Origin of the sequence: Pseudomonas sp. NBRC 111139, assembly GCF_001753955.1 — a bacterium.
Classification (GTDB): domain Bacteria; phylum Pseudomonadota; class Gammaproteobacteria; order Pseudomonadales; family Pseudomonadaceae; genus Aquipseudomonas; species Aquipseudomonas alloputida.
Window position 1 is genome coordinate 1 of the sequence record NZ_BCBP01000034.1, and the last position, 108,527, is coordinate 108,527.

The 108,527-nt window shown below is 58.3% G+C and carries 120 protein-coding genes and 3 pseudogenes; 59 read left to right on the forward strand and 64 right to left on the reverse strand.

From position 1 onward, the window contains the following. The 8 genes from BJQ17_RS13365 to BJQ17_RS13400 form a co-directional block, all read left to right on the forward strand. The coding region (locus BJQ17_RS13365; RefSeq protein WP_139139780.1) for an FCD domain-containing protein at positions 1-260 on the forward strand (260 nt) is incomplete at its 5' end. An 81-nt stretch (positions 261-341) separates the two neighbouring features. Further along, positions 342-932, forward strand: coding sequence for a TetR/AcrR family transcriptional regulator (locus BJQ17_RS13370; protein WP_003465041.1), 591 nt, complete (start codon positions 342-344; stop codon positions 930-932). Positions 933-1,022: 90 nt separating this feature from the next. Next, a complete protein-coding gene (locus BJQ17_RS13375; protein ID WP_003465039.1) occupies positions 1,023-1,724 on the forward strand; it encodes a cysteine hydrolase family protein in 702 nt (233 codons plus the stop codon). 54 nt (positions 1,725-1,778) lie between these two features. Then, positions 1,779-2,003, forward strand: coding sequence for a DUF2798 domain-containing protein (locus tag BJQ17_RS13380; RefSeq protein WP_003465037.1), 225 nt, complete (start codon positions 1,779-1,781; stop codon positions 2,001-2,003). Positions 2,004-2,283: 280 nt separating this feature from the next. Then, complete coding sequence (locus BJQ17_RS13385; protein WP_054572011.1) at positions 2,284-3,336, forward strand: ABC transporter substrate-binding protein; 1,053 nt, start codon at positions 2,284-2,286, stop codon at positions 3,334-3,336. Between the two features lie 325 nt (positions 3,337-3,661). After that, positions 3,662-4,591 (forward strand): ABC transporter permease, encoded by a 930-nt coding sequence (locus tag BJQ17_RS13390; protein ID WP_003465031.1) that lies wholly within the window; start codon positions 3,662-3,664, stop codon positions 4,589-4,591. Continuing rightward, positions 4,592-4,819: a hypothetical protein gene (locus BJQ17_RS13395; protein WP_070096176.1), complete on the forward strand. Its 228-nt coding sequence runs from the start codon at positions 4,592-4,594 to the stop codon at positions 4,817-4,819. 321 nt (positions 4,820-5,140) lie between these two features. Next, a complete protein-coding gene (locus BJQ17_RS13400; protein WP_224459423.1) occupies positions 5,141-5,836 on the forward strand; it encodes an XRE family transcriptional regulator in 696 nt (231 codons plus the stop codon). A gap of 48 nt (positions 5,837-5,884) precedes the next feature. On the opposite strand, the gene BJQ17_RS13405 is transcribed toward BJQ17_RS13400, so the two are convergent. The 11 genes from BJQ17_RS13405 to BJQ17_RS13460 form a co-directional block, all read right to left on the reverse strand. Beyond that, complete coding sequence (locus BJQ17_RS13405) at positions 5,885-7,006, reverse strand: DUF3150 domain-containing protein (RefSeq protein WP_023383811.1); 1,122 nt, start codon at positions 7,004-7,006, stop codon at positions 5,885-5,887. 115 nt (positions 7,007-7,121) lie between these two features. Continuing rightward, complete coding sequence (locus BJQ17_RS13410; RefSeq protein ID WP_023383810.1) at positions 7,122-8,186, reverse strand: AAA family ATPase; 1,065 nt, start codon at positions 8,184-8,186, stop codon at positions 7,122-7,124. 125 nt (positions 8,187-8,311) lie between these two features. Continuing rightward, a complete protein-coding gene (locus BJQ17_RS13415; RefSeq protein ID WP_023383809.1) occupies positions 8,312-10,045 on the reverse strand; it encodes a VWA domain-containing protein in 1,734 nt (577 codons plus the stop codon). An 80-nt stretch (positions 10,046-10,125) separates the two neighbouring features. Continuing rightward, positions 10,126-10,680, reverse strand: coding sequence for a hypothetical protein (locus BJQ17_RS13420; protein ID WP_175442731.1), 555 nt, complete (start codon positions 10,678-10,680; stop codon positions 10,126-10,128). A gap of 101 nt (positions 10,681-10,781) precedes the next feature. Then, complete coding sequence (locus BJQ17_RS13425; RefSeq protein WP_224459422.1) at positions 10,782-12,575, reverse strand: helicase-related protein; 1,794 nt, start codon at positions 12,573-12,575, stop codon at positions 10,782-10,784. 279 nt (positions 12,576-12,854) lie between these two features. After that, positions 12,855-13,319: a membrane protein gene (locus BJQ17_RS13430; protein ID WP_041925804.1), complete on the reverse strand. Its 465-nt coding sequence runs from the start codon at positions 13,317-13,319 to the stop codon at positions 12,855-12,857. Positions 13,320-13,625: 306 nt separating this feature from the next. After that, positions 13,626-15,218 carry a conjugal transfer protein TraN gene (locus BJQ17_RS13435; protein ID WP_218187328.1) on the reverse strand — a complete coding sequence of 531 codons (1,593 nt, stop codon included), beginning with the start codon at positions 15,216-15,218 and terminating at the stop codon, positions 13,626-13,628. A gap of 12 nt (positions 15,219-15,230) precedes the next feature. Next, positions 15,231-16,391: a hypothetical protein gene (locus tag BJQ17_RS13440; protein ID WP_041925803.1), complete on the reverse strand. Its 1,161-nt coding sequence runs from the start codon at positions 16,389-16,391 to the stop codon at positions 15,231-15,233. Beyond that, the gene (locus BJQ17_RS13445; protein ID WP_023383803.1) at positions 16,388-16,804 is read right to left on the reverse strand and encodes a hypothetical protein; all 417 of its coding nucleotides are present in this window, start codon (positions 16,802-16,804) and stop codon (positions 16,388-16,390) included. Before BJQ17_RS13445 ends, BJQ17_RS13440 begins: the two co-directional genes overlap by 4 nt. Before the next feature lie 245 nt (positions 16,805-17,049). Next, a complete protein-coding gene (locus BJQ17_RS31650; RefSeq protein ID WP_175442732.1) occupies positions 17,050-18,234 on the reverse strand; it encodes a hypothetical protein in 1,185 nt (394 codons plus the stop codon). Between the two features lie 825 nt (positions 18,235-19,059). After that, the gene (locus BJQ17_RS13460; protein ID WP_023383801.1) at positions 19,060-20,022 is read right to left on the reverse strand and encodes a tetratricopeptide repeat protein; all 963 of its coding nucleotides are present in this window, start codon (positions 20,020-20,022) and stop codon (positions 19,060-19,062) included. 48 nt (positions 20,023-20,070) lie between these two features. Here BJQ17_RS13460 and BJQ17_RS13465 point away from each other — a divergent pair, with 48 nt between their 5' ends. From BJQ17_RS13465 to BJQ17_RS13475, 4 genes are read left to right on the forward strand one after another with little or no spacing between them, the layout of a single operon-like run. Beyond that, positions 20,071-20,502: a lytic transglycosylase domain-containing protein gene (locus tag BJQ17_RS13465; RefSeq protein WP_023383800.1), complete on the forward strand. Its 432-nt coding sequence runs from the start codon at positions 20,071-20,073 to the stop codon at positions 20,500-20,502. Then, positions 20,503-20,781 carry a hypothetical protein gene (locus tag BJQ17_RS30000; protein WP_023383799.1) on the forward strand — a complete coding sequence of 93 codons (279 nt, stop codon included), beginning with the start codon at positions 20,503-20,505 and terminating at the stop codon, positions 20,779-20,781. A 9-nt stretch (positions 20,782-20,790) separates the two neighbouring features. Then, positions 20,791-22,425: a GspE/PulE family protein gene (locus BJQ17_RS13470; protein ID WP_023383798.1), complete on the forward strand. Its 1,635-nt coding sequence runs from the start codon at positions 20,791-20,793 to the stop codon at positions 22,423-22,425. After that, positions 22,331-22,951, forward strand: coding sequence for a thiol:disulfide interchange protein DsbA/DsbL (locus BJQ17_RS13475; protein WP_224459421.1), 621 nt, complete (start codon positions 22,331-22,333; stop codon positions 22,949-22,951). Before BJQ17_RS13470 ends, BJQ17_RS13475 begins: the two co-directional genes overlap by 95 nt. 192 nt (positions 22,952-23,143) lie before the next feature. Here BJQ17_RS13475 and BJQ17_RS13480 read toward each other — a convergent pair whose 3' ends face one another. From BJQ17_RS13480 to BJQ17_RS13535, 13 genes are all read right to left on the reverse strand, one after another. Then, positions 23,144-27,340, reverse strand: coding sequence for a conjugal transfer protein TraG N-terminal domain-containing protein (locus tag BJQ17_RS13480; protein WP_023383796.1), 4,197 nt, complete (start codon positions 27,338-27,340; stop codon positions 23,144-23,146). A 9-nt stretch (positions 27,341-27,349) separates the two neighbouring features. Further along, the gene (locus BJQ17_RS13485) at positions 27,350-28,789 is read right to left on the reverse strand and encodes a conjugal transfer protein TraH (RefSeq protein WP_256559633.1); all 1,440 of its coding nucleotides are present in this window, start codon (positions 28,787-28,789) and stop codon (positions 27,350-27,352) included. Between the two features lie 11 nt (positions 28,790-28,800). Further along, on the reverse strand, positions 28,801-29,772 hold the full coding sequence (gene traF / locus BJQ17_RS13490; RefSeq protein WP_082412208.1) for a conjugal transfer protein TraF: 972 nt from the start codon (positions 29,770-29,772) through the stop codon (positions 28,801-28,803). Positions 29,773-29,801: 29 nt separating this feature from the next. Beyond that, positions 29,802-30,365 (reverse strand): S26 family signal peptidase, encoded by a 564-nt coding sequence (locus BJQ17_RS13495; protein ID WP_041925802.1) that lies wholly within the window; start codon positions 30,363-30,365, stop codon positions 29,802-29,804. A gap of 4 nt (positions 30,366-30,369) precedes the next feature. Beyond that, positions 30,370-30,834 (reverse strand): hypothetical protein, encoded by a 465-nt coding sequence (locus tag BJQ17_RS13500; RefSeq protein WP_023383792.1) that lies wholly within the window; start codon positions 30,832-30,834, stop codon positions 30,370-30,372. Between the two features lie 180 nt (positions 30,835-31,014). Then, a complete protein-coding gene (gene traC, locus BJQ17_RS13505) occupies positions 31,015-33,447 on the reverse strand; it encodes a type IV secretion system protein TraC (RefSeq protein ID WP_054893906.1) in 2,433 nt (810 codons plus the stop codon). 112 nt (positions 33,448-33,559) lie between these two features. Beyond that, positions 33,560-33,901, reverse strand: coding sequence for a TraA family conjugative transfer protein (gene traA / locus BJQ17_RS13510; protein ID WP_060500575.1), 342 nt, complete (start codon positions 33,899-33,901; stop codon positions 33,560-33,562). 19 nt (positions 33,902-33,920) lie between these two features. Beyond that, positions 33,921-34,529, reverse strand: a complete 609-nt coding sequence (gene traV, locus BJQ17_RS30005) for a type IV conjugative transfer system lipoprotein TraV (protein WP_082412207.1) — start codon at positions 34,527-34,529, stop codon at positions 33,921-33,923. A gap of 14 nt (positions 34,530-34,543) precedes the next feature. Then, the gene (locus BJQ17_RS13515) at positions 34,544-35,746 is read right to left on the reverse strand and encodes a TraB/VirB10 family protein (RefSeq protein ID WP_054893908.1); all 1,203 of its coding nucleotides are present in this window, start codon (positions 35,744-35,746) and stop codon (positions 34,544-34,546) included. Positions 35,747-35,748: 2 nt separating this feature from the next. Further along, entirely contained in the window at positions 35,749-36,594 is an 846-nt protein-coding gene (locus tag BJQ17_RS13520) for a type-F conjugative transfer system secretin TraK (RefSeq protein ID WP_054925610.1), read from the reverse strand. Next, entirely contained in the window at positions 36,591-37,223 is a 633-nt protein-coding gene (locus BJQ17_RS13525) for a TraE/TraK family type IV conjugative transfer system protein (RefSeq protein WP_023383786.1), read from the reverse strand. The genes BJQ17_RS13520 and BJQ17_RS13525 overlap by 4 nt, the downstream gene beginning before the upstream one ends. Positions 37,224-37,281: 58 nt before the next feature. Continuing rightward, positions 37,282-37,566: a type IV conjugative transfer system protein TraL gene (gene traL / locus BJQ17_RS13530; RefSeq protein WP_054893910.1), complete on the reverse strand. Its 285-nt coding sequence runs from the start codon at positions 37,564-37,566 to the stop codon at positions 37,282-37,284. Beyond that, positions 37,563-38,174, reverse strand: a complete 612-nt coding sequence (locus BJQ17_RS13535; RefSeq protein ID WP_054893911.1) for an OmpA family protein — start codon at positions 38,172-38,174, stop codon at positions 37,563-37,565. The genes traL and BJQ17_RS13535 overlap by 4 nt, the downstream gene beginning before the upstream one ends. Before the next feature lie 222 nt (positions 38,175-38,396). Here BJQ17_RS13535 and BJQ17_RS13540 point away from each other — a divergent pair, with 222 nt between their 5' ends. The 4 genes from BJQ17_RS13540 (at position 38,397) to BJQ17_RS13555 (ending at position 43,278) form a co-directional block, all read left to right on the forward strand. Further along, a complete protein-coding gene (locus BJQ17_RS13540) occupies positions 38,397-39,269 on the forward strand; it encodes a hypothetical protein (RefSeq protein WP_054893912.1) in 873 nt (290 codons plus the stop codon). A 64-nt stretch (positions 39,270-39,333) separates the two neighbouring features. Continuing rightward, complete coding sequence (locus BJQ17_RS13545) at positions 39,334-41,094, forward strand: type IV secretory system conjugative DNA transfer family protein (RefSeq protein ID WP_054893913.1); 1,761 nt, start codon at positions 39,334-39,336, stop codon at positions 41,092-41,094. Next, positions 41,087-42,361 (forward strand): hypothetical protein, encoded by a 1,275-nt coding sequence (locus BJQ17_RS13550; RefSeq protein WP_054893914.1) that lies wholly within the window; start codon positions 41,087-41,089, stop codon positions 42,359-42,361. The genes BJQ17_RS13545 and BJQ17_RS13550 overlap by 8 nt, the downstream gene beginning before the upstream one ends. An 11-nt stretch (positions 42,362-42,372) precedes the next feature. Next, positions 42,373-43,278 (forward strand): hypothetical protein, encoded by a 906-nt coding sequence (locus BJQ17_RS13555; RefSeq protein ID WP_023383780.1) that lies wholly within the window; start codon positions 42,373-42,375, stop codon positions 43,276-43,278. 46 nt (positions 43,279-43,324) lie between these two features. Here the strand turns inward: BJQ17_RS13555 and BJQ17_RS13560 are convergent, their stop codons facing one another. The 3 genes from BJQ17_RS13560 to ligA form a co-directional block, all read right to left on the reverse strand. After that, on the reverse strand, positions 43,325-43,864 hold the full coding sequence (locus BJQ17_RS13560) for a DUF882 domain-containing protein (protein ID WP_023383779.1): 540 nt from the start codon (positions 43,862-43,864) through the stop codon (positions 43,325-43,327). A gap of 142 nt (positions 43,865-44,006) precedes the next feature. Beyond that, entirely contained in the window at positions 44,007-45,074 is a 1,068-nt protein-coding gene (locus BJQ17_RS13565) for a toprim domain-containing protein (RefSeq protein WP_023383778.1), read from the reverse strand. A 60-nt stretch (positions 45,075-45,134) separates the two neighbouring features. After that, entirely contained in the window at positions 45,135-47,141 is a 2,007-nt protein-coding gene (ligA, locus tag BJQ17_RS13570) for an NAD-dependent DNA ligase LigA (protein WP_023383777.1), read from the reverse strand. A gap of 122 nt (positions 47,142-47,263) precedes the next feature. Here ligA and BJQ17_RS13575 point away from each other — a divergent pair, with 122 nt between their 5' ends. After that, positions 47,264-48,160, forward strand: coding sequence for a recombination-associated protein RdgC (locus BJQ17_RS13575; protein WP_023383776.1), 897 nt, complete (start codon positions 47,264-47,266; stop codon positions 48,158-48,160). An 80-nt stretch (positions 48,161-48,240) separates the two neighbouring features. Continuing rightward, positions 48,241-48,621, forward strand: coding sequence for a hypothetical protein (locus BJQ17_RS13580; RefSeq protein ID WP_023383775.1), 381 nt, complete (start codon positions 48,241-48,243; stop codon positions 48,619-48,621). Between the two features lie 41 nt (positions 48,622-48,662). Here BJQ17_RS13580 and BJQ17_RS13585 read toward each other — a convergent pair whose 3' ends face one another. Genes BJQ17_RS13585 through BJQ17_RS13605 form a run of 5 tightly spaced genes read right to left on the reverse strand, consistent with a single transcriptional unit; the run spans position 48,663 to position 52,346 of the window. Continuing rightward, entirely contained in the window at positions 48,663-49,058 is a 396-nt protein-coding gene (locus BJQ17_RS13585) for a hypothetical protein (RefSeq protein ID WP_023383774.1), read from the reverse strand. A gap of 42 nt (positions 49,059-49,100) precedes the next feature. Next, positions 49,101-49,832 (reverse strand): type-F conjugative transfer system pilin assembly protein TrbC, encoded by a 732-nt coding sequence (gene trbC / locus BJQ17_RS13590; RefSeq protein WP_224459419.1) that lies wholly within the window; start codon positions 49,830-49,832, stop codon positions 49,101-49,103. Continuing rightward, positions 49,780-50,817 (reverse strand): TraU family protein, encoded by a 1,038-nt coding sequence (locus BJQ17_RS13595; RefSeq protein ID WP_070096178.1) that lies wholly within the window; start codon positions 50,815-50,817, stop codon positions 49,780-49,782. Before BJQ17_RS13595 ends, trbC begins: the two co-directional genes overlap by 53 nt. Further along, complete coding sequence (gene traW, locus BJQ17_RS13600; RefSeq protein ID WP_023383771.1) at positions 50,814-51,512, reverse strand: type-F conjugative transfer system protein TraW; 699 nt, start codon at positions 51,510-51,512, stop codon at positions 50,814-50,816. The genes BJQ17_RS13595 and traW overlap by 4 nt, the downstream gene beginning before the upstream one ends. Before the next feature lie 36 nt (positions 51,513-51,548). Beyond that, positions 51,549-52,346, reverse strand: a complete 798-nt coding sequence (locus BJQ17_RS13605) for a DsbC family protein (protein ID WP_023383770.1) — start codon at positions 52,344-52,346, stop codon at positions 51,549-51,551. Positions 52,347-52,456: 110 nt separating this feature from the next. On the opposite strand from BJQ17_RS13605, the gene BJQ17_RS13610 reads away from it, so the two are divergent. Further along, entirely contained in the window at positions 52,457-53,185 is a 729-nt protein-coding gene (locus tag BJQ17_RS13610; RefSeq protein ID WP_041925798.1) for a hypothetical protein, read from the forward strand. Positions 53,186-53,264: 79 nt separating this feature from the next. Here BJQ17_RS13610 and BJQ17_RS13615 read toward each other — a convergent pair whose 3' ends face one another. From BJQ17_RS13615 to BJQ17_RS13630, 4 genes are all read right to left on the reverse strand, one after another. Beyond that, positions 53,265-53,528: a hypothetical protein gene (locus BJQ17_RS13615; protein ID WP_060500574.1), complete on the reverse strand. Its 264-nt coding sequence runs from the start codon at positions 53,526-53,528 to the stop codon at positions 53,265-53,267. A 34-nt stretch (positions 53,529-53,562) separates the two neighbouring features. After that, positions 53,563-53,787, reverse strand: coding sequence for a hypothetical protein (locus BJQ17_RS13620; RefSeq protein WP_023383767.1), 225 nt, complete (start codon positions 53,785-53,787; stop codon positions 53,563-53,565). A gap of 139 nt (positions 53,788-53,926) precedes the next feature. After that, positions 53,927-54,175: a hypothetical protein gene (locus BJQ17_RS13625; RefSeq protein WP_023383766.1), complete on the reverse strand. Its 249-nt coding sequence runs from the start codon at positions 54,173-54,175 to the stop codon at positions 53,927-53,929. Positions 54,176-54,186: 11 nt separating this feature from the next. After that, positions 54,187-54,450, reverse strand: coding sequence for a hypothetical protein (locus tag BJQ17_RS13630; RefSeq protein WP_041925797.1), 264 nt, complete (start codon positions 54,448-54,450; stop codon positions 54,187-54,189). A gap of 203 nt (positions 54,451-54,653) precedes the next feature. Between BJQ17_RS13630 and BJQ17_RS13635 the strand changes: the two genes are divergently transcribed. Continuing rightward, complete coding sequence (locus tag BJQ17_RS13635) at positions 54,654-55,352, forward strand: hypothetical protein (protein ID WP_023383764.1); 699 nt, start codon at positions 54,654-54,656, stop codon at positions 55,350-55,352. A gap of 38 nt (positions 55,353-55,390) precedes the next feature. On the opposite strand, the gene BJQ17_RS13640 is transcribed toward BJQ17_RS13635, so the two are convergent. Both BJQ17_RS13640 and BJQ17_RS13645 read right to left on the reverse strand, forming a co-directional pair. Beyond that, positions 55,391-55,852: a hypothetical protein gene (locus BJQ17_RS13640; protein ID WP_023383763.1), complete on the reverse strand. Its 462-nt coding sequence runs from the start codon at positions 55,850-55,852 to the stop codon at positions 55,391-55,393. 19 nt (positions 55,853-55,871) lie between these two features. Beyond that, positions 55,872-56,735 carry a hypothetical protein gene (locus BJQ17_RS13645; RefSeq protein WP_023383762.1) on the reverse strand — a complete coding sequence of 288 codons (864 nt, stop codon included), beginning with the start codon at positions 56,733-56,735 and terminating at the stop codon, positions 55,872-55,874. Between the two features lie 539 nt (positions 56,736-57,274). On the opposite strand from BJQ17_RS13645, the gene BJQ17_RS13650 reads away from it, so the two are divergent. Beyond that, a complete protein-coding gene (locus tag BJQ17_RS13650) occupies positions 57,275-57,766 on the forward strand; it encodes a hypothetical protein (protein ID WP_175442733.1) in 492 nt (163 codons plus the stop codon). A 49-nt stretch (positions 57,767-57,815) separates the two neighbouring features. Here the strand turns inward: BJQ17_RS13650 and BJQ17_RS13655 are convergent, their stop codons facing one another. Beyond that, positions 57,816-58,874 carry a tyrosine-type recombinase/integrase gene (locus tag BJQ17_RS13655; protein WP_023383760.1) on the reverse strand — a complete coding sequence of 353 codons (1,059 nt, stop codon included), beginning with the start codon at positions 58,872-58,874 and terminating at the stop codon, positions 57,816-57,818. A gap of 253 nt (positions 58,875-59,127) precedes the next feature. Here BJQ17_RS13655 and BJQ17_RS13660 point away from each other — a divergent pair, with 253 nt between their 5' ends. Beyond that, a complete protein-coding gene (locus tag BJQ17_RS13660) occupies positions 59,128-59,985 on the forward strand; it encodes a hypothetical protein (protein WP_004574800.1) in 858 nt (285 codons plus the stop codon). A 95-nt stretch (positions 59,986-60,080) separates the two neighbouring features. Here BJQ17_RS13660 and BJQ17_RS13665 read toward each other — a convergent pair whose 3' ends face one another. From BJQ17_RS13665 to BJQ17_RS13685, 5 genes are all read right to left on the reverse strand, one after another. Next, positions 60,081-60,740, reverse strand: a complete 660-nt coding sequence (locus BJQ17_RS13665) for a hypothetical protein (protein ID WP_023383758.1) — start codon at positions 60,738-60,740, stop codon at positions 60,081-60,083. A 159-nt stretch (positions 60,741-60,899) separates the two neighbouring features. Next, positions 60,900-61,190 carry a hypothetical protein gene (locus tag BJQ17_RS13670; protein WP_023383757.1) on the reverse strand — a complete coding sequence of 97 codons (291 nt, stop codon included), beginning with the start codon at positions 61,188-61,190 and terminating at the stop codon, positions 60,900-60,902. Positions 61,191-61,248: 58 nt separating this feature from the next. Next, positions 61,249-61,764 carry a hypothetical protein gene (locus tag BJQ17_RS13675; protein WP_023383756.1) on the reverse strand — a complete coding sequence of 172 codons (516 nt, stop codon included), beginning with the start codon at positions 61,762-61,764 and terminating at the stop codon, positions 61,249-61,251. Next, positions 61,761-62,168 carry a hypothetical protein gene (locus tag BJQ17_RS13680; RefSeq protein ID WP_023383755.1) on the reverse strand — a complete coding sequence of 136 codons (408 nt, stop codon included), beginning with the start codon at positions 62,166-62,168 and terminating at the stop codon, positions 61,761-61,763. The genes BJQ17_RS13675 and BJQ17_RS13680 overlap by 4 nt, the downstream gene beginning before the upstream one ends. 201 nt (positions 62,169-62,369) lie before the next feature. Then, a complete protein-coding gene (locus BJQ17_RS13685) occupies positions 62,370-62,831 on the reverse strand; it encodes a hypothetical protein (protein WP_023383754.1) in 462 nt (153 codons plus the stop codon). Positions 62,832-62,958: 127 nt separating this feature from the next. Here BJQ17_RS13685 and BJQ17_RS13690 point away from each other — a divergent pair, with 127 nt between their 5' ends. Then, complete coding sequence (locus BJQ17_RS13690; RefSeq protein ID WP_023383753.1) at positions 62,959-63,534, forward strand: hypothetical protein; 576 nt, start codon at positions 62,959-62,961, stop codon at positions 63,532-63,534. 96 nt (positions 63,535-63,630) lie between these two features. Here BJQ17_RS13690 and BJQ17_RS13695 read toward each other — a convergent pair whose 3' ends face one another. Continuing rightward, entirely contained in the window at positions 63,631-64,425 is a 795-nt protein-coding gene (locus BJQ17_RS13695) for a hypothetical protein (RefSeq protein ID WP_023383752.1), read from the reverse strand. An 84-nt stretch (positions 64,426-64,509) separates the two neighbouring features. Further along, positions 64,510-64,872 (reverse strand): hypothetical protein, encoded by a 363-nt coding sequence (locus BJQ17_RS13700; RefSeq protein WP_175442734.1) that lies wholly within the window; start codon positions 64,870-64,872, stop codon positions 64,510-64,512. Positions 64,873-64,950: 78 nt separating this feature from the next. Between BJQ17_RS13700 and BJQ17_RS31070 the strand changes: the two genes are divergently transcribed. After that, a complete protein-coding gene (locus BJQ17_RS31070) occupies positions 64,951-65,169 on the forward strand; it encodes a co-regulatory protein PtrA N-terminal domain-containing protein (protein WP_004574529.1) in 219 nt (72 codons plus the stop codon). A 152-nt stretch (positions 65,170-65,321) separates the two neighbouring features. Here the strand turns inward: BJQ17_RS31070 and merR are convergent, their stop codons facing one another. Next, complete coding sequence (merR, locus tag BJQ17_RS13710) at positions 65,322-65,741, reverse strand: Hg(II)-responsive transcriptional regulator (protein WP_004574528.1); 420 nt, start codon at positions 65,739-65,741, stop codon at positions 65,322-65,324. A 71-nt stretch (positions 65,742-65,812) separates the two neighbouring features. On the opposite strand from merR, the gene merT reads away from it, so the two are divergent. The 8 genes from merT (at position 65,813) to BJQ17_RS30010 (ending at position 69,958) form a co-directional block, all read left to right on the forward strand. Continuing rightward, on the forward strand, positions 65,813-66,163 hold the full coding sequence (gene merT, locus BJQ17_RS13715; RefSeq protein ID WP_004574527.1) for a mercuric ion transporter MerT: 351 nt from the start codon (positions 65,813-65,815) through the stop codon (positions 66,161-66,163). Between the two features lie 13 nt (positions 66,164-66,176). Continuing rightward, positions 66,177-66,455, forward strand: coding sequence for a mercury resistance system periplasmic binding protein MerP (gene merP / locus BJQ17_RS13720; protein ID WP_004574526.1), 279 nt, complete (start codon positions 66,177-66,179; stop codon positions 66,453-66,455). A 12-nt stretch (positions 66,456-66,467) separates the two neighbouring features. Further along, the gene (merC, locus tag BJQ17_RS13725) at positions 66,468-66,899 is read left to right on the forward strand and encodes an organomercurial transporter MerC (RefSeq protein ID WP_004574525.1); all 432 of its coding nucleotides are present in this window, start codon (positions 66,468-66,470) and stop codon (positions 66,897-66,899) included. A gap of 12 nt (positions 66,900-66,911) precedes the next feature. Next, positions 66,912-68,594, forward strand: a complete 1,683-nt coding sequence (gene merA / locus BJQ17_RS13730) for a mercury(II) reductase (protein ID WP_004574524.1) — start codon at positions 66,912-66,914, stop codon at positions 68,592-68,594. Between the two features lie 20 nt (positions 68,595-68,614). Further along, positions 68,615-69,031: a hypothetical protein gene (locus tag BJQ17_RS13735; protein ID WP_004574523.1), complete on the forward strand. Its 417-nt coding sequence runs from the start codon at positions 68,615-68,617 to the stop codon at positions 69,029-69,031. After that, positions 69,031-69,393, forward strand: coding sequence for a mercuric resistance transcriptional repressor MerD (gene merD, locus BJQ17_RS13740; RefSeq protein WP_004574522.1), 363 nt, complete (start codon positions 69,031-69,033; stop codon positions 69,391-69,393). The genes BJQ17_RS13735 and merD overlap by 1 nt, the downstream gene beginning before the upstream one ends. Continuing rightward, entirely contained in the window at positions 69,386-69,622 is a 237-nt protein-coding gene (merE, locus tag BJQ17_RS13745; RefSeq protein WP_004574521.1) for a broad-spectrum mercury transporter MerE, read from the forward strand. Before merD ends, merE begins: the two co-directional genes overlap by 8 nt. A 123-nt stretch (positions 69,623-69,745) precedes the next feature. Beyond that, positions 69,746-69,958: a DUF3330 domain-containing protein gene (locus BJQ17_RS30010; protein WP_004574520.1), complete on the forward strand. Its 213-nt coding sequence runs from the start codon at positions 69,746-69,748 to the stop codon at positions 69,956-69,958. Positions 69,959-70,095: 137 nt separating this feature from the next. Here the strand turns inward: BJQ17_RS30010 and BJQ17_RS13750 are convergent, their stop codons facing one another. The 3 genes from BJQ17_RS13750 to BJQ17_RS13760 are packed head-to-tail and all read right to left on the reverse strand — an operon-like array spanning position 70,096 to position 73,745. Beyond that, the gene (locus BJQ17_RS13750) at positions 70,096-73,092 is read right to left on the reverse strand and encodes a Tn3 family transposase (protein ID WP_004574519.1); all 2,997 of its coding nucleotides are present in this window, start codon (positions 73,090-73,092) and stop codon (positions 70,096-70,098) included. 3 nt (positions 73,093-73,095) lie between these two features. Continuing rightward, the gene (locus BJQ17_RS13755) at positions 73,096-73,506 is read right to left on the reverse strand and encodes a putative toxin-antitoxin system toxin component, PIN family (RefSeq protein ID WP_004574518.1); all 411 of its coding nucleotides are present in this window, start codon (positions 73,504-73,506) and stop codon (positions 73,096-73,098) included. Then, positions 73,506-73,745, reverse strand: a complete 240-nt coding sequence (locus BJQ17_RS13760; protein ID WP_004574517.1) for a ribbon-helix-helix domain-containing protein — start codon at positions 73,743-73,745, stop codon at positions 73,506-73,508. The genes BJQ17_RS13755 and BJQ17_RS13760 overlap by 1 nt, the downstream gene beginning before the upstream one ends. A 201-nt stretch (positions 73,746-73,946) precedes the next feature. Between BJQ17_RS13760 and BJQ17_RS13765 the strand changes: the two genes are divergently transcribed. Beyond that, positions 73,947-74,873, forward strand: a complete 927-nt coding sequence (locus BJQ17_RS13765; protein ID WP_004574516.1) for a recombinase family protein — start codon at positions 73,947-73,949, stop codon at positions 74,871-74,873. Here BJQ17_RS13765 and BJQ17_RS30015 read toward each other — a convergent pair. The 4 genes from BJQ17_RS30015 to BJQ17_RS13775 all read right to left on the reverse strand — a co-directional run bounded on the left by BJQ17_RS30015 (position 74,827) and on the right by BJQ17_RS13775 (position 77,344). Further along, the gene (locus BJQ17_RS30015; RefSeq protein WP_079392336.1) at positions 74,827-75,084 is read right to left on the reverse strand and encodes a replication initiation protein; all 258 of its coding nucleotides are present in this window, start codon (positions 75,082-75,084) and stop codon (positions 74,827-74,829) included. The two genes, BJQ17_RS13765 and BJQ17_RS30015, sit on opposite strands and share 47 nt — an antisense overlap. Then, positions 75,077-75,364: an AlpA family transcriptional regulator gene (locus tag BJQ17_RS32545; RefSeq protein WP_073656513.1), complete on the reverse strand. Its 288-nt coding sequence runs from the start codon at positions 75,362-75,364 to the stop codon at positions 75,077-75,079. The genes BJQ17_RS30015 and BJQ17_RS32545 overlap by 8 nt, the downstream gene beginning before the upstream one ends. A 770-nt stretch (positions 75,365-76,134) precedes the next feature. Next, entirely contained in the window at positions 76,135-76,776 is a 642-nt protein-coding gene (locus BJQ17_RS13770) for a DUF1109 domain-containing protein (protein ID WP_021703084.1), read from the reverse strand. Next, entirely contained in the window at positions 76,763-77,344 is a 582-nt protein-coding gene (locus tag BJQ17_RS13775; RefSeq protein ID WP_034011917.1) for a sigma-70 family RNA polymerase sigma factor, read from the reverse strand. The genes BJQ17_RS13770 and BJQ17_RS13775 overlap by 14 nt, the downstream gene beginning before the upstream one ends. A 215-nt stretch (positions 77,345-77,559) precedes the next feature. On the opposite strand from BJQ17_RS13775, the gene BJQ17_RS13780 reads away from it, so the two are divergent. The 4 genes and pseudogenes from BJQ17_RS13780 to BJQ17_RS13790 all read left to right on the forward strand — a co-directional run bounded on the left by BJQ17_RS13780 (position 77,560) and on the right by BJQ17_RS13790 (position 80,901). Then, entirely contained in the window at positions 77,560-77,832 is a 273-nt protein-coding gene (locus tag BJQ17_RS13780) for a DUF2282 domain-containing protein (protein WP_021703082.1), read from the forward strand. A 206-nt stretch (positions 77,833-78,038) separates the two neighbouring features. Then, positions 78,039-79,115: pseudogene (locus BJQ17_RS32550) on the forward strand (methyl-accepting chemotaxis protein); the annotation flags it as partial. A 141-nt stretch (positions 79,116-79,256) separates the two neighbouring features. Next, positions 79,257-79,970 carry a methyl-accepting chemotaxis protein gene (locus BJQ17_RS32555; protein WP_370453135.1) on the forward strand — a complete coding sequence of 238 codons (714 nt, stop codon included), beginning with the start codon at positions 79,257-79,259 and terminating at the stop codon, positions 79,968-79,970. Positions 79,971-80,010: 40 nt separating this feature from the next. Continuing rightward, a complete protein-coding gene (locus BJQ17_RS13790; RefSeq protein ID WP_021703080.1) occupies positions 80,011-80,901 on the forward strand; it encodes an HD-GYP domain-containing protein in 891 nt (296 codons plus the stop codon). Between the two features lie 11 nt (positions 80,902-80,912). Here BJQ17_RS13790 and BJQ17_RS13795 read toward each other — a convergent pair whose 3' ends face one another. Continuing rightward, positions 80,913-81,554 (reverse strand): DUF1109 domain-containing protein, encoded by a 642-nt coding sequence (locus tag BJQ17_RS13795; protein ID WP_021703079.1) that lies wholly within the window; start codon positions 81,552-81,554, stop codon positions 80,913-80,915. Positions 81,555-81,896: 342 nt separating this feature from the next. Between BJQ17_RS13795 and BJQ17_RS13800 the strand changes: the two genes are divergently transcribed. From BJQ17_RS13800 to BJQ17_RS13815, 4 genes are read left to right on the forward strand one after another with little or no spacing between them, the layout of a single operon-like run. Then, complete coding sequence (locus BJQ17_RS13800; protein ID WP_021703078.1) at positions 81,897-82,169, forward strand: DUF2282 domain-containing protein; 273 nt, start codon at positions 81,897-81,899, stop codon at positions 82,167-82,169. A gap of 18 nt (positions 82,170-82,187) precedes the next feature. Beyond that, entirely contained in the window at positions 82,188-83,021 is an 834-nt protein-coding gene (locus BJQ17_RS13805) for a DUF692 domain-containing protein (protein ID WP_021703077.1), read from the forward strand. Then, positions 83,018-83,773 carry a DNA-binding domain-containing protein gene (locus tag BJQ17_RS13810; RefSeq protein WP_021703076.1) on the forward strand — a complete coding sequence of 252 codons (756 nt, stop codon included), beginning with the start codon at positions 83,018-83,020 and terminating at the stop codon, positions 83,771-83,773. The genes BJQ17_RS13805 and BJQ17_RS13810 overlap by 4 nt, the downstream gene beginning before the upstream one ends. An 11-nt stretch (positions 83,774-83,784) precedes the next feature. Beyond that, positions 83,785-84,258: a DoxX family protein gene (locus tag BJQ17_RS13815; protein WP_021703075.1), complete on the forward strand. Its 474-nt coding sequence runs from the start codon at positions 83,785-83,787 to the stop codon at positions 84,256-84,258. A 142-nt stretch (positions 84,259-84,400) separates the two neighbouring features. Here the strand turns inward: BJQ17_RS13815 and BJQ17_RS13820 are convergent, their stop codons facing one another. Both BJQ17_RS13820 and BJQ17_RS13825 read right to left on the reverse strand, forming a co-directional pair. Continuing rightward, positions 84,401-85,108 carry a glutathione binding-like protein gene (locus tag BJQ17_RS13820; protein WP_021703074.1) on the reverse strand — a complete coding sequence of 236 codons (708 nt, stop codon included), beginning with the start codon at positions 85,106-85,108 and terminating at the stop codon, positions 84,401-84,403. Next, positions 85,105-85,719, reverse strand: coding sequence for a TetR/AcrR family transcriptional regulator (locus BJQ17_RS13825; protein WP_021703073.1), 615 nt, complete (start codon positions 85,717-85,719; stop codon positions 85,105-85,107). Before BJQ17_RS13825 ends, BJQ17_RS13820 begins: the two co-directional genes overlap by 4 nt. A 101-nt stretch (positions 85,720-85,820) precedes the next feature. On the opposite strand from BJQ17_RS13825, the gene BJQ17_RS13830 reads away from it, so the two are divergent. Then, the gene (locus BJQ17_RS13830; protein WP_021703072.1) at positions 85,821-86,519 is read left to right on the forward strand and encodes a glutathione S-transferase family protein; all 699 of its coding nucleotides are present in this window, start codon (positions 85,821-85,823) and stop codon (positions 86,517-86,519) included. Positions 86,520-86,584: 65 nt separating this feature from the next. Next, a complete protein-coding gene (locus tag BJQ17_RS13835; RefSeq protein WP_021703071.1) occupies positions 86,585-87,259 on the forward strand; it encodes a haloacid dehalogenase type II in 675 nt (224 codons plus the stop codon). Positions 87,260-87,472: 213 nt separating this feature from the next. On the opposite strand, the gene BJQ17_RS13840 is transcribed toward BJQ17_RS13835, so the two are convergent. Then, positions 87,473-87,709, reverse strand: coding sequence for a DUF2798 domain-containing protein (locus BJQ17_RS13840; protein ID WP_021703070.1), 237 nt, complete (start codon positions 87,707-87,709; stop codon positions 87,473-87,475). 360 nt (positions 87,710-88,069) lie between these two features. On the opposite strand from BJQ17_RS13840, the gene BJQ17_RS13845 reads away from it, so the two are divergent. Then, entirely contained in the window at positions 88,070-88,816 is a 747-nt protein-coding gene (locus BJQ17_RS13845) for an SDR family NAD(P)-dependent oxidoreductase (RefSeq protein ID WP_021703069.1), read from the forward strand. Positions 88,817-89,229: 413 nt separating this feature from the next. Here BJQ17_RS13845 and BJQ17_RS32560 read toward each other — a convergent pair whose 3' ends face one another. Beyond that, a complete protein-coding gene (locus BJQ17_RS32560; RefSeq protein ID WP_082469383.1) occupies positions 89,230-90,105 on the reverse strand; it encodes a methyl-accepting chemotaxis protein in 876 nt (291 codons plus the stop codon). After that, a pseudogene (locus tag BJQ17_RS32565) lies at positions 90,106-90,807 on the reverse strand (PAS domain-containing protein); the annotation flags it as partial. A 318-nt stretch (positions 90,808-91,125) separates the two neighbouring features. Between BJQ17_RS32565 and BJQ17_RS13855 the strand changes: the two are divergent. The 4 genes from BJQ17_RS13855 (at position 91,126) to BJQ17_RS13870 (ending at position 95,606) form a co-directional block, all read left to right on the forward strand. Then, positions 91,126-92,805 (forward strand): Mu transposase C-terminal domain-containing protein, encoded by a 1,680-nt coding sequence (locus BJQ17_RS13855; RefSeq protein ID WP_003465068.1) that lies wholly within the window; start codon positions 91,126-91,128, stop codon positions 92,803-92,805. A gap of 2 nt (positions 92,806-92,807) precedes the next feature. After that, positions 92,808-93,716, forward strand: coding sequence for a TniB family NTP-binding protein (locus BJQ17_RS13860; protein ID WP_003465065.1), 909 nt, complete (start codon positions 92,808-92,810; stop codon positions 93,714-93,716). Beyond that, positions 93,713-94,930 carry a TniQ family protein gene (locus tag BJQ17_RS13865; RefSeq protein ID WP_054471483.1) on the forward strand — a complete coding sequence of 406 codons (1,218 nt, stop codon included), beginning with the start codon at positions 93,713-93,715 and terminating at the stop codon, positions 94,928-94,930. The genes BJQ17_RS13860 and BJQ17_RS13865 overlap by 4 nt, the downstream gene beginning before the upstream one ends. 61 nt (positions 94,931-94,991) lie before the next feature. After that, positions 94,992-95,606, forward strand: a complete 615-nt coding sequence (locus BJQ17_RS13870) for a recombinase family protein (protein ID WP_047306878.1) — start codon at positions 94,992-94,994, stop codon at positions 95,604-95,606. A 37-nt stretch (positions 95,607-95,643) separates the two neighbouring features. On the opposite strand, the gene BJQ17_RS30030 is transcribed toward BJQ17_RS13870, so the two are convergent. From BJQ17_RS30030 to BJQ17_RS13885, 3 genes are all read right to left on the reverse strand, one after another. Then, positions 95,644-96,452, reverse strand: a protein-coding gene (locus tag BJQ17_RS30030) for an IS5 family transposase (RefSeq protein ID WP_099421609.1) whose coding sequence is annotated in 2 segments (ribosomal slippage) — positions 95,644-96,122 and positions 96,122-96,452 — 810 coding nt in all. Because the reading frame shifts where the segments join, the coding sequence is not laid out codon by codon here. Positions 96,453-96,510: 58 nt separating this feature from the next. Further along, positions 96,511-96,633: a hypothetical protein gene (locus BJQ17_RS31075; protein WP_256213827.1), complete on the reverse strand. Its 123-nt coding sequence runs from the start codon at positions 96,631-96,633 to the stop codon at positions 96,511-96,513. Positions 96,634-96,660: 27 nt separating this feature from the next. Further along, entirely contained in the window at positions 96,661-97,194 is a 534-nt protein-coding gene (locus BJQ17_RS13885; RefSeq protein ID WP_020309197.1) for a carboxymuconolactone decarboxylase family protein, read from the reverse strand. Between the two features lie 117 nt (positions 97,195-97,311). Between BJQ17_RS13885 and BJQ17_RS13890 the strand changes: the two genes are divergently transcribed. The 8 genes and pseudogenes from BJQ17_RS13890 to BJQ17_RS13925 all read left to right on the forward strand — a co-directional run bounded on the left by BJQ17_RS13890 (position 97,312) and on the right by BJQ17_RS13925 (position 106,187). Then, positions 97,312-98,154: an AraC family transcriptional regulator gene (locus tag BJQ17_RS13890; RefSeq protein ID WP_047306875.1), complete on the forward strand. Its 843-nt coding sequence runs from the start codon at positions 97,312-97,314 to the stop codon at positions 98,152-98,154. A gap of 524 nt (positions 98,155-98,678) precedes the next feature. After that, positions 98,679-99,239: a recombinase family protein gene (locus BJQ17_RS13895; protein WP_003117272.1), complete on the forward strand. Its 561-nt coding sequence runs from the start codon at positions 98,679-98,681 to the stop codon at positions 99,237-99,239. 3 nt (positions 99,240-99,242) lie between these two features. Further along, positions 99,243-102,209, forward strand: coding sequence for a Tn3-like element ISPa40 family transposase (locus BJQ17_RS13900; protein ID WP_003117273.1), 2,967 nt, complete (start codon positions 99,243-99,245; stop codon positions 102,207-102,209). 33 nt (positions 102,210-102,242) lie between these two features. Then, positions 102,243-102,872, forward strand: a pseudogene (istB, locus tag BJQ17_RS13905) (IS21-like element ISPst3 family helper ATPase IstB); the annotation flags it as partial. Between the two features lie 520 nt (positions 102,873-103,392). Next, positions 103,393-103,836: a peptide-methionine (R)-S-oxide reductase MsrB gene (gene msrB, locus BJQ17_RS13910; protein WP_003464965.1), complete on the forward strand. Its 444-nt coding sequence runs from the start codon at positions 103,393-103,395 to the stop codon at positions 103,834-103,836. Position 103,837: 1 nt separating this feature from the next. Next, positions 103,838-104,377 carry a peptide-methionine (S)-S-oxide reductase MsrA gene (gene msrA / locus BJQ17_RS13915; protein WP_003464967.1) on the forward strand — a complete coding sequence of 180 codons (540 nt, stop codon included), beginning with the start codon at positions 103,838-103,840 and terminating at the stop codon, positions 104,375-104,377. A gap of 140 nt (positions 104,378-104,517) precedes the next feature. Then, positions 104,518-105,222 carry a glutathione S-transferase N-terminal domain-containing protein gene (locus tag BJQ17_RS13920; protein ID WP_003464969.1) on the forward strand — a complete coding sequence of 235 codons (705 nt, stop codon included), beginning with the start codon at positions 104,518-104,520 and terminating at the stop codon, positions 105,220-105,222. Further along, complete coding sequence (locus BJQ17_RS13925; RefSeq protein ID WP_011979111.1) at positions 105,219-106,187, forward strand: magnesium and cobalt transport protein CorA; 969 nt, start codon at positions 105,219-105,221, stop codon at positions 106,185-106,187. Before BJQ17_RS13920 ends, BJQ17_RS13925 begins: the two co-directional genes overlap by 4 nt. Before the next feature lie 204 nt (positions 106,188-106,391). Here BJQ17_RS13925 and BJQ17_RS31655 read toward each other — a convergent pair whose 3' ends face one another. After that, entirely contained in the window at positions 106,392-106,559 is a 168-nt protein-coding gene (locus BJQ17_RS31655; RefSeq protein ID WP_016487060.1) for a hypothetical protein, read from the reverse strand. Between the two features lie 75 nt (positions 106,560-106,634). Here BJQ17_RS31655 and BJQ17_RS13930 point away from each other — a divergent pair, with 75 nt between their 5' ends. The 3 genes from BJQ17_RS13930 to BJQ17_RS13940 all read left to right on the forward strand — a co-directional run bounded on the left by BJQ17_RS13930 (position 106,635) and on the right by BJQ17_RS13940 (position 108,504). Then, positions 106,635-107,648: a zinc-binding alcohol dehydrogenase family protein gene (locus BJQ17_RS13930; RefSeq protein WP_002118279.1), complete on the forward strand. Its 1,014-nt coding sequence runs from the start codon at positions 106,635-106,637 to the stop codon at positions 107,646-107,648. A gap of 72 nt (positions 107,649-107,720) precedes the next feature. Beyond that, positions 107,721-108,152, forward strand: coding sequence for a heme-binding protein (locus tag BJQ17_RS13935; protein ID WP_005006001.1), 432 nt, complete (start codon positions 107,721-107,723; stop codon positions 108,150-108,152). A gap of 58 nt (positions 108,153-108,210) precedes the next feature. Next, positions 108,211-108,504: a DUF1330 domain-containing protein gene (locus BJQ17_RS13940; protein WP_003464978.1), complete on the forward strand. Its 294-nt coding sequence runs from the start codon at positions 108,211-108,213 to the stop codon at positions 108,502-108,504. The last annotated feature ends 23 nt before the right edge of the window (positions 108,505-108,527 follow it).

Consider the following 108,527-nt stretch of genomic DNA (forward strand, 5'->3'; position numbering starts at 1 on the left):
AATTTCACTACGCGCTGACCACCATCGCGCGCATGCCGGTGCTGGCGGGTTTGCTCGATAGCCTGTGGATGCGCACCGGCCCACTGATCGCCCGTGCCTATGGCAACTTCAACGAGCGCATGGCCATCGACCATCACTGGGAAGTGCTCGACGCACTCAAGCGCCGCGATGGCGCGGCGGCACGGGCGGCCATCTGCCGTGACATTCTCGATGGCAACGAGAAGATGCTCGAGTACATCGAGATGGCGCAGGCGGACTGATTGGCAGTCAATTCGACTGTTGACGAAACATAGATGACCAGTTAGTTTATTAAAACTTTCTCATCACTGGATGTCTCTGTCATGGCTCGCCCGGTCAACCTCGAAGTCAGATCCCGTTTGCTGTCGATTGGCCGCCAGGTGGTTCACAACCGTGGCTTCAACGGCTGCGGCGTCCAGGACATCACCGCCGCTGCCGAGATTCCCAAGGGCTCTTTCTACAACTACTTCGCCAGCAAGGAAGACTTCGCGGCAGAGATCCTCGAGGAATACTGGACCTCGATCGAAACCCGCCACGGGCCGATCTTCTACGACGCCCGGGTCAAGCCGCTGGAGCGCATCGGCCAGTTCTTCCAGGCCCTGGTGCTCGAGCACGGCGAGCATGAATACAGCCTGGGTTGCCTGATTGGCAACCTGTCCCTGGAAATGTCCAATGGCAGCGAACAAACCCGCAAGCGTCTGGCCGATGTGCTGGCGCGCTGGGAAGGTTTGCTCGCGAGCTGCCTGCGTGAAGCGCAGCAGCGCCGCGAACTCTCTGAAACTCACGACGCCGAAGCGCTGGCCAGTGTCATCGTCGAAGGCTGGGAAGGTGCGGTCATGCGCGGCAAGGTCCTGCGCGACGGTGCACCTCTGCAGCGTTTCGTATCGATGGTCTTGCCTCGGCTATTGGAGTGAGTTTTTTTTCCTCATTAATAAGACGACTGGTCATTTATATAAAGCAACATTCACGTCTCATCCACGCAAGCACCCAAGAGGTAAATCGTCATGAGCCATCTGTACGCCGACCCCGCCGAACCCGCACTGCCTGCCACTGGTTTCAAGCTCGACCTGAGCAAAGCCGCCCTGGTGGTCATCGACCCACAGAACGACTTCCTCAGCCCTGCCGGCGCCAGTTGGGCGGTGTTCGGTGAGAGCATCGTCGAGAACAACACCGTCGAAAACCTGGAAAAACTGTTCAAGGCCTTCAAGGCTCACGACCTGCCCGTGGCCGTGTCGCCACACTATTACTACCCGCACGACCACGACTGGCATTTTGGCGGTCCGCTGGAAAAGGTCATGCACAGCATCTGCATGTTCGATCGCAAGGGACCGAACACCCTGGAAAACTTCGAAGGCTCCGGCGCCGATTTCCTCGAGATCTACAAGCCGTACATTCTCGACGGCGAGACCATCATCGCCTCGCCGCACAAGGTCTACGGCCCGGAAACCAACGACCTGGCGCTGCAATTGCGCAAGAAAGGCGTGTCGCAGATCATCCTCGCCGGCATGGCGGCCAACCTTTGCGTGGAATCACACCTGCGCGAACTGCTCGAACAGGGCTTTGAAATAGTCGTGGTACGCGACGCCACCGCCGGCCCGCGCCTGCCGGATGGCGACGGCTACCTGGCGGCCATCATCAATTACCGCTTCCTCGCCCACGGGCTGTGGACCACCGAAGAGACTATCGCGCAACTGCAACCGGCTTGATCGTGCCCGAGCGGCCGGGCATCGCGCCCCCCCGCTCTTTCTCGAGAACCCCCGATGAAAATCCCCGCCCGTTATGAGCATTTCGTTTTCGGCGTCGTTCAATCCGGCCTGACCTGCGCGGTCGCGGCCGCCATCGCCACCACACCCCATGCGCTCGACCTGGCCTTTGCCGGCCGCTGGTTGAACGCGTGGGCGCTGTCGTGGGTATCGATGTTGCCGGTGGTGGTGCTGGCGGCGCCGATGATTCGGCGCGTGGTGAGGCGGATGACGGTGGGCTGAATGACTTGGCTATGACTCACCCAACACACCGCCATCGCGAGCATGCTCGCTCCTACCGGGGGCTTCGGGGCTGCTCGCGACAGGCGCGCAAGCCCGCACCCGACGCACGAAATACTGTGCCCGTTCGCATTTTCGCAATAAACCACTTTTCATCCGCGCATTTGTAGCCGCTTCGTTCACGGACAAGCCGGTACATTAGACCTCCATGGTCCCGCAGAGCGACCGACAACAAAACCTACAGCTCGCCCAAAAAAATCTGCCAACCATTCGGAGTCTTTCCATGAGCACATTGCGCACTACAGCTTTCCAACTCGCGAGTCTGGCCCTGTTCATCGGTAGCGCCACCCAGGCCATGGCCGAGGACATCACGTTCGTATCCCAGGGCGGTGCTTATCAGGAAGCCCAGAGCAAGGCGATCCTGGAGCCTGCGGCGAAAAAGCTCGGTCTGACGCTCAAACAGGACAGCTCGCCCAAGGCCTACCCGATCATCAAGACCCAGGTCGAGAGCGGCAAGGTCACCTGGGACGTGGTGAACCTGCCCACTGGCGACTGCATCCGTGGCGAAGCCGAAGGGCTGTTCGAGAAGCTCGACCTTGCGCTGATTCCCAATGCCGCGCAAATACCCGACAGCCTCAAGGACGAATACAGCGTCGGCTACATCAGCTACTCCACGGTGCTGGCGTATCGCACGGACGCGTTCAAAGGCGCGGACGTACCCAAGACCTGGGCCGACTTCTGGGACACCAAAAAATACCCGGGCCAGCGCTCCCTACGTAACCTGCCACGTCCAACCCTGGAAATCGCGCTGCTGGCCGATGGCGTGCCGATGGACAAGCTCTATCCGCTGGACGTCGATCGCGCCTTCCGCAAGCTTGAGCAGATCAAGCCCGACATCGCCACCTGGTGGACGTCCGGCGGGCAGTCGGCGCAGCTGATCAGCGACGGCGAAGTGGACATGATCCAGGCCTGGAACGGCCGTATCACCGCCGTACAGGCCGCCGGCGCACCCGTGGCATTCGACTACAACCAGGGTGTGCTGGAAACCAACTCGTTGTGCGTCCTCAAAGGCTCGCCGCACAAGGTGGCCGCCATGAAATTCGTCAACGAGGCCATCGATGCCAAACTGCAAGCGGCGTTGCCGATGATCATCGACTACGGCCCGCTCAACCCCGAAGCCTTCAAGACCGGGGTAATCCCGGCCGAGCGCGAGGCCAAGCTGCCTTCCGCACCCGGCAACATCTCGCGCCAGGCCCTGCTCTCGGCGCAATGGTGGGCCTCCGAAGCCGGGGTCAAGGCCGAAGAACGCTGGTTGTCCTTCGTCCAGAAAAAATAGCCATCGGCCGTTGCTGCGCCGCAGGCCAGAGGCCTCGGCGCAGGACATGCCGTCTGCCCCCGCGATTTCGACATAAAGCGCTTGCGCACCGGTCAATTGCGTCCACTTCATTCGTTGGCATCCCGGTACATTAGGCCTGAGGGTCCCGCAGAGTGACCTGTGCAGACAACTCGCGCTCGCCTCAAGTACCTGCCCACCATTGGGAGTTCTTCACATGACATTACCCGAGCACCGCACCCTGCTGTCCGCCAGGACGACTGCCACCGCCAGCGCTACCCGTCAGTGCTGGATACCCTCCAGCACTGCGCAGTGACGAGAGGTCATCATGTCCAACGCCTATCTCGCCAAATCCATGCCCGACTCCAGCGACCAGCAGCACCAGCCGCCCATGACCAGCGAAGACGCCCTGGCCCGTGAAGAACGCAAGGAGCACACCTCCATGCTGTTGCTGCTCACCCCGGCGCTGGTCATGGTCGTGGTGCTGTTGATCATGCCGCTGTGCTGGCTGGCCTTTCAGTCGGTCCAGACCGAGGAAGGGTTTTCCCTGGCCAACTACATCCGGATTTTCCAGGAAAGCATTTACTGGGACACCTTCGCCCTGACCTTCAAGATCAGTTTCCTGGTGACGATCCTGTCGATCGTCATGGGCTTCCCCATTGCCTACGCCGCTTCGCGCCTGCAGGGTTTCTGGGCCAACCTGATTCTGATCTGCGTGATCCTGCCGTTCTGGACCAGCGTGCTGGTGCGGGCCTATGCCTGGCTGGTGCTCCTGCAACGCCGCGGACTGGTCAATCAGACGCTGATGGACCTTGGCATCATCGACCAACCCCTGACGCTGATGCACAACACCACTGGCACGGTAATCGGCACCCTGCACGTCATGCTGCCCTTTATGGTCCTGCCGCTGTATTCGGTGATGAAAAAAATCCCCCAGGACCTCATGCAAGCGTCCGAGAGCCTTGGCGCCAAACCCTTCTACACCTTCCGCCGGGTCTTCCTGCCGATGGCAGCGCCGGGGGTCATGGCCGGTTCCATCCTGGTGTTCGTCATCTGCCTAGGCTTCTTCATCACCCCGGAACTGCTCGGCGGTGGCCGCACGATCCTGGTGTCGATGCTGGTGCAACGCAACGTCGAGCTCTATCACGCCTGGGGCGCAGCCAGCGCAGTCGGCCTGGTGCTGCTGTTTGTGGTGTTCCTGATCTTCTGGGGCATCAATCGCTTCATCCCCATCGAACGCATCCTGGGAGCGCGCTAAATGAACCTGCTTGCCAACCTGCGTCACCTTCGCCTGTCCCACGTGCTGTTCACGGTGCTGGTCGCGGCGATCCTGCTGTACCTGATCATCCCGGTGCTGATCGTGGTACCCATGTCGTTCTCCGAGGCGCGCTTCCTGCAATTCCCTCCCAAGCAATGGTCCTTCCACTGGTACGAGGCGTTCTTCAACAGCGTGGAGTGGATGAGCATCCCGTTTGGATACGAATAGGAGTCAGGCTTCCGCTTTGCGTCCTGGGGCAGCATTGAGTACCTCGATACGTGAATGGCTTGGTTTTCTCAAGAATACGCAACACGTACCAATAATACAAGGTGAATCAAAATGCACTTGTCGCGTGCTTGGCGGTCACAGAGCTACCTGCAAGGGGGCACATCCAGCCCAAAAGTCTCTTTTTCCACCGGAACAAGAGATTTGAATCTTGTTGTTAACTGTGTAGAATCTTTTTTAAATTTATACTGGATTTCTCTGCTTTATTTGTTTAGGGAGCGTCCTGAATCGTGTTAGACGCCGCGACCAACCTGGAGCCGCACAATGCCCAAAGCTAGCGACAAGACCGCAAGTGAATCGACAGGACGGCGGTCTCAAGCGCCCGCCAAAGCACCAGCAAAACCAGCTGCAAAAGCTGCGGCGAAGCCGGTAGCTAAAAAGCCTACTGCAAAAACGCAAGCCCCTCAGGCTGCTACGCCTAAGAGGCCTCGTGCTTCTGCCAAGGCCAAAACAGCAGTACCAGAAGATAAGGGACATGCAGCAGTCGAAACTCGGAACACTATGCCGGGCTCTCGCCTCGTCAAGATGATCAAAAAGGTGATCATCGATCGTGGACTACCTGATCGTGCAATTGCCGATGTCATGGGTATCACGGTCATCTACTGGAACTCCCTGGCTAACGGGAACCGCCAGATACGATCGCTGGGTAAGGAAAAGCTGCAAATGGTGGCTGAATTCCTTGGCCTCCCCCTCATCCAGGTTTACAACCTGGCTGATTTCTTCACGCCAGAAGATTTTGTGTACAAGAAAGATCTTGATGAGCAGCTCTGGCTGTCGATCGAGAAGATGGGTAGTGATCCTACCTGGGCGGGCTATATCCCGAAGCCGGATGAATGGGCGCAAACGCCTCTCTCCGTTCGCATGACCATGGTGTTGCTGTATGAGCAGCTCTCTGGGCGCCAGCTGTTGGCTAAGGCCGAAATCGAGCTGCCTGGTGTGCAACCGCCGCCGGTGGCTTAATTTGCGGGAATAAAGAAACCCCGGTCATTGACCGGGGTTTTTTTTGGGTTAGAAGATGAACGGAGCCGATGGTGGCTGCGAGGTGGTGTCCGATGGCACAACCTTTTCAGGCTCTACCAGGGTTTTTTCAGGTTCAGCCGCAAAGAAGAGGTTCTCCTCTGTCTTGCGACCAGTTGGAAGTGGCGGAATCACAGAGACCTCAGGAACGATGGTAACTTCATTTTGTTCTGCTTGAGGATGAATAGTTGCAGATGCTGAGCTACTGAAGAAGACGTTATCGTCAGCAACAGCCGGCGCTGAATCAGAAGCCGATACATTCAAAGGATCAAACTCGGTGGCATGTTCTCCAAGGATTTTTTCAGGATCCATGCAGAAGGACAACAAGCCAGATACTTGGATGTAAGCAACCCCTTCAATGCTCGGTCCGCTCGGAACAGCAGCCAACACCGATGCACACATTTTCTCCAAGTTAGAGAATTTGCTTGAAAGAACGCTCATAGCTTCAGCTTTGTCCTGAACCCGACGGATCAAACCCAGGATTCTCGACGTCGTTTTGCCGTTGCCCTTGCGAGTCCAGGAGCGATTTACATCTTCCGCGATCTCCAAAGCGGCCTGGCCGACTAAGCCTTTAACTTCCGTTTGAAGTGCATCTTCTTCGCCAAAGTAGCTGGTGTTGCTGATACGAATCGCCGAAGTGTCAAAGGTCAACAGTCTTTCGAGCACTTGTGCCTGTGGAGCATGCTGGCGGATCAAATCTGCACGGGATTTACCACCTGGTGTTGTAACCGCGTTTGCAGGAGAGCTAGCCCACTTCTCCACCAGGTCCGGTAAAGTGTTTAGGAAGGAAGCCTTTTCAACCAGATATTTTCCTTTGATCGCATGCAGCACTTTTGCAAGCTCGTCTGCGTGTTGGGTGGGTACAAAGTATCCGCGGATACGATTGTTTACCTTTCGAGAAACCCCTACTTTAAGGATTTCTCGCTTGGCTTCCGATCGGTATTTGTTAACCCAAGCGAATGCGCCCGACGGCAGCATGCGCCCGACCTCGCGGATGAAGTCATCCCCATCTACAGTTTTCTCACCGGTGCTTCCACCAATGATGACGTCAAAAAGCACTACATCCTGAAGGATGCTGATGCCCAATTCATCGGTTTGCTTGGTAGTGCTCATGGTGGTTCTCCTGAAATTGAAAGAGCGGGTCCCTTGCGAAAGACCCAGTGACAGGAGATGCCTCACAGGCACCCATAAACGAAAAAACCCCGGCGAGCCGGGGTATGGTGAAGCGTTAGACTTTTCCGACGATCGTCGACCAGGTGCTCAGGATCGCAGCAGCCTCATCGTGCGGTGCGAAGTCCAGAACTGTCACTTGCAGAGCAAGCTTCTGGCTTTCTTCAGTCGTTTTGCCCATCTGCATGAGGAGCTTGTAGTTCATCGCCCAGTTCAGCACATTACGGGTTGTAATGGTGAAGTTGAAGGCCATCCCCCCTGCCCCAGCATCCTCGTTGAGAGCGATGAAGTTCGCCCGAACTTTGGCTGCCAGGGTTGCCATGGATTTTGCAACCAGTGGATCAGTATTCGTCTGGTCTACAATGAGGTTGGCTTCACGACCCTCCTCCATGTAGGTGCAGAACATCGAATTGAAGCGGTCCATCGTCGCGATGTTCATTTTCTTGGTACCCCTGTAGCCAGTAGCGCTACCGCCTTTGCCGCCAGCAGACCCTTGGCCGTTTGTGTTGCCAGTAGCAGCGATCAAGCATCCAGGAGCAATCGGGATCACTTCGTTGGTCTGATCAAGAAAGATCGGCTTGCCATCCAGAATACCGTTGAGACCCATCTGGATCTGTGGTGGTAACTGATCGAACTCATCCAAGAGCAGGATGGAGTTGGGGGTTTTAGCCCATTGGCACACCTTCCCATAGATCCACTTCATGCCTTCGGGGCCGCACAATTTCCAACTGCCGAAGAGGTCAGAAAGAGTGGTTTCCTCGGAACATTGAACGGTGAAAACCGACCTGCCCGTACGGGACGCAAAGGCCTCGACTAACGTGGTTTTGCCGGCGCCGGTTGGCCCGTAGATGTAGGTCGCTTTCTTGATGGATGCCTTGAAAAAGTCCTGTGGAAGTCCTGCTGAAGCTGCCCAAAGGATCAGGCGCGTAAGCAATTCATCGTCGAAGCTGTAAGGTACGATTTTTGGTGTGAAGCGTGTTTCAGCAAAGATCTTGGTCTGCATTCCATTGAAAAATGGTGCTGTTGTACCGAAAACCTCTGGTGCTAAACGGACTTCAATTGGATTGAGGGTGTCGATTCCAGCGTCGAGTTGCGGGTCGTTGATGTGTTGGAAAGCAGTCATGGTCAAATCCCCAGTAGGCAATGGATGGCCTCTTGCGAAGGCCTGGTACAAGGGGATGCCTAACACGCGAGTAGAAACATAAAAAACCGGACTCCAAGGAGTCCGGCTGGTCTTTCGTTTTGGCTCTATACGATACCCTGCTTCAACGCTGCAAAAACGGCTGTCGCGAGGTCTTTGTCGGATTGTGCCACTCCACAGGCCAAACCCAGGTCAGCGTAGCGTTTATGGTACCCATCACCGATCAGGACGAAGCGTACTTCGATGCCCATCAGCATTGCTTCATCAACGGCTGAACGCAGCACATCGCTATTCCCAGGATCCCCGTCAGTAACCACAATCAGAATTCTGCGGGCCTCCGGTCGATCGATGAGTTTCTTGAGCGCCCAGACCACAGCAAGGTGAGTTTTCGTACCATTTTTGGGCTCAGGGCTGTACCGTTGCAATGTACCGGCCCAGCTCTCTTCAAACCCATGCCATTCACGAACTACTGTGTTGTAGGTAGCAATTCCAAATGGAATGGCCGAGTTATTCAAAACTTCACCTACTGCCACCGAAACCCGGTTGCAAGCTTCCTGTGCTGAGATCCGATCGTCACTCTCATCCTTCTTTGGAATTGGTCCAAATTTATTGTCCATGGAAGAGCTTTCGTCACCCAAAAGGTAGAAACAGGTGTCAATCTCCTCCGCTTGCTTTCTTCTGGTGCAGATTAGGTCGTCTCCCACTGCGTATCGCCAAAGTTTTCGAGTGTTGAGCCTTCCTTCACTTGCAGCCCATACTTCATTTTGGGTGATTGTTTCTATGAGTTCCTCGAAAGTCGCTGAGAGTATTGCAGCTGTCTTCTGAGCGCCAGCCCGAAGAAGGCTACGATTTTCAAATGAGCCACCAGACTTTGAAAGACTCAATTCCTTCATCTCGTTTGAGGCGTCTGGCTGATAGCCTCCCAACCGATTCTGACTCACGCCAGGCAGGCTGGAACAGATGACATCTTCTAACCCTTTTGCATAGCTTCCACAATCAATCTGGCTCGCGTTCAGCACTTGGTTTATGGCGTCGGAGATGTTACCGGGAGTACTGGGTTGGCCATTACTACCTGGTTGCCCCGGAGAACCAGGTTCACCTTGCGGGTTGTGGCTACCAGATCCTTGTTGCGGGGGGCTCTTCTGTTGGTCCTTAGTCAGTTGGAGTAGATCCACAATCTCATTCGCTGCAAGGTTCGCACCCTGAGTGTCTGATGCATTGCAGCCCTTTACAGCAATCGCCTTCACTTGCTCAACCAAAGGTGCACCGAACGTTGCAATAGCCAGTGCGCGATACGCGATAGCGAAGTCCTTCAGACAGGTTTGTTCAAGGAGCTCACTACGAAGCTCAGTGACCAACCAGGCAACGAGAATTGACTGAGGTGTTTCTTGGCCAGCGACTGGACCGTGAAAAACTCCTCTTTTCACCAGGATCTTTAAGGTGTTGTGAATATTCGCGTTGGCACCACGAAAGCGGGGCTTTGCCAATAGCTCGCCGCGGGGATCCTCTAGAACGTTCAGCAGTGTTCCGGAGATATCTGGCTTCATCAAAACAGAAAAGTCCGTGTGCAGGCCGTGGCAGAGAATTTCATGGTCGAGTAGACCTTGGATCAATTCGAGATCTTCATCAGTACCCATGGCAGCGGTCAGAGGCAAGGTCAGAAGTAACCCACCAGCAACCTTTTGATCCGGGCCAATCGAAGCAGTTTTAATGTTGGCCCAGATGACACGCACCCGTCGCCCCAGCTTGTTCGCTTCCGCGATCAGCAGATGGGTATAGAGGTAAATGTGACGCATCGAGACTTTGGACGTTGCAGGAAGCTGCGCTTGAGCGAGACCCATGGATATCCCCTTCTATTGAGTGACGGCATCGGCGATGCCTTTGCCTTACGAAGGGGAATGCTTGACACGTGATTAGAAAATCAATCGTCACCCTGTGGCAGTTCGATACCATGCTTTTGCAATTGCTCACGAAGAGCGCACTGCAGGTCCTTCATGAGAGCTTTGCCATCGAGGGCTGGGGCTGCAGGCTCAACTGGCGCCGGCGTCTGTGATTGGTGGACCAAGGTGGGTGGTAGGGGCCGGCCGTTGGCTTTGTACCGGGCAATGTAGTCCTCAACAATGTCACGTAGGAGTGCCGACGATGTAAGGCCTGGGTGGGATGACTGCGACATCTCAGCTACGATCGCTTGAAAATCTTCTTCAGTTGTACGGCTTACGCGGGTCGACAATGGCTGATCAGCGCTCTCCCGGCTTGCGAAGTTGATTTTCTCAGCCTGGCCCAGGTAGGGCTCCAGGATCGGGGCCATCAGGTCTCGTACTACCTCGTCATCCACATACTGGTAGCACTGGATTTTAACGGTGCGGCTTAAGAAGCCCACCAGGATGGGAGAGCTCTCGACCGCTTCAAGCAGGCGCAGCTCCGCAACCGCATCATTAGCGTACTTCAAAACGGTTGGCATACTGATGACATACATGCGGCCGACGTCGCGGGCTATGTCCCCGGAGAGTAGTCGCTGGTAAATCGCTACCTTGACAGCGAGCGGTGTTGATTTCGCGGCCAATTTGTCCCCCTGTCCTATTCCTGAGCCGGTATGAGGCCCGCTTTGACTGCGCCAGCCATGATTTCACCATGACTTAGCCGTAAACCGAAGAACAACGGTCGATTGGCACCAGATTGCTTTTCACCCTCTAGGCTCAGATCACCATAGCCGCGACTCTCCGCATCTTTCTCGGCGAGCACGAACCCATCATTGCAGGCTGTCAAAAGTCGCAAGCGCGATGACGCTGACTGTTTGATGGGGCTCGGCAGATACATGATGAAAAACCCACGCCCCCCCTTACGAGCTACCCGACCACGGAGCTGGTGCAACTGAGCCACACCAAAGTGCTCGGGGCTCACTGCAACTAGCAAAGTCAGACCGGGGAAGGTAACGCCTACCTCGATCACAGTGGAGGCGACCAAAAGTTTCAGTTGCCCGGCCTTCATCTTGTTTATGACGTCAGTCTTTTCGTCATCCGTCATTCCCCCATGGACCCGGCCTACGTCGTCTCCCAAGCTCCTCCTGAATCGCTCGTAGGCGGCTTCCACGGCATTGCGAGTTTCAGCCTCACCATTGACGACGGGATAGACGAACGCTGCTTGTCCGCCCTGCTTGATGATCTGCATAACGAGATCATGCAACTTCTGCCTAGCGTTGTGCGTGATGATCCTTGTTACGATCTCCCGCGGTACCGGCGTGGTCCTCAGAATTGAGATTGGCAGGCCTCCGAGCTTGACCAGTGCAACCGTTCTGGGAATCGCGGTTGCCGTTGATTCAAGGAAGTTGGTATGGGGCGCGATGAGCTTCTGCCGTTGCGCCACAGAGAATCGTTGCTGCTCGTCAGCGATGACCAGGTCGAAGACTATCCCCGCTTTTTTGGCGGCAGAAAGCACAGCAGTGGTGCCGACAACGATTCCCGCAGACAGGTCAATATTGGTCTTGCCCACCGGACCGACAACAGTGACAACGGGGATTTCGTAGAAGAGGCTGCTCAACTCGGCCGCCAGTTGCTGCGCCAAGATTTGCCCGGGCGCGATGATGGCAACCTTTGCCCCCGCGAGGTAGCTTGCCGCAGCTGGAACCATGAACGTGAATGACTTGCCCGTACTGACATCACCCGACAGGACACGCTGCATCGGATAGGGCGACCTGAGGTCTGACACGATCTCGTCGATGGCTTGAAGCTGGTCGGCAGACGGCGAGAAAGGAGCACGCCTGATTAAATCAGCAACCTGGACTCGGTCGATTCGGAGGAGGGCTCCTTTCACTGCTGGTCGGTTGCGATGAGCCTCAACGCGATTAACAAGCGCCTGTATGCATACGGCCTTGGCAATCCTCACCGCCTCGTCTCCCTCACGCACTGACAAAGGCGTGTGCAGGTTACGCAGCAAGTCAGCAGGGTCGACAAGGCCTGTCAGCTTCCGGAAGTCATCTTCGTGCATCAGGGCCTGTTCTAGGAGCAGGCAGGCTGCCTCGTTGATGTGTGCCATCGCTGCGGTGATGGCCTCACCAAGAACTTCAGCACTCACCTGATTCTGCTTTCCCTGATAGACGGGCATCACCCGTCCAATCATCGCAGGGGGTATGACCATTGGGTTGGACATGGAGGGACGGCCCTCATAGGTGACCACCTCGCCGTAGGTGTGCACCGTCGCGCCAAAGTCGTACGCCATCCAGGGTTCGATCGAAGGCTTACCAATCAAGCTGATGTGCAGACGCTGACCTCGCCCGTCGACCACTTTGACAAATCCGCGGAACGCCCCTTTGGCCTCTTGCAAGGGCGCACCGGTGCGATCGTAGATCGATCGCTCGATTAGGGTGAGCGCCATGTACGAGGCTTCGCCAGTGTCAGGCAAGGGAAGCACCACAATGGGGTCGTGAAAATCCCTGTATTCCTTCGGTACCGTCAGAAGGCACTCGGGCAGCGATGTGAACCCCAGGCGTGTGAGGCGGCCTATGTCATGCATAATCTGATTTCGCGGTTGATGATCGAATATGAATAGTCACGCGTAACTATAACTCAAGAGAATCAAATAGCACTCGCTTGGTTCCGGTGCCGGCACAAAAAAGCCCTAGACGAATGATGTCGTCTAGGGCTGGGTGGAACATTAGTGGCTGACCCGAGAGTCGCCGGTTTGGCCTGTGATCAAGCGAACCGAATCACCAGGGGCGAAGGTTTCAGCTGGATCTTTTGCCTGGGTGACCGCCTGCAAGCTACCGTCACTGGTCATTTTAACGGTGATCTCGACCCCATCAGCATCGTGGGCTTTTTTGTCGACCGCAGCACCAATGGCGGCGCCAACTGCACCTGCGACGACCATCACGGCCAGTTGTCCCAGACCACCACCGCCATTGCTGCCGGCGATAGCGCCCAAGGCACCACCAGCCATGCCGCCGATTGGCGAGGGCTTCCCATTGATTTTGACATCACGAACAGAGTCGACGACACCGAGTTCAACCTTCATCTTCTGCATGGCAGTTGCTTGGGAGTAATCCCGGTTCGTCATGTTCGAGGCGCAACCAGACATTGCAGCAGTAGTGACGATCAGCAGAGATGCGATAATTTTATTCATAATTTTTATCCTTAAGTCAGTTGTTCGCTTTAATAGTGCGAATTAGAAAGAGCACAGGACGGCGACGGCCGAGACGGTGTGATCCAATCCTGAATGGGTCTTGGGTTAGCTTTACACTCACGGGATGTGCCACACGGGTTTGTAAACGGCGGCGAAAAAAACTGATTGGCAGTTATAGGTCCGTGTAAATCATCTCTTAAGCCCCATTCTCTTTTCCTTCACAAGGCCGTGTATTAATCGGTTGCCCGGACACACCCAGCCAAAAAAAAGCCCCGCTAATTTGCGGGGCTCTAGAGGGTTTCCGTTTTAGTTGTATGTGTTGTCGCTGGCTTTTTGTGAGATGTCATCCTGAATGTTTTTGACCTCAGGAAGAACGGTTGCATTCATGACATCATCTACGAACTCGGAGAGGTCGAGTGCTGAGAAGTCAATTTGCTGGAACTCCTCCACTGTAAATCCGCCACAACTAGGGCTTTCGGGTGTTCCCCAGCCCTTCCCTATCTGTGGCTTGCCCTGTTCGTTGATGATTTTTGCAAGCACAGAGTTGTAGCAGCAGTACGCCTCAGTGGTTTCGAGGCATGCACCAAAGACTTTTTTAGAGCAGTAGCTACCGACCAGGTGACACAGGTTTGCGCCACGATGCATCCCAAGTTGCTGCTCCTCTGGCTCGCAGGACTTGAGCTCCATTACTACTTGAATTGCGACAGCAATCGCAAAGCTGTACGGGTCGAAGTAAAAGCCGCCGCCAAGGCCATAAACAGGGCCACCAAGCATACCTGTGGCAGGGATGGTTCCACCGACGGCATAGCTCAAGCCGTAGACACTGAAGCTAAGTGTTGGCGCAGATGGCGCCGCCGCCCCCAAAGCAGAAGCACCTTGTTTTACCCACTCGACGTTGTTGTACGCAAAGTCATACATGTATTTCGAGCCATAGCTAGCTAGGCCTCCTCCGACAGTAGAGACTGCCTGGCCCATAATGGAGAAGTTGGTTTCAGCTCCGCTACTTTTACCGCAGCAGTTTTTAATACCACCGTACCCTTTTCGGCAGGATTCATCTTCACCGCCAAACAGTTCGCCGTCCGAACCATACACACCGGCTTCACGAGCTGCCTCTTTAGCTGCAACAGCTTTGGCGAAATCGCTATCAGATGGATAGCTGGTGTCCCAGCAGACACCCTCGTAGCAGGAGACTTTCGTGCTGCAATCCTCGGTGGTGGTCGTCTCACCCTTTTTGGTAATACAACTATAGGTGATCTGGGACATAACGCAGCCGATCGGATCGGTACTCTCGATGCACGTCTGGTCGATTTTCTTACAGCCCTTGTCCTCGTATTGCTGGCAGTCGTTCTTTTTGTCAGGGTTGATGCAGGAATAGTCGTCCTTGTATTTCCAGCATGCCTTATAGACCGGCAACCCGTTGATGACCCGGGTTTCCGGTCCCTCAACGCACGTGTGCGACGCGATATAGCACAGCGGGTTTGTAGCGAGTGGGTCGCACTGGCTGGTGTCGAGCTCGTCGCGGATAATCGTATGGGTGTCGTCCAACTGTATGGTGTCGGACGGCTTTGGTGTGGCCGGATTGTCGCAACGATAAGTTCGCTGCTCGACCAGGCACGTGCCGTTCCAAGCGGTGGAAATGCAGGATGTTGAGGTTTGATAACAGCCAGCGACCTTCGAAATGGCGGCACAATAATCAACAGAGTCAGGCTTCACGCATTCGTATGTAGATCTATATCGCCAACAAGCCTTGTAGATTAAGTTGCCCGCAATATTTCGGGTTTCGGCGCCCTCTACGCATGTTTCCCCTGTTTTACGGCAGTCAGCCGCATGGGAGAAGGTTGCAAAAAAAACTAACACCATTAGCGGAATCAGTTTCTTCCAAACGTTTCTAATACTCATCCGTTATAACCCCTACTGAGCGCGAGCATTCAGCGCGCTACATTGATCAGTCCATGTTTCGGTGCAGGGGCCGTTGCACAGCATCCGAGCGTACATTGTGATGTAAGTTTCGCCTCCGCCACCTACAGCTGTGATCGTTTCAAGCTTGTTGACACCAGCCACCAGGTAAGGAATCAGATTGATGTTTGGTTTCGCCCCCCAGCTTTTACCAAGCTCCCGGTTGCGCTGTACTCCATCACCGATGTTAACTTTGCCGTTGCTGAAAAGGGACAGCTCAGTACCGCCATAAGGACCACTGAACAAATAAGTACCGTTGATTTTGATCAGGATGTAGTCGTCGTAGTACACGGATGCGAGCGTAAACTCGGTGAGCATTGTCGGGTCTTTGACTTCGAACTCAAGCGAACGCGGATAAATACCATCGCGCCAGTAGTTGTCACCGATGGAGCCGAACTGAAGCGCATAGGTACCGTTAGAGTTGGCCAGCTTCCAGGAAGTGTACATGTCGGATTGTGTGGTTCCTGGCACAATACCTCCGTTGTCGCATCCTACAATAGGCGGCTCGCAGGCCATGGTGAGGTAACGGTCACACGTGACGTTCTCGATAGCGTTGTGTGTCACATTGCACTGAAAATTTGCCTTTGTGTCGACATCAACGACTTGACCCATTGAGCAATATTTTGCTTCGCTCAAGTTGTACTCGTTGCATACCTCCGTCGAGTAGATGTCCGGGGTGGTTGTGGTTTTGGTACCGCAGTTTTCAGTGATATCGCCTGGCTTGGCATTGTTGATGATTTCACCGATCCCGCTGATGATCGGGTCGTTCTCGTCGACATCAACTTTGACTCGTTCGTAGGGATTCTTTGCCAAGAAGTTGACAGCATCGCATTCTTGGTTCGCGATCTGGTCGGGGCCGTCTGGCTCTGTCTTGCACGTGTTTATCCGTGCGGTACCGACGTTGAATAGTGATGTGCTGCCGAACTGTGAAGACTGCGATGGCGTGTCTGTGTAGAAAGGCATCGCCTTCGCATTGGATGAGCTCACGTTGGAGGAAAGTTTACTGAGGTTTGCCTTGCCGAGCTCTGTCCCCTCAGAGTGTGGATCAGCCACAACTGTGGTTGACAGCACGAGAGCCGCGGCCAAGGTCAGCAGGCCATTGATTCTGGATTTCATTTGGACTGGACCTTGTTGACCTTGGTCGCCGATTGCGGTTCTTGAGTGAACAAACTCGGGTCTGCCGGTGGCGCTCCGTCCTCACAGACGTTCATCCCCCAGCCAACTTCAAGTGGTCCGGACCCCCCATTGACTTTCGGTACCATCTGCTGGGTGAACTGAATGGCTACGCGAGCACAGCCTGGCTGCTTCAACTGCTCTACGACTTTGGCTTCCACCATGATCGGTTCACGGGAATGGGTTTGAGCCATCCAGACGTCAGCCTGGTCACCGGTTAGCTCAGCGGATGCATGTCCGGATTTCACAGCTTCGATCAGAATTTCTTTTGAGGTGTCGGCGTGCGCTGCGAATGGGGCGGCGGCGAGGACGATGAAGGAGGTGCACAGGGACAACAGCTTGGCTCTGAAATGCATTTCGGCTTCCCGGATACTGACAGTATTTTACACGTAAATGTAAGGCACTTTGGTATCGAAATCAATCTGGCAGATTGGAGGCCGGCTGAACGCCACTAGCCATCGGGAACGTATCCGCAAGTGATCTGGCGCCGGTTACGCTCAAAGAAGCCCTCAGTTCAGATGATCTGCGGGCTTCTGATTCATAAGCATACGTTTGGTCGGGTTACATGCGCTGATACGCGGGGTAGTTCAGTGGTGAGGGTTTATAGCGAACGTTGTTCATACGATGAGCACTGATCAACCCAAGTTTCCTCGCATTCTGGAGGGCACTGTTGGTGCGCTGTGATATAAACCATCCCATAGCCTGGGCCTTTACCATTGAGAACTTTAATATTTATAACGTTCGAGCCTTCTCGCAAATATGGAATCAAGTCGATATGCTCGCTTGTTTTGAGATTATTGCCAGTCTCTGCTTTGTAGTGGTCGGCGGGATTGTCACTCCACCGAGCATGAGGAGGGCTGTAATTGGTGTCTTGAACCAGCTTAGTGGCATTCGCGTTCCAGCCTCCAAATGCACGGCCGTGTACACCAATAAAGATGCCATTGACTGCAATGCCTACATAGTTGTCGGAATGTATGGCGTTGATGAAGAACTCATCGACACGGTCAAGCCCTGCGATGGAAAAGTTAAAGTCTGCTTCTGTCACTTCATTGATGGCCGTGACGTTATTGACGATCGTCAGGGCAGAGCCGACCAGAGTAAACTGATAGGCGCCATTACTGATCGTTGCGGAGTTTACGGCGATGCCTGATCCTGTGCAGCCTGCGATTGGGGGTTGGCAGGACAGCACAAGGTACTTGTCGCACGATACCGTTTCTAGTGCGTTCTGGGTGACATTGCATTGGAAGTTGGCCTTTGTGTCAACGTCCACAACCTGGCCCATTGAACAGATTTTTTGATCGCTGAGGTTGTACTCGTTGCACACTTCTGTTGAGTAAATGTCTGGCGTAGTAGTCGTCTTCGTGCCGCAGCTCTCAGTGATCTCATCGGGTTTTGCATTATTGATGATTTCGCCAATGCCACTGATTATCGGATCATTTTCGTCGACATCAACTTTAACGCGTTCATATGGGTTCTTTGCTAGGAAGTTTACTGCATCACACTCTTGATTCGCGATCGCATCAGGGCCGTCAGCTTCAGTTTTACAACTATTGATGCGGCTTGTACCAACAGTGAAAAGTGAGCTGCTGCCAAATTGAGAGGATTGCGATGGTGTGTCAGTGTAAAAAGGCATCGATTTAGCGTTAGCTGAAGTCACATTAGAGGAGAGTTTACCTAAAGTTGATTTTCCAAGTTCGGTACCTTCCGAGTGCGGGTCGGCTAAAGCACCAACGGCTACGGCCAATAACCCCGCCAGAGTTAGCACCCGTTGTTTTCCTTTTTTCATCCCATTCACCTTGCTATCGGATGCTGGATGGTGAGGACTTCCTTTCCAGCATGACTGCGACAATGCGGACCCAACAGGCCATCTCGTACCAATCCGCTACCCCTGCCCACGGCCCGGTTGAGATTGCTTGGCCTCTTCATGTACCGCACTTGATTCAATGTCAGATCGGCCTGAGCATTGTCGAAATTTAGAAACGCCGATCGCATGACACATGGTTGCGTACATCGTCTGCGCATGACACATAAGCATAATACTGTCAGTATTGAAAGCGCTTTTCATGGGATTTCATTAGCGCGAGGGATGATGGATGGTTATGGAGCGATACAGTGCTCTGGAGAATTTTTTGCTGGCAAGCCCTGGGGGTTACCTGGTGCCAATGCTTGTGATGGCATTTGTCGTGCGAATGCTGCCACCTCGATCCCTTGCAGCGTCTCTGCTCAGGGCGGTTGGTGTTTTCAGCCATGAACTCTTCCATTTCGCGGTGGGCTACCTCACAAGGGCTAGGCCCATTGGAATGACCCTGATACCTCGGCGAGAAGGAAATCAAATTATCCTTGGGTCCGTGGAGTTCGAGCGCCTGACATGGGCGAATGCTTGGGCTACCGCTCTTGCACCCTTGTTAGCTCTGCCAGTCCTCTATGCGCTCGCCTCATGGCGCACCACGAATCAGGTAGGGGGACTGGCTTTTGAGGACCTGGCCTGGTGGATTCTCGCAGGTCCCATTGTCTTGCACTGCTGGCCATCGAGGGCAGACTGGCGGATAGCCCTCATCTCGTGGCCGATAGTGGGGCTAGGTCTGCTATCTACAGCTCTGTACGTATGGACTCACGACTTGTCGTTTCTGTTGGCCTGGAGCAGCGTGGCGTCGTAGTCAGGACGCTTCATGTGTTTGTGTGTCAATAGCCAGTTGGTTGCGAAGCTGGTTGCGTCATTCTGTTCTTTGGCGGTCAGTCCGAAGGACGACATTCCCGCTGAGTTCATGCCCGGTTTTCCCTTGTTCAGACCGACGTAGATCATCCACCAGGATGCGGCCATCTTCACGTTTTGATTCATCCCCTGGCCATTTTTGTACATCGCAGAGAGGATGGCGGGTGCATTCGGTTCGCTTGCTTGCGCTGCCTTCGTCAGCCAGTTGTATGCCTCTTGGTACCCCCCGCGTTCGTAGAGCATCCGCCCAAGTAGGTAGTAGGCTGTCACGTTGCCACGGTTGGCGCCCTCATTTGCCCATGTCCAGGCTTTGTCATGGTCGCCTTTGTTGAGGTAGTAGAGCGACAGGCGGACAGCTGCAAGATCGACAGACGCGTCCTTTACTGACGACTCAAACATCTCCATCGCCTTGGTCTCGTCCTTCGGTACACCGCGGCCAAGCAAAGTAAGTACTGCCAGGTTGTACCGAGCAAGGGGGTAGTCAGAGCTGGCGGCAGAGAAATATGCTGCAGCGGCGGCGCTGTCTTTTTTGACCCCTTCACCGTGATCCAGCAGATAGCCCACTACGTTCTGTGCTCGGCTATTCCCGCCTTGGGCGAGCTCGAAGAGCTTCGGCAGTGCAGCTTTGTCCCCAGCTTTGTAGGCTGCCCAAGTCCGAAGTACTTCGCCACCCTCCCGGGCGGTTGAAAGGAGGCCCTTCATAGCAGTGGAGATGTCTGGGAGGTCGGCGCCCCCTGCTGCTGCTTCGTTGCTGAAGTATGCAGCTGCTGACGTGTCTTGGGCGCTGCTTGCAGCACAGGTGAGGCTCACGAACGCTAGAGGGAGCGCCAACAGGATCGGCAGTCGATTCAGTGAATGCATTAGCGGATACACCTTGTTTATTGGTACGCGTAATGTATTCTCTAGCGCATGAAAAAACTATCCCTCCCTTTTCTCCTGATAGGTGCATTGGCCTGGCTTCCTACGACCTCCCACGCGGACTGCTTCGCCGAGGCGGCTGCGCGATATAGGGTCAGCGAGAAGCTACTCCGCGCCATTCAGGTCACCGAGAACCGACCGGGCAAAGCAGACGTAGTGAGCCAAAAAAATAGCGATGGGACCTGGGATATCGGATTGATGCAGATCAATTCCTCTTGGCTTCCAAAGCTATCGAAATACGGTATTGGTGAGAAGGAGCTGTTAGATCGCTGTGTTAGCGCGAATGTCGGCGCCTGGATCCTAGCAAGTAACATCGCTTCACACGGCCATGTTTGGAAAGCGGTTGGCGCATACAACAGCCCTAATGAGAAAAGTCAGCGGATTTACATTCAGAAAGTCATGAATAACTACGGTGGTTTGTAAATGAAACAGCTATTCAGCAGTTTTTTTGCTGTTCTTCTATTTGGCTGGATTTTGTACACGGTATCCCCGGAGGAACCGTGTGAACGCGTCGAGCGTGGCGCTTTACCGGTCCGAGTTGTTTTTGATGCAGTTCGTTGGGCAGGTACGAACTACCTTAGTACAGATTCGCGTATTGACTTGTTGATTTGGAGCATTGCGGCTGATAAATCCGTGCAAAGTTTCATTTCGCGCTTGTTCTATGGCCCAGAACTCAACTGCACTACCGGCCAGGCTAAATAGGAGCTGACTGTGGCAAAGGAACCAGATCTTTTTATTTACAACTCCCCGGCAGATAAACCGGCGGCAACCTATTTGAACGACTTGTTCAGGATGGCCGCCGAGAATAAAGTCCCGGACATTCACTTCCAGTGGGTTCAAGGTCACGTGCATATTCAGCTACGGCAAGACGGTCAGCTGAGGCATTTTGAAACTGTAGAGCCTGCTATGGGAAAAATGATCGATACGAAAATTCGATCGCGGGCCACCATGGACCTCTCGCAGCATCAAATCCCCCTCGATGGTCGTATCGGATTGCGATACCCGGGACTGGAGTTGGAGGTCCGTGTGAGCTTGGTTCCAAGTCACAATGGGCAAAAAATCGTATGCCGGTTGCTCGACCAAGAAAACGCGTCGATGAGCCTTGACCGAATTCGAATGCCGCCTCTGGTCGAGCACGCATTCCGCGAGATGATCAACGAACCTCAAGGGCTGATCCTTGTCACCGGCCCAACCGGCTCAGGTAAAACCACGACACTGTACGCAGCACTCAATGCCATCAACGACGGTACGCTCAACATCTGTACTATCGAGCATCCGGTTGAGTATGTAGTTAAGGGCTTTGTCCAAATCAACGTAACGCCCCAGCTCAGTTTCGCATTGGGTCTACGGGCCCTGTTGCGTCAGGATCCGGACGTTATTCTGATTGGTGAGATTCGTGACCAGGAAACCGCACAGATTGCCATTCAGGCTGCAAACACCGGCCACTTGGTCTTTGCCACATTGCACTCCAATAGTGCAGCACAAGCTGTACCTCGCATCGTTGATCTTGGGGTCGATGCCCAAACACTTGCGTCTGTACTCATTGGTGTGATTGCTCAGCGACTTGTGCAGACTCTTCGGACTGATATAGAACACGAATGGCTACCTATTAATGACGTAGAGCGCATGTGGTTGAAAAAGAATGGGCTGCCGCCTGTCACAGGCAATATTCCATTTGCGCCTTCGAAAGATTCGTTTTCAGGTAAATGCCCCATCATTGAGCTTATTAGATCAGACAGATCAGTGCGTGCAGCCATTATCGGTGGCGGTGGAGAGATGGCTGTGTTGAACGCTGCTGCACGGCAGAGCCAATTCGACACATTAGGCCAATCCGCTGTGCGGATGGTAACTGATGGCTTGACAACCTTGGGACGGGTACGGACCTTAATTAAAGATGATTCTGTGAAGCCAGCGGTTAGGCGCATCGGTGATGTTCTAATCGCTCAGGGCCTCATTACCTTTACGCAGGCAAATCAGGCAGCTGAACTTCAGCTGCGGTGTACGATTGAAGGCAAGGTCAAAAAGTTCGGGCAAGCCCTCATTGATCTGGCGCTTGTGTCACAAGATGACGTGGTGAACGCTCTTGGTTACACCGAGGGGGCGGTGGAATTTTTGAATGAGTTGGCCGCGACCCGGAAAATCAACTTCAGGGCACTGAAGGATACTGTCGAGCTGTGGCGCACTGAGCGAAATCAAGAGTCAATCTTCGACATGCTCATCGAGCAGAACCTCATCAGCAAGGAAAGTTTATATGAAGAAGTTTATTGCGCGGATGGCTATGGCAGCCCTGCTGGCAACTCCAGTCCTCTCCTTAGCACAGGAGTCGCTGCCGTCGCTGCCGTATAGAGAGGTTGCGGCCCAGGCTGAAGACAGTCACAAGGTCATCGTGTTCTTTTCCTTTGCGTGTCCAGTCTGTGCTTCATACGATCAGACCTTGGCTCGGTGGGCCAAAACGATGCCGCCTGGCTGGTCCGCTGAGTTCCTTCCCGTAGCGGTCCCCGACAAAGCCAATTACATTGCTGCTCGTGCATTTTTTGCTGTCCAGGATGCAGATCCAGCCCGACTCGACGCATTCATGTCGGCGGCCTATACGTTGATCCAGCAGAATGGCATGCCGATGGAGAGCCCTGATACATGGACGAAAGCTGTAGCGATCTCGAACGTTCAGGGGTTCAACGAAGCCTGGCACAACGTCACTCAGCAGCGGCTGGAGAAGGCTTTTGCCAAGCTCCTCACATATGGAGTTGATGCCACACCTTCCATGGTCATCAATGGGAAGTACGTGATCACACCTGACGATGTTTCCGGCGATAGTGCGCTCTACATGAACCTGGCCAACGGCATGATTTCCAAGGTGATGCTGGAGCAATAACCCAGCCCACGGTTGGTTCTGCCAGGAAAGATTGTCAAAACAGGAAACCCCCGTACCCACGGGGGTTTTGCATTTTGGCGGCCAGCCCGGTGCCAGGGATCCTATCTACAAAGAAGAGCTGTACAGTCCGAAGGCGGGCAGCGTTACAAAAAAGAAAGCCCGGCATAGTCGGGCTTTCTTTTTCAGCTGTAGTTAGCTTTTGCCCCCTCTCGTCGTCGGCGGCTTGGCGTCGTCATCACCCTTGTCTTCCGGGGTAACAACGGTGTTTTCCAGGGTCATCACTCGCGTAACGGGTGCCGGCTTCCCTCCTCCACTGAACGGCGACTCGTAAGCATCCGCAGCTCCCATCATGCCTTCACCGTATGGGCTACCTGACCCATTATCTGAGCCGGACAGTTGTGGCTCACCTGCTGAGAGCCCAGCGCTAGCCTGCGATTGGGCACCAGCAGTCATCAAACCAGCACCCGATGCCGTCATCATTTCGCCCGCTTGTAGTTCAGTGTGGGACTCGGCCATGGCTGGTTGCGAACCCATATGGAGTTGACCGGTGTGAGCGGCGGTGGACGCGTGACCAATGGGCTCCATCAGGTTCTGACTAGTCCCCGCGGTCATGAGCCCCTCACCTGGGGCCGCTCTAAGCTCCCCTGCGTGACCTGTGATCGGTGCAGCCTCGACGCCGGTCAGCGCTGCGGCCGCGACGGGCTGGCTGGCTTGTACAGGTGCAGCGTCCTGACGGATTGGTGCCTGTGCCTCGGCGCTGGTCAGCGCTGCGGCCGCCACGGGCTGGCTGGCTTGAACAGGTGCAGCGTCTTGGCGGATCGGTGCGTTGCCCTCCCCCCCGGCGAGCGCTGCCGCTGCTACAGGCTGACTGCTCTGTGCATGGGGCGCCTCCTGTCGTATTGGAGCTGGTGCTGGGGCAGGCGCTTCAGCGTTTGCATTAATTGGTGTGACCAGTGGCTGGCCATGGGCTGCAGCTTGCGTATTTTCGCCCGGGGCAGCCATCAAGTTGCCTGCGTGTCCGCCCAGGGGAGCAAGAGCGTCGGCGCGCGCCGGCATTGGGGTCACAAGCGGCTGACCACTCTGTGCTTGAGGGCCAGGTGTGGCGCCATCACTCTGGAGCATTGAGCGCACACTTGAGCCGGGCTCAAAGCGCTCAGGCTTGCCGTTGGCGGCCACATCAGCATTGTAGTTGTCTGCCATGTGATCGGAAGCGATCATCATCCCTGGAACAACCGAAACGTTGCCAGCAAGCTTGGTGGCGGCTGCGGCCTCGCGGCCAGCAGTCTTCGCAGTAGCTGCAGCGGCTTTCGCAGTTTCAGCAGCTTCTGCCACATGTTCGGCGTTCACGACCCGCGAAGCCTGGCCTTGGCCACGAAGCAGCGCAGGTACCTCGTGCCCAGCTGCATTGACCACGCGTGCAGCCTGAGCAACTTCGGTACCGGCTTCAGCTGCTTTCAAGGCAGTTTCAGCGCTGCGTGCTGCCAGAACCGCTCTTGTCGCTTGAGTCCCTTTGATAGCTGCTCCACCCCATCCTGCGCCTGGCACAAACATAGTCGCTGCCGTAACGGCCATCGCAGTTTTAGGGTTTTCTTGCTCCCATTGCTGCTCGGCCTGGCCTACGCCGACCATGGTGTTCGTGATTGGCTTGACCGACATTGTGTCGCGGATCTGCTCAGGGGAAAGGGTAGTGTCCGCATTTTCGAGTGCTGTTTTACCCGCCCGCATCTGCTCTTGAGCTTTGGCATGGCTGCTTGGCATTTGCGACGATACATAGGTCTCGCGGTCCTCGTAGGAACGGTATGGATCCATTCCAGATGCGACTTCCCTGAGCTCTTGTGGTTGTGGAGCACCAGTAGGGCCGACCTGATTCGGATTGACCCCGGGAACATTGGTCGACGGGTTGCCGATGTTAGCGCGAGAAACCTGACCGGCTGGGTTGTCACTGACCTGGGCTGCTCGCCCACCTACGCCTTGGAATTTGGCCGCATCACCTTCGCTCGGCCCACCCACAACGTTTCCAGTCATAGCCGAAATGACATTCGCGAACTCTGTGTCCGCCCCAATGGACTTGAGGGCCCACAGCTGGGCTGACTCACGAGCGCCAACCATGCCAGTGGATTGCTGGGCATAGCGGGTTTCAAGCTCGGGGAATTTCTTGTTGAATTCACTGCGCTGCGAATCGCTGAGCCCGGCGATTGCCTGATTGAGCGCCTGCATCCCCTGCTGCGATCGGGTGAGATTCCCGCCGGTGGTCTCCTCACTGATCTTCGCGTTTGCGGAAACGCCGGCCTCCGCTGATGTAGCTTGCTGGAAGCGATTGAACGACGATTGGGTGTCGGCGGTGGTTGCACTCAGACGTCGACCCAAGGCGTTTTCAGTTGCGGCTTCTCTGCCAGTGCTATGAGAGAACGTATCAGCAACTGAGGCCTTCCACCCGGACATGTCACTTTCATTTTTGGAGATCTCTGAACCAAACTGGGATGCAATGGTTGAGGCCTGAGACTTGGTCATATCTTTCCCAGTGGCGTTCTGAATGCCAGCAGAAACACCGCCGAAGATACCGCTGAAACCCACCTTCGCGTCGAACGCCTCTTTGAAGGAATTCATCTCCTTCCCAGTGAACCCCAAGGCCTGACCAATGCTATCCCCCAGCTTCATCGCCTGCTGGGAAATATTGCTGTGCTGGCGATCGAGCGATTGCATGCGCTGATCTGTCCAGCTGTCACCGGATTTGTAGGAGGACATTTGGCGCAGTGAGGCCTCGACAGCTGAGGAGCTCTCGCTGCGCTTAGAATGGTCGGAACCGAAGGCACTCTGGGTGGAAGTGCTTAGCGTGTTTTTTAGATCCGCCGTGTTCCAGTTGGCGCCATTGAGTGACAGACCGTTATTTACACTGCCGGAATGTTCTGACTGGTACTGGTTACGGCTTGCCACATCGACATGTGCCCCATTTTTTACAAGATCAGGAGACTGAAGTTTCTCGTCATTGTGGTCGCGCCCCGACCAGCGGCTGGCAAGGCTTACCATGCCGTAAGCAGTCAAGCCAAGCATTGCTGCAGAAATGAGTGGTGTGGCGGCCAGCATATCCGATGCGATACCCAGCCTAGTTGCAAGAACATCGTAATAGACCGCCTTCATGTTGCTCGGTACTAGGCCAGCTTCTGTGAACTCAGTCAGTTTCTCTGCGACATCGTTTTGGATGTACATCTGAATCACAGCGGAAAATGGCAGCCAGGAAGTAGTCCATATCCCGAACCCCAGAAACTTTACATACATCATCAGCGATCCAGCCCCTTTAAACAGGCTGTAAATGATGACGATGGGCGCGAAGCCGAAGAAGAGAATCTGAAGGAAGACCATTGTCGGTGTCATGATCTTTGCAAAGAAACTGCCAGACGCCGCAGCATCGGAGCGGAACTGCTCGTCTTGCTGAGTCAACGATGTCATACAAAGATTGAAGCTGTTTTGATCGGAAACGCTATCTAGACAGTTGTATGTCCCTACTACAGAGTTGTAGAACAGCGCGTTCACCATGAAATCATCAGCGCTTTGAGCGGCAGACCACAGCGAAGGCACCAGGTTGGTAATTGCAGCACTAACATCGTCAGGCGTGTAAGCACTGCCCGAAGGGCTCTTAACCTTCATGCCGGCATTGATCATTTGTTTCGCGGCTGCGGAGGATGGGAACGCATCAACCTTGAGTGCTATCTTGGTCTGTGCTTCCTGGCAAGAAAGAGCGGAGCCTCCAATATTGACGTTATCCCAATAGGTGGTAAGGCCCGTGCCGCGGGAATGGCCTAATACATAAGAAACAATATTTGTGGATTTTTGGAAATCCGCAATGCTGAATGTCGTTGAGCCAGGAACACAGTCGATAATGTATTGTTTCAAGCTGGCCACAAGGTACGGGTCAACATTCTCCACACCCTTGCGCAGTGTAAGAAGCAGTTTCAACGGAGTGACAAAGCCATTCTGAGTGACGGCCATGTAACTCCCTGAGGTGCTTTGGTAGGCTGTGTTGATTTTTTCAAACAGTCCGTACATTGTCGTTGTGAACAAGCTGGCTGGTGCCGCGATTACAAGGGGGACGTTATCAACCTTGTTGACCGTCCCTGTGTAGATATCCTCGATCTTCACATCGGCCTTAATGGTGCAACACGCAACCATCATGGCGAAGCCAAACAGGCCACCCACAGGTCCGTTTGCAGGGATGAACTGTTCCGAAGCGCCTTTCTGAATTACAAACATAATTCCTGAGATCAGCGCAATGAACCCACCAACGAGGTACACGCCAGTCATGAAACCCTTGGCGTTGAATATCATCGCTACGCTGTTGAGCGTATTGTAAAAAGTCGAAACATCACCTAGTACAAATACAGTGAAGTCCATAATATATCCCTAGAGGCCCGGCTTAACAAAGATCGCTGGGTTGCTGGTTAAAATCATCTTAATCCACTGCTCGGTAGCAACAACCCTTGGTTGGAAGTTTGCGTCCTCCGCCCTGATGGCTGCGAGCTCCTGAACGAGCTTGTTAATGTTCTGGTCAACAAAGTCAGGTTTGATGCCTTTAACTCCGTTGAATGTCTGGTTCGCTGCATACAGAGCAGCCTCACCATATTTCAGGGCCAGTTCATTTGCGATGATTGGCGCCATTTGTTCCGCAACACCCTGAATTGCCCCAGGGAATTGCTGTACCTTTCTAATCAAGGCAAGCGCAGGTGTTTTGACAGAGTTGATGAACTGTTTTTGTGCTGCAGTGAAGTCGCAAGAGTTACTGGTGCAGTTTGTAAGCTTGCCTACAATCGAAGTGCTAGCTATACCACTTGTCGCGCCTTGTGCGTAGCCGAACAGCATTTTGTTGGTGTAGCCCAAGGTGCCATCAAAGCTCAATGTCTTATTGGGGTTGATGCTAGTGCACTTGTTGCGGTCGTACCCGTTGTCGCAATGCAGGAGTTTAAGCGGCGTACTGTTGGAGCTTGAGCCGTTTTTGAAATTCATCAGTGTCAAGGTTGGGCTATAAATTTGACCAACCTTAGGCTTTTCAGAACCGTCAGAGTTTTTCGAGGAGCTGTCCGGCGCAGTCATAACTACTGCGCCAATCATGCTCATCACAACTTCGTTAGCGAGATTGCTGTCAGCTTCGCCAGTGTCGGGGTTACCCAGGTATTGGCCTGATGAGGTGTCGGTAAGGGCTTTCCAAACAGGGTTGCCGCACTCCTCGCAGCTTCCGTCATTGGTGCCTTTGTCAGAACTGCTGTTCGGAGAGCTGAATAGATCTGTCAAACCAGCGAACAGATCAGAGAAGGAGCCAGTTGCTGCCGAGGCCGCCGTCGATGCCTGGTCAACCATCTCTTTTCGAGCTGATGGATCTGTGAACGACTTGACGATGGAGTTCGCCACAGCGCATGTGTTCTTCATCATCTGGTTCAGGGCTTGCAGCTTATTCTGGAAGTCCTGCATCAGCTTGCCCAGAGCCGGGTTGATAGCGTCAATGGCGGCTTTGAACGCAACCCCAACAGCGTTCGCTGCGATTTGGCGGAACAATGCAACCAGGGCGTCTGCGTTGATGAACGAGAATGACCCCGCGAACATATCAATCCCGCCGCAACCGGCCGAGAATCGAGGCGGGTCGAAAGCAACCAGGTTAATGTTACGAACCGGGCTTCGAAGGGCTGCGCCACCGCCTACCATGCCGCCGCGGCTTTGGCTTGTGAAGGCGCCCGCGCTGGTGCTGTTCGACATGAACATGCCGTCAAGCGCATCAGCAAGTCCAGCTGATGCAGGTGCTGAAACCATGGTAAGTGTTGCCACCAGTAATAACGATACCAGCTGTTTCAATATATTCCGCATTATTGTTGCCCCCCTTCGTAGCGGCCTTCCAGTTTGTCCTTCAGGTATTTAACCCACTGCTTTGGATCATCACTCGCACCCTTTTGAGTGTCTTCGTTGGTCAAGACGCCTCGATCATATGTATTGATTTTCTGTGCAATGTCTTTCGGCAATAGATTGTTGCTGTCAGCTGCAATGATGATCCGCTCTGCGAGCTGGTCTTGGGCCATCATCCCTTGCGATACGATGTAGTAGTTGTTCGGAGGAACAACGAGAACTGTAGTTGGCGTGATGCGCAGGTTCAGAATGCTCGCTTGCCCGGTGTTTTTCTCAAATTCCGTTACATTCGGTAGAGGTTTGCCATCCATGGAAATGAATTTCGTGACAAATCCATACTCCTTGGCCAGTTTCTGAACGGTGTTCACTTGAGGTCGGCAGAATTCACACTTCGAATCGAAGAAAACCCACAAGCCGCCCACGGTCGCGACATGTTTTAGTGCCTCAGTTACACCGGCCTGAGCATTCCTCAGGAAGAATGGTTTCGTGTAAGTTGCGATAGGGACTCGGTTGTTCTCGTCCAGGAATGGATCGGCGGCCACAACACGGGTTGTCATCTCTGCATAGCGCTGGGACTTGTCCATGGCCACGCGCTGCGCGTAGAGATACGCCTCAACGTTTTCCTTGCTAGGGTCGTCGATCGCGGCGTCCAACAGCTTCGGCATGTTTTCGCGCAGCCACGAAACAGAAAACGGGTGAACTGTCGGTTCTTTGGAGTCAGGTTTTTCGCTGGGAGCTTTGGGCTCTTGACGGATTAATGGCGGAGGCGGTGCAGTCTCTTTTGGATCTTTGTAGAAAAACCACCCCTCAGCTTTGCGCTCGATGAACCTCGGAGATCCGCTGTCGACATCCGCATAGACAACACTGGGCAAGGCGGCGATAGACAATAGCGCCGATACTAGAATGTTTTTTAGTAATCCTTCACGCGTACGCATACGCTTGAGTCGTTCGAATGGAGCTTTCATCAGATGATGGGCCCTACCTTGCCAATGATCAGCTTCGAATCTAGGAAGCCCCAGTAGCGGCCGTCATAGCTCCTTGGCTCAGTCCCAATGACCAGAATCTTGCCGGCCGGTACTGTCATGACACGGTCGAAATCGCCGGACTTCTTGCCCAGCTTTTCGATAAGGTCCAGCTCACCGATCAGTCGATCGCCGATGTAGGCGACGTTGTTCTTCACGACCAGCTTGTCACCCGGGAGGCCTGCGACCATCTTTCCAACGGTCTTCCCTTCGAAGTGCTCGCCCATGAGGCCGCCTTTCGGCACGAATGCGACGAAATCACCCCGTTTGAGGTCAGCAGGCTGGCCATAAGTGATCATGTACAGGCGCCAGGGCAGGCAACGGACTGACGCAAGATCAACACCGATCCGGTAGTCCTGGCGAAACGTCGTAACGGCCGCAATTGCAACGATGAACGCAGCGGCGATACCTATGAGCGAGTTTCGAAGAAATCGAAGCCGTGCTTTGTCTGTCCGAAGGGTTTTGAGCGGGGACACCAGTCGAGACGCCAGTGCTTTAGAGTTCATGCGATCACTCCAGCTCAAGGCCAAGGTGCTGTGCAACCTGGCCGGTAACGTTCAGCCCCGCGGGTGCGTTTAGGGCTACCGATGAGTTGATCACCAGCACCCCTGAATCTGTGTACCCCTTCAGTACATTTTGAAGTTCTGTCACGAATGCAAGGCCGTCGGCTTGCGCTTGCTCAGGGCTTAAGCCGGCCTTATCGAGAGTACGCTTCATCTGCGCATTGGCGAGCTTGGTGCCATCAACCAGCACTACCTGTGCTCCCGAACTGAGGTTCTGCCCGGCGAAGTGATAAGCCATGAAGCTGGTGAAGCCGGATACAGCGAGAGCCACGAAGGCGCATGTCAGAAAGGAAACCCCTGCAGGTGCTTGCTGGGCTTTGCCACCCTGTGCTGGCTTAGTCCTTACCTGGTCATCATCAGGGCGGATTTGCTCCCCTGGCTGTTGTTGTTGGCTATTCGCTGTATCAGTCATCGTGGCGTTCCCTAGTAGCGGTGGAAAGAGGTAGCGCTCAATGCGCAGTTATTTTTGCAATCATAACACGTAGCACTACGACCACAGTATCAGTTTGCCGCAATAAAAAGCCCGGCGCATGGCCGGGCTTTTTATTGCAGTGGTGGTGATGGTGCAGGTGCTGACTGCTTGCTGGCCTGATTACGCCGCAGAGCTCTGGCGGGCCATGTAATTGTTCACTGCCTCTACCGCATCGACCCCACGGTCAAGATCATCAAGAATCTCGTTGCGGGCTGCCCCTTTCGAGGAGAACGTCACGTTGTGGAACTCATCCACAACAAGGCGCACGATGCCCCAATCGGTTTCGCTACGCTTGACCATAATCTCGCTGTACTTGCCGGGCATGGTGTGTACCGTCTTCAGCATGTGAGCCCCGTAAGGTTCGATCTTGAACTGCTTGCTGTCGATGGCCGAGTCGATCGATTCGGACTTCTGCTGCAGGATGAACTGCCAGGCCGAGTTTGCGGCGATTGCCTCGGTGTTTTTCGACGCATAGACGTCGCCAATAGCCTGCGTTACTACCAGCACCGCACCATCTTCTTTCCGCGCTTTGCGGTAAGCAGCAACCATGGCCTTGGCCATCATTGGATCGTCGAGCATCTCCCAGGCCTCATCGACGATGAGGATTTTCTTCCGGCCTCGCTCACCCAGCTGCGCCTTGTACATGTCGTGGTTGATGCGCGAGATCAACTGCAGGAGGACCACCTGCTGAAGAGCTGGGCGCCCCTTCAGATCGCTCAGCTCCATGCAGATGAACGCGTTGCTCATGTCCAGGTTGTTCTCACCATCGAACCATTTGGTGTACTGACCACCGGCAAACGGGAACAGCTGGCGGCCCAAGCGCCGGCACTCTTCGTCATCCGATTGATTGATGAACCAGTCTGCAACAGCGGTGATATTTGCGGCGTTGCCGAACTTCTCCCAGGTACTGGTAATGGCCTGCTCGACACGGGACAGCTGGTAATCGTTAAGCGTGTCCTCCGGTGCGGCCATTTTGGCGATGGTGGCTTTGAGGATGTCCATTTCCTCGTGCAAGTCTTCAACATGCGTGAACGGGTTCAGGCATACATCCGACTCAGGCTTGAACTCGATGAATTCGCCACCAACCATCTTGCACAGCTTCAGGTAACTCCGGCCGGCGTCGATCACCCACAATTTTGCGCCTGCAGCGAGGTAGTCGGCGGCGATTTTCTGTGTGAAGAACGACTTGCCAGCGCCGGCCTCAGCAAAAATGATCCCGCTGTAGTTGGTACTCGACTCGTACAGATCAACCAAAGCAGGCTGGCCACGGCGCGTGAGCAGCAGCATTGCCCCACCCATGCCGCTACCTGTCCATTCGCCGAGTATCGGTAGGAACTGACAGGCATGTCGCACTGCCATCGTATGGAAGCGATAGAGGTTCTTGACGCCTTCATTGGACGTATTGAGTGGCAGCAGGTTGTTCCAGAGAGCTTCAAGGATGCGCCTGTCTTCCCGGAGCTCGAAAGCCAGAGAGGTGTAGTAAGCCTGCAGGCCCGCGGACAACTTGTTCAGGCGCTGCTTGTCACGCGAGAAAAGGAAAATCGTAAAGTTCACCTCAACGATGATCGCACCCTTGCCGTCGATCTCATGAACCAGGGTGTCGATGCCCTTTTTCTTGTAGCTGAGGATGGGTATCAGGTGAGCTGTGGGCCCAAAGACCTGGTGGTTGATGATCGAGGACGTTTGCTTGACTTCGTCCTTCTTCACGACCTGGTCAGGGTAGTGGATGGTCAGCACCATGTAGTACGGGTCGGTGATCTGGTTCGAAAGCCCGTTCGGGTCGCCGATCATGTGGTTCATGATTGCGAGGCTGGTTTTCTGAGGGAAGTGTTTGACACTCAGCGCTTTCGCATAGTGGGCGCCGTCATTGAAATTGATGGTCGACGGGTCATCGTAGTTGATGGAGTCGCCAGGGTAGTAGACCTGGTCCTTGATCAGTTGATCTTCATCGTAGTGCGACCGAGGAGCATCCCACAGCTTCGTGAGGATTCGCATGAGCACCAGATAGCCAACTGCATCGAGCTGGAACAGATTCAGCGACGCTGCTTTGAGCGCTTCCGTGACCCGGTCGGCCGATTCTTTCGTCGCCGCGATGTCTGCGTCATCGGGGCTATCGGTGCGGCAAGGGAACTTCACGGTCACGATGACGCGCTGACGATTCAGCATCACACCACTCCGCTGAACCAGCGGATTATCAACGCCACCGTTAATCAGGTTGGCGTGCTGGCGTGAGAGAGCCTTGAGAATCGGGTTCAGCGCTGGCTTGCTGTTCAAATAGGCATCGATGTATTCGCCGACATCGGGGCTTTCAAGCATTGCGATCTGAATGTAGGTGCCTGCCGCGAAGTTCATGCTCAGGGCAGACTGAAGCTTGTCGACGGTCGAGGAGCTGGCGCCTGTCAGGGCGTCAGATACAAAACATGCCCCGAGGTAATGTTCATTCCCGTCGGAGCAAAAGAATACTTTTGAGTCGGGGTCGATAGCCCTGACATTGAGTTTTTTTTGAGGGGTGGATGTTCTATCCCCTTTGAGCGTCGCTTTCGAAGCTGCCATTTCACTGTTCGCCATATGTGGTGGTTGAGTAGGCTTGGAAGGCCTGGAGGGCAACCCGCAGGCAGAGCCAGTTGAAAAGGCGCACTAGCGACCTAGTGCGCCTTGAGGGGCGTTACAGCGTTGCGGTGAAGATGTTGGTCAGTACGCCTGGGCCAACGCTTGCAGAGAGCGCTACGGCTACGCCGGTCACAACGGCCATGACCGATTGCTTGACCACGCCGATTGCCAGGCCGGTACCGAGGGCACCCAGGGCAAAGACCTTACCGAGGGAGCCGGTCATCCAACCGTCGAGGCTGATGACGATCTCGGTGAAGGTGGAGTCGGCGCCGGCGGTCACGTCGACGGCGACAGCCAGACCGACCACAGCCATGCTCACCAGGGCACGTTTGTCGATTTTCTTGAATGGAGCAGCGGCTACTGCGGTGGTTTCGATTTGTGCGATTTGTGCGGTCATTGTGTAGCTCCCAGTGTTATCAGTTCAGATTGATGTCAGTTGTGGATGGGATTGCGGACGACGTAACTTGCGGTCCGTAATTGGTTGGTTCTGCAGCAACGTTTTCCGATTTAGGGGCGGCAACATTGACTGGCGGTACAGCGGTTAACTCAAGGTGAGGAACAACCATGCCTTGGCCTGAGTATTCGGATTTTCCGAACGACCAAGTGCGTGGCTGAATCTCGGTAAAGAGGTAGGACGGAAAGTGCAAATCGTCCTTGCTGTCGATCCACGGAGCGATCCAGATGCGCATGACTTGGGCTGGAACTCGAACCGGTCGAGCAAGATCCGCAACAGCTGGCCCTGGCACACCATTGGATACCTTGAGGTTATGCTCAGAGCCGGCAGTCTTTCCCATGTCGTCACCGTACTTTACGTTCGGTGCCTTCTGACCAATTGGCATATCGCTGTCGGTCAGCGCTGGGCTCTGTTCTGTGGACTTGTAAACAGCCATTGGCGACTTACAAATGATGCCTTGCGGCATGCCTGGGCATGAGAACTCGTCATCGCCGGCGGTATTCAACCAGGACGAACAACCACTCAGAAGAGCAATAGGCAACAGCGCTGCGACTAATGCAGTACGTTTCATATGATTACCTTTCATCATTTCAGTTCGATCCCTTTCACCAGCATGATCGTAACTTTGCGGCCGGCGTCGATCTCAACTACCGGAGTCATTTCGCGAGCCATCTCCATGTAGAATTTGGCAATTTCATTCGCGGAAGTAGAGAACCCTTTAGCAACACCAGTTTGCAGAATGGTCGATGTGTCAGCGCTTTGGGTTTGAGTGGTGCTGCTGTCACCCAGGCTCAACTGCGGGATTGTTTGTGGTGTCATGCCCTGTGCGAGGCCCGAGAGACCGCCGGCAACCAAAGTTTTGGCAATCATCTGGCCCTGCTTGGACACGAGTCGACCACGCATACCGACCCGCCCGTCCTCGCCAACGATGTAACCTTCCATCTTCCCTTCGATGATCTTTCCGTCTTTGCGTACGCAAGAGAAAGATTCTGTCCGGAGCATAGCGCGCTCACTGGAAAGAACACCGTAGCCAGAAGCGAGCGCAAAACATTCTTTAACATCGACGCTGTACTTGTTTGGCAGTACGGCGTCAGACTTGATTCGCATGGTCGTCGGCACAGGGTTTTTCTGCGTTGTGGAGCTGGTTGGCGCGTCCATACCGTTCAGCAGCACACCTTCGAAGAACGAACCGGCTGGCATCGCCGGGGTCGGCTTCTCTGCCTGCTTCGGGGCCTCATTCCGGGCCGTTTGGGTACCGCCAGTGACCCGCAGGGTTGCTACCTTCGGTTTCGGCTCTTGCAGGGCTTCACCAGTGCCAGCTGCGCTTTCATAGCCTGGCAACGCAGCATTCAGAGCTGGAGCGGTACCGCCCTTGCTAAGCTCCAGTTTGTCCATCCGATCACCCAAGCGCTTCAGCTCGCGAAGCGTGTCCTGGGTAACAGGGTCAGGCCGTTGCCCCCGCAGTCGTTCTTCTTCAAGGGCGCGTAGGCGATCATCTTTGCGATCTTGCTCCATCTGCTTGAGCGATTGGCCGATCTCTTTAAAACGTTTGTCCTGTAAAGCCAATTTAGCCATGATCTGCTCAGGAGTATTATTATCTCCACGAGGCAAGAGCAGCTTGGTGTCGGAAGTGCCTTCGGTTTTCGTATTGTTCTTGGGCTTGTCATTGCCAACAATTACAGAGCCGACAATCATCAAGAAGCCTAAAAGGCCAATAATTGCAATTGTCGATCGAACGCCTGGGCTAAGATCTTGCCACTTATCTTTCAGCTGGTCTTTGATAGCCATGCTTAATTCCCCGTAGCCGACTTATCAGAGACGATGAACACATCAGTGGTCATGCCGGCACGTAGGGTGGCTGTCGGGAAGAAAGACACAGCGCGGACACCATCGCTGTAGAACGTACCTTCATCAAGATCGACGTCGGTTTTGGACGTTCCTTGCAGGCTGTAACGATAAATATCGTACTCTGGGCCGGAGTAACGAACTTTTGGATAGGCAATTACGTTGCCAATGTTCGCGGCCGACGCAGGCAACAGACCTTCACTGAAGCCTTCAGGGGTTTTGCCGAGAGCTGCTTCTCGCAACACGTAACGAATAGTATCGGTGTAGTTGTTGCTGTCGGGCGCATGGTTCTCGGACGCATGACCGCCAGTTTCCACCATCGGCTTGTCCAGTTGCAGCGTAATGGTCTGCTGTGGGAGCTCCTTCGGAATCAGGGTCAAAGAAATGACCGGGTCGTTTGGATTAGAACCAGTCACGTACAGTGCGACTGGCTTATCCTTCGTCTTCATCGTCGCATAAAGCGATTGACCGATCGTACTGATATCCAAATCATCAGGTTGCTGGTCGACTGCTTTAGGCGAAGCGAACGGAGTGGAAATCCGGTTCGGCAAGATGTTCGAAACGTAAATAACTTCGTTACGGTCCGAGCTCACGCGAACTACCTGGGTGCGCGAATCAGATTCGGCGCCAGGCATAACGCCCAAGCCAGGCAGAGGCTGCGCTTCGACAGGTTTGACTCGTTTTGCTGCCGTAGGAACAGGCGGCAATTTTACTTCCGCCATCCCATCAGCCCATGAGATGGATGCATGGATGGTGGCCAGCACGATTAGAGCAATGGCTGAGCGTTTCACTGAAGCGCCTCCTTGGTTGGTTCTGCTGGCTTAGGCGGGTGAGACTGAAGCCACTTGAGTGTTTTTGGGGTGCTGCCTGGGTAGTGGTCCATACCCGTGATCCAAGGGCGGCCCGCACGCATCTCGATGACGTACTCGACCACTTGGTAGTCCGGTTTGGGCTTGCCGGTTGCGCTGCGAGACTCCATCGAACCGAGAATGAAAACCTTCTTCGTCTCCTTCTCGTAGCTGATGTCAGTGGCGTTCCAGGACACAGAACCAGCATTCGTTGCGAACACGGGGTCGTTGGCCAACACGAACATCTTCTTGCGCACGTCTGCGTAGATCTTCGGATCAACGAAGGCGCTAACAGAGTCGGCAATGAAATTCACGTTCTTGGGCGTGACATTGCCCATCAAAGTCGAGGCATAAAGGCCAAAGGACTTGATGTACTCGTCGTCCGCGTTGTTCCAGCCAACCTTCACGGCCTTGTCCAGGTTCGGCGGCACCAAACGTGTGGTTTCGTGCTGCCCCATTTGGTTGAAAGTGAGCAGCAGGACCGATACCGAAAGGCACGCGATCGACAAGGTCTGGAAGTTTCTGAGACTTTTCAGCCCTTCCATCGTGTTCTGCATTTTCTTGATCTTCATTGCGGCCTCAAAGCGCTATCGAATACATAACGCGTACAAATAAAGTCGTTCGAAAGCTTTAGTAGAAGTAGTCGCGCTTCGAAGAGTCGTCGTAGTGTTTATTCAGCCCCATGACGCCTGCCTCGTAGCAGAGGTGATGCAGAATGCCGTCCAGTGCACCGCTCTTGAAACGCTTAAACCGCTTTACTGCGTACCAGCCGCCGGCGAGGGAAGCGATGGTTGCCCAGCCCCCCAGTGCGATACCTGCGCCCAGGCAGCCAATGAAGATCGCAGCCTCATCGATTTCCCAAAAAAGTAATTGCGTCTGACTGTCAACGTAGCGCGGGATATCGATCTCCTTCACAGAGGTTTCCCCGCAGCTTTAACGATGTCGACCTCGACCCGACGGTTCATCGAGCTATCGGAGCTAGATACAGGGTCACGCTTGCCCCGGCCGTAAACCTTGATGTTTTTCTTCTTAACACCGTGCCGAACCAGGTAACGCGCAGCTTCGATGGCGCGGTTCTCGGACAGGCGCTGGTTGTAAATCGCCTCGCCCACTTCGTCCGCATAACCGATCAGGGTGATGGTGCTGCCGACGCGAAGTGCGTCAGCGATGACGTTGGTCAGCGGCCACCAGCCCGTAGGCATGCTCTTGTCGAAGTCAAAGTAGAGCGTGGTCCGCGTGTGACGGGCCTCCTCGGCGATCTTTGCATCTTCTGCATCGAGCAGAGCCTCTTCTGCCGGCATCAGGGCCCGAGGCCTGGCTGGCTCAGTCACCGTCCAGACCGGAGATTCGGCTTTCTTCTGGGTGTCGCGAATGGATTCAACAAGCGCGTGCCCTGCATGCGCGGGCTCAATCGCAACGCCGTAGCTGTCTGGAACCACTACCTGTCGCACATCAACGGCACCCGCGGTGCTTGCTGAGAGCGCAAGCGACGCAAGCAGAATGGCTCTGTTCAAGGTGATCATAGGATACTCGTTGGTTTGGAATGCTAAATAACACGTAGCGATAATACAGATAGTTGGCTTTTTGTTGCAACCGTCCTCTTGTGGCGCCTAAAATATAGCGACGTGTTACGTATTGCAAACGCTTTTGGCGATTTCGCGGTCTAGCCCCACCACCTTATCAGCAGCTGTGCTTCATACCCCTGCATTAGGTATTCCCTCTTTGCAGAGTCGTAGGAGTCAAAAATGCAAACCAGAACAGACGCAGCAACCCACCAAAGCTCGGCCAACGGCGAATCGCTGTGGGCCAGCCAGGGCCAGGCCGCGGCTTCTATTGGCCTGCAGGTGTGGAACAAGGTTGAGAAGACCAATCCTGATGAGACCAAGTCCTTCAACAAGGGTGGTTTCCAGGGGACCGCGATCGCGCCCATCTATCAGATCAAGCGTGCTACTGAGGTTTTCGGACCTTTTGGCCTTGGCTGGGGTGTCGAGCTGATCAGTGAAGCGTACGTGGACGGGAAACCGTTCGTTGTGGATGGCCAGGTCGTTGGTAAAGAAGTCATTCACAAGGTGTACGTTGAGCTGTGGTACCTGCAACAGGGATTCCGCGGTTCAGTGAAGCAGTTCGGCGCTACCACCTACATCACGCGAGATTCCTACGGAATCATCAGTAGTGATGAGGATCACGCCAAGAAAAGTCTCACAGACGCAACTTCAAAATGCCTTTCGTTGCTTGGCTTCAGTGCCGATGTCTTCACTGGCAAATTCGATGACACCAAATATGTCGAGGGTCTCCGCGAGGAAGCCCAGCATGGTCAGGTAAACGAATCAGTTGGAGGCACAACAGGTGCAGCTGAGACTGTTCAATCAGATACCCAACAGCAGACATCGACGCAACCGCCAGAGAAATCTCGGTACCAGAAGTACAAGGATCAGCTGGATCAAATTGCTCAAACCGGGCAGACCGTAAAGGACGTGCCAGGCGTTCGGACCACCATCGAGCAGGACAAGCTCCTGTCGCAGATGGAAATCCAAACGCTTTTGCAATCGCCGCTGCTGCGCTTACCCGCAGCAGAGAAAGACAATGCGCAGGCTTCCGAGTCGAGCGTTTTCCTCTAACCCCCACAACCCGGGCGCCTCATGGTGCTCGGGTTTTTTTGTGCGTAGCTTAAGGCTCACCTCCATGAGTATGGATCAGATACTTCGCTCGAAAATCGGTGGCTTCAAAGACACCCTGGCACTGAGTTCGATCGGTGCTGGTGGACTTCTGACATCGCCTTTTTTCAGCTCTGTGCCGGCCACCCTCCCCCTCGCCATGGGGGCTGCGGGTGCGGCGTACGTGGGCAACCGTGTCTTTGATTTCTGGAAGAACCAGCTCCTCCTTGAGTCGAAGATCAATATCCGCTCGGCTACCGATCTGGCGCACGGAGATGGCTTGCTGCTTGGCTTCACTACCGACACGGGACAGCCTGTACGTGTCCCTGATGAAGACTTCATGCGGCATGGATTTATCCTGGGCCAGTCCGGTGTAGGTAAAACCGTATTGGGCAAACTGATGATGTTCCAGCAGATCCAGCGTGGCGGCGGCCTGACGTTCATCGACGGTAAGATGAATGCGGACGACATTCAAACGATCTACCAGTACTGCGTCTGGGCGGGCCGCGAGCAGGATCTGTTGATTCTGAACCCGGGTAACCCATCACTCAGCAATACATACAACCCCATCCTCAGGGGTGACCCTGATGAGATCGCCGCCCGCATCCTGTCCATCATTCCCTCTACCGAGAATAACCCTGGCGCTGACCACTACAAACAGTCGGCGAACCAAGGCATCACCACCCTCGTAGCGGCAATGCAAGCTGCTGGCCTCGCTTACAACTTCATCGACTTCACGATCCTGTTGATGAACCACAAAGCGATCGAGGAACTGGAAACCCTGCTCAAGAAGACCCAGCCTCACAACCCGGCGACCAAGAACTTCTCCCTGTTCCTTGAGCAATACAAGATCGGCGGAAAGCCGGGCATGGAGAACGTGGTTGACATCAAGCGGATGAAGGAAACGTTCGGCGGTCTTGCCGGCCGGATGTACTTGTTCGGTACGGGGAAATTCGGTGACGTGATGAACACCTACGCCCCCGAGATCGACCTGTTCGAAGCAATCCGGGCGAAGAAGATCATCTACGTCGCTCTCCCGACGATGGGTAAAAACGAAGCCGCCTCCAACTTCGGCAAGATGTTCCTGGGCGACCTGCGTACGGCTATCTCGTGGATCCAGGCGCTGCCTGAAGAGGACCGGCCTAACCCCCCGCATTTCAATTTCATGGATGAGCTGGGCAGTTACGCCGTTCAGTCGCTAGCACGCCCCTTTGAACAGGGGCGCAGCGCGCAGATGGCACTGTTCCCCGCAGCCCAGACCTTGGCCAACCTGGATGTGGTTTCTCCTGACTTCAAAGAGATGGTCATCGGTAACACCTGGACCAAGATCTTTTTCAAGATCGGTACCCAGGCCACGGCCGTTGAGTGTGCAGACCTCATCGGCATGAAAATCGGTATCACGAAGTCATTGAGCGGTACGCAGAACGAAAGCAGTAGCACCCCCCTTCTCAATGTGGCGCCAGAGGGTGGCACCGGTGCTGCCGCCGGCATATCGGTCGGTGAGCGAGAGCAGGAGGAGTACAAGGTCTCGCCGGATGACCTCAAAGCGCTCGGTAAGGGGGAATGCATCATCCAGTACGGCGGAGACCAGATCTTCAACGTCCGGGTGCCGATGATCAGCATCGACAGAAAGCTGCAGAAAGAAATCGGCCCTATTCGAATCAACCACTTCCGCAGGCCGTCCGTTAAGGGTGCGGACTTCTTCAAGAATAGTGACAAGTACCTGGGTGGCAGCGGGCTGCCCACTGGTGGGCGGAAGAAACAACAGGAGCAGCTGAGAGATGAGTAACGTAGAACCTAAGGGCGCTCATGTTGTGCCCGGGCATACCCTTGTGCTCGATGAGAGCACTGAGGGCCAGGGGCAACTGATCAGGGAGGTGATTCAGCGACGCATTGCAGCCGGCGCTGCGGTCTTCGTGGTCGGCTCATCGGTCGATGAATCACTTTTGGGAGCGATGATCGGCGCCAGCACTGCAGTTGGCCGGGGAGCTGATCTGCTCATCGTGAATCCTGGTAGTCCCGCCTTGAGCCATACCTACAACCCGGTGCTGCACACAGCTCCTACCAAGGTCGCGAGCCATGTCTTGAATTTCCTCGCGGATCAGGATGCGACGGCAGGTCACGATTCAACCCCAACCGCAGCTCTTGTTCGGGCGATTGTGTCCTCGCTGCAGCTCGCTGGCCTGCCCTACTCGTACCTTGATCTGGGTATGTTCGTGATGAAGCCTGACGCTATTTCAGCGCTGATCGAACACATGGCCACTGCATACCCTCGTTCAGTGCAGCTGGGAGCCCTGCAGCAGGCCTGCAAGGCCTTTCAGGATGATGTTGGCGACATCTGTGCGGTAAAGCTGAAAGGACGCTTCTCGGGCCTCGCTGGGAGCATGTGCATGCTCGGCGCCGGTAGAGCGGGTGAAGTGTTCAACAGCTACCAGCCTGACGTCGTGCTGCACGAGGCGCTGGTAACACGAAAGATCGTGTATCTCGCAATTCCCTACATCGGCCGAGGCCAGGCGGCGTCCAATCTCCGCCGCATCGTGATCTCGAATCTGGCGGATGCTGTTCTGCGGTCGATCGGTGAGCCTGGTGCACCCACTGCGCTGGCTGTGTTCACCGATCCAGGTGGTTGCAATGACCCGAGCATCGAGCAGCTGCTCTCGCCACAGACTGAGCAGGTGATGAGCGTATGGGTTGCAGCTGGTTCGCTCGACGATCTTGGGCGTGAGTCTCTGGATCTGCGCGAGGCCTGCCTGAGTCGAGCTCGCAACCTGGTTCTGTTCAAACCTCAATCCGAGTCGGCAGCGCAGGTCTATTCGCAGCTGTTGCCTACGGAGCCTGAGCAAGCCCAGGGCACAGGGGATGTGATGCAAAAACTCTTGTCGATGGGCACCACCGACTACGCGATTGTTTCCGGCGAGCACCAGGTGACCTGGGCGAGTGTGGCCACCCCGGGTGAAGTGAGGTTCGCCACAGCGGCCGACATCAGATGGCCGGCCAGGCGCCAGCATGCCCGAATGGCTGGCGCAGATCAATTCACGCAAACAGTTCCGGTTTAAGGGTGGTGCCAATGAACGAATTCACTGATATGCCCCTGGGCAACGAGGAAGAAAATGATGTCTTCGGATCTGAGCTTCTATCTGACGATTCTGGCGGTCTTTCTGATCCTGGCGATGTTCGTAACTGGCTTGAGAGCTTTGATAGCGCCAATCTTTTCGAAGGTCTTGACGCCTTCGATCTTGATAACGCTGCAGACGATGCTCAAGTGGATTTTCTGGGGACTGACGAAACTGTGGTCGAGTCATATCCTTTTGCTGAAGAACTTGGGCTCGCCGCACTCAATAATCTATCGAACCTTGGAGCGCAAAGACGAAAACTGAAGAAGGATGAGCTGCGCCGGCTTGATGAAGAGGATTTCGAGGACGGCGTAACGCGTCTCGCGTTTCGCATCATTAAGGCCAACGTCGAGGCTTTGTTCGCGAAGAAACTGCCGACCGATGTGTATGTGACAGCTGCCCAATGGGTGTTCGGGCCTACCCTTGGCGACTGGGCATTTGATAAGTGCTGTGAGGTGCTTGGAGCTCGCAAGGACGTCATTCGTCTGCGGATCCACTACGAGTTCTGGCGTCGCTGGTACGTGTTCCCGGTCGAGTTTCCTTTCATGATCGACCCCGTGCCAGAAGCTGTTGCGGATGAGATCTTCATCCTGGCCGGTGATGAAGGGTACGATCTTGCTCGGGTAGCGTGGGGGCAGCCTGGCATTCGATCGGCTGACCTGCTGGCACTCGCATCCGGCGGCAATGTCACAGAGGCCTATCGTTCGGCTTTGGAGCGGCTGTGTGATCGATACATGCTGAGTCAGCAAAATGATTGCTGGTACCTCACCGGCCGTAACCCAGCACTGAGGGCCGTGGACCTGGCCTTGCTCCCTCACAAGCCCCTCGTCAACCAGATCTCCTGGTCCAGCATGTTCTAAGCATGATCGGGGGCAGCCAGGCTCTTCATCGAGCGAGAGCCTGGTACTATCCCCGCCAGACCCTCAAATTTCCATCGTCTACGTGAATGAAGTTCCGGCCTGGGTAAACGCCCACGCCGCCGCCCTCAAGATATAGGGCTAGTCGTCGAAGGTAGTCTACCGGTACGCCTGGCACTGTGAGGTCGCAAGCGCCACCTCTTAGGTGCGCAGAGTGCTTTTTGCCACCCACCTTCTTGTTGGTCGACTCTTCGCGATACCCTGAAAGCACGATGATGGGCTTCGTTATCCCGTGAATTTTGAACCAACCTTGAATTCCTGCGACGATGTCCAGGAGCACAGGGCTCATCTGCACAGCCTTGCCCGTGTGAACATCGCGCATCAGTCGGCACACGGGGTCATAGCCGGACCAATCGAGTCGACCGTTCTGGTAATAGACCTTGTCGACCTCCTCCCACTGCCCGGGTTTGATCTCACGCTTCAGCCAGAGACGTCTGGGTTGATCCCAGAAGGTGCTGGCGCTTGAGAGCAGCGGAGTTGAGGAAGCGGCCAAGCCGAGGGCATATTGCAGGAATGTTCGACGGTCCAAAAGGGGGGCTCCACTTCTCTGAGCGGTGATTTTATCACCCGTATTGATGTATGTGTACGCGTTATGAATCTACCGACACACTCCCCGGGGTCGCATTGTAACAAGCCAAAAAAACCCGGCTGCGAGAGCCGGGTTTGGTGGGTTAGTTTAGGAGGCCACGCATGTGCTTGAGCTGCTCGTTTAAGTCGCCGACCCGGTTGGGTGGATTGAAGGTGCCAAGGTTGGCTTCAAGAGCCACTAGCACTGGCTTGAGGTTCTCTGCAGCCTTGAAGCCCGGCTTATCAGGATCGAGCGCCTGAAGCACGTTCTTCTTGGCCATCATGTTGAACCATTCAGGCTCCCAATTCTCGCAACCAGGAAGCGCGAAGATCGTCCTTTTCGACCCCATTTCGACGGCTGATAACATGTCGATCGGACCTTCGACGATCATGAACTCACTTTCAGAGCCTTCCCAGATCCAAGGAGATTTTCCGCCGTACCGCATGGCCTTCTTCTCCCCTTCTTTGGGTTCACGCATGAGCCTAAACTCAGCAGCACAGTGCGATTGCGACCGAAACCACAGTGGCCGAAATGCACAGGCTGGCGCCTTTTTTTCGGGGTTCCACAGGCCCGCTTTCACCATCAGTTCCTGCCCTGCGACTTCAGTCAAGAACCCCTTGGCTTCCATCGGGTTGTTCGGGATTGTGATGAGGATGCCTCGGTTGCAAGCTTCCCGGGCTACATCCTCAGATATACCCCGGCCAGCAAAGTACTTCAGGGCATCTTTCGAGGGATAACTGCAAGCTTCGGCGACGCGTTGCAATACCAGCGCAAGAGCACTGTCATCGCGTTGGATCGCGTCCATGGGCTTGGGCGGAACATAGTGCTTCAGCAGCTCAACATCGGCGCCCATCAGGTCAAGACCTGCCTCCCGATGAGATTTCCCCCAGTAAAATGCCGCCGCAGCGACCACGTCACCTTGCTCACCGCACGAGTAGCAGAGCCACCCGCCGTTTTTCACGCTGATCTTCACCGAGTGAACGGAAGAAGCTCCGCATTCAGGGTTTGGACAGATGTTGTACCGAATTGCACCTGCTGATGGTCTCGCTTTCGCACCGAGCATGTGCTCGAAGAACCAGTCGAGCGGGACGTTATCTCGCACATACTCAAAGTCGACTTCATAGGCGACTCCATTAGCATCGCGCTTGTATGGTCCATTAGTTACTGACATTTTCTGGTTCTCCAGATGAAATCTTAATGCTCTGTGATGCTTCACGCCGGCCTGTAATACTCAGCCCGCGGCGGCGGCCAATAGCCGGGCTTCATCCCACACATCGATGTCCAGGTCCTTGGCGGCTTCGAGTTTCGAGCCTGCTGCCTCGCCGGCAACGACGAAGCTGGTTTTGCTTGAAACCTTGCTTGAGACCTTCCCCCCGGCTCCTTCGACCAGAGCTTTGGCAGCCTCTCTGCTGAGGGTTGGAAAAGTGCCGGTGAGGACGACAACCTTCCCTTTCAGCGAGGCCCCGCCGATGGCAGCGAAGTCGTTGGGTGTGGTGATCGTGGCCAGCCGATCTGCCTCAGCACCGAGAGTAGAATCCTCGAAGAATCGGGTGATGTTGGTGGCGGTACCATCCCCAACATCCGCGATGGCCAGCAGTTGCGCGTAAGTCGCTGCGCGGAATGCTGACCAGGACCCGAACTGCGCCGCCAGAGCTTTGCTGGTGGCCTCGCCGACACCCTCGATCCCCAGCGAGAAAATGAATCGCGGAAGGTCCGGAGCTTTCGAGCCCTCAATGCCCGCGACCAGGTTCTTCGCTGAGACCGGCCCAAACCCGGGGAGCGGTGCGATGACCTTGTCGTTCAGACTGTACAAGTCGGAAGGCATGCTGATCAGGCCGGCGGCGATCAGAGTTGAGACCGACTTGTCGCCCAGGTTGTCGATGTTCATTCCCAGCCGAGACGCGAAGTGAGCGATCTTGCCCTGCTTCTGTGCCGGGCATTTAATGCCACCTGGGCAATGCAGCTCGACGGCGCCCTGCAGGCGAACGAGGGGGCTACCACATGACGGGCACTCTGTCGGCATCACATAGTGGGAGAGGGTCTTATCGCCGATCGAGGGCACTGTCCGAACGATCTCCGGTACCACATCGCCCGCTCGGCGAACGATGACGGTGCTACCGACCTTGATACCCTTGGCCTCGATCTGATCGGCGTTGTGGAGGTTGGCGCTGGATACCACTACGCCACCGACGCGCACAGGCTTGAGCTTTGCCACAGGGGTCGCAGGCCCCGTTCGGCCGATCTGCACCACAATGTCTTCGACGACGGAGACGGCCTCCTCTGCTGGGTACTTGGACGCAATGGCGAATCGGGGGGTGCGATTGTTCCAGCCAAGGCGTTCTTGGTCGGCGAGGGAGTTGACCTTGAATACGACGCCGTCGATGGCTACTGGGAGGTTGTGGCGATTCGCACCCACCGCATCGTAGAACCCTTTGATGCCATCCCAGCCGTGGACCACGGTCGTTTCCGGGGCAATGCTGAATCCGAGCTCCAGCAAGCCCTCAATGATCTTCCACTGTTTGGTTGCCTTGAACGCAGGGGTGCCGTCGAGCTCTTGGGCGCCATACGCGTAGAAAGACAGTCTCCTGGACGCAGTTACTTTGGGGTCCAGCTGGCGCATGCTGCCGGCGGCGGCGTTGCGGGGGTTGGCGAGGGTCTTCAAGCCCTGGCTCTTGAGGCGCTCATTCACGATCTTAAAATCGCTATTGAGTATGACAACCTCGCCACGAACCTCCAGATCAGTGGCCGCTGGTAGGGTCAGGGGCAAGTTCAGGATGGTTTTGGCCTGTGCCGTTACATCCTCACCGGTCGTTCCATCCCCGCGGGTGACTGCGCGAACCAGGACGCCAGCCAAGTATCGAGCCGAAAGCGCTAAGCCGTCGTACTTCAGTTCAGCGGTGAACTCGATGTCCGCCGGCTGTGACAGCTCATCCACCACAGAGCTTGCAAATGCCCGGGCCTCTTCCTCGTTCATGGCGTCTTTGAGCGACAGCATTGGGACATCGTGTTGTGCTTGGAGGAACTCTTCCAGAACCCGGCCACCGACCCGCTGCGTTGGTGAGTCAGCGGTAGCCAGATCTGGATACGCAGCTTCCAGTTGCTCCAGTTCACGAAACAGGAGGTTGAATTCTCCGTCCGGGATCGTCGGGGCATCGAGTCGGTGGTACGCATCCATGTGTCCAGCGACCTCTGCACGGAGTTGAAGAAGGCGTTGCTCAACCTGGGCGAATTCAGACATGGTTTTTCCACTGGCAGGATAGGTGTGTGCATGATTATAAATCTGCCAGTATTATGCGTACATGTTTCTTTTTCGTGCGCCAAATTGTGCTGGCGGTAAGCCGGCCAGGAGTGAGTTGCATCATGTTTTCGAACCTTCACCTCTACCGGATTACTGAGCCCTGGAGCTTGTCTACGGCCGAGCTTGCGAAACGTCTGGAAAAAAGGGCATTCACTCCCTGTACGGGTAGCGTCATCAAAACCCAGGGTTGGGTGGAGCCCCGGGTTGGCGGTGGCCTCGTGTTCGAGGTGCAGAAGCAGATCCTGCTAAATCTGTGCTTTGAAGAAAAGAAGGTACCCGAGCCTGTATTGCAGCGACACGTGGCGAAGAAGGCGGCCAAGATGCTCTCCGAGAAGGGCTACAAGCCGAGCCGGGACCAGCTCAAGGCGATGAAGGAAGAGGCGTTTATCGAGCTCTTGCCCAGGGCATTCGAGTCACAGAGCACTGAGAAGGTGTGGATCGATACTTCGGCGGGCCTGATCGGCATCGACTGTGGCTCACCGGCGAAAGCCGATGATGTCGTCACTCAAATACATGACGCCATCGATATCCCTGCATCACTGATTCGAACCTCGATGGACCCCTCCTCTGCGATGGCCACCTGGTTGATGAACAACGAATCCCCCGACGAATTCACGGTCGACCGTGAGGTCAACCTGCAGGGGCTGGACCTTGAAAAATCTAAGGTGGGCTACGCCTCGATCAGCCTGGAGCGCGAGGAGATCCGACAGCACCTCCTCGAAGGTCGGCGCCCCGTACGGTTGGCCATGACGTTCAATGAAGAGGTGTCCTTCGTGCTGACTGACAAGTCGACACTCAAGCGCATTGTTTTCCTCGAAAACGTGAACAAAGAGATTCCCGATGAGGAGGAAGAGGAGGCTGCATTCGGCGCGATGTTTCTGACTTACGCCGGCGTGCTGGCAAAGCTCGTACCCGCTCTCATGGAAGCGCTCGGCGGTGAGGAGGCCGCACAGGGATAATCCGATTTGTAGTCGCGTGATGTGCATTACCGGGTACTAGGCAAACGCAAGGCTTAGCCACTCAACCCGGGAGAATGACCATGAAACTGACTATCGACACCGATGTTTGCAAACGTAAGGCTCAAGCTCTGTCGCTTGAACTCGTACTGTTCATCACCGCGTGCTGCATGCGCTTGAAACTGCTCTGCGAGATTGCTGTGATGCTGGCAAAGGCCGGTTATTACAGGATGTTCTTCTCGCAGATCTACACCGCCAGCAACATCGATGTTGACGGTTTTCGTAACGTGTATGAGCTCGAAGGGTATCCAAGTGTCACGCCTGGCTTTGTGCGCTTGCAGTATCGCCAGACAGTAAACGGTCACGAGAAGGCCCGCTCCAGCATGCTGGTTACTGTGCAGGAATGGAATGCAGTGGCCCGTCGTGTGGCATTCGGTTCTGGGCGCTTGGCTCAAGCTGATTAACGTTTTACAGCACCCGGCCTCTCCTGAGGCCGGGTTTTTTATTACTCGCCGTACAGCGCGGCCCATGCCTCTTGGACTGCTTCGTCCGAGGCGTCGCTGAGCTCATCCAGGCTGACGTCCGCATACCCACTAGCATGCAACAGGGCGTCGGCATCTGATGGTGCAAGCCCTCGGCAGATTTTGTGAATTTCTTGGCAGCGGCCATAGTTCCATGCCTCATAAACCTGCGCGTTCCAGGTGATGCCCTTTTCGACGTGTGCGACCAGGTCGCGAGTCATGACATAGGCGCCTAGGTAGAAGATGCAGGAATTCAAAGCGCATGCTGATAGTTCGCCTGGGCTTTCTCCACGACGCTTCGCAATCTCCAAATCAGCCCAGGAGCTCAGGTTCAGTTGGAAGCCAGGCTCCCAAGCAATGGTGGTCAGTTCAGTTTGCATAGTTTCACCAGAAGCCCGGCGCGATGCCGGGCTCGATCGTGATCAGTGGACGGTGCCAGGGGCTTGTTGTTTGTAGATCTTCTGCAACCTGGCCTCGGCAAGCTTTGCGATCTCAGGCTGCGCACGGAGGCGGATGGTATCCAGGGCCAACATTGCGCTGATGTCGCCGGTGATCGACGTGAAGGTGGCATCTGGTGAGCAGCCATCGTCCAGAACGGACTCTGCTTCTGCAGACGCCACGACGAACGTTGGTACCGATTCCACTTTGAAGGCCTTGAACAGATTGGGATTGATCTCCCACGGCACACCGGCCTTGTTCACCTCCAGCGCAGCCTGTTTGGTCTGCATCTGGGAGCCATTCTTGAACCCTCTCACGACCATGACAGCACCGGTTTCGCGAGCTTGTTGCGCCAGCCGCTCAAGCCTGTCTTTGGGCATCGAGAACGACACGAAGATGATGAAGTCGTTCGCGCCGTGGCCACCCTTTGCACCTTGTTTTGCGGCGTTGAATCGCGCAATGACGTCGTCAAGCGACTCGGTCTTGGTGGGCGCTGGGGCGTCGATGACCGGTACCGTGGCCTTGAACGTGCCCGGCTTCACCGGATCAATCTTCCCGTTCAGAGCGGCACTTCGAGATGCCGCCTGCTCCTGCATGATCTTCTGGATAGCTTCGTTGGAAGGCATTTCCAGCTGCTGGGACACGGCAGGCACGGCGAAGAAACTAGTTGCTAAGAGTAGCGCCGCCGCAGCAGTCGCGTTTACGGAAAATGCCATAGCCAAAGTCCTTGTATCCTGGGAGAGGGAACTCAGTGTTCGATTCGGTCAGAATTGTCGACCGCCCGATTGGAGAGCAGCACTTGCCTGCGATTTTTGCGGTCTCAGGCTTGGGGTAGAGGCGAGTCAGCTTGTACTGCCGCTTGTCCATGATGATCTGCGGGTAGTAGCCGCACATTGCGTCACCTCCCATTGCCGCCCACTGGGTACCCGCGGCATGGAGTTTCGCGAGGATTCGCGTGGTTTGCAGCCGGGCGGTTTGCTCCATGCTCAGGTGCGCCTCGTTCCGACCGGTCAGCGGGTACATGTGACCGTAGGAGCCGGCGGCCCAGAAGATCGTGGACAGTGGGAAGCCTGTAGCAGCGGCAACGGCATCGGCGGACATGGCCCCGATCGCCAGCATGCTCCCGAAGGGGAACGCGTAGGGGGTCAGGATGCCGGCGAGTTCGTCATCGTTGTGGGTTGGGTCCGCGAAAGACATCCAGGGCACGTCGATACCGCGGTTGTCCATGCACGTGTCGTCCAGGATGGCGCCCATCACATACATGGCCGGGTTGATATAGAAGTTGACCTGCATGAACGAGTCGCGGGTGCTGCCGATGCCGCTGCTCTGATCGTCAGAGATGTAGCCGAATGCATCTGCGTTGACGCCTACGTTGACTTTCACCCCACCGAGCAAGGGGAAGCATCCAGGCACCGTGGTAACGTCGGTCATCATGTCGAACTCCCAGAACGAGGTGGGAATGCCGACCTTGGGCGGGTTATCGCACGTGCAGAATGCGCTTTTGTTCCCGCTGTCGAAGTCTTCCTGGCCATCGGAAATGAGCTCCGTTGAACCGAAAAGCTTGATCGGGAACATGCAGGACCAGCAGACGTCCGAAATCAGGTTCAAGAATTTACCGGTGCACACGCCTTCATCGGCAGAGCTGACCGTACTGAGCAGGGCCGTTGCCACAAAGCCCAGGGCCATAAGCAGTTTCTTCATAGCTTCAACTCCTCGATCTGGAGTTCCCTGCCCTTTTGGGTCAGGACCGCGGGAACGCGCTCGATCCCGAACTTCTTCGTGAGGATGCCCATCTGGTCGAAGTAGACCGGGCGACCCCACTCCCGGTTGAGCTTCAGGAACGAACCCGCGACCAATATCACTTTGTCCCGGGGATGCTCATCGGTGCGCTTCTTGGCGTACTGCAGCTGCTTCGGGTCGCGAGCGTCGATGAAGATGATCGCTTTGCTGAGGGTGATGTGGTCCAGCGGGTTGATGCGAGTGCCCGCCGGCACCAGGATGTTACCCAGATGATCTTTGACGGTCTCAGGGTACGTGTAGGTCGGGTCGTACATCCTGATCTGCGGCTCAACGACGGGCCCAATGCCGGGTACCGGCTTGGGGTTTTCTGCTCCGGCCAACTGCTTGTCGCGGTAGTCGTTCCAGAACTTGTCGAGTTCGCCTTTCTTGTCCATCGCTTTCAACCGACCTTGGATCATGTCGATTGCATCCTGCTCCTGGATCTCCCAGGTGTTTCCGTACTTGCCGAGCTCTTCGGCATGAACAGTGGATGACGCGAGGTAGAGGGCGGTAAGGAAAGCGGATGCGCATAAGCGGCGTAGCTTCATCACAACTCCAATGAGAATGCCCAGCCCGGGGCTCATGACGATCAGGTGATCAGAAACCAACGTGGCCATCGAGATGGCCACGTGGAGAAGACTGTTGGCGGGAGATCAGGAACCGCCGTTGAGCCAGGCGTCGAGCCGCTCGGCCGATACCAGCCCCGGCATCTTCCGACCGTCTTCGCTCACCATGGCGGGAGTACCCTGGAAGCCAATGCTTTCGGCCAGCGCGATGTTGCGCTCGATTGGGTTATCGCATTTCTTCGCCGGCGGCTGGGTGCCTTGCGCCAAGGATTCCCATGCAGCAGCACGGCCAGCCTCAGGCAGACACCAGACCGATTCAGATTTGGCGCGAGCCTGCGGGTGCAGCGACTCCAGCGGATACATGAAGGTGTAAATGGTGACATTGTCCAACTTGCTGAGGACCTCCGTTTCCAGCTTCTTGCAGTACGGGCAGTCAGGATCAGAGAACAGATAGAGCTTGCGGGAGCCGTTGCCCTTTACGCGAGTGAACGCGTCTGCCAGCGGAAACTTCGAAACGTCGATTTTCTCAGCTGCAGCTCGCTTGGGTGCCGTCAGGTCCTTGCGAGTCTGCATGTCGTAAACGCTGCCGAACAACAGGTAGCGACCTGAGGCATCGGTGTAGGCAATGTTCTTGCCCATGGTAATTTCGTAGAGGCCATCGATCGGCGCCCGCTCTACGTTGGTGAAGTTGGTGGAGGGGTATTTGCCCTTGAGCGTGTTGAGCACGGTCATGATCTCGATGTCAGCAGCTGGCGCCGCTGCCGCAGCTGCTGGAGCGGTGGCTGCGGCAGGGGCCTGAGCAACCTCGGGTGCAGGCGACTCGGCCTGGGCGAATGCAGCCAGCGAGCAACTGGCGAGAGCGATAGCGACAACGAGCTTTTTCATCGGTTACCTCAGATTTATAAATGGTGCCGGTAGAATTATGTGTACGTGTGACCATATACTAGCAATACCGACAACTCGTGACTATACGCAGCGAGTATTAAAAGAGAGTTATGGATACCGCAAAGCCGCCATCTCACCCGTTGCAGCAACTGCACCACGCCTATCAGGCAATCAATGAGCGCTTCTTTTCCGGGTCATTACCTGGCTGTGAAATCAGATTCTCGACACGCCAAGGGTCTGAAGGCCATTACCGGCCTGGCGCTCTTCCGAGCGGGGAGCTCTGCCCGGCCTTGGACCAAATCGCCGTTGGGGCGCACCTTTCGAGCAGCAAGATGATCGAATCGCTGGCGCATCAAGCCTGTCATCAGTACCGGCAGCACTCCGGACAGCCCCCGCGGCGGGCCTACCACGACCAGGTCTGGGCCGATAAAATGGTCGAGATCGGTCTGCAGCCGTCCAGTACCGGCCTGCCTGGTGGCCAAGTGATCGGGCAGAAGGTGTCGCACTACCTTCTCGAAGGCGGGGGCCTGAGCCTCCTCATCCGCGAGCTTCACGATCAGGGGCTGAACATCAATCTGGCGGGTGCGGCCGGGCCTGCTGGTGCTGGCCGCCGAAGCGCGCAAAAAAAAGTCTGGGCCAGAACGAAATACACATGTGCTGGCTGCAACAAATCTGTGCTCGGCGGCGACCAGTTCAACCTGGTGTGCGGTGATTGCCAGCTGCCGCTAACGCCTGAGGTATCTACTGCGGGAGCGATCGAGCGCGAAGGCGCCGAGATGCTGGCGGAGGAAGGGGCACTTCATACGGCGCCCAGCTCCTGGGAACAGTCGGTGGCATAAGAAAACCCCCGAACCAATAGATTCGAGGGCGGGTGAAGCAGTTATGCAGAGTTGGAGAACTCGCAAGAGTCCAGCCGACTCACGTCCGGCGTGGATCCTCAATTACGTTGGTTTCTGGAACCGGAATCCCGTAGTGGTCCGCATCGTGGTACACGGCAGAGTTCGGATTGAGGAAAGACAGGTCGTCAACGACCCAGCGTCCTCCGTTGGTTCCGCCGGCGAGGTAGCAGCAGCGGGTACCGGCAGGGACTTCTACTTTGTAAAAACTGCGGGCGACTTTAAATTCGACTTCGGCAGCATTGATGTTCTTGCCCATTTTCGCGATAGGGGTGCGGGTGTTCATGTGTTTCTCCTGAAAGGCGTTTTTTGCTGGCAAATCAAAAAGTGAACAGGTCACCCGCGGATCCATGGCCGTTGTTGAACTTCGTCTCGCGAGGTACCTCGAACCAACTGAATCCGTCCCAGACCTCCAGCTTTTCGCCTGACACACGTGCTTTGAAGTAGCGACATCCCAGCTTCGGGTGGTAGGCGTAGATGCCCGCCCCTTTCAACAGGTGATCATCGATTTTCTTCTTCGCTTGAACTGCGGTGAGAGTGGCCATTGCCTGCTCCTTTCATGTGAGGTGTGCCAGGGCACTTGTCTTGCCGTAAGGCGTTGAACTTGCCTCGGGAGATGAGTCTCAGCTCTCTATAAACCCACATGAAAAAACCCGGCGCATGGCCGGGTTGGATGGAGCGTTTCTAAGCTTGTAGCTGGTAGCTACCAGTTACCTTGGTGCCACGCATGGCGCTGTAGTAATTGACGCGATCGATAAAGGGGATGGCCTTCAACGCGGTTGAACTGAAGCCATGGGTTGAACGTATGGTCTCAATGGTGTCACCAGTTGAGAGCTCCCAGAGGAAGATAGTCCCCCCATTGGCATGTACCGCTGCTTTCCGCGTGATCTGCGCGCCCTTCATAAGCCGCGAGGCTTCAATGATCGGATGCATACCGCCACCCTTCACTTAGCTTTTGCGTTGGCGACGAACGATTCGAGCTCCTTGAGGGTCGACCCGAAATTTACTTTCTCGCACAGCACTTCGATCTCTTGGGTCGACAGGGGCGTGAGCTGACCGGAATTGCTTGCGATATCAAGCAGGCCCGGAGCAGCTGACGCCCCACTTCGGAGGAACTCCTGGTAGTGGCGAAGTGCGGCGAGGATCGTACCTTGCTCACGGTCAGCGACCAGAACTGCAGTTTGATTTGCTTGGATTTGCTTGGACATACTGATCTCCTGGAAAAGCAGGTCTATGCGGGTGACCTGGTCTCCGGAGATGGTGTGCATCGAGCTATAAAGCTGCCCCGGTTTGAGACGGTGGTTGTGATTCAGTGGTGTATACGCGTTCGGCCAGGCCGGCGATCGCCCGGCAAGGCAAAGCTCGGCGGCGGTGCTTAAGTTAAGGAAGTGCCCAAATTTTCAGCAGCATCATGGCCCAGGAAAAGCTGATCACCCGAATAACCGAGATCGCTGAGTCGCTCAACGAGCGCCAGCGTGCCTACCTCGTGGTGGCGTATGACGAAGATCAGCGGGCCGAGCAGGCGAATTCTGGGCCAGGCTCTGCGCCAGCGAGCCAATGGCGGTGGCTGGAATATGGTCCTGACGGTCGGGTCCGAAGAATGACGTACGATGGCCCGTTACGGTACGCGCTCGCGGAGATGAAACTGGTCGGTCATGGCGCCGGCTCAACGTGGCATTCCCTGGAAAGCCGCGGCTTGCTGAACACGGATCACCGGCTGATCGGTTTGGGCGATCTCATGTCTCTTTATGTCAGGCTTACAACTGATGGCAGGAGGGTCGCCAGAGTGCTGAAAGGCTTGCCTATGCAAAAACCAAAAATTGACCCTGCCAGCAAGCCGATGTCGCTCACTGCCCTGCGCATTCTTTACCAGGGGCAACAGCAGCCAAACGAATTCTTGGACCCATTTGAGCCATGGATCGGGCGAAGTTATTACCCTCCTCTCCTGGTCGTGCTTGGCATTGCCCGAGGACTAGCAAACAGGGGGCTTCTGGTGGCCGATAAGCGAAAACTGAGCTTTAAAATTTCCGCTGCGGGCCAGGCCGTCGACATCGAGGGAGCCGAGAATTGGCAGCCGTTCCTTAGGCCGGCCTATGGTGAACCTGATTAGAACGACAAGTGCCTTGAGCTAAGAGCGCTCATAGCCTGCTATTCCTGGCTGCGATCATTGGCCACTGGCTTGACTGGCTTGCTGATGAACTTGTGGGCTGCGCAATCTGGGACTTTCGGTGTGATAGCGGAGAGAGCAGTCATTTCCTGCTCTATCCAACTGAACACCGCAGGAAGATCGAGGCCGCCCCGCTCACGTGTCGCATGGTGAAAAGTGGCGTACGCTTCATGGTCGATTGGCTCATAGTCGGTTAGCCGGTTATCAAGAGCCTCGGCCCACGACTTAGAAAATGGGGCTCGAAAGTAAACCAGCAGGGCAACCACAAGGCTGGTGCCTACTACCAAAAGTGGGTCCTGTTTCATGATGACTCCGACAATGATGGCAGTGGAAATAGAGGCGAGAAGGCTTGCCATCATGGACGGTGGAAGGGTCCCGTTCTGCATGTCCAGCGCACACCTCCTTATGTCCATTAGCTTTTTCTTTCGGGTTTCAAAGTTCATGCTTTCTCTCATCAGTCATTCAGTTTGCTGCTGGGGCTATCAGCTGTAATTTCGCCGCCTCGGCTTCGTACTCGGCAAGCGCTTTGGCGTACATATCAGGGTGCTGCTTGTCGAAGCCGGGCATGTGTTCAGTTTCCACCCACTGACCGCGGATTTGGCTTTTAGCGAGCCAGGGTCTCTTGCTGCCGGCCGGCTGGGTCCATGCGGTGACGCCTATTCCGAACGATGCGATTTGCTTGGCCGTGATGAATCCCTGCTTACGCATCAGGACCACCACTTTCAGTGCCGATTCTTTCCATGGCGTGAGTCGAACCGGGGCTGGAACTCCAGCCGGCAAGGAGGTTACGATGGCCGGTACACGGCAGCGCACTGAGGGCCACCAATCGAACATACGTTCATCAGAGCCTGCGCTGCCCTCTGCATAAAAGAGCCGATGATCAAGTCCGAACGTGTGCACGTAGCCTTGTGCTGTCCATGACTCATATGGGCAGAGTACTTTGACTCCAAGCCGACGGAGCATCTTGGCAATGCCAGCACTGGCATCGGTGATTTTGCTGACGATGACCAGGCGGTGATCTGGGCCCGGACTTTCCCAAAAGTCGTCGCCTTGATTGGGAAGGATCTGTTCAGCGACCTTGGCATTCAGCGAGAGCTTTGCCTGGACACCGATCTGGCGGCCGTCGTCGTTGACCACCAGCACATCGAACCCTGCAGCCTCTGGATAACACGTCCATCCTTTGATCTGGTTGAACTCTTTGATGAATACTTCGCAGAGCGTCGACTCTTTGCTGATGGTTGGAGGCTTGGCTCGGCTTATAGGCTGCATGATGAGCTCGGTGTGTTCCCGGCGTTGCTGCTGGTCGTGTGAGAGTATGGTGGCCATCGTTGTCCCTATTGGGTTGAGGCGGAAGTCGCGCTCGCGCGGTCAATAACTCGTACCTATACGCCACATGATTCTGAATGCATGCATTCAGTTTGTCCATTCCGATACTGTGAGTATCTCGCGGGTCGAGTGGAGGGTAGTTAGGCACTCCCTCTGGCCTCGATACCCAACGGAAACGGCGTATTTACGGGCTTTCTGGCGCTCTGACCGCTCGTTCGCATATTTTTATAGTTCCATGTTGCATTGCCAGCGAAACCAGTGTTTAATAGGCCCCATGTAGGCGAACAAGCCTCAACCGACCCAATCTCCTGAAAGGCTGGGAAAATCAACCGAAAGGTTGAACTTGCGACCACAAGGCCCGCTACTTCGTAGTGGGCCTTGTGGTTTCTGGCGTTCGTGAATCAGGCGCGTCTCACCCGCTGGGCCTGGGCCTAGATGCTATAACACGAACACATACACCGACTGTATCTAAATGCTATCCTGCTCAGGTTGGCCATGCGGCCGACCAATAATCCCCACTAGGAGCACAGGATATGAGCATGAGCGAGAAGCAAGTCACGGTGGAGGTCAACGGTGTAGGGGTGGGTTCTCTCTCGATGGAGAAGTACCAGGAGATGCGAAGCCGCGTGCGGCGAGATCCTCGGACGTACGTCAAAGCCCTGATCGTTGTGATGGGCGCCTTGACTCGAACCCTGCGCGGAGCCCTTGCAGCCTTGCCAACGGCCGTTTTCGCTTTAGTGCTGCTTGCGACATTGTTGGAGCCCGAAGCAGTCACCAGAGCACTTTTTGCGTTGCAGTCTGCTAGTCCTGCTGAGATCACTGCGGGGTTGACCAAAATCATTGAGGTGGCGCGATACCTGCTAGTTCCTATGATTGGCCTCTTCACATTGTTCTCGGCCTTCCGTGAAGTGCGGGACGCCTACTATGAGGATGTTTGCCGCGAAGTCCGCATCGCTCTGAATGCCTCTGCCGTTGGCCACGTGCACATCAGCGTGTGCGACGTGGAGGCCGAGGCTCCTCAGTCCGCGTAAGCGTCTGCTGCCCTTTGGGCGGAGGTGGTCACGCCTCTGCCTAGCCCACTTACTCCCCTTGTTCTGTGCCTTTGATGGTCTGCCGCCACAGCTTCCAGGACTCATAAAGCCTCTCGGCCGACACGGGCTGTGCAAAGCCCATCCACTCCGCCACCAGGGCCGGCGTTTCCCCTCTTTCGAACAGCTCAGCCGCAAACGTATTACGCAGGGTCTGCGGGCTAGCTCGATGCTCAGGATCGCGAATGGCCTTCACCCCAGACTCGACGATCACGGCCTCGGTGATCCGGTTCACCGTCGACGGGTTGATCGAGGTGATTTTGCGACCGTTCTTGATCACCGGCGTGATGTCGCTGGGGAATACCAGGTCGCCCTCGGTACCGGCCTGCTGGCGGATGTGCAACCAGGTGGCCAGCGCCCGGGCGGCGTAGTCAAACGGCTTGGTCCGGTGCTCGAACTTCGAATCCGCATAGGAAAGGGTGATCCATGGGGCGGCTTGCGGGGTGATGCAATTAACAGTCAGGCCGACGATGTCCTGCACCTTGAGCCCGGCCCCCACGCACAGACCCACCATCGCCCGATCCCGCGCCTCGCGCCACCGCCCCCGCTCGTTCTGTGCCGTCAGCGGCGCCACCAGGTGATTGGCCAGCAGCTCGGCTTCCTGGGGCCGCAGAAAGCTGGTAGGCAGGTTGCCGTCGACATCCTTCCATTTGACCCCTTCAGCCCTCAACGCCTGCGCCGCCGGGTTGAGGAAACCTGGCTCTTCCTTTTCCTTGAACAGGTCGGCCAACACTCGTTGTATTAGCTTGCGGTACCGGTCGCGCTGCGGCCTATTGTTAACTCGCTTTTCGTTCTTCTCGATCTCAGGGGTTAGGCTATCAAGGAAGTCTGAAATATCGCTTGCATCCACTTCGTCTAATTTAATGCTCTTTTGCTCAATCCAGTCGACAAACCGGCCCCACTGCGAGCGATAGACCTCCGCGGACGATATTCGAATGCGGGCTGAGGTTCCTCTGCCCGCTTGCTGGCTGATCCAGTGGTCGAATGTCTCCTTAGGCCGTTCATTCCAAGAAGGACTGTCAGGTTTGAAGAGGTCTTCAGTAGCGCTCATGGGCGACTCCGGAGGTACAGGATGGACGGGAGCTAGGTCGGCCTGCTCTGACTGTTAATTGCATGTCGGTGAAGTGTAGTGGAGAACATTTGTACTCGCCTGGTTTTTTCACTGACAGAATGGGGGCGTGCCTGGCGCCGGCTTTGCGGGCCGAGAGGGACCGGCGGCTTCAAGAGCACAGAACAAGGGAGGGGGGTATTCGTGCGTGTGTGGCATCCCTGAGGGCAAGTTCAACTACTTTCAGGAGTTCGCCATGAACAACGTATCGCTCATCAGCTTCATCAACCTGCTGCACAGCGCCTCCCACGTGCAGCTGACGCTGCCCGGGCTTACCACGCGCTGCACTGCGGAGGTCGAGCAATCAGGTTCGACAGTCATCCTGCTTCGCCTGTTGTGGTCGAGCAACTGCGAGACGCTGATCACTGCTGAGGCACTGTCGGCTGGCCGCTGGGTCGACGACACGTTCCACTGCCTGGATGCTCACGGCCGCGAGGTCACGCTGCAATTACTGCAGACGACAACAATCAAACCCGACTGCAGCACGCCGAACGAGCTCGATGCCTTGCTCCGTGAGCTGTTGCTGGAAGCTAATCGCCGTGGGTCCTCTCCAACCAACATGCAAAATGCCCTGCAGGTAGCTGTTTGGGAAGGTTCGAAGTCAGTCCGACGGTTGCTCTTCCCGCAGATGCTTGCAACGCTGAACACCGTCCAGGAAACACTCACCAAAGCCGCGCAACTCGGCGTATGGGACTGGGCCTCGATGCCGCAACTGCGTGACCAGGTCACGGCTGCGCTCGCGGCTGATTACGGTACCGAGGTCACCTGGAGTCCGGATTGCGTCTACGACCACCTGGACAGCAGTGAGATCCTCGATTTCTTCGCGGATCTTCGCAAACGCACCGACACTCTCGATGAAGAATCCGAGCTGGTATGGCGAGTCTTGGTCATGGCGGTCAACCTTCTGGAGAAAAAGCAGCTCCACGAGTTGCTCCAGGGCCTGCGTCAACGACTGGAAGACATGAACGACGACATGCGCCAGCTCTGCTCTCTGCCTGTCGCTGATTTGCTGCGGCTGATCGCAGACCCTGAGGCTGATGCCGAGGAGGTATAACGCTCTACCCGCCCCGACCATGTGTCGGGGCTTTTCTTTGGGCAAAAGAAAACCGCCAGTCCGAAGACCAGCGGCGGATGGAGCGTTCGTAGGTGCTATGCCGACTTCAGCACATAGCGTTTCTGCGGAATGAGCACTGTTTCTTCGACGACGTTCAGGCTCAGCATGTCGATGAAGGTTGAGCGGATACTGTCACAAGCATTGTCAAATGCCTCGACGACCTCTACTCGGTTCGCGAGCTGGTCCAGAGACCATTCGTTGAAGTCTTCATCCTGGTCCAACGCCTGGCCAGAGACACGAAGCGTTTTGGGTGGATGCTGGAAGTTTAAACGACCTGCATCACCCTCGGCGCCACAGCGACCGCAGCGATTGTTACCTTCGGTACAGGCTTGGTAATTGCGCTGAGAGCAGCTTTTGCAGTAGGACTGATAGCCGGTGGATTCCCATTGGCTTTTCATGAGCACCAGATACCCGCTCGATCGGCCATTACTGCTGATGGTGAACTCGCCATTCATTTCCACGACGAAGTCCTCGATCACCAGAGACAAGTCATCCCAGTAGTCGACATTGAGCAGCTCAAAGGCCTTCTCTGTCTGCTCCCGATCCAGGCCAAGGGCATGGATCTTCACGCAGTGAGCGTAGCTCGTGGCGCGGTTCCAAGAGTTCATGGTGTCATAGCGATAATGGCCAGCCAGGAAGCTGATCATCGCTTGACGATCGGTGCGGTCCACTGCTGCTTTTTGAAAATGTTGCATTGGGAAATCTCCTGTTGGCTGTATAACCGGAGATGTGCAACACAGAGCGGTAAATCCGGGCAATGGCGCGATCGGGGATCATGGACCTGGGAAGATCGAGTGCTGCAACGGCGAGTTGGCCCGCTGGGTTAGCCCACCCGCCTGGCAACGGTCTGGGCATCACCAAAACTGCGTGATAGGCCGGGTCTCAAAATTGTCGATGGCTTCCTTGTGCTGCTGGTAATGCTGCTCGTACATCTTGATGTTGAGGCGGCAGAACTCTTCCAGCTCAGGCTCGGGTAACCGCGGCGAAAATAGAATCACTGGCCGCTGGTCCTGATCAGCGAACTGTAGGGTGCCGTCAGGGAACATCACCTGAGGTATCCCGCCCAATAGCATCTCCACTTTGGTAATGAACGGGGTGATCTTGGACTGGTCGGGCGCGAAAATGTGCATCACTTGATCGGTCATAGCGGTTATCTCCTAGGTCAATGGAACTGGGGTGCGATTAGGTCCTCTGGTCCCTACATCACACCAGCTTCAGATGGGGTCTTTTAGGGTCGCCTATACGGACCTGCAGCGCCGGCTGCATGTGCATTACGTCAAAACCCATGGACTTGAACCACATAGGGTTCATCAACGTGCGTTTCTCGGTGGGGAGTTCGAAAAAACCGTTGTCCTCGGACCAGAATCGGCCGCTCACTGGATGAACCAGGTCAAGCTCACAAGTGCCGTCGGGATAGGTGCACACCACAAGCTCCCAGGACGGATCGGGGGGGACTGGCCATTGGTAGTCCTCCGGCGCAAGGCGCTTTCGAATTCCCCCGTCACAGCGGCCGGACAACCCATAGACGAATGCACGGACATGCCACATCAAGATCGGGCGGTCTCGCTCAGTCCACCCTGCACATGCGTACTTGAATGCCTGGCGAACCAACGGCCTTGGTAGGCCCCACTGAAAGCACGCGAGGCCCTTCTGATACATATCTTCAAAGTCGAGGTTGGGATAGCCTGCGTCGTCTGCTGCACGTTCCAAGTAGTTCATGCTTCGCGCACCTCCGGGCGATATGCAGACCCTCCGAGACGGTACTCGTCCACCTTGGCCAGCGCGTCTGCCGCTGGGCGCTCGACCAGGGTTTGTATTTCCCCATCGGTGTACAGGCAGCCGGTGATATCCATCACGAGTGCAGCGCCGGCAAGGTCGATTGCAAGGATGTGGGTGTAGTTTTGGTGGCCTGCCAGGCTATTTTCCCCTTGCGTGAAATCTCGACTGATCGGCCCTTTAACAACCCCGCGGTACGGCTCTGGAACTGTCTCGGGCCATCCGTCGCAGAAGAATGACTCGACGAATTTCTGCAGGCCGATTCCGAGCTCGGCAGCAAAGCGTTTGATGCCGTCGATCGATGATCCATCCCACGACCATTCTTCAATCAGATTCCGATTGCACATGCTGGGTCCCTCCCTAAGGCTCCGGCGCCATTGTGTGTTTGCAGCAATTGAGTCATGCATCTTAGAGCATATCGATACTTAACGCGTAAACATAAGGCTAGTTTTCTTTGTACACCATGTTCATCTGGGGCCAGCAGTGAAGCACGCTCATCCTGCGGGCGAAAAAAAACCCGGCAAATGCCGGGCTGTGGGGTTACCTGCTCACGCTTGCGGCGCCAGCAGTAGCTCAAGGTGTTGTCGATCACTTGCGACCATCGACTCGACACCCCGCAAAATAGCTGCAGAGAGCGCTTTTCCAGCGATTTGCTGCGAGTTTGCGTTACCGTTGAGCTGCTCTTGGGTGCAGCACTCATAGGCCTGGAGAATTGACCGGAGATTGCCTAGGGAGAGCCGGCCGACGATGGCATCCAGCACGATGGCAACAGGAGAACCACACACCTGAGTCGCTTTAGCTACAGCGCTCGCTGTGTCAGGTGCAGGATCAGCAGTGATGCCCTGGGCAGCGCCCAAAATCGCATTCAACTGATCAGTGACCAAGTGCAAGAGCTCGTTGTAGCTATCCCCATCAGGAGGTAATACTTTGTCGTTGAGGTCTCGGGCGTGCGCGTTGACGGCACTGAGAAGGCTTTCCACCGCTTGTAGGGAGCTTTTTGGATCGTTCATGAGGGGCACCAGGTAGTTGGTTGTTTAACTGACTTCAGGGGATGCTCCACACAGCCCTACAATCCACCTTCTACATGCCTGTGGGACATCTCCTTGCATCATGAAAAGCCTTTCTAGGAGAGACCCTATGCAATTCCAACCAGCGTTTGAGCAAATGCGTGCCATCGTTGAGGCTGATGACTGCCTTCTGCGTGGATTCAAACAAGACTTTTACCAGTTTGACCTGCTCCACCTCACCAAAACTGGGACGGTCGGCGGTCGATACGTTTGGGTCATCCGCGAAAACGGCACACACCTGGCTTCACTCGGCCTGCATCCCAAGCTCACTGAGTTTGTGGAATGCGCGCTCGACATGAAGGAGGCACTGCAGGTTTTCGAAATCACCCTGCTGAAGGATGGTGCTGCGACGATTAAACCTATCTCCGTGGAGATGGGGCGTGACCTGTTACGGCACCAGCAATACAAGTTCGAGGGACGGCACATCAAACGAGGCGGCCGCCTCGTTGCGCTGGTTGACATCGAGGTGCTGTACAACCGAGGCCAATACGGCGGTACCGTCACCTTCTCCTTCGAATCAACACCGAGCAGGGATGAAGAAACTGACTTCAAGCAAATCGCCCTGTGCCTATTCCAGCAGAAAGCGCAAAGCTTGTTTGCCTGTATGGACCACGTGACTTTCCAGACGCGCAATCTTGCTGCATGAGGTACCAACGCAATACCCCACCGCTGGCCACCTAGGTCAGCGGTTTTTTGTGCCCGAAAAAAAACCGGCCTCAAGGGCCGGTCGGTAGCGTTGCCTTCAGCGTGCAGCGAGCATTGCCATACGGCTCCGCTCCTTGCGTTCAAGCAATTGCTGGCTGTTGTACGGCCCAACCTCCTGGACGCCGCCCAGGTCATCGAGGTGCACCAGGTAATTTAAGTAATCATCACCAGGATTCGACCATAGGTGCCTCAGCCGCTCGTGGTTGAGCACATGTGCCTTGAACTCCTCTCGACTCAATTCACCACGGCCGAGGGCGACCTGCAGTTTCGAATACGCCAGGTAGTCTGGGCGCCAGCTTAAAGGGATAGCGCACAACGCGTGATGTACGCGATCCGAATCGGGCCATACCGGGGGAATGGTCGTCAGTTGTGCCATGGTTAGGCCCACCTCTTCTGCCGGTGCAGCGATGGGCGAGAGTTCGAACCTTGTCACATCGAACCAAGCATGGCCGGTCGCCGAATAAGCACCCGCGCTGATCGGTGACGCTGGTGCGCAACTATAGACCAGCCAGCTCTGGCAGCCAGCCCACTGTCGGATGAATCTCACCATTAGGGTGCCGTCGGCAACAGGCTTCCGCCAGATGCAAGCACGCAGGTGGTAATCGATATTGTAGGGCGCCAGGTCCGCAGGTAGATCAGCGTCGACAACAGTATCGAACACCTCAAACCCACTGGCGCCGATTCGCGCCAGGTAGCTGGCCCCCTCGGCGATTTCAAAGGCAGGGTCGAAGTGGAGCACGCCGGCAAGTGCCGTCTCCCCTCCTCCGGTTAGGCGAAACACAATGCGGCCGCGAGGCTTGTAGCTGTGGTTGAACTGTACGGTAGTGGTCATTTGTATACCCTCATCTTGGTCTGAGGGAATGCTTTGCAGCGCCCAATAAAAAACCCACCGCGAACGGTGGGTCAGGTGGAACGTTCAAGAACTGAGCAGGTAGTCCCCTGCGATGACAGCATTCGTAGCCAGGCCCTGCGAAGGGATTTCGACACGCTTGGTGCCGTCATCGATCAGCTCAACGAGTGTGGCGGCAAGTTTACGCACGATGACATTGTCGACCGTTTTGACTGGTACCGAGTGGCCCTTGTCCTGGAGCAGGATTTTGTAGCCGGTATCGTCGGAGTTGTGGGTAATCACCAGAAATCCATGCAGCTTGCTCGTGTTTACATTTACCTGCAGCGCAGGGCGGCGGGCGAGCCGAGATTGGGGTTTGGGGAGCAACGGAACAGAAAGTGCACTTAAGCCCTGCCATTTCCTCTCAGCGCCATAATCCAGGACCTTCATCTCCATCTCTCCTTGATTCCGTACTTAACTACGGAGATAGAGTCGGCTCGTGGGTAGAAAACCCGAGAGGAGGCTGTTATGAAATACCTAAGACTACTGCTGATAGTTGGTGCGACTCTGCTGTCATCCACCGTATGGGCCGAGAGCGGGAGCGACCGTTCAATCGAGCGAATCGCCGCTATGCGCGACAAGGCTGAGGCGGCCTTGGTGGCGGAAACCGCCAAGAAGATTGAGCAACTGGGGGCCACGGCGGCTGGCCGGGTCGAGGCGCAGCCCGGCTGTCCGCCTGCAAAGTAGAACATGAGCTGCTGATGCAGTACTAACCTGTGGCCTATGCAAGTGCTCCTTTGGCCATTCAGCGGCGCTCAATGAGCGCCGCTGTTTTGCCAAGCGCAAGCCGACCCCGGAGGTGCCTCACGCATCGGGAAATCCTCGGTTAACGCGCGGAGTCAGCGCAGTTCCTTTTCCCCCTGCAGCGAAACGATCAGCGGACAGGAAACCGTCCCGTGGCTCGCACAACAATCGTGAACCAGCCGCGCCAACACCGACTCGATCCGCCGCAGATCCGCGAGTTTCCCCCGCACATCCTCGAGCTTCTGCTCGGCGAGCACGCGCGCTTCGTCGCAGTGAGCGCCGTCATCCAATCGCAACAGCCCGGCCACCTCATCGAGGCTGAAGCCCAGTCGTTGCGCGGATTTGACGAATTTCACCCGGGCCACGTCCGCCTCGCCGTAGCGGCGAATGCTGCCGTAGGGCTTGTCCGGTTCGGGCAACAGCCCCTTGCGTTGATAGAACCGGATGGTTTCCACGTTGACCCCGGCCGCCTTGGCGAAGGCGCCGATGGTCAGGCTTTCCACAGTGTTTTCCATACTGCTTGACTCCGTACTTGACTACGGAAGTAACCTTAAACCATCGCTCACATGCTCGAAAGGAGAAATGCATGTCTGAACCATCAAACGGGCGCGCCCCTCTTGTCGCCGGGGGGCTTGCGGCGATTCTCGCCTCGACTTGCTGTCTTGGGCCGCTGGTTCTGATCGCACTGGGATTCAGCGGGGCCTGGATCGGCAACCTGACCGTGCTGGAACCTTACCGCCCGCTCTTCATCGGTGCGGCGTTAGTCGCGCTGTTCTTCGCCTGGCGACGCATTTTCCGCCCGGCTCAAGTCTGCAAACCGGGTGAGGTCTGCGCCGTGCCCCAGGTACGCACCACCTACAAGCTGCTGTTCGGGCTGGTAACGGCCTTGGTGCTGGTCGCGCTCGGCTTCCCCTACATCCTTCCCTTGTTCTACTGATCAGGAGTCCGCCATGAAAAAACTGCTTGCATCCTTCGCCCTCGCCACCCTAGTCGCCGCACCTGCCTGGGCGGCCACGCAGACCGTCACTCTGGCGGTGCCGGGCATGACCTGCGCCGCTTGCCCGATCACGGTGAAGAAGGCGCTGACCAAGGTCGAGGGCGTGACCAAGGCCGAGGTGAGCTATGAGAACCGCGAGGCCATCGTCACCTTCGATGATGCCAAGACCAATGTCCAGGCGCTGACTAAGGCGACCGAGGACGCCGGCTACCCGTCCAGCGTCAAGCAGTAGGCGGGCATTCCGATGGCAAACCCTTTCAATTTGTTCACGCGGATCGGTGACAAAGCCGGGTCCGTTGGCGTGCTGATTTCTGCCATAGGCTGTGCCTCGTGTTTCCCCGCCCTTGCCGGTCTGGGGGCCGCGATCGGTCTGGGCTTTCTGAGCCAGTGGGAAGGCCTGTTCATCACCACGCTGCTGCCGTTATTTGCCGGGCTGGCCCTGCTCGTCAATGCCCTCGGCGGGTTCAGTCACCGGCAGTGGCGACGCGCTGCGCCTGGCCTGATCGGCCCGGCCCTGGTGCTGATAGCGGTGTATTTGATGCTGGCTCACGGCTGGCGGAGCGGCTGGCTGCTCTATATCGGCCTGGCCCTCATGTTTGGGGTGTCCATCTGGGATCTCGTGTCGCCCGCCCACCGCCGTTGCTCCCCGACGTCCTGTCCGACTCCGCCAAAATGAAGGAATAACACTATGACCAAACTACAAATCGTCGGCATGACCTGCGCCTCCTGTGTCGAGCATGTGAAAGAGGCCTTGGAGAAGATCCCCGGCGTGCATCGGGCGGATGTTTCCTACGCCAGCGGGAAGGCCGAACTGAAGGTCGACGAGGGCGTAAGCCGTGAACAGATGCAGGCCGCCGTCGAGGCCCTGGGGTATCGAGCGGCGTTCGAAGACGCCACGGCACCTACCCGCTCAGGCCTGCTCGACAAGGCGCGGGGCTGGTTGAGCGGCAGCATTGGCGCCGGGAAAGATGGCGACAGGCTCCACGTGGCGGTCATCGGCAGCGGTGGCGCCGCCATGGCGGCCGCGCTCAAGGCGGTGGAAGGCGGTGCGCGCGTCACCCTGATCGAGCGCGGCATCATCGGCGGCACCTGCGTCAACGTTGGCTGCGTGCCCTCCAAGATCATGATTCGCGCCGCGCATGTGGCCCATCTGCGGCGCGAGAGCCCGTTCGACGCCGGACTGTCCACCACGAGCCTGACCGTCCTGCGCGAGCGGTTGCTCGCCCAGCAACAGGGTCGTGTCGACGAACTGCGCCACGCCAAGTACGAAGGCATTCTGGAGAGCACGCCGGCGATCACCCTGGTACGCGGCACCGCCCGTTTCCAGGACGGCCGCACGCTCAGCGTGGAACTGGCCGAGGGCGGCGAGCGCATCGTCGCCTTCGACCGCTGCCTGATCGCCACCGGCGCGAGCCCGGCCGTTCTACCGATTCCCGGACTCAAGGACACCCCGTACTGGACCTCGGACGAGGCGCTGGCGAGCGACACCATTCCTAAGCGGCTCGCCGTGATCGGCTCCTCGGTGGTGGCGGTGGAACTGGCGCAGGCCTTTGCCCGGCTGGGCAGCAAGGTCACGGTCCTGGCACGCAGCACGTTGTTCTTCCGCGAAGATCCGGCCATCGGTGAAGCGCTGACGGCAGCCTTCCGTATGGAGGGCATCGAAGTGCTGGAACACACGCAAGCCAGCCAGGTGTCCCACGTCGACGGCGAGTTCATCCTGAGCACCAATCATGGCGAGCTGCATGCCGACCGACTACTCGTCGCCACCGGCCGCACGCCCAACACCCAAGGCATGAATCTGCAAGGCGCCGGCGTGAAGCTGGACGAACGCGGTGCCATCCAGATCGACTCGGGCATGCGCACCAGTGCCCCGGATATCTATGCGGCCGGCGACTGTACCGACCAGCCGCAGTTCGTCTACGTGGCGGCGGCCGCAGGCACCCGTGCGGCGCTCAACATGACCGGCGGCGAGGCGAAGCTCAATCTCGACGCCATGCCGGCCGTGGTGTTCACCGATCCGCAGGTGGCCACCGTGGGCTACAGCGAAGCGGAGGCGCACCACGCCGGCATCGAGACCGACAGCCGCACCTTGACCCTGGATAACGTGCCACGCGCACTGGCCAACTTCGACACGCGGGGTTTCATCAAGCTGGTCATCGAGGAAGGTAGCGGACGGCTCATCGGCGTGCAGGCGGTGGCCCCGGAGGCGGGCGAACTGATCCAGACCGCCGCCATCGCCATCCGGGCGCGGATGACGGTGCAGGAACTGGCCGACCAGTTGTTCCCCTACCTGACGATGGTCGAGGGGCTGAAGCTCGCGGCGCAAACCTTCGCCAAGGACGTCAAGCAGCTGTCCTGCTGCGCCGGGTAATGAGCGCGCGAGGTTGAAGCATGAACGACACGGCAAGCGATCTCGGCAGTCGCGACAGCCTGCGCAAGACCTGGCAGGTAATCAGCTTATGGGGGCTGCCTGCCGTCGTGGCGACCATAGCGCTTGTTCTGGCGGATCGACGCCCTGCGTTGTTCCTGGCAGCGAGCGCCGCGCTACTCGTGATGGGCGGCGCCTGCCTGGTCAACGCCGCGCGCTGTCGCCGCCTTCACTGCTACATCACCGGGCCGTATTTCCTGATGCTCGCGCTGGGTGCGCTGCTGGCTTATGGGTTTGCCCCAAACGGCGAGTATCACTCCCGGCTGTGGTTGCTCCTGGCACTAGGGGTTACGCCATTGCTCATCTGGCTACCTGAACGCCTAGCCGGAAGGAAATATCTGAGCGCCCTAGTTTGCGGGGAAGACCGGGAGTGTCGGTGATGAATGCCTACACCATATCCAGACTGGCCGAGGACGCGGGCGTCAGCGTGCATGTGGTGCGCGACTATGTGCTGCGTGGCTTGCTGCACCCCGCGCGGCGCACGGAGAGCGGTTACGGCATTTTCGATGAGCGGTCCCTGGCGCGTCTGCGCTTCGTGCGCGCCGCCTTCGAGTCTGGTATCGGGCTCGACGAATTGGCACGGCTCTGCCGGGCGCTCGATGCGGACGATGGCGCCGACTTGATCGGCTGCGTCGAGTGCCTGCTCCGGCTAGTCACGGCACGGCAGGCGGCCTTAGCCGCAGTGGCAACCCAGCTGGCCGGGCTGACTCATTGCGCCGGCGAAGGTTCTGCCTATGCGTAACGCCGATCACGTTGAGTCAAGCAAGGTCTTCCGCTGGCGTGCTTACACCTGGGGCGTGCTCGCCGCGCTCACCTGCCCTTGCCATCTGCCGGTGCTGGCATTGCTGCTTTCGGGGACAGCGGCCGGCGCGTTCGTCAGCGAGCAGTGGAGCCTCGCGACGCTCGTGCTGGCGGTTTTCTTCATCCTCTTCCTGCGAGCGGCATTGCAGGCCTTTCGGAAGCGACCGTGACCCGCTCGGAGCACGGCGCGACCACCACTGCCGAGTTGGGCAGGGAGGCTGCAGGTCGATCGGCGCTCAGTCACGGGGGGAAAGCGTTGCTAGGTTTTCTTGGACGATGGAGGAACCCCCATCATGAACACAAACAACACCTCCACCATCAGCTGCTGCGAATGCTGCAAGGACATTCCCCTTGACGCCGCACTGACGCCGGAAGGTTCCGAGTATGTCGTGCACTTCTGTGGCCTGGAGTGCTATCAGCGTTTCATGTCGCGAGCAGATAAGAGGGCGGCATCCGAGCCTGATCACCCCTGCACACAAAAGGTCAGTACCCGTCAGGACGGCTAATTCGCGCTGCACCGGAAAAGTGGCTCTTGCTGGTCGCAGAAAGCGTGAGCCCGAGGACTCCGTCAGTCGCAATCCGTCTGAGCTGGAAGTGGCATCGAGTGCGGTGCCCGGCCGATTTCGAACCCAGGCCGTTACACCTACTGGTCGTCGTCCGGATTGCGCAGCGGCCGCAGTTCGCCGCGGGTAACCTCTTCCGGCACCGCGAAGGAGTAACGGCCCAGCATGTTGATGTGCTCGTGGATCAGTGGCGAGAGCCGCGCGACATCCTCCTCCAGCACCGGGTAGCCGTGCTGCCTGAGCCGTTCTACGGCCGCCGTCATGTAGAGGGTGTTCCACAGCACGATGATGTTCACCACCAGGCCGAGGGCGCCGAGCTGGTCCTCCTGGCCTTCGCGGTAGCGCTGGCGCAGCTCGCCGCGTTTGCCGTGGAACACGGCGCGGGCCAGGCTGTGGCGGCCTTCGCCCCGGTTCAGCTGGGTCAGGGTGGCGCGGCGCTTGGACTCGTCGTCGATGTAGGTCAGGGTGTGCAAGGTCTTCTCGATGCGACCGAACTCAGCCAGCGCCTGGGCCAGGCGGGTGGGACGATCCCCTGTTTGCAGGGTGCGCATGATGCCGGTGGCCGGCACTCGGCCGAGCTTGAGCGAGCCGGCCAGGCGTAGCAGGTCGTCCCAGTGCTCGGCGATCAGATCGAGCTTGACCGACTGCCGGGCCAGGCCGTTGAGTTTGCCGTAATCCGCCTCCGGGCGCGTGCGCCAGAAACGGGTACCGCCGACGTCGGCCAGGCGCGGGCTGAAGTGGTAGCCGAGCAGGCGGAACAGCCCAAACACCACATCGCTGTAGGCCCCGGTGTCGGTCATGATCTGCGTCGGCTGCAACTCGGTCTGCTGTTCCAGCACCACGGCCAGCAGCACCAGGCTGTCGCGCAGGGTGCCGGGCACGGTGATGGCGTTGAGGCCGGAGAACTGATCGGAAATCAAGTTGTACCAGGTGACGCCCCGGCCGGTGCCGAAATACTTCGGGTTGGGGCCAGCATGCACGGTGCGCACCGGTACCACGAAGCGCATGCCATCGGCGGAGGCGACCTCGCCGCCGCCCCAGACCTGGGCCAGCTCCAGTTGGCTCTGCGCCCCCACCAGAATGGCGTTTGCCACTGACAGCGTGTCGTCACGGATATAGTTCTGGCTGACCCAGGACAGCCGGTCGCGGCGTAGCGCCTGATTGTCGGTGCGGATCAGCGGCTCCAGGCCGGTGTTGCAGGCCCCACCCAGCAGCACCGCGCAGAGGCTGGTGACCAGGTTGTCGGCCCGCGCATTGCGCTCGGACACATGGGTGAAGGCCTCGGCGAAGCCGGTGCGAGCGGCGATTTCCAAGAGGATTTCCGGCAGATCGACACGCGGCATCAGATCAGCCACGGCTGCTCGCAGTTGCAGCAGCGAGTTCGGCTCCTCCAGCTTGTCCAGTGTGCCGAGCGAGAGCTCGGTCTTGCCCTCGGCGTTCTCGCTCAGCTGGATCGCGGGGTTGTCGGGTAGGCGGGCCGCGACCGCCTGCCAGGTCGCATCCAACTCGGCGCTCAGCGCATCCAAGGTGGTGCCGGCGTCAATGGTCAGGCCCAGCGAGCGGCAGATGATCGGCCGCGCCGCCAGCCATTCGGCACCGTCGAGCAGGCCGAGACGCGGGTCGGCATAGCGCCAACTGGGCGAGACGAACACGTCGCGCCGGCGCAGGGCCGTGCGCAGCGCATCGAGCGTGCAGAACACATAGGCGCCCATGTCGAGGGAGCCATCCTCGCGGGTAATGTGCTTCTGCCAAGCCTTGGCCACGATCTCCTGCGGCGCGTCATCCTCCGGTTTCCGGCGGGGCAGGTTCAGCTGCAACCAATCCAGGCCGGCGACCACGCCTTTGCCGGCCGGGCTGAAGCCGAAGCGGATGTGCTTGAGCAGGTCGGGCAGGAAACGGCGCACACTGCGGTAGCGCGCCTCCAGGGCGAGAAAATACACATCGTCAACCGGGCGGATCAGCGCATTGACATCTTCCAGGGCTTTCTCCAGCGAGGCCCTCGGCAGGTCGTTGAACAGCCGGGCGCGCACGTTGTCATCGCTGATTGAGCTGTCCAGCACGACCTTGCACGCGGCGGCGAGCGTCGCCGCCGAGCGATCCAGGTCTTTCAGGCTGCGCATGCGGGCTTTCTTGTCGGCCTTCTCCGCGTTGCTGAACAGGTCGCGTAACAGCGCTTCCAGGACCTCCAGGGCGTCGTCGTGCGCGGTGGCCTCCAGGCACAGGGCGAACGCCACCAGTGTCGCCATCCGCCGCGACGCCGGCAGCCGGTTGATCGCCGTGACCTTGGCGGTGTTGGCGAAGCGAGCCAGGGCCGCGATACGGCTGGGCGGGATGTGCGCCGCCGCTGGCAAGGCGATGCCGATGCCGCGCACGTCATCAAGCCGGCGCAGCGCCCGAATCAGTGCGGGGCCACTGACCATCACCGGGCCGGAGCGCAGTTGATCCAGCCGGGAACTGCGGTTGCCTTCGGCGACCAGCAGCAAGTCCTGTAGCTGCTGCCGTTGCGCCTCGCTCACACTGCGGCCAAGGGTTAGCCAGAGGCGTTCTTCGACCCGGCTGCGCAGTTGGGCGATGAACCGTTCCAGAACGGTGACGCCGGGCAGTAAAACCTTGTGCGTCAGCAACCAGGTCGTCGCCCGATTGAACAACTCGCCAGGACGATCTGTCCCTGTCCAACAGAGCGCATACAGCCAGCGGGCAAGTCGAAAGCCGACGCTGGAATCAGCAAACACCCGATAGCCGTAACGCTCCTGAATCTCGGCGGCATGACGTTGACGTTGGCGGGTTTCGGCATAGGCCAGGATACAAGTTGGATCGGTAATGCCTAACTGGCGACTGAGCGCTTGCAGCACCTCTTGGGGGACGGCTGAAAAGTCGTCGGGAAAAGTGCCCAGGTAGCGGATGCTGGTCAGTTGGGTGGCGTAGCCAAGGCGGTTGTGCTCGCCGCGCAGCGGTAGGAGGATTTTGTGGTCGTCGTCGCTCAGGTGGAAGTAGCGTTCCAGCTCCTCACGACTGGGGGCATCGACATAGCGGCCAAAACCGTCGCGTTGCTCCTGGGTCAGAAAACCGACCGGCATCGATCACAGCACCTCGGCGCAGAACACGGCGGGCGTGACAATCCGCGTGCGTTCGATGTGCCCGCGTTGCAGCAGGCCGGCGCGGCGATCACCGGTCACCAGGTAGTCCGCATCGCCTGCCAGGGCCATGGCCAGCAGAAACGAGTCATCCGGATCATCGGCTTCGACCTCGATGGTCAGACGCTCCAGTACCACAGCCCGTTGCAGGTTATTGATCATGGCTCCCACTTTGGCGGGCTGAAGGATGGCCTGGAGCTTGGGGTAGCGGCTGGCTCGGCGGATTTCATCGAGCTGCATCCGCGAGGTCACTACCTCGAAACGCGCCGCCCGCCAGGCACGGTAGATCGCATCGGGCGCGCCATGCGGCGAGATCAGTGCGCTGAACAGGATGTTGGTATCCAACACGACCCGCATCAGCGCTTACGTGCCCAGTCGAGCGCTTCGTCAACCGCTTCGGTCAGCTCTGCCTCGCTCAGATGGGCATTAGCGGCCTTGGCCTGTTCGGCCGTCAGTTCCAGGATGTGGGCCCGCACCGCCTCTTCAATGAAGCGCGACAGGTCGCCTTTCCGGCCACCGCCCTGGCTGGCCAGAAACATCCGAAGCGACTGGTCGGTGTCGGCCGAGACGGCGACATTCCAGCGAATCGTATTCATGGCGTTCCCCGCTAGTAGGTGTTTGTGTGTTTATACGCCAATCACAAAGGGCTATGCAATGGTTCAAAAAAACCTTCGTTTTGCCGAACTTTAAGTGGACAGGAATCGGCTGGTTAACCTACCTGCGCTACGGTTCAAATAACTGGTACGCTTAATCAAAGTTCAACTATTACTAACGTAGTCGAGTAAACGGTACTTTTGATGAAGATCGGTTATGCACGGGTGAGCACTCGGGATCAGAACGCCGACCTCCAGGTCGATGCCCTGAAACAGGCCGGGTGCGAACGCATCTATCAAGACATCGCCAGCGGCGCGAAAAGCGCCCGGCCGGAGTTGGACAAGTTGCTAGCCCATGTTCGAGCGGGCGACACCGTGGTGATCTGGAAGCTGGATCGCCTCGGGCGCTCCCTCAAACACCTGGTCGAGCTGGTCGGCGAGCTGGCAGAGCGCAAGGTCGGCTTGCAGAGCCTGAATGACCCAATCGACACCACCCACGCCCAAGGTCGCTTGGTGTTCAACCTGTTTGCCTCGCTGGCCGAGTTCGAGCGCGAGCTGATCCGCGAGCGGACTCAGGCGGGTTTGTCGGCCGCGCGGGCGCGGGGCCGGATCGGTGGCCGTCCCAAGGGCCTCCCAGCCAAGGCCGAGGCCACCTCCATGGCGGCCGAGACGCTGTACCGCGAGGGCCGCCTGAGCGTCAGCGCCATCGGCGAGAAGTTACACATCTCCAAGAGCACGCTGTACAGCTACCTGCGCCATCGTGGTGTTGAGATCGGCGCACACCAGAAGAGCGCCCAGCCGCGAGGTCAGCAACGCAATGTCGCGTCGCCGGCAGAGCCCGCCGCCGAGCAGGTGGCCACCGTCACGCTGCGCCTGGCGGTGGTGAACAACAGCAAGTTCGTTCGCGGCCGGAAACGGGCCAAGGAAAATATCGAGCGCTACTGCTTGGAGCCCTACAGTATGAAACGGCTGGAGTCGGGCAACTACGAACTGGCCATTCCGTATCGGAGCGACGATGAGCTGGACAAGACCGTGCATGACTTGCTGACCGAGATCAGCCAGGAAGCCGACATGCGCAACTGCTTTATCGAAGCCGATGCCTGGGAAGAAGGCTCTGAACGGCGCTGGTAGGGCTTAAGTGCACTTTCTGTTCCATTGCTCCCCAAACCCCATCATACAACTCTGCAAAATCATGAGCGCAAACCCGAATAGGACGAGGTAACGGTTTTCTGGGATCAATCTGACTAATAGCAGCCAAGACTAGGCGATGTTCATTGAGAGTTAATCTATAGCTTGCTGCGATCAGGCTATTGGACTTTGTGACCTTATGGCACTTATGCATAAGTGCCTCCTCGCTGAGTCATTCGCTCGGACTTCCGAGGTCGACCAGGCTTTCGTTTTGCGACAGGCCCAGCAGAGTCAATTAAGTCGAGTTGAACAACATGCAGCTGCAGCCAACTCTCAACATCCGCACGACGCCACAATAGTCTGCCTGCACCAGGAATGCGGCAAACAGGAGGCAAGCGCGAGGGATTCTTTGAATGCTGGTTTTTGATGGTGCCGGTAGACCGGCCTAGGATCTCAGCGAGATCAGTAACGGTGAGAAGCTTTTCGAGCGACATGATTCATCCTCGCCCGACCAGAAGGTCAGGTTTGGATGGGTCCACGGCAGCGCTGGTGATTGAGCAAGTGGAACTGCTGCTTCAGTTCCAGGATGCGATCATCCAGACGCGGGGTTGTACCCACAGTCGCCCACGCTTTCCTCCGCACCGCGCCGATTATTTTCCGGCCCCATCAATGCCGGTAGCTTGGTGTCAATCAGGCGATTACCCCCGAGAGAGGGCATCCTTTCTTCCGTGACAGTCTCGTCCGCTTACTACTGCCACGGTGCCGGGCCGAGGGACCCTGCTAACCTTCATCGGCTGCCACACCATTAACAGATAGTGGGGGGCCTCAGGCCAGGGCATTTCTCGTACCTCGCCGGCGCGTTCGTATTCAGACTAATCATTGGCAGTCATCCGCGCAACCACCATGGCACACTTTTGTCACACTGAAGCTGTGAATAATGATGATTCAGCGTGATCGACGATTATCGAGAGCGCCGACGCAGCCCAGGGAAATAAAGGGATTTAACGCTTACAGGCTGTACTTTAAGGCCCCGGCATGACGCCAGGCTTTGCAGTTGCACTGCAAAGGCCCGACGGGGAAGGTTTCGCGGATCAGCTGGGGAGGCGTGGGTTGCATCGGGGTTCCTGCGGGTGGGTGGTGGTTTCTGGCAGGTGCAAAGGGTGAGCCCAAGGGGCGGCGTCATTCAAGCCCTGCCGCCGTGTTCATCGCGCCTGCGCAGCCCCGGCGCCCTGGCCCGGCAGCAGGTGTGCGCCGGGCGGGTTCGTTACCAGCGCAGCAGGTAGGGGCCGACGATAGCGCCGAACAGGGCGGGCAGCAGCATGCCGGACAGGTACCAGACGCCCCAGAACGGTACCTCCATTTCCGGGCAGTGCAGGCAGTAGGCCAGGGTTGCGGTGGAGCCGGCAAGCAGGCCGCCGCCTGCGCCTGCCAGGCGCAGACGGGTCGGGGCCAGGCCACGCAAGGCCCAGAACACCGAGATAAAACCCGGCACGGAAAGCATCGCGATGTTGAATGGGCATTCTTTCCAGCTTATGCCCAGCAGCATGGGCATGCGTGCCTCGGTCGGTGCTTGCCACAGGGCCGCTATCGCGGCCAGCCACACAACGATGATGGGCAGACACAGCGACGCCCAGGCCGCACCGCCTTCGACACCCGGCCGAGCCAGGCGCGTGGAAAGCCACAACGAGCCCAGGGCGAGACTCCCGGGCAAGGCGAGCTTGGCCCAGAACACCGGTGTGCGCGCCACTTCGGCCAGGTCTGGCCGCACCCCGAAATACAACGCCATCAGCACAACTGCCGCGACACCGCCGACGAGCAGTGCCAGGGCGAAACGCTTGGCCATGGCCAGCCTGTCCATTGCAGGCTCACCCGCAGCAAGCATGGAAATCAGGTCATCCGTTTTCATGGCTCTGTTTACCTCTGATCACCATCGCCAGCGCTTTCAGGCCGCGATGGATACCTACCTTGACCGCAGAACTGGAAAGACCGGTCAGTTGAGCCGTTTCCTCTACCGAACGGCCTTCCAGTTTCACATGAATGATGGGCAGACGCTGACGCTCGGGCAGGTGCTGTAACAGCTTGCCCAGATCACGCCGGGCCTCCGCCGGGCGGCTATCCTCCACCTCGAACATGTCTTCGTCCAGCGAATCGGACAGCGCATCGCGGCGGGCGAACGCACGGAAGTGATCGGCCAGCTTGTAGCGGGCGATCGCCTGCACCCACACGGTCAGCGGCTGTTCGGCGCGATAGGTGTGCCTTGCGTTGTGCACGGCCAGCAGTACCTCTTGCAACAGGTCCTCGACCTCTCCCGGGCGCTGCGCCAGGCGTCGGCGAAGGAAACCGCGCAGGTGCGAACTGAGCGCGGTGAGGAATTCGCGGTATGCGGCCTCGTCGCCAGCCAACCCACCCAGAAGCAATGACTGCAGGCGCTCTTCGCGCGTGGCCATGACCTCATAGCTTGTAGTTCGCTCCATTGGCCGCCTTAGTTACACCGCAGGTGGATATTTTTCATTGAGCCCAGACTGCATCATATCGGCCGCAACGCCAAAGGTTTCAATCGGCGCAGGTGCACCGAAAGAAATCTCAACATTTTTCTGCCGCGCTGTAACCGTATCGACTGCTACGACGAATTACCTGTCGGACCGTCACACCGAGCTGACGGCCATCCAGTCCATTACGGAGATATGCCATGAAAAGCATCGCCCTCGCTACCGCCGCACTCGCCCTCGCCTCCATTGCATCCACCGCCATGGCCGACAACCAGGCCACGCCAAGCGTGGAAAAATGCTACGGCGTGTCCCTGGCCGGCAAGAACGACTGCGCCGCCGGTGCCGGCACCAGTTGCGCCGGCACCTCCAAGGTCGACTACCAGGGCAATGCCTGGAAGAACGTCCCGGCAGGCACCTGCACCTCGATCAAGACCCCCAAGGGCATGGGTTCGCTCACGCCGATCAAGTCCTGACCCACGGGGTTGCCGACCACGCCCGCACGGCACCGATGCGTGGCGTGGCCGGCGCACCGCTTTAGCACCGCCTGCCCGTCACCACGCTGCGCCCATGCAGGCCGCAGCCCGGCGGGATGCAAGCACCAACGTTGTGTATTCCCTGACGCCTTGCCGATACGACAGGCAACGCGCCAGGCCGTTTCAACGATCAGGGAGCGTTCAGCATGTTCGCCGTAGTGGGTCGGTTCTTCGGTAAGTCAGTCCATGGCAAATTGACCCTGGGCTTTGGCGCGGTGCTACTGCTATCGATCACGCTGTCCGGGATCGCCCTGCGCAGCATCAATCAATTGACCGACCGCAGCGAAGCGCTGGTCGAGAGTGCCTCTCTCGCCACCCTGATCGCGGCGGTTCGCCTCAAGGAAAACGAATTCGACCGCAATGGCCAGAGCAGTGCTGCCCAGGCCTACACCCGCGAGGTCGAGAAGCTGGGTGCGCGGGTGAATGAAATCCGCGCCAGCCTGGGCCCCGAGGCCAGCGAAACCCTGGATCACATCAGCGCCGTGGCGGGAGACTACGAACAAGCATTCGACAAGCTGGTAACGGCACGCCACCAGGCGACAAGCGCAGAAAAGGCCATGCTCCCCGCCATCGAGGCCATCGAGCAGCACTTCGGCAATGTCCGCCAGGCACTGTTTGACCTGCTGCCGGGCGGCGACCCGCAGAGCATCGAGCGGGCGCGCATGATCGTTGAGCTCGAAACCATCATTTCCCGGCTGCGCGAGCAGGTCCAGAGCTACATCGCCCGCCCCACAGCCGAAGGCGAACAGCGGGTGGCCCAGACCGCCGACAGCATACGCAATCGCGGCAATGAACTGTGGGAGCGGCTACCCAACGACACCCTGCAGGCGCAACTGGTGGAAGGGTTGCGGGCCGTGCTGGCCTACCAGGACCGGGTAAAGGAGTTGCAAAGCAGCGTGAGCCAGAGCGAATCGGTGAAGCAGACCCTGCTCGCACACTCCGAGGAGCTGCAACGACTCGCCACGATCGCCTACCAGCAACAGGTGCAGGGGCGCGATACCGATGTGCGCTCCGCCCATGGCGAACTGCTGGTGGCCCAGGCACTGGCATTGCTGCTGGGCCTCGGCGCCGCCTGGCTGATCACCCGGCAGATCGTGCCGCAACTGCATCGGGCCCTGGCCCTGGCACGGCACATCGCCGCCGGGGACCTCACCGGCAACCTGGACCATCGCCTGCACGATGAACTGGGTCAGTTGATGGATGCCATGCGGGAAATGGCGCGTCATCTCAGGCAGATCATAGGCCATATCGGTGCGAGCACCGAACGCCTGACGGTATCGGCGACCGACCTGTCGGGCGTGGCGACCCGCAGCAGTGCCGGGCTCAGCGACCAGCGCCACCAGACCGAACAGGTGGCGACGGCCATGGGCGAAATGGTCGCCAGCGCCCGGCATGTGGCCGAGGACGCGCGCCAGGCCTCACAGTTGGCGATCACCACCGAAGCCCGCAGCGTCGAGGGCGACCGGGTCATCAGAGAAGCGGTCGAGCAATTCGAAGCCCTGGCCAGCAATGTGCAGGTGTGCAACCAGGCCATGGCCCGCCTGCGCCATGATGGCGAGCGCATCAGTGGTGTACTCAACGTGATTCGTGACGTCGCCGACAAGACCAACCTGCTGGCGCTCAATGCCGCAATCGAAGCCGCCCGCGCCGGTGAATCGGGGCGCGGGTTCGCCGTGGTCGCCGATGAAGTGCGGGCGCTGGCGCAGCGCACCCAGAGTTCCACGCGGGAAATCGAAGCGCTGGTCCATGCCCTGCACACCGGCACCCAGGAAGCCACCACGCTGATGGAGCGCAGCGAAAGCATGAGCCACACCAGCGTGCAGCTTGCGCACAGCGCCGGGCATGTACTCGAGGAAATCCGTGAGTCGGTGGCGTCGATCCAGGCGGCCAACCAACAGATCGTCGTCGCCGCAGACCGGCAGACACAGCTTTCCGAGCATATCAACGAAAACATCACCACCGTGCGCAGCATCACCGAAAACTCGACCAAGGCGGGTGCTCGCATCGCCTCGGCCAGCCAGGAGCTCTCCAGCCTGGGCGCAGAACTGAACGAGCTGATACGGCACTTCACGTTCTAGGCATTCGACTGAAACCATACGGCCCGACCAAGGAACGCCTATGAACATTCTCCACTTGCTGGGCAAGCGCCCCGCGCGCCCTGTCATCGACGAAGCCTTGCTGTCCAGCCTGCTGACGCTGGCCTGGGTCGTGGAAGCCCGCGATCCCTACACCGGCGGCCATCTCTGGCGCGTTGCCCAATACTGTGCGCTGCTGGCCGAAAAAAGCGGCTTCGCACCAGCGGAGGTGGCGCGCCTTGCCCTGGGTGGTTTCGTTCACGACCTGGGCAAGGTCGGCATCCCGGATGCCATATTGAGAAAGCCCGGCCCGCTGAACGATGACGAATACGCGGTGATCCGCACGCACCCGGAAATCGGCCGGCGCATGCTCGAAACCCATCCGATAGCCGCGCTGGTGATGGATGCCGTGGCCTCGCACCACGAAACCCCAGACGGCAGCGGTTATCCCCACGGGCTCGGCGCAGCGGATATTTCCACGATGGCCGCCATTACCGGTATCTGTGACGCCTTCGACGCCATGACCAGCTCCCGCGCCTACCGCCCGGGCATGCCGCTGGACAGGGCGCTGGGCATCATCGGTCAGAACCTCGGCACGCAGTTCAATACGCACTATGGCCGCCTGTTCATCGAACTGGGGCACGAGGGCCTGCTCGACGCCGTAATGGGGCATACCGACGCGGGCATTCCCCTGCGTCGCTGCGCGATGTGCGGCCCTACCGTGGTCCTACAGCAGGCTCACGTCGAGGGCGATCATGTCTTCTGCCCTTCGTGCGCCAGCGGCTACGAGTTGGTTCGCCCCACCCCGGACGCTGCCCTGGCACTGCGTGCAACCGGGCAAACCGGCAGCGCGGACGACCTTGCGCCCCAACCCGATACCGACCTGCTCGCCCGCCTGGCCCGGCAATTCAGCCCGGCCCGTGGCCCGGCCTGAGCCGACAGCCCCTACCAGCGCAACACACAACGCCCCAGCAACGCCCCCAATGCGGTGGGCAGGGCCATGCCCAGCACATACCAGACGCCCCAGAACGGCACGGTCATTTCCGGGCAGTGCAGGCAATAGACCAGGGTGGCCAGCGTACCGGCCAATGCACCGGCACCCGCCCCGGCCAGGGGCAGCCGGGTGGGCGCCAGGCCGCGCAGCGCCCAGGAAAAGGCAACGATACCGGGGAGCGAGAGCAGCAGGATCTTGAACGGGCAACCCTTCCAGGTTCTACCCAGGGTCAATGGCAAGCGGGCGGCCAGCGGTGCCTCCAGCAGGGTATAGGCACTGGCCAACCACAGCACCAGCAACGGTATGCACAGCATGACCCAGGCGCCGCCGACCCGCCCGCCCGGACACGCGGTGCGCCGCGTCAGGTACAGCGCCCCCGGCAGCAACGCGACCGGCAACGCCAGCTTGGCGTAGAAAAGCGGCAAGCGAGCCACCTGCGCCAGATCGGGACGTACCCCGAACAGCAGGGTCATCAGCAACGCGGCCCCCAGGACACTGACCACCAGCGCCAGGGCAAAGCGCTTGCCGAACAGGTGCTTGTCGACCGCCGGCACACCGGTCGCCAGCAGGGTAATCAGCTCGTCAGTCCTCATCGTCCAACTACCTCTGCTACCCGATGCCAAGCGGGCCTTGGCACCAGCGGGCGCCCGGCCATCGAAGCCATGTGCGGCCGAGCGCGGTGCCGTTGGCACCGGCCAGGCCCTGTGGAGGTAGTTCGCTGCCAAGGGGGTAACGGTTACAGCCTGGGTGAATTTTCCCGCGCTGTAGCACCAGGTGGTTGCGCCCCCGGGGCATGGGCAGGCGTCAAGGCGGCGAGCGTGAGCACGTCGAAGGAAATATTCGATGTGCTGTAACCAAGTGCGCCGCCAGAGCGAATTACTGGTCGGACCGTCACGTTGCGCTGGCGGCCATTGAGCCTCTCACGGAGATACACCATGAAAAGCTTCGCCCTCGCTACCGCCGCACTCGCCCTCGCCTCCATTGCATCCACCGCCATGGCCGACAACCAGGCCACGCCAAGCGTGGAAAAATGCTACGGCGTCTCCCTGGCCGGCAAGAACGACTGCGCCGCCGGTGCCGGCACCAGCTGCGCCGGCACCTCCAAGGTCGACTACCAGGGCAATGCCTGGAAGAACGTCCCGGCAGGCACCTGCACCTCGATCAAGACCCCCAAGGGCATGGGCTCGCTCACGCCGATCAAGTCCTGAGCGCAGGCGCCGCCGATCATGCACGCTCCTATGCCACTGGGTGCCGGCCTTGGTTTGAAGGCCGAGCACTACGACGCCGCCCGGGACTGCAGCGCAGCCGGGCTGTGGTTTGAGGTCCACCCAGAGAACTACATGGTTGGCGGTGCTCGCCTGGCCCACCTGGAAGCGGTGGGCGAACGGCATCCGCTGTCGCTGCACGGGGTCTCCCTGTCCCTGGCGGCGGACGCCGCCCCCGACCCGACGCACCTCCAGCGCCTGCGCAGGCTGGCAGACCACGTGCGACCGGCGCTGGTATCCGAACACCTCGCCTGGTCCACCTGGCGCAATCACTATTACCCGGACCTGTTGCCATTCCCGCGCAGCCACGAGGCCCTGGTACGCATCGCAGACAACATACAGCGTACCCAGGATGCCCTGGGGCGCAGCATTGCCATCGAAAATCCCAGCCATTACCTGCACCTGGACGGCCACGACTGGGATGAAATCGACTTTCTCACCGAGCTGACGCAGCGCACTGGTTGCGCCCTGCTGCTCGACATCAACAACGTGCACGTCAGCGCGCACAACATCGATTTTGATCCGGCCGCCTACATCGATCGCTTCCCGGGCCAGGCCGTCGCGGAGATTCATCTGGCGGGGCACAGCCATGACGCCGGCGGTGCGTTGCTCATCGACTCCCACGACGCCCCGGTCGCTGACCCGGTCTGGGCCCTGTATCAGCGCTTGATCCAGCGCATCGGCCCGCGCCCGACGCTGATCGAGCGCGATGACAACGTACCCGCGTTCACGGCATTGCTCGGCGAACGCGCGCACGCCCAGGCCATGCTCGACCGACTGGGAGCGACGCAATGATCAGACGTCTCGAACACTTCCAGGACGCCTTCATCGAGGCCTTGCAGGTACGTGCCGCCCCGGAACTGTCCGCCCTCACCGCGCAACCCGGCTTTCAGGTGTACCGCAATACCGTACTCAAGGGCTGCGTCGAGGCGCTGTGTGACAACTTCCCCAGCGTCGAACGCCTGGTCGGCCGTGACTGGCTGCGCGCGGCGGCGGTCGTTCATGCCAACGCCTGCGCACCAAGCGATGCCCGCCTGATCTTCTACGGGGCGGACTTTCCCGCGTTTCTCGCGGCCTTCGAGCCGGCCCGGGAGCTGCCCTACCTGGGCCCGGTGGCCCAACTCGACTACCTGTGGATAGAGGCCTTCTGTGCCGTGCAGGAGCCCGCGCTGGAACTTGCCAGCCTGGCCGGCGTGTCGCCCGAGGCACTGGCAACCTGTCACCTGCGCCCGCGCGCCAGCGCACGCTGGCGGTGGTTCGACGAGCAACCGATCTACAGCCTCTGGCGCTGCAACCGCGAAGGGGTGGACCTGCCTGACAACCTGCCCTGGCAGGGCGAAGGCGCTTTGCTGGTGGGCCATTGCGATGGCGTCACCTGGCACGCGCTCGAACCCGCTGGCTGCGTGTTTCTGGACGCCTGCGCTGCCGGACACGATCTGGAGCGGGCCTCGGCCCTGGCCTTGCAGCGGCAAGGCGACCTGGACTTTACCGACCTGCTCAGCCGCTTGCTGGGTGCCCGCGTGTTCTCTCCCCTTGTTCTTGCATGAAGGAAATAGCCATGGATATCACCCAGCCGTCGTCCAACAACAGCCGCGCCACAGTGCGTCAACGCTGGGACCAGGTGTGCGACCTGCTTCAGCGCCTGATCAGCGACTCGACGCTCAGCCTGGTGGCGCGCATCAGCGTTGCGGCGATCTTCTTTCTCTCGGGGCGCACCAAGGTCGAGGGGCTGTTGACCATCACCCCCGGTACCTATGAGCTGTTTCGTAGCGAATACGCCCTGCCGCTGCTGTCACCGCACCTGGCCGCCCACCTGGCGACCTATGCCGAGCATGTGTTTCCGCTGCTGCTGATCGTCGGCCTGTTCTCGCGCCTGTCTGCCCTGGCGCTGCTGGGCATGACTGCGGTCATCCAGGTATTCGTCTACCCCGATGCCTGGCCAACGCACCTGTCCTGGGCCGGATTGCTGCTGGTCATCATCGGCCGGGGCGCCGGGGCGTGGTCGCTGGACAGGCTGCTGCGCATTCGCTGAATGCGACTGGCGCAGGCAATGCTGTGCGCTTCAGGTCGTGGGCGCTCCGTGCCCCTCTACCGTTTATGAGAGAGGGGCAGGAACCGAGGCCCACGGCTGAATGCATCAAGGCTATTACGGCAGGTACGGCAGGCTCAGGGGCTCATTGCCCGGCCGGTACATTGCCCGCCGTCTGCCCGAAGAGGATCTTCTTGCCCGCCTCGGTCACCGTCGGGCGGCTGGAGAACGGCTCACCCCTGGCGTAGGCCCTGACCGTGGCCGGGCGCTGGGCGATGGCCTCGAACCAGCGGCGCACATGGGGGAAGTCGTCGAGGTTCTGCTGCTGGTTCTTCCACGGCACGATCCAGGGGTAGCACGCCATGTCGGCAATGCTGTACTGCTCGCCGGCAACGAAGGTGCTGTCCGCCAGGCGACGATCCAGCACGCCATAGAGGCGGTTGGTTTCGTTGACGTAGCGGTTGATCGCGTAGGGGATCTTTTCCGGTGCATAGATCCCGAAATGATGGTTCTGCCCGGCCATCGGCCCAAGCCCGCCCATTTGCCAGAACAGCCATTCCGTCACCGTCTTGCGGCCACGCAGGTCGGTGGGCAGGAACAACCCGGTTTTTTCCGCCAGGTACAGCAGGATGGCGCCGGATTCGAACACCGTCACTGCTTCCCCGCCATCGGCCGGCGCAGTGTCGATGATGGCGGGCATGCGGTTGTTCGGCGAGAACGCGAGGAAATCGGGCTTGAACTGGTCGCCCGCGCTGATATCCACCGGGTGGATGCGGTAGTCCAGGCCGGCCTCTTCCAGAAACAGGGTGATCTTGTGGCCGTTGGGTGTTGGCCAGTAGTAGAGCTCGATCATCGTTGGTGGTCCCCGTGAAGGTTCAAGTGACTGTCAAGCAGGGTCAGCGCTGGCCGTACCATGCCTTCGAGCAGTTCACGCTCCGGCCGCGTTCGGGCCAGGACGCGAACGCCCAGGAGAATGCCCAGCAGCAGGCGCGCCAGATCGTCCGCCGGCTGCGCGCAGGTAATGGCGCCGCTGTGCTGGCCGGCCAGCACGCAGCGCCGGAAAAAGGCCTCGATCTGTATCAGGACAGCAGCCACGGCGCGCTGGAAGTCGGGGTCGTCCGGTGAGGCCTCAAGGGCGGAATTCACCAGCATGCAACCCTTGTGCTGGGGGTCGTTGAGCGAGCGTTCGAGTATCTCGTCGAAGAACGCCTCGATGGCCTGGCGCGGCGGCAGGACGCCTTCGAATCGCCGCACCCGGTCGGCAAAACCCTCTTCGACGTAATGGTCCAGCGCACGGCGATACAGCGAGCGCTTGTCGCCAAAAGCGTTGTACAGGCTGGCACTGGTCAGCCCCATGCCCTGGGCCAGGTCACGCACCGAAGTGGCCTCATAGCCACGGGCCCAGAAACATTGAACGGCTGCATCGAGCACCGCCCTCTCATCGAACTCTCTTGGCCGAGCCATCCGTACTCCCATTGCCAGGCCAACACAGGTGTTGCCCTTTTTCTGTAGACGGCCCTATTCTAGATCGAACGATCTAAAACACAAGACAGGACCCCACCCGCATGATTCATTTCTACTACCACCCCACGCCCAACCCGGCCAAGGTCGCCCTGTTTCTGGAAGAAACCGGGCTGCCCTACCAGCTGGTTCCTCTCGATACCGGCAAGGGCGAACAGCACACCGCGCAGTTCCGGGCCATCAACCCCAATGGCAAGGTCCCGGCCATCGTCGACAGCGAAGGCCCCGGTGGCCGCGAGGCACGGGTGTTCGATTCGACCGCCATCCTGCTCTACCTCGGCGAAAAGACCGGGCAGCTCATGGGCGCGCCGACCGACAAACCCGAACTGCTGTCGTGGCTGATGTTCATCGCCACGGGTATCGGGCCGTTCTCCGGCCAGGCCGTGCACTTCCAGTATGCCGCGCCGGAGAGCATCCCCTATGCAATCAACCGTTACCGGCGCGAAGCCGAACGGCACTACCAGGTGCTGGATGAGCACCTCGCCGGGCGCGACTACATCGTGGGCGACAGCTACACCCTGGCGGACATCTCAGCCTGGGGCTGGATCGACCGTGCCTCGCGCGTGCTCAAGGGCGAAAGCGACCCGCTGGCCGCCTACCCCAACATCCAGCGCTGGTTCCAGGCCATCGATGCGCGCCCGGCGGCGGCCCGTGCCCGTGAAGTGGGCAAGGACCACGCCTTCAAGAAAGACCTCGACGAGCAGATGCGCCGCGCGCTGTTCCCCTCCAACTACCCGGCGTAAGCCTCACCGGGTCAGCGTGCCCAGCGCACGCTGACCCCCGGACACGATCCCCAGAGAGGTGTGGCATGCAACCCATTGAAGGCATCGTTTTTGATCTCTACGGCACGTTGTACGACGTGCACTCCGTCGTCCAGGCCTGCGAAAGCGCCTACCCGGGCCAGGGTGAGGCCATCTCCCGCCTGTGGCGACAGAAGCAGCTCGAATACACCTGGCTGAGCAGCCTCATGGGCCGCTATGCCAGCTTCGAGCAACGAACCGAAGAAGCCCTGCGCTACACCTGCAAGCACCTGGGGCTCGCCACGGATGAAACCACTCTGCGGCAGCTCGGCCAGGCCTACCTGCACCTGGCTCCCCACCCGGACACGACCGCGGCCTTGCGGCGGCTGAAAGCAAGCGGCCTGCCCATGGCCATCGCCTCCAACGGCTCGCACCACTCCATCGAGCAGGTCGTCAGCCACTCGGACATGGGCTGGGCATTCGACCACCTGATCAGTGTCGAAACGGTCAAGGTGTTCAAGCCGGACAACCGCGTCTACAGCCTGGCCGAACAAACCATGGCCATCCCCAGGGACAGGCTGCTGTTCGTCTCGTCCAACAGTTGGGATGCGACCGGCGCCCGGCACTTCGGCTTTCCGGTGTGCTGGGTCAATCGTCAGGGGGCCGTGTTCGATGAATTGGGCGCCACCCCGACCCGTGAAGTACGTGACCTGGGCGAGATGAGCGACTGGCTGCTCGATTGAAGCTGTCCGCGCGAACGGCGCCCATGGATGATGGCCGGGGCGCCGTTCGGGCCAGGGCTGCTAGTGAACAAGGCGAATGCCGTCGATGCGTACCTGTTCCCCAGGCGAGAAGGCTTGCCCCGGCGTACGGAAACGCTCGCGAGTGCCGTCATCGTTTTTCACCCTGTAGGCGTTTTCACTCAGGCCCGCCGATGCCATCGCTGCGCGGTGGGCTCAGAGGTTGTCGCTGTCGGTCAGGTAATTGACCAGGCGCCGAAGCCAGGGCGCGATCAACAGCACCACCGGAATCATCATCAGCCAGGACAACACCCAGGCCTTCGACCAGTGCCCCATGAACCGTTCCACGGGAAACAGCGGACGGCTGGCAATTGCCGAGGCAATCGCACAGGTAATGGCCGACTGCAACAACGCAAAAAGATGGTGCCCGTGGCGTTTCGATAGCTTGATCACTGTACATGCCCCCTGGTTACGGGAAGCGCGCCATGCGCCTCCGCCTCGATGCCCTCAACGCGTGAACGCCACAAAGGCGCCTGGCATGGCTGTTATCCTGCCGCGAATGCGCACAGTGGTTTTATCCGTCCGTGCAGAACATTTTACCGATTGTCCCCACTGCGCATTCTATGCGGAACGAGCCTGGAGGCAATGCGCTCGCCTGGCCGGGTCATCGCGACCACCGATGAGTCACCGCGACCACAAAAACTCCAGGTCATAACGACAACAAAAATCACAACCTACTGTTTTTAAACAACTTATATACTGGCATGGTTTGTGTTCAGCACAGTGCTCACCCACTGAATGCAAGGACAAACCATGCAGCACAACGAATTCGACAATCGCCTGGCTGTGGTCACCGGTGCCAGCTCGGGCATCGGTTACGCGTTGACGACCGGCCTGCTCCAGGCCGGGGCCAGGGTGTTGGCCATGAGCCGTCACCAGGGTGAGCTGGGGGCTTTGCAGGAACACTACGGAGAACGACTGACCTGGCTTGAAGGCGACATCAGCCGCGCCGACGACCTCGCCAGGCTGGCCCGGTATGCGCACACCCTGGGCCCGATACACTACCTGGCCCCCAATGCCGGGATCGCCCAGTTGGCCGATGGCCTGGATGCCGCAGCCTTCGAGCGGCAATGGGCCGTCAATGGCGCGGGCGCGCTCAATACCCTGGCCAGCCTGAAAGCCCACCTGGCCCGCCCAGCCTCGGTCGTGTTCACCGGCACCTTTCTCTCGCAGGCAACCTTTCCCGGCCTCGCCGCCTACATTGCCTCCAAGGCGGCCCTGAAAGCCTTTGCGCGCAACCTGGCCGTCGAGCTGGCAGCCGACGACATCCGGGTCAACATGGTATCGCCAGGGCCCACGGCAACACCGATCTGGGGCACCCTGCAACTCAGCGACGACGCGCTGGCGGCGGTGGCCAAGACAGTGGAACAGCGTTTGTTGAATGGGGCATTTCTCGAACCCGCCATGATCGCCGACGCCATGCTGCACCTGCTGTCGCTGGGCGCACGGGGCATCCACGGGCAGGACCTGATCGTCGACAACGGCTACACCCTGCGCTGACCATGGCATGCGCCGGCAGGGCATATGCCCTGCGGTGCATGTTCATCGCAGCAAGGCCGCCATCAGGCGGCCGTCAGGCGCACTCAGGCAAACTGGCTGAACGACATATTGTCGTCCACATTATTGCCGGTACTGGCTGTGGTCGGACCACCCACCAGTTGGCCGCCCCAGGGATTGCTCTTCGGTTCGCCCTCATTGATGGCGACCTGCGAACGCTCCTTGATGGGGGAACCGCAGAATTCGGAAAAAATCGTACGCTAAGCTAACGGTGTTCTCGTGACAGCTCTTTGACTAGGCTTTCTAAGGCCATTCTGATAGCCCTGACTTCCTGAAAAGCCATGGCTAAAATTTGTGCGGCTAAAAGGGATAACCGATGGTAAAGTAAGTTATCCCTGTCGAGATACTGAAAAGCGTTATCCTCGTTTTTCCCAAAACTGTTTTGCCAGTTCGCTCAGAGCGCTAGTTAACTGAGCGACAGATTTCGCACTTTGCAAATTATTCTGCCCGGTCTGTACATTGGTATCAGCAGCATCGCGTATATTGTTAATACTGCGGTTGATGTCTTCACTTACTGCTCCCTGCTGCTCGACCGCAGTCGCTATTTGCGCGTTCATGTCGGTAATTTCGTTAACACGTTGGCCAATTCCATCAAGAGCTGTAGCTGCTTCCTCTGCGTGAGCTACACTCGTGTGCGCTTGCCGACTACTTTGCTCCATGACTGTAACAGCGGATTGCGCTCGCTCTTGTAGAGCGCTGATCATGCTTTGAATATCCGTTGTCGATTGCTGGGTGCGAGCAGCAAGACTGCGAACCTCATCGGCGACAACAGCAAAACCACGCCCCTGCTCACCAGCACGCGCGGCCTCAATTGCTGCGTTGAGTGCCAACAAATTCGTTTGCTCGGCGATCCCTCGTATAACGTCAAGAACTTTTGATATCTCGTTACTTTGACCTTCAAGCTCATGAATAACCTGAGCGGCTTGCCTAATTTCACCTTCAAGGGCAATGATTGACTGGCTTGTGTGGGCTACCAGACGCTGGCCAGATGCCGTCTCAGTGTCTGCTCTTCCGGCCGCATCTGCAGCATGCTGTGCATTGCTCGCAACCTCTTGAATGCTTGCCGCCATTTGGTTTACTGCCGTTGCTATTTGATCTGTCTCTGCCTGCTGCTCAACTGTAAGTACATTGCTTGACTCAATATCCTTTAGTAGGCTTTGGGTGTGTTCGCTAAGCCGATTTGATGCATCACCTATGCGACCTACTACGCTGCCTGTTTCAGCTTGCATCATTCGTAAAGCAAACTCTATTTGGCCAAACTCATCGGTGCGCCCAGTGTAGAGGGATTGACTTAATGGGTTATTGGAAATATTCCTGGCTCTTTCAACCAGTCTTCCAAGAGGAGAGAGAATAGCCAAAACACTAACAGAGCTTAAGCTTCCTGACATTAAAGTAGCTAACAATAAGCTGCTTATTGATGTATCAGTAAGCATGCCGGCAGCCATTGCGCTTGATATAATACTACTCCATATGAGCAAGAGTATTTTCACGGAAAAGCTAGCAGCCCATTTCGGCCTCGCGGCCTTCCCGCTTCTCAATTGAGCATATAATTTTTCCGCAGCCAAAACCTGCTCAGGTTCAGGCTTGGTCCTTACAGACTGGTATTCAACAATCGAACCATTCTTAGCTATTGGCGTTACATAAGCACTTACCCAATAGTGGTCGCCATTTTTACAGCGATTTTTTATTAGCCCCATCCATGAGCGGCCAGATTTTAATGTACTCCACATATGCTCAAATGCAGCAGGCGGCATATCTGGGTGTCTTACGATGTTGTGAGGCTGGCCTAATAGTTCTTCCTCAGTGAAACCACTGATTTTAATGAAGTCAGGATTAATGTACGTGATATGGCTTTGAGGGGAGGTAGTCGAAAGAATATTGGTATCTTTTGGGAGTTCTAAGTTTCGACCCGTCACTGGTAAATTCTGGCGCATAAGAGCCTCAAGGGTTGGCTGTTTTATTTTATTGTATTCGGCATTAAACCCAATTTCTTTAGCGTTACGATAAAGCTAGCATGGAAACGATAGGTGCAAGCAAGTTAAGGGTTGCATCGCGCATGTCAATCTAGGCTATACCCTAACTGGATGTCAGGAATGGCCACGCTGCGCCTGTCGTTTTCAGAAGACGACCGCACCATCTGACTGGATGTAACGCCTGGTGTGCATACGGCTCCTGACAGCCCAATATCAGGAGTCGTCTGCACCAATCTCGACTATGCTCAATACTCGTGTGCACCAAAGCGAGGTTTGGGCATGACATCAGACACTCCACCGATTGCCGCGCAAGGCGTGGCCACCCTGCCCGACGAGGCATGGGCGCAAGCCCGGCACCGGACGGAAATCATCGGGCCACTGGCAGCGCTTGAGGTGGTCGGGCATGAAGCCGCCGATGAGGCAGCCCAAGCGCTGGGCCTGTCCCGGCGACAGGTATATGTCCTGATCCGTCGCGCCCGGCAGGGTACTGGCCTGGTAACAGACCTGACGCCCGGCCGATCCGGCGGCGGCAAAGGCAAGGGGCGCTTGCCGGAACCGGTCGAGCGCATCATCCGCGAGCTGCTGCAAAAGCGCTTCCTGACCAAGCAGAAACGCAGCCTGGCGGCGTTCCACCGCGAAGTCGCGCAGGCGTGCAAAACCCAGAAGCTGCCGGTGCCGGCGCGCAACACCGTGGCCCAGCGGATTGCCGGACTACACCCGGCGAAAATAGCCCGCAGCCGGGGCGGGCAGGACGCTGCCCGTCCCTTGCAAGGCGCGGGTGGCATTCCGCCCGAAGTCACCATGCCGCTGGAACAGGTGCAGATCGACCACACCGTCATCGACCTGATCGTGGTCGACGAGCGCGACCGGCAACCGATTGGCCGCCCATATTTGACCCTCGCCATCGACGTGTTCACGCGCTGCGTACTCGGCATGGTGGTCACGCTGGAAGCGCCGTCCGCCGTCTCGGTCGGCCTATGCCTCGCGCATGCCGCCTGCGACAAGCGGCCCTGGCTGGAAGGGCTGAATGTGGAAATGGACTGGCCGATGAGCGGCAAGCCCAGGCTGCTCTATCTGGACAACGCGGCCGAGTTCAAAAGCGAAGCGCTGCGCCGTGGCTGCGAACAGCATGGCATCCGGCTGGACTATCGCCCACCAGGCCAGCCGCACTACGGCGGCATCGTGGAACGGATCATCGGCACGGCGATGCAGATGATCCACGACGAATTACCGGGGACGACCTTCTCCAATCCCGGCCAGCGCGGCGAGTACGATTCCGAGAAGATGGCCACCCTGACGCTGCGCGAGCTGGAGCGCTGGCTCGCGTTGGCGGTAGGCACCTATCACGGCTCCGTGCACAACGGCCTGCTCCAGCCGCCGGCCGCGCGCTGGGCCGAGGCCGTGGAGCGCGTTGGCGTCCCGGCCGTCGTTACCCGCCCCACCGCGTTTTTGGTCGATTTCCTGCCGGTGATCCGCCGCACCCTGACCCGCACCGGCTTTGTCATCGACCACATCCACTACTACGCCGACGCCCTCAAGCCGTGGATTGCCCGGCGCGAGCGCTTGCCCGCCTTCCTGATCCGGCGCGATCCGCGCGACATCAGCCGCATCTGGGTACTGGAACCGGAAGGTCAGCACTATCTGGAGATCCACTACCGCACCTTGTCCCATCCGGCCGTCACCCTCTGGGAACAACGCCAGGCGCTGGCCAAATTGCGTCAGCTCGGGCGCGAGCAGGTGGACGAGTCGGCGCTGTTCCGCATGATCGGGCAGATGCGCGAGATCGTGACCACCGCCCAGAAGGCCACGCGCAAGGCGCGGCGCGACGCTGATCGCCGCCAGCACCTCAAGACGTCGGAGCCACCGGCCAAGCCCATACCGCCGGATGTGGACATGGCTGACCCGCAGGCAGACAACCTGCCGCCGGCCAAACCGTTCGATCAGATCGAGGAGTGGTAGCCGTGGACGAATATCCCGTCATTGACCTGTCCCACCTGCTGCCAGCGGCACAGGGTTTGGCCAGGCTGCCGGCAGACGAGCGCATCCAGCGCATTCGCGCCGACCGCTGGATCGGCTACCCGCGCGCGGTCGAGGCGCTGAACCGGCTGGAAACTCTGTATGCGTGGCCGAACAAGCAACGCATGCCAAACCTGCTGCTGGTCGGCCCCACCAACAACGGCAAGTCGATGATCGTCGAGAAATTCCGGCGGGCGCACCCGGTCGGCACCGACGCTGACCAAGAACATATCCCGGTGCTGGTCGTGCAGATGCCGTCAGAGCCATCGGTGATCCGCTTCTATGTCGCGCTGCTGGCTGCGATGGGCGCGCCGCTGCGCCCGCGCCCACGGCTGCCGGAAATGGAGCAACTGGCGCTGGCCCTGCTGCGCAAGGTCGGCGTGCGCATGCTGGTGATCGACGAACTGCACAATGTACTGGCTGGCAACAGCGTTAACCGGCGCGAGTTCCTCAACCTGCTGCGCTTCCTCGGCAACGAGCTGCGTATCCCCCTGGTCGGGGTCGGCACGCGCGAGGCGTACCTGGCCATCCGTTCGGACGATCAGTTGGAAAACCGCTTCGAGCCGATGCTGCTGCCGCCGTGGGAGGCCAATGAGGACTGCTGCTCGCTGCTGGCCAGCTTCGCGGCGTCACTCCCGCTACGGCGGCCATCCCCGATTGCCACGCTGGACATGGCCCGCTACCTGCTCACCCGGAGCGAAGGCACCATCGGCGAGCTTGCACATCTGCTGGTGGCGGCGGCCGTCGCCGCCGTGGAGAGTGGCGAGGAAGCGATCAACCACCGCACGCTCAGCATGGCCGACTACATCGGCCCCAGTGAGCGGCGGCGACAGTTCGAGCGGGAACTGATGTGAAGTCCGCGCCGCGCTGGCCGCTGCATCCGGCACCCAAGGAAGGCGAAGCCCTGTCCTCATGGCTCAACCGGGTCGCCGCCTGCTACCAGATGGACGTGCACGAGCTGCTGGCCCACGATCTTGGTCACAGCCAACTTGATGACCTGGATACCGCACCATCCTTGTCGTTGCTGACGGCGCTCTGCCAGCGCAGTGGCGTCGAGCTGGAGCGGTTGCGCAGCATGAGTCTTGCAGGCTGGGTGCCGTGGCTGCTCGACAGTCTCGACGATTCGGTACCAGCAGCCTTGGAAACCTATACATTCCAATGCGCGGTGCTCCTGCCCAAGCGCACCCGCAAGGTGCGGTCCATCACTCGCTGGCGTGCCTGGCTACCGAGCCAGACGATTCGCCGGGCGTGTCCGCAGTGTCTGAACGATCCAACGAATCAAGCTGTGCTACTCGTCTGGCAGCTCCCCTTGATGCTGAGCTGCCCGCAGCATGGCTGCTGGCTGGAGTCCTACTGGGGCATGCACGGCCGGTATCTTCAGTGGGAAATCGCCGATGCTGCGCCGCGCCCTGCCGATGACGCAATCGCCTGCATGGACCGGCGCACCTGGCAGGCGCTGACGACGGGTTTTGTGGAGCTGCCGCGTCGGCGTGTCCACGCCGGCTTGTGGTTCCGGCTGCTGCGCACCCTGCTTGATGAGCTGAACACGCCGCTCTCGCACTGCGGCAGTTGCTCGGCGAGCATCCGCCATGTCTGGGAGCGCTGCGGCCATCCGCTGCGCGCCGGGCAGAGTCTGTGGCGTCCCTACGAGATTCTGGCCCCGGCGGTGCAGTGGCAGATGCTGGAGGCGGCGGCCACCGCCATCACGCTGATCGAGTCAAAGGCGCTGATCCCGCGCGGGGAACAGGCCGCGCTGTTTCAGACGGAGCCGCACACTGGTTTCACCAACGGCCTGCCGGCGAAGGTGCCGAAGCCGGAACCCATCAACCACTGGCAACGAGCAGCCCAGGCCATCGATGAGGCCATCATTGAAGCGCGACACAACCCGGAGACGGCCCGCTTGCTGTTCACACTGGCGTCCTACGGGCGACGCGACCCCGAATCCCTGGAACGTTTGCGCGCCACGTTCACCAAGGAGGGCATCCCGCCGGAGTTTTTGTCACATTACGAGCCTGAATGGCCGTTTGCAGGTCTTAGACTAAATGACGGGTTAAGTGACAGTTTTTGACGGCGAGAACTTTCTGGCTCACACTGTCACATAATCGAACGTATATGTGACAGGACAAAATATGCAAATTGGCTACATGCGGGTATCCAAGGCTGACGGCACCCAGGGGACGGACTTGCAGCGCGATGCGCTGGTTGCTGCCGGCGTCGATCCGGCCCACCTCTATGATGATCAGGTGTCCGGCAAGCGCGAGGACCGCCCCGGTCTGGTCGCATGCCTCAAAGCGCTACGGCCAGGTGACACGCTGGTGGTCTGGAAGCTCGACCGGCTGGGTCGGGACCTGCGTCACCTCATCAACACCGTGCACGATATGACCGGGCGCGGTGTCGGGCTAAAAGTGCTGACCGGACATGGCGCTGCCATCGACACCACGACGGCAGCTGGCAAGCTGGTCTTTGGCATCTTTGCGGCACTAGCCGAGTTCGAGCGCGAACTGATTGCCGAGCGCACCATTGCCGGCCTGGCGTCGGCGCGGGCGCGCGGTCGAAAGGGCGGGCGTCCGTTCAAGATGACCGCAGCCAAGCTGCGGCTGGCCATGGCCGCGATGGGCCAGCCAGAAACCAAGGTGGGTGACCTGTGTCTGGAGCTTGGAATCACACGGCAGACCCTGTACCGGCACATTTCGCCCAAGGGCGAGTTGCGCCCCGATGGCGAGAAGCTGCTTGCCCGCACGTGACACGATGAGTGCCACCTACGCCATCGGCTTAGAGCCGCTAACACCACCTATCCACGAAGCGTGCGCAGATGATCGCGGCTGCCAACTTCAAAAGCGCTTCGTGGATGTCAAGGCGCCTTTCAAAGCGGATTCGCAGTTTGCCAAAGCCAGCAAACCATCCGTGCGTCCTCTCCACTACCCAGCGATGTTTGCCCAGCCTTTCGCTGCTTTCAATGCCGCGCCTGGCAATGCGGCTGGATATGCCTCGCTGCCTCAGATGGGCACGGCAGCGTTTGTAGTCATAGCCTTTGTCAGCATGCAGCTTCGCTGGTCGCTTGCGAGGTCGACCCTGCAGGCCTGCAACGCCAGGGATCGCATCCAAGCACCGCTCGAACATCATGGAGTCATGTCTGTTCGCCCCGCTGACAAGAACCACCAGCGGGATGCCTCTGGCGTCTACGACGATGTGCCGCTTGGAGCCGAGTTTTCCTCTGTCGGTGGGGTTCGGGCCTGTTTCCTGGCCCCCCGGGGGCTTGGTACCGAAGAGCCATCAATACTGGCCCGGCTCCAATCGATCTGGTCGTGTTCACGCAAACGCATCAGCATGGCCTGGTGCAACCTCTGCCAAACCCCTGCTGCGCTCCAATTCCGAAGTCGCCGCCAGCAAGTCATGCCGCTGCCATAGCCAAGGGATTGTGGGAGGTCTTCCCATGGAATGCCGGTATGCAACACGAACAAGATGCCGTTGAGGGCGGCCTCATCGCTCACTGCGAGCTTGCGTGCGCCACCTTTGGCGGAGGGAGTGAAGGTGGGGATCAGGGGCTGCAACTGCAGCCACAGTTCTTTGCTAACGGGTTGTCTTGCCATGAGGGCATGAAGCATAACTGCTTCATGCGGGTCTCTTGGGCAGTGGTGTTAGCGACTCTTAGAGTGCTTTATTTTCCGTTTTCTGAGACGACCCCACATAGGGCGAAAAGTCGCCGGCCGTGACGGCCAGTGGCAGGACGAGGGCGCTGGCGAGCAGAGCGCCGGTGAGTGCGATTTTCATCGTGTTCTCCTTATATGCCTATGGAGATCAGACGGCGACCACGGGGAAATCCACCGTGGTGTCGGCGATGTGGTTGGTGTAGTTGGTGAGCGTGTTCAGCGCGACGTTGGCGATCACTTCCAGTATCAGGCCGTCGTCGAGCCCCGCGCGGCGGTAGTTGGCCATGGCGTCGGCCGACACCACGCCGCGTTGCTCGACCAGCGCGCGGGCAAAGCCGGCGATTGCATCGTCAAGTGCGTTGGCCGCCTGGCCGGTGCGGGCCGCGGCGATGGCCTCTGCCGACAGTCCGGCACCTTTGCCGATCAGGGTGTGTGCGCTCAGGCAATACTGGCAGCGATTGGCTTGACCGGCAGCGAGCGCAACGATCTCGCGCTGGGAGGCATTCAGGCGGCCGGTGCCCAGCGTTTCGGACAAGCCGAGGTAGCCATTGAGCGCCGCCGGCGCGTGGGCCAGCGTGGCGAACAGGTTCGGCACCATGCCAAGCTTGGCTTTGACGGCCTTGAGTGTGGCAGCGGTAGCGGCGTCAGCGGTGTCGATGGTCAGGGGGGCGATTTGGGTCATGTCTATCTCCGTAGTGGGTGAGGTGCAAGAGCACGTGGGCATGATCGCCCTTTGTTTGGTACGATATGGCACGTAAAGTATCAAATACGTAACCTATCGTCTTATATGGAGAGTGGAATGGCGGATCGACTGGCCGGCTTGCTCCGGCACTACTCGCTTTCGGCGCGCGTTTTTCACAGCGGCGCCTTCTGTGGGCAGCATCATTACGCGGCGCCGCATGGCTATATCCATCTGGTGCGGCGCGGCCCGATTACGGCGCGTTCGCCCGTGCATGAAGATCTGCTGGTTACCGAGCCGAGCCTGCTGTTTTATCCGCGCGTGGCGTCGCATCGTTTTGTCGCCGCCCCCGGCGATACCGCTGAGCTGTTGTGTGCGGAGGTCGACCTGGGCGCTTCGACGGGCAATCCGTTGGCCATGGCCTTGCCGTCGATGCTGCTGATTCCGTTGGCGGACTTGCCCGGCCTCGGGCCGACGCTAGAGTTGCTGTTTGCCGAAGCCGAGCGCGACCAGTGCGGTCGGCAGGCCGCCATCGACCGCTTGTACGAGTTGCTACTGATCCAGTTGCTGCGTTATCTGATGGATGGGCGGCTTGGCGCCACCGGACTGCTGGCGGGCCTGGCCGACCCGAAACTCGCGCGCGCCATAACCGCCATGCACGATGCGCCGCAGACCGCGTGGTCGCTCGAGGCGCTGGCGGCGAAGGCGGGCATGTCACGCGCGCGCTTCGCCGCCGCGTTCAAGGACGCGGTGGGCGTCACGCCGGGCGACTATCTGGCCGACTGGCGGATGAACGTCAGTTGCACCCTGCTCAAGCAGGGGCGGCCGGTGGCGGTGGTGGCCGACCGCGTCGGCTACGGCAGCCCGAACGCTCTGGCGCGCGCCTTCCGCGTGCGCATGGGCTGCGCCCCGCGCGACTGGCTGGCGCAGCAGCGCGGTGACGCGGCGCTCAGCGGTTCGTGAGTTTGAGTTCGATTCGCCGGTTCTTGGCGTAGGCGGCGCCGGTGTTGCGCTCGTCGAGCGGGTGAAATTCGCATCACGCCGGAACAACTGGCGGAACTCCAGGTGGCGATCCGTCAACGGCTGGTCAGTCTGTTCGTGCGGCGCGGCCGGCTGGACAAGGCTGAGTCAGTGGCGCAGGTAGCTGGATGACGCTGTCCCGCCCTGAGCCGACGCTCACAGGCGGGGATTTCCAGTGTCGTCATTGTCGGCTATTGGCCGGCAGCAGCCCGTCGTTGCCTGATGGATCCAACCCCTCCGCTGCTATAGTGCAGTCGGCTTCTGACGTTCAGTGCAGCCGTCTTCTGAAAACGACACTGGATGTCAGGAATGGCCACGCTGCGCCGTCAGAATAGAGTCTGCTTTCACATTCTTTGACACATGCTTGCCAAGGTCATAGATTCCAACCTGACAAATTCAAGGCTTAGGGCGCAATGGAACCAAAAACCAACGTAAGCCCTACCGCCCATCCAGCCTATGGAGGCATCTTGCAGGGACAACGCATCGGTTACGTTCGGGTCAGCAGTTACGACCAGAACCCGGAACGCCAACTTGAGCAGGTCGAGATCGGCAAGCTGTTCACCGACAAGGCCTCGGGCAAGGACACCCAGCGCCCGCAGCTGGAAGCCATGCTCGGATTCGTCCGCGAAGGCGATACCGTGGTGGTGCACAGCATGGATCGCCTGGCGCGCAACCTCGACGATCTGCGCCGTCTGGTGCAAAGGCTGACCAAGCGCGGCGTGCGCATCGAGTTCTTGAAGGAGGGGTTGGTGTTCACCGGCGAGGACTCGCCCATGGCCAACCTCATGTTGTCGGTCATGGGGGCCTTTGCCGAGTTCGAGCGCGCCCTGATCCGCGAGCGGCAGCGCGAGGGCATCGCCCTGGCCAAGCAGCGCGGTGCTTACCGGGGCCGCAAGAAAGCTCTCTCCGACGATCAAGCCATCACGTTGCGGCAGCGGGCCGCTGCCGGCGAGCCGAAGGCTCAGCTCGCACGCGAGTTCGGCATCAGCCGTGAAACCCTCTACCAGTACCTTCGCACGGACGACTGAACCATGCCGCGTCGCTCGATTCTCTCGGCTACGGAGCGCGACACCCTGCTTGCGCTGCCAGAAAGCCAGGATGACCTGATCCGCTACTACACCTTCAACGACTCCGACCTATCCCTGATCCGTCAACGGCGGGGCGATGGCAACCGCCTCGGCTTCGCCGTGCAGCTCTGCCTGCTGCGCTACCCTGGTTATGCGCTGGGCAACGACACGGCGCTACCCGAGCCCGTGATCCAGTGGGTGGCCAAGCAAGTCCAAGCCGACCCCGCGAGTTGGGCGAAGTACGGTGAGCGCGACGTGACCCGCCGCGAGCACGCTCTGGAACTGCGCACCTACCTGCAACTGGCCCCGTTCGGTCTGTCGGACTTCCGCGCCCTGGTGCGCGAGTTGACCGAGCTGGCCCAGCAGACCGACAAGGGCTTGCTGCTGGCCGGGCAGGCGCTGGAGAGCTTGCGCCAGAAGCGGCGCATCCTGCCGACGCTGAGCGTTATTGACCGGGCGTGTTCGGAGGCCATTGCACGCGCCAATCGGCGGGTCTATCGCGCCCTGATCGAGCCGTTGAACCCATCGCATCACGCCAAGCTCGACGAACTGCTCACCATTAAGGCCGGCAGCAACAGCACTTGGTTGACCTGGTTGCGGCAATCACCGCTGAAGCCGAACTCGCGGCACATGATCGAGCACATCGAGCGGCTGAAGATTTTCCAACTGGTGGGCCTTCCCGACAGCCTCGGCCGGCACATCCACCAGAACCGATTGCTGAAGCTCGCCCGCGAGGGCGGGCAGATGACGCCACAAGACCTCGGCAAGTTCGAACCGGAGAGGCGCTATGCCACGCTGGTCGCCGTGGTACTGGAAAGCACCGCGACCGTGATCGATGAACTGGTTGATCTGCACGACCGCATCCTGGTCAAGCTGTTCAGTGGCGCGAAACACAAGCATCAGCAGCAGTTCCAGAAGCAGGGCAAAGCGATCAATGACAAGGTGCGCCTGTACTCGAAGATCGGCCAGGCCCTGCTGGACGCTAAAGAGTCCGGTGACGATCCGTTCGCCGCCATCGAGGCGGTCATTCCCTGGGACGAGTTCACCCAGAGTGTCACTGAGGCCGAGCTGCTGGCCCGGCCGGAAGCCTTCGACCACCTGCACCTGGTCAGCGAGAACTTCGCTACGCTACGCCGCTACACCCCAGCCTTTCTGGAGGTGCTTCAGCTCCGAGCCGCGACGGCAGCGCAAGCCGTGCTGGATGCCGTTCAGACCCTACGCGAGATGAATGCCGATAATCTGCGCAAGGTGCCCTCCGACGCACCGACCGCCTTCATCAAGCCGCGCTGGAAACCGCTGGTGATCACCCCGGAAGGCATCGACCGGCGCTTCTACGAAATCTGCGCCTTGTCCGAGTTGAAGAACGCGCTGCGCTCCGGCGACATCTGGGTCAAAGGCTCGCGGCAGTTCCGCGACTTCGATGACTACCTACTGCCTCCCGAGAAATTCGCCGCACTCAAGCGGGAACAGGCGCTGCCACTCGCGATCAACCCGAACAGCGACCAGTACCTGGAAGAGCGTTTGCAGCTGCTGGACGAGCAGCTGGCCACTGTCACCCGACTGGCAAAGGACAACGAACTACCCGATGCCATCCTCACCGAGTCCGGGCTAAAAATCACCCCGCTGGATTCCGCGGTGCCCAACACCGCGCAGGCGCTGATCGACCAGACCAGCCAGCTACTGCCGCGCATCAAGATCACCGAGCTGCTGATGGATGTGGATGAATGGACGGGCTTCACCCGCCACTTCACGCACCTGAAGGATGGCGCACAGGCGAAAGACCGGACGCTACTGCTAACGGCGATCCTGGGCGATGCCATCAACCTCGGCCTGACCAAAATGGCCGAGTCGAGTCCGGGCATGACCTACGCCAAGCTGTCCTGGTTGCAAGCCTGGCACATCCGTGACGAAACCTACTCGACGGCCCTGGCCGAGCTGGTCAACAGCCAGTTCCGGCATGCCTTCGCCGCCAACTGGGGTGACGGCACCACCTCATCCTCCGATGGCCAGCGTTTCCGTGCCGGCGGTAAAGGCGAGAGCACCGGCCACGTCAACCCGAAGTACGGTAGCGAGCCAGGACGGCTGTTCTACACCCACATCTCTGACCAGTACGCGCCGTTCAGCACCCGCGTGGTGAATGTAGGCGTGCGTGATTCCACCTACGTGCTCGACGGTCTGCTGTACCACGAGTCCGATCTGCGGATCGAGGAGCACTACACCGACACCGCTGGCTTCACCGATCACGTCTTCGCCCTGATGCACCTGCTGGGCTTCCGCTTCGCGCCGCGCATCCGCGACCTCGGTGAAACCAAGTTGTATGTGCCCAATAGCGTCCAAGACTACCCGACGCTGCGTCCAATGCTCGGCGGAACCCTGAACATCAAGCACGTCTGCGCTCACTGGGACGAGATTCTGCGGCTGGCCGCGTCGATCAAGCAGGGCACCGTCACCGCATCGCTGATGCTGCGCAAGCTTGGCAGCTACCCGCGCCAGAACGGCCTGGCCGTGGCTCTGCGCGAGCTGGGTCGGATCGAGCGCACGCTGTTCATCCTCGATTGGCTGCAAAGCGTGGAACTGCGTCGCCGCGTGCATGCCGGATTGAACAAGGGCGAGGCGCGTAACTCCCTGGCCAGGGCGGTGTTCTTCAACCGCCTCGGCGAGATCAGGGATCGGAGTTTCGAGCAGCAGCGCTACCGGGCCAGCGGCCTCAACCTGGTGACGGCCGCCATCGTGTTGTGGAACACCGTGTACTTGGAGCGCGCGACCCAGGCCCGAGAAGAGGCAGGCAAGCCAGTTAATCCTGAGTTACTGCAATACCTTTCGCCATTGGGCTGGGAGCACATCAACCTGACCGGCGATTACGTTTGGCGGCAAAGCCGCAAGCTGGAAGACGGGAAATTCAGGCCGCTGCGGCAGCTCGGAAAACCTTAGCGTACGATTTTTTCCGAGTTCTGCGGGCTCCCCAACATGGCCAAGCTGCCGATGCACCGCGACCTGGCCGGCTTCGACTTCAGCGCCTCCAGCGCAGACGCTCGTTTGATCAGCGAACTGGCCAGTCTGGCCTTTACCGACACCGCGCAGAACGTGGTGCTGATCGGTGGGCCTGGCACCGGTAAAACCCACCTGGCCACTGCGCTGGCCGTGTCCGGCATCACCCGGCACGGCAAGCGCGTGCGCTTCTACTCCACGGTCGATCTGGTCAATCTGCTGGAGCGCGAAAAGCACGACGGCAAAGCCGGGCGGATCGCCCAAGCTCTGCTGCGCATGGATCTGGTCATCCTCGACGAACTGGGTTATCTGCCCTTCAGCCAGGCCGGCGGTGCGTTGCTGTTTCACCTGCTATCCAAGCTGTACGAACACACCAGCGTGGTGATCACCACCAACCTGAGCTTCGCCGAATGGTCGAGCGTGTTCGGCGACGCCAAGATGACCACCGCCCTGCTGGATCGGCTGACCCACCACTGCCACATCGTCGAAACCGGTAACGAGTCCTATCGCCTGCAACACAGTAGCTTGGCGGCCCAGGCCAAGATCAAATCACGGGAGCGAAAGCGTAAGGGCGGCCAGGAACCGGAGGACGATGAGCCGTTCTGATTTCATGGCGACGACGGCCTGCTACATGGCTGCGTGTGGCAGGTCTTAAACAACTGAACTGGGCTAGCGAAGGAGTGGGGGCAACAGCAGCTGCGCTGGTAGACTTATCCACAGTTGCTGGTAACAAAATCAGCAATCCGCCCTGGGTCAAATTTCAATCGGCAGGGTGGGTCAATTTTCCATCAGCGCCAACACACTAAGCAACCATCAGAAAATTTTGACTGTACGCCAAAAAATTCGCATCTACCAGCATCTAAACAGGCGTTGTTGATTATCATAAAACACTGACACTGTATTATATAATCGTGCTTTTGTGTTATTTTTTTAATATTTACTGATTACGTACTTGCTTAACCACTCAGTTGCGCTAGAATTAATAGACGCGAAATTTAAATCTCTAATTTTCCAACACTTAGTAAAACCTCGTTTGCCATCCCACTACCATTGTAGGAGCAAATCAGGAGACATAAAAAATTAGCGGTAGCGTGCCTGGCCCTCTAGATAAGTATTGGAGACTGTAATGAAATTTGAAAAGTCACAGACAGCAATCGACCACCTGACTCCCGAGCAACACCGAATTACCCAGGAGGCGGGCACCGAAAGGCCCTTCACGGGCGAGTACAACGACAACAAGGAGCCTGGCATCTACGTCGACATAGTGTCGGGAGAGCCACTGTTCGCTTCGACGGACAAGTTCGATTCGGGTACTGGCTGGCCCAGCTTCACCAAGCCGATCGTTTCGGCAAACGTGAACGAGGTGCGGGACAGCGCACACGGCATGGTCCGGACGGAGGTCAGGTCAGTACACGCAGACAGTCATCTCGGCCATGTGTTCCCCGATGGTCCTTCCGACCGCGGCGGTCTGCGGTACTGCATCAACTCAGCGTCCCTTCGCTTCATCCCGCGCGACGAGATGGAGTCCGAGGGATACGGTGAATATCTCGATCAAGTAGAGGAGGCTTAACATGCATCAGCGCGCTGTTCTCGCAGGAGGATGTTTCTGGGGCATGCAGGATCTGATCCGCAAGCGGCCCGGCATCATCTCGACCCGTGTGGGTTACACGGGCGGCGATATTCCGAACGCCACGTATCGTAATCACGGCACGCATGCCGAGGGGATCGAGATTGTCTTCGACCCGACAGTGACGAGCTACCGGAACATCCTGGAATTCTTCTTCCAGATCCACGATCCGACGACGCTGAACCGCCAGGGCAATGATCGTGGGCTCTCCTACCGGTCGGGCATCTATTATGTCGACGAGGAGCAGAAGCGCGTCGCCGAGGATACGATCGCCGATGTGGATGCCTCGGGGCTGTGGGATGGCAAAGTGGTGACCGAGGTCCAGCCGGTCGGCGAGTTCTGGGAGGCCGAGCCCGATCACCAGGATTATCTGGAGAAGCGCCCGGGCGGCTACACCTGCCACTTCGTCCGTCCCGGCTGGGTGCTTCCGAAGCGCCAAAAGGTTGACGACGTACAGCCAGCGGCCGGGACCGCGGCGGAATAGGCTTCACTGCCGTTGCCACTGCGCCGGTCCGGTCCGCAATCTTCGTGACCGCGTCGTTCAGCGACGCGGTCATCGAACCCTACTTCAGAGTGACGGCTCGTTCCAGTCAGTCGCCATCGCAACACCAGGATCGCAGATTTATGCCAGACCTCTCGTCCTTTCCGATCACGCAGCGCTGGCCGGCATCTCATCCCGATCGCCTGCAACTCTACGCAGCCCCTACGCCCAATGGCGTCAAGGTCTCGATCATGCTTGAGGAGACTGGCCTGGCGTACGAGCCCCACCTGATCGACATCTCGAACAACGAGTCGAAGGATCCGGCGTTCGTGTCGCTGAACCCGAACGGACGCATACCGGCGATCATCGATCCGGCTGGCCCTGACGGTAGACCCATCGCCTTATGGGAATCCGGTGCGATCCTCCTCTATCTGGCCGACAAGACGGGTCAGTTCATCTCCACCGAACCAGGCCAGCGTTACGAGACCCTAGCGTGGGTGTTCTTTCAGATGTCGGCCATCGGGCCGATGTTCGGTCAGCTCGGCTTCTTCCTGCGATTTGGCGGCAAGGACTATGAGGACAAGCGGCCGCAACAGCGCTTTATCGACGAATCCACGCGTCTGCTGGGGATTCTGGATCGCCGGCTGGAAGGCCGCGACTGGATCGTCGACGACTATTCGATCGCGGACATCGCGACGCTCGGCTGGGTGAATGCGCTGGTGGAATTCTACGCTGCGGGTGACATCCTTGGCCTCAGCAGCTTTTCGAACGTCCGCGCATGGCTTGGACGCGGGCTGGCTCGACCGGCCGTCCAGCGTGGCCTCCACATTCCCGCGAGGCCAGCATGAGCATCATCGCCGCCTATTATTACAACGAAGGCAAGCGAGTTCGCGAAATCGCGCTCGATGAGCACGTCAAGTTGGGCGAGAGTCGCTCGGGCTTCTGCTGGATCGCGCTTAGCGAACCCACCCCCGAGGAACTACTCGCGATCCAAAGGACATATAATCTTCATCCGTTGGCGATCGACAACGCGATGCACCCGCTGTGCCCGCCCAAGCTCGAGGTCTACAACGATGAGTTGTACGTCGTCGCGCAGACCGCCGAGCTGGTCGGCGACCGGATCAGCTACGGCAAGATGGCGATCTTCACCGGTCACAATCACCTTATCACCGTGCGGCACGGCAATGCCGGAGCGCTGGGCAAACTTCGGGAGCAACTCGAGGCATCGCCGACGCAGTTCGGCAAGGGTGTCGACTATGTGCTGCACGCGATCTTGCATCGCGTGGTCGACCAGTATCTGCCCATCTTCGAAATGATCGAGGACGACGTCCTGGCGATGGAGCGACGGTCGCTGCACGATTTCCTCGGGCCAGAAGAGGTGGCGCGAATCTTCGAACTAAGGTCCGAACTCACGCGGTTCCAGCGCACGCTCAGGGCTATGGCCGAGCTGGTGCGAAAGCTCGTTCGCGGCCACTTTCCCTGCATCAGCGCCGAAATGACACCATATTTCCACGACGTCGCGGACCATGTCCACCGCGTGCAGTCCATGGTCGACGGCCTCCTGCTTGTCCTGTCCACGGTCTTTGAGGCCAGCAGCCTTCTGGAAGCGCAAAGGATCGGTGTGGTCACCCGCCAGCTCGCGGCCTGGGCGGCAATACTGGCAGTCCCGACGGCGATCGCTGGAATATACGGCATGAACTTTAAGCACATGCCGGAGCTGGACACGGCCTACGGATACTTTGTCGTGCTCGGAGTGATAGCGATATCGTGCGTTTTCCTATTTGTGCGCTTCAAGAAGGCTAAGTGGCTGTGAATACTGCCCATCGTTTTCTTCGCCGTCATCTGACGGTTACAGCGGGCCTTATACGGAAGCTTGTCCAATCCAACTCAAGATGAAGGTGCGTCCATGACATAGCAGCTGACCGACGCTCTACAAGCAGTTCAGTCCTTCATCGCCAAGGGCTAAGACCGCGAATAGCGCGTCAAGGACAGCAATCTCGTCGATCTCGAGCCAGGATCAACCATCGGTCCGTGCGGCATCTGCGTCGACGCGGCGTTTCGCCTCGGAAGCGGTGATGATGGCGATAACGCCTCCACCCTCTACGCGATCACCGATCCGGCGACCGAGCATAAGGGCCTGTTGATCGACGTGTTCGATGAAATCTGCTACCGCGACCCAGTTCAAGAGTCGGGACCTCAATGTAGAAGAAGTTGACTAACGAGCATTCGCGTCATCCGATCAAGCAAGCTGGAGACATTTATGAAAGCCATTGGTTACAAGGTTCCGGGACCCATCGCCGCGGATGCCGCGCTGGTCGACATCAATCTGCCTCGGCCTGTCGCTGCAGGATACGATATCCTGGTTGAGGTGAAGGCCGTCTCGGTCAACCCGGTCGACTACAAGGTCCGCAACAGCACGCCGCCGGCAGATGGCGATTGGAAGGTGCTGGGATGGGATGCCGCCGGGATTGTGCGCGAGGTCGGCCCCGACGTCACGCAGTTCGAGTTAGGCGACGAGGTCTATTATGCCGGATCGATCACACGGCCCGGTACCAATGCGGAGTTCCATCTCGTCGACGCCCGGATTGTCGGTCACAAACCTGCGTCGCTCTCCTGGGCGGAAGCGGCGGCGCTGCCGCTGACGACGTTGACGGCCTGGGAGGCGATGTTCGACCGCCTGGACGTGGCGAAGCCCGTACCCGGTGCGGCGGAGGCGATCCTCATCATCGGTGGCGCGGGCGGGGTTGGGTCGATCGCCGTCCAGATCGCGCGACAGCGCACGGACCTCACCGTCATCGCCACAGCCTCTCGACCGGAAACCCAAGAGTGGGTAAGAGGGCTTGGAGCTCACCACGTCATCGACCATTCTCGTCCGCTCGCGCCACAGATCGCCGAACTCGGCATCGGTGCTCCCGCTTTCGTCTTTTCGACCACACATACCGAGCAACATGTCGCCGACATCGCCGAACTGATCGCCCCACAAGGACGGTTCGGACTGATCGACGATCCCAAGGCATTCGATATCATGGTTTTCAAGCGCAAGGCGGTGTCGATCCACCACGAGCTGATGTTCACGCGGTCGATCTACGGCACGCCCGACATGAATGAGCAGGGCGAGATTCTGGATGCGATGGCAGCGCTGGTTGACGACGGCAAAATCCGCACGACGCTGACCCGGCGACTGTCGCCGATCAATGCCGCCAATCTGAAGACGGTGCATGCACTGATCGAAAGTGGCGCGGCTAAAGGCAAGATCGTCCTCGAAGGCTTCTAACGACCGCGATCGCCAAACATCTTGTCCAACCTCAAAAAGCCGAACGGGTTATGCCCCAGCGATGAGAATCCCATGACCAAATCTATTGCCACCGCCTCGATCAACCGCGAAACCGCAGTCGCCCTCATCGACGCGGCGCTCGCTGCGGCCCGTGCCATCGGCATCCCGGCTGCCGTCGCCGTCGTCGACGCCACCGGTAACCTGCGCGCGTTCGAGCGCACCGACGATGCGCCGTTCCTTACCGTCGATGTTGCCATCGACAAGGCCTGGAGTTCCGCCTCGTTTGGGTTCCCGACCCATGTCTGGAACGACTATGTGACCAACGATCCAAAAGTGGCGCCGCTAGCCTATCGCCCTCGGATGGTCGCTGTCGGCGGCGGTTATCCGATTCTGGAGGATGGGAAGTTGATCGGCGGCATAGGCATCTCCGGAGGCAACTATCAGCAGGATCAGGATGCGTGCGTCGAGGCACTCATGAAAATCGGGTTCCAGTTGCCAGCCTGACGACTGTGAGGCCATCACCGGTGGTAATGGCCAACAGATCCAACCTTTGAGAGGCCTAATGATGGAAGCGTTCGTCGTCTTTACGCGGGAAGAAACCAGCGACCCACATGCACTCGCAACCTATTCTGCAGGCGTCGGACCATCGTTCGATGGTCACGACGTTACCTTTCTCGCCGCTTATGGCGCGATCCAGCATTTGGAGGGGCCGCCCATCGAAGGGGCCGTAATCTTGCGTTTCCCGACGATGCAGGCCGCTCGCGACTGGTATGACAGTCCCGCCTACCAAACCATCGCTGCTCATCGCTTTGCCGGTTCCCGTTACCGCGCCTTTATCATTGAAGGGCGGCGGTGACATACCGACAGAAGCACTTCGGC

What these genes read in the sequence shown, in the direction of transcription:
- BJQ17_RS13670 (WP_023383757.1), bottom strand. Translation starts at nt 61,190, where the DNA reads ATGACCGATCAAGTGATGCACATTTTCGCGCCCGACCAGTCCAAGATC.
- ligA (WP_023383777.1), bottom strand. Translation starts at nt 47,141, where the DNA reads ATGTCTGAATTCGCCCAGGTTGAGCAACGCCTTCTTCAACTCCGTGCA.
- BJQ17_RS13635 (WP_023383764.1), top strand. Translation starts at nt 54,654, where the DNA reads ATGGCCCAGGAAAAGCTGATCACCCGAATAACCGAGATCGCTGAGTCG.
- BJQ17_RS13835 (WP_021703071.1), top strand. Translation starts at nt 86,585, where the DNA reads ATGCAACCCATTGAAGGCATCGTTTTTGATCTCTACGGCACGTTGTAC.
- BJQ17_RS13680 (WP_023383755.1), bottom strand. Translation starts at nt 62,168, where the DNA reads ATGTGCAATCGGAATCTGATTGAAGAATGGTCGTGGGATGGATCATCG.
- BJQ17_RS13430 (WP_041925804.1), bottom strand. Translation starts at nt 13,319, where the DNA reads ATGAATAAAATTATCGCATCTCTGCTGATCGTCACTACTGCTGCAATG.
- BJQ17_RS32560 (WP_082469383.1), bottom strand. Translation starts at nt 90,105, where the DNA reads ATGATGCAAGCTGAAACAGGCAGCGTAGTAGGTCGCATAGGTGATGCA.
- merE (WP_004574521.1), top strand. Translation starts at nt 69,386, where the DNA reads ATGCGTAACGCCGATCACGTTGAGTCAAGCAAGGTCTTCCGCTGGCGT.
- BJQ17_RS13420 (WP_175442731.1), bottom strand. Translation starts at nt 10,680, where the DNA reads ATGTATGTCATCAGTATGCCAACCGTTTTGAAGTACGCTAATGATGCG.
- BJQ17_RS13385 (WP_054572011.1), top strand. Translation starts at nt 2,284, where the DNA reads ATGAGCACATTGCGCACTACAGCTTTCCAACTCGCGAGTCTGGCCCTG.
- BJQ17_RS13435 (WP_218187328.1), bottom strand. Translation starts at nt 15,218, where the DNA reads ATGAGTATTAGAAACGTTTGGAAGAAACTGATTCCGCTAATGGTGTTA.
- BJQ17_RS13695 (WP_023383752.1), bottom strand. Translation starts at nt 64,425, where the DNA reads ATGACCACTACCGTACAGTTCAACCACAGCTACAAGCCTCGCGGCCGC.
- BJQ17_RS13870 (WP_047306878.1), top strand. Translation starts at nt 94,992, where the DNA reads ATGCAAATTGGCTACATGCGGGTATCCAAGGCTGACGGCACCCAGGGG.
- BJQ17_RS13810 (WP_021703076.1), top strand. Translation starts at nt 83,018, where the DNA reads ATGATCAGACGTCTCGAACACTTCCAGGACGCCTTCATCGAGGCCTTG.
- merC (WP_004574525.1), top strand. Translation starts at nt 66,468, where the DNA reads ATGGCAAACCCTTTCAATTTGTTCACGCGGATCGGTGACAAAGCCGGG.
- BJQ17_RS13515 (WP_054893908.1), bottom strand. Translation starts at nt 35,746, where the DNA reads ATGGCTATCAAAGACCAGCTGAAAGATAAGTGGCAAGATCTTAGCCCA.
- BJQ17_RS13620 (WP_023383767.1), bottom strand. Translation starts at nt 53,787, where the DNA reads ATGGCCACTCTCACCGCAGTTCAAGCGAAGAAGAAAATCGATGATCAC.
- BJQ17_RS13815 (WP_021703075.1), top strand. Translation starts at nt 83,785, where the DNA reads ATGGATATCACCCAGCCGTCGTCCAACAACAGCCGCGCCACAGTGCGT.
- BJQ17_RS13700 (WP_175442734.1), bottom strand. Translation starts at nt 64,872, where the DNA reads ATGAAGGTCCTGGATTATGGCGCTGAGAGGAAATGGCAGGGCTTAAGT.
- merA (WP_004574524.1), top strand. Translation starts at nt 66,912, where the DNA reads ATGACCAAACTACAAATCGTCGGCATGACCTGCGCCTCCTGTGTCGAG.
- BJQ17_RS13655 (WP_023383760.1), bottom strand. Translation starts at nt 58,874, where the DNA reads ATGAGCGCTACTGAAGACCTCTTCAAACCTGACAGTCCTTCTTGGAAT.
- BJQ17_RS32555 (WP_370453135.1), top strand. Translation starts at nt 79,257, where the DNA reads ATGGGCGAAATGGTCGCCAGCGCCCGGCATGTGGCCGAGGACGCGCGC.
- BJQ17_RS13780 (WP_021703082.1), top strand. Translation starts at nt 77,560, where the DNA reads ATGAAAAGCATCGCCCTCGCTACCGCCGCACTCGCCCTCGCCTCCATT.
- BJQ17_RS13690 (WP_023383753.1), top strand. Translation starts at nt 62,959, where the DNA reads ATGCAATTCCAACCAGCGTTTGAGCAAATGCGTGCCATCGTTGAGGCT.
- BJQ17_RS13480 (WP_023383796.1), bottom strand. Translation starts at nt 27,340, where the DNA reads ATGGACTTCACTGTATTTGTACTAGGTGATGTTTCGACTTTTTACAAT.
- traC (WP_054893906.1), bottom strand. Translation starts at nt 33,447, where the DNA reads ATGGCAGCTTCGAAAGCGACGCTCAAAGGGGATAGAACATCCACCCCT.
- BJQ17_RS13625 (WP_023383766.1), bottom strand. Translation starts at nt 54,175, where the DNA reads ATGCATCCGATCATTGAAGCCTCGCGGCTTATGAAGGGCGCGCAGATC.
- BJQ17_RS13770 (WP_021703084.1), bottom strand. Translation starts at nt 76,776, where the DNA reads ATGAAAACGGATGACCTGATTTCCATGCTTGCTGCGGGTGAGCCTGCA.
- BJQ17_RS13605 (WP_023383770.1), bottom strand. Translation starts at nt 52,346, where the DNA reads ATGAAAAAGCTCGTTGTCGCTATCGCTCTCGCCAGTTGCTCGCTGGCT.
- BJQ17_RS13930 (WP_002118279.1), top strand. Translation starts at nt 106,635, where the DNA reads ATGAAAGCCATTGGTTACAAGGTTCCGGGACCCATCGCCGCGGATGCC.
- BJQ17_RS13755 (WP_004574518.1), bottom strand. Translation starts at nt 73,506, where the DNA reads ATGCGGGTCGTGTTGGATACCAACATCCTGTTCAGCGCACTGATCTCG.
- BJQ17_RS13405 (WP_023383811.1), bottom strand. Translation starts at nt 7,006, where the DNA reads ATGAGCACTACCAAGCAAACCGATGAATTGGGCATCAGCATCCTTCAG.
- BJQ17_RS13400 (WP_224459423.1), top strand. Translation starts at nt 5,141, where the DNA reads ATGCCCAAAGCTAGCGACAAGACCGCAAGTGAATCGACAGGACGGCGG.
- BJQ17_RS13665 (WP_023383758.1), bottom strand. Translation starts at nt 60,740, where the DNA reads ATGCAACATTTTCAAAAAGCAGCAGTGGACCGCACCGATCGTCAAGCG.
- BJQ17_RS13615 (WP_060500574.1), bottom strand. Translation starts at nt 53,528, where the DNA reads ATGAACACCCGCACCCCTATCGCGAAAATGGGCAAGAACATCAATGCT.
- BJQ17_RS13390 (WP_003465031.1), top strand. Translation starts at nt 3,662, where the DNA reads ATGTCCAACGCCTATCTCGCCAAATCCATGCCCGACTCCAGCGACCAG.
- BJQ17_RS31075 (WP_256213827.1), bottom strand. Translation starts at nt 96,633, where the DNA reads ATGAAAATCGCACTCACCGGCGCTCTGCTCGCCAGCGCCCTCGTCCTG.
- BJQ17_RS13525 (WP_023383786.1), bottom strand. Translation starts at nt 37,223, where the DNA reads ATGAAGATCAAGAAAATGCAGAACACGATGGAAGGGCTGAAAAGTCTC.
- BJQ17_RS13495 (WP_041925802.1), bottom strand. Translation starts at nt 30,365, where the DNA reads ATGAACTCTAAAGCACTGGCGTCTCGACTGGTGTCCCCGCTCAAAACC.
- BJQ17_RS13650 (WP_175442733.1), top strand. Translation starts at nt 57,275, where the DNA reads ATGAGCGAGAAGCAAGTCACGGTGGAGGTCAACGGTGTAGGGGTGGGT.
- BJQ17_RS13920 (WP_003464969.1), top strand. Translation starts at nt 104,518, where the DNA reads ATGCCAGACCTCTCGTCCTTTCCGATCACGCAGCGCTGGCCGGCATCT.
- traV (WP_082412207.1), bottom strand. Translation starts at nt 34,529, where the DNA reads ATGAAACGTACTGCATTAGTCGCAGCGCTGTTGCCTATTGCTCTTCTG.
- BJQ17_RS32545 (WP_073656513.1), bottom strand. Translation starts at nt 75,364, where the DNA reads ATGTCGCTCGAAAAGCTTCTCACCGTTACTGATCTCGCTGAGATCCTA.
- BJQ17_RS13790 (WP_021703080.1), top strand. Translation starts at nt 80,011, where the DNA reads ATGAACATTCTCCACTTGCTGGGCAAGCGCCCCGCGCGCCCTGTCATC.
- BJQ17_RS13370 (WP_003465041.1), top strand. Translation starts at nt 342, where the DNA reads ATGGCTCGCCCGGTCAACCTCGAAGTCAGATCCCGTTTGCTGTCGATT.
- traA (WP_060500575.1), bottom strand. Translation starts at nt 33,901, where the DNA reads ATGACCGCACAAATCGCACAAATCGAAACCACCGCAGTAGCCGCTGCT.
- merD (WP_004574522.1), top strand. Translation starts at nt 69,031, where the DNA reads ATGAATGCCTACACCATATCCAGACTGGCCGAGGACGCGGGCGTCAGC.
- BJQ17_RS13750 (WP_004574519.1), bottom strand. Translation starts at nt 73,092, where the DNA reads ATGCCGGTCGGTTTTCTGACCCAGGAGCAACGCGACGGTTTTGGCCGC.
- BJQ17_RS13800 (WP_021703078.1), top strand. Translation starts at nt 81,897, where the DNA reads ATGAAAAGCTTCGCCCTCGCTACCGCCGCACTCGCCCTCGCCTCCATT.
- BJQ17_RS13735 (WP_004574523.1), top strand. Translation starts at nt 68,615, where the DNA reads ATGAACGACACGGCAAGCGATCTCGGCAGTCGCGACAGCCTGCGCAAG.
- BJQ17_RS13935 (WP_005006001.1), top strand. Translation starts at nt 107,721, where the DNA reads ATGACCAAATCTATTGCCACCGCCTCGATCAACCGCGAAACCGCAGTC.
- BJQ17_RS13640 (WP_023383763.1), bottom strand. Translation starts at nt 55,852, where the DNA reads ATGAACTTTGAAACCCGAAAGAAAAAGCTAATGGACATAAGGAGGTGT.
- BJQ17_RS13555 (WP_023383780.1), top strand. Translation starts at nt 42,373, where the DNA reads ATGAACGAATTCACTGATATGCCCCTGGGCAACGAGGAAGAAAATGAT.
- BJQ17_RS13845 (WP_021703069.1), top strand. Translation starts at nt 88,070, where the DNA reads ATGCAGCACAACGAATTCGACAATCGCCTGGCTGTGGTCACCGGTGCC.
- BJQ17_RS31070 (WP_004574529.1), top strand. Translation starts at nt 64,951, where the DNA reads ATGAAATACCTAAGACTACTGCTGATAGTTGGTGCGACTCTGCTGTCA.
- BJQ17_RS13805 (WP_021703077.1), top strand. Translation starts at nt 82,188, where the DNA reads ATGCACGCTCCTATGCCACTGGGTGCCGGCCTTGGTTTGAAGGCCGAG.
- BJQ17_RS13535 (WP_054893911.1), bottom strand. Translation starts at nt 38,174, where the DNA reads ATGATCACCTTGAACAGAGCCATTCTGCTTGCGTCGCTTGCGCTCTCA.
- BJQ17_RS13410 (WP_023383810.1), bottom strand. Translation starts at nt 8,186, where the DNA reads ATGACTGCTTTCCAACACATCAACGACCCGCAACTCGACGCTGGAATC.
- BJQ17_RS13375 (WP_003465039.1), top strand. Translation starts at nt 1,023, where the DNA reads ATGAGCCATCTGTACGCCGACCCCGCCGAACCCGCACTGCCTGCCACT.
- BJQ17_RS13685 (WP_023383754.1), bottom strand. Translation starts at nt 62,831, where the DNA reads ATGAACGATCCAAAAAGCTCCCTACAAGCGGTGGAAAGCCTTCTCAGT.
- BJQ17_RS13380 (WP_003465037.1), top strand. Translation starts at nt 1,779, where the DNA reads ATGAAAATCCCCGCCCGTTATGAGCATTTCGTTTTCGGCGTCGTTCAA.
- BJQ17_RS13795 (WP_021703079.1), bottom strand. Translation starts at nt 81,554, where the DNA reads ATGAGGACTGACGAGCTGATTACCCTGCTGGCGACCGGTGTGCCGGCG.
- BJQ17_RS13565 (WP_023383778.1), bottom strand. Translation starts at nt 45,074, where the DNA reads ATGTCAGTAACTAATGGACCATACAAGCGCGATGCTAATGGAGTCGCC.
- BJQ17_RS13425 (WP_224459422.1), bottom strand. Translation starts at nt 12,575, where the DNA reads ATGGCGCTCACCCTAATCGAGCGATCGATCTACGATCGCACCGGTGCG.
- merP (WP_004574526.1), top strand. Translation starts at nt 66,177, where the DNA reads ATGAAAAAACTGCTTGCATCCTTCGCCCTCGCCACCCTAGTCGCCGCA.
- traW (WP_023383771.1), bottom strand. Translation starts at nt 51,512, where the DNA reads ATGGCCACGTTGGTTTCTGATCACCTGATCGTCATGAGCCCCGGGCTG.
- BJQ17_RS13830 (WP_021703072.1), top strand. Translation starts at nt 85,821, where the DNA reads ATGATTCATTTCTACTACCACCCCACGCCCAACCCGGCCAAGGTCGCC.
- BJQ17_RS30000 (WP_023383799.1), top strand. Translation starts at nt 20,503, where the DNA reads ATGAAACAGCTATTCAGCAGTTTTTTTGCTGTTCTTCTATTTGGCTGG.
- BJQ17_RS13440 (WP_041925803.1), bottom strand. Translation starts at nt 16,391, where the DNA reads ATGAAATCCAGAATCAATGGCCTGCTGACCTTGGCCGCGGCTCTCGTG.
- BJQ17_RS13900 (WP_003117273.1), top strand. Translation starts at nt 99,243, where the DNA reads ATGCCGCGTCGCTCGATTCTCTCGGCTACGGAGCGCGACACCCTGCTT.
- BJQ17_RS30015 (WP_079392336.1), bottom strand. Translation starts at nt 75,084, where the DNA reads ATGCATAAGTGCCATAAGGTCACAAAGTCCAATAGCCTGATCGCAGCA.
- BJQ17_RS13475 (WP_224459421.1), top strand. Translation starts at nt 22,331, where the DNA reads ATGAAGAAGTTTATTGCGCGGATGGCTATGGCAGCCCTGCTGGCAACT.
- BJQ17_RS13675 (WP_023383756.1), bottom strand. Translation starts at nt 61,764, where the DNA reads ATGAACTACTTGGAACGTGCAGCAGACGACGCAGGCTATCCCAACCTC.
- merT (WP_004574527.1), top strand. Translation starts at nt 65,813, where the DNA reads ATGTCTGAACCATCAAACGGGCGCGCCCCTCTTGTCGCCGGGGGGCTT.
- merR (WP_004574528.1), bottom strand. Translation starts at nt 65,741, where the DNA reads ATGGAAAACACTGTGGAAAGCCTGACCATCGGCGCCTTCGCCAAGGCG.
- BJQ17_RS13445 (WP_023383803.1), bottom strand. Translation starts at nt 16,804, where the DNA reads ATGCATTTCAGAGCCAAGCTGTTGTCCCTGTGCACCTCCTTCATCGTC.
- BJQ17_RS13925 (WP_011979111.1), top strand. Translation starts at nt 105,219, where the DNA reads ATGAGCATCATCGCCGCCTATTATTACAACGAAGGCAAGCGAGTTCGC.
- BJQ17_RS13820 (WP_021703074.1), bottom strand. Translation starts at nt 85,108, where the DNA reads ATGATCGAGCTCTACTACTGGCCAACACCCAACGGCCACAAGATCACC.
- BJQ17_RS13460 (WP_023383801.1), bottom strand. Translation starts at nt 20,022, where the DNA reads ATGCATTCACTGAATCGACTGCCGATCCTGTTGGCGCTCCCTCTAGCG.
- BJQ17_RS13940 (WP_003464978.1), top strand. Translation starts at nt 108,211, where the DNA reads ATGATGGAAGCGTTCGTCGTCTTTACGCGGGAAGAAACCAGCGACCCA.
- BJQ17_RS31650 (WP_175442732.1), bottom strand. Translation starts at nt 18,234, where the DNA reads ATGAAAAAAGGAAAACAACGGGTGCTAACTCTGGCGGGGTTATTGGCC.
- trbC (WP_224459419.1), bottom strand. Translation starts at nt 49,832, where the DNA reads ATGGCATTTTCCGTAAACGCGACTGCTGCGGCGGCGCTACTCTTAGCA.
- BJQ17_RS13415 (WP_023383809.1), bottom strand. Translation starts at nt 10,045, where the DNA reads ATGGGTCTCGCTCAAGCGCAGCTTCCTGCAACGTCCAAAGTCTCGATG.
- msrA (WP_003464967.1), top strand. Translation starts at nt 103,838, where the DNA reads ATGCATCAGCGCGCTGTTCTCGCAGGAGGATGTTTCTGGGGCATGCAG.
- BJQ17_RS13760 (WP_004574517.1), bottom strand. Translation starts at nt 73,745, where the DNA reads ATGAATACGATTCGCTGGAATGTCGCCGTCTCGGCCGACACCGACCAG.
- BJQ17_RS13885 (WP_020309197.1), bottom strand. Translation starts at nt 97,194, where the DNA reads ATGACCCAAATCGCCCCCCTGACCATCGACACCGCTGACGCCGCTACC.
- BJQ17_RS13580 (WP_023383775.1), top strand. Translation starts at nt 48,241, where the DNA reads ATGAAACTGACTATCGACACCGATGTTTGCAAACGTAAGGCTCAAGCT.
- BJQ17_RS13545 (WP_054893913.1), top strand. Translation starts at nt 39,334, where the DNA reads ATGAGTATGGATCAGATACTTCGCTCGAAAATCGGTGGCTTCAAAGAC.
- BJQ17_RS13610 (WP_041925798.1), top strand. Translation starts at nt 52,457, where the DNA reads ATGGATACCGCAAAGCCGCCATCTCACCCGTTGCAGCAACTGCACCAC.
- BJQ17_RS13550 (WP_054893914.1), top strand. Translation starts at nt 41,087, where the DNA reads ATGAGTAACGTAGAACCTAAGGGCGCTCATGTTGTGCCCGGGCATACC.
- BJQ17_RS13645 (WP_023383762.1), bottom strand. Translation starts at nt 56,735, where the DNA reads ATGGCCACCATACTCTCACACGACCAGCAGCAACGCCGGGAACACACC.
- msrB (WP_003464965.1), top strand. Translation starts at nt 103,393, where the DNA reads ATGAAATTTGAAAAGTCACAGACAGCAATCGACCACCTGACTCCCGAG.
- BJQ17_RS13630 (WP_041925797.1), bottom strand. Translation starts at nt 54,450, where the DNA reads ATGTCCAAGCAAATCCAAGCAAATCAAACTGCAGTTCTGGTCGCTGAC.
- traF (WP_082412208.1), bottom strand. Translation starts at nt 29,772, where the DNA reads ATGCGTACGCGTGAAGGATTACTAAAAAACATTCTAGTATCGGCGCTA.
- BJQ17_RS13595 (WP_070096178.1), bottom strand. Translation starts at nt 50,817, where the DNA reads ATGAAGAAACTGCTTATGGCCCTGGGCTTTGTGGCAACGGCCCTGCTC.
- BJQ17_RS13540 (WP_054893912.1), top strand. Translation starts at nt 38,397, where the DNA reads ATGCAAACCAGAACAGACGCAGCAACCCACCAAAGCTCGGCCAACGGC.
- BJQ17_RS13660 (WP_004574800.1), top strand. Translation starts at nt 59,128, where the DNA reads ATGAACAACGTATCGCTCATCAGCTTCATCAACCTGCTGCACAGCGCC.
- BJQ17_RS13465 (WP_023383800.1), top strand. Translation starts at nt 20,071, where the DNA reads ATGAAAAAACTATCCCTCCCTTTTCTCCTGATAGGTGCATTGGCCTGG.
- BJQ17_RS13575 (WP_023383776.1), top strand. Translation starts at nt 47,264, where the DNA reads ATGTTTTCGAACCTTCACCTCTACCGGATTACTGAGCCCTGGAGCTTG.
- BJQ17_RS13855 (WP_003465068.1), top strand. Translation starts at nt 91,126, where the DNA reads ATGACATCAGACACTCCACCGATTGCCGCGCAAGGCGTGGCCACCCTG.
- BJQ17_RS30010 (WP_004574520.1), top strand. Translation starts at nt 69,746, where the DNA reads ATGAACACAAACAACACCTCCACCATCAGCTGCTGCGAATGCTGCAAG.
- BJQ17_RS13395 (WP_070096176.1), top strand. Translation starts at nt 4,592, where the DNA reads ATGAACCTGCTTGCCAACCTGCGTCACCTTCGCCTGTCCCACGTGCTG.
- BJQ17_RS13775 (WP_034011917.1), bottom strand. Translation starts at nt 77,344, where the DNA reads ATGGAGCGAACTACAAGCTATGAGGTCATGGCCACGCGCGAAGAGCGC.
- BJQ17_RS13500 (WP_023383792.1), bottom strand. Translation starts at nt 30,834, where the DNA reads ATGACTGATACAGCGAATAGCCAACAACAACAGCCAGGGGAGCAAATC.
- BJQ17_RS13765 (WP_004574516.1), top strand. Translation starts at nt 73,947, where the DNA reads ATGAAGATCGGTTATGCACGGGTGAGCACTCGGGATCAGAACGCCGAC.
- BJQ17_RS13825 (WP_021703073.1), bottom strand. Translation starts at nt 85,719, where the DNA reads ATGGCTCGGCCAAGAGAGTTCGATGAGAGGGCGGTGCTCGATGCAGCC.
- BJQ17_RS13585 (WP_023383774.1), bottom strand. Translation starts at nt 49,058, where the DNA reads ATGCAAACTGAACTGACCACCATTGCTTGGGAGCCTGGCTTCCAACTG.
- BJQ17_RS13890 (WP_047306875.1), top strand. Translation starts at nt 97,312, where the DNA reads ATGGCGGATCGACTGGCCGGCTTGCTCCGGCACTACTCGCTTTCGGCG.